General features: G+C 48.3%; 101 protein-coding genes, 4 tRNA genes and 2 pseudogenes (2 of these 107 only partly in view). 66 read left to right on the forward strand and 41 right to left on the reverse strand.

Translation table 11 applies throughout. From position 1 onward, the window contains the following. Nucleotides 1-777, forward strand: the 3' portion of a protein-coding gene (locus ACJJI6_RS04510) for an FAD-dependent oxidoreductase (protein WP_444927688.1). Its footprint begins 285 nt before the window's first position; only the last 777 of its 1,062 coding nucleotides appear in the window; its start codon lies off the left edge, out of view; the stop codon is at nt 775-777. A 12-nt stretch (nt 778-789) separates the two neighbouring features. Here ACJJI6_RS04510 and ACJJI6_RS04515 read toward each other — a convergent pair whose 3' ends face one another. From ACJJI6_RS04515 to ACJJI6_RS04575, 13 genes are all read right to left on the reverse strand, one after another. Beyond that, a complete protein-coding gene (locus ACJJI6_RS04515; protein WP_413665654.1) occupies nt 790-1,107 on the reverse strand; it encodes a heavy metal-binding domain-containing protein in 318 nt (105 codons plus the stop codon). Between the two features lie 487 nt (nt 1,108-1,594). After that, nucleotides 1,595-2,101: an arsinothricin resistance N-acetyltransferase ArsN1 family B gene (locus tag ACJJI6_RS04520; RefSeq protein ID WP_444905377.1), complete on the reverse strand. Its 507-nt coding sequence runs from the start codon at nt 2,099-2,101 to the stop codon at nt 1,595-1,597. 94 nt (nt 2,102-2,195) lie between these two features. After that, the gene (locus tag ACJJI6_RS04525) at nt 2,196-2,567 is read right to left on the reverse strand and encodes a hypothetical protein (protein ID WP_475712614.1); all 372 of its coding nucleotides are present in this window, start codon (nt 2,565-2,567) and stop codon (nt 2,196-2,198) included. Continuing rightward, on the reverse strand, nt 2,561-2,803 hold the full coding sequence (locus ACJJI6_RS04530; protein WP_475712615.1) for a hypothetical protein: 243 nt from the start codon (nt 2,801-2,803) through the stop codon (nt 2,561-2,563). The genes ACJJI6_RS04525 and ACJJI6_RS04530 overlap by 7 nt, the downstream gene beginning before the upstream one ends. 1,151 nt (nt 2,804-3,954) lie before the next feature. After that, the gene (locus tag ACJJI6_RS04535; protein ID WP_475712616.1) at nt 3,955-5,973 is read right to left on the reverse strand and encodes an LVIVD repeat-containing protein; all 2,019 of its coding nucleotides are present in this window, start codon (nt 5,971-5,973) and stop codon (nt 3,955-3,957) included. A 798-nt stretch (nt 5,974-6,771) separates the two neighbouring features. Next, nucleotides 6,772-7,047, reverse strand: a complete 276-nt coding sequence (locus tag ACJJI6_RS04540) for a TehB family protein (RefSeq protein WP_413665657.1) — start codon at nt 7,045-7,047, stop codon at nt 6,772-6,774. A 51-nt stretch (nt 7,048-7,098) separates the two neighbouring features. Further along, nucleotides 7,099-7,998 (reverse strand): alpha/beta fold hydrolase, encoded by a 900-nt coding sequence (locus tag ACJJI6_RS04545; RefSeq protein WP_475712617.1) that lies wholly within the window; start codon nt 7,996-7,998, stop codon nt 7,099-7,101. A gap of 89 nt (nt 7,999-8,087) precedes the next feature. Continuing rightward, entirely contained in the window at nt 8,088-10,523 is a 2,436-nt protein-coding gene (locus ACJJI6_RS04550; protein ID WP_475712618.1) for an ABC transporter permease, read from the reverse strand. Continuing rightward, nucleotides 10,520-11,236 (reverse strand): ABC transporter ATP-binding protein, encoded by a 717-nt coding sequence (locus tag ACJJI6_RS04555; protein ID WP_475712619.1) that lies wholly within the window; start codon nt 11,234-11,236, stop codon nt 10,520-10,522. The genes ACJJI6_RS04550 and ACJJI6_RS04555 overlap by 4 nt, the downstream gene beginning before the upstream one ends. Before the next feature lie 21 nt (nt 11,237-11,257). Next, nucleotides 11,258-12,508, reverse strand: a complete 1,251-nt coding sequence (locus tag ACJJI6_RS04560) for an efflux RND transporter periplasmic adaptor subunit (RefSeq protein ID WP_475712620.1) — start codon at nt 12,506-12,508, stop codon at nt 11,258-11,260. A 499-nt stretch (nt 12,509-13,007) separates the two neighbouring features. Then, nucleotides 13,008-14,339 carry a prephenate-dependent tRNA uridine(34) hydroxylase TrhP gene (gene trhP / locus ACJJI6_RS04565; RefSeq protein ID WP_475712621.1) on the reverse strand — a complete coding sequence of 444 codons (1,332 nt, stop codon included), beginning with the start codon at nt 14,337-14,339 and terminating at the stop codon, nt 13,008-13,010. Nucleotides 14,340-14,518: 179 nt separating this feature from the next. Next, nucleotides 14,519-15,088: a cytochrome P460 family protein gene (locus ACJJI6_RS04570; protein ID WP_475712622.1), complete on the reverse strand. Its 570-nt coding sequence runs from the start codon at nt 15,086-15,088 to the stop codon at nt 14,519-14,521. An 87-nt stretch (nt 15,089-15,175) separates the two neighbouring features. After that, nucleotides 15,176-15,820: a Crp/Fnr family transcriptional regulator gene (locus tag ACJJI6_RS04575; RefSeq protein WP_475712623.1), complete on the reverse strand. Its 645-nt coding sequence runs from the start codon at nt 15,818-15,820 to the stop codon at nt 15,176-15,178. A 137-nt stretch (nt 15,821-15,957) separates the two neighbouring features. Between ACJJI6_RS04575 and ACJJI6_RS04580 the strand changes: the two genes are divergently transcribed. Further along, nucleotides 15,958-17,442, forward strand: coding sequence for a bifunctional 2-methylcitrate dehydratase/aconitate hydratase (locus tag ACJJI6_RS04580; RefSeq protein WP_475712624.1), 1,485 nt, complete (start codon nt 15,958-15,960; stop codon nt 17,440-17,442). 121 nt (nt 17,443-17,563) lie between these two features. Here ACJJI6_RS04580 and ACJJI6_RS04585 read toward each other — a convergent pair whose 3' ends face one another. Then, nucleotides 17,564-18,502: a porin gene (locus ACJJI6_RS04585; RefSeq protein ID WP_475712625.1), complete on the reverse strand. Its 939-nt coding sequence runs from the start codon at nt 18,500-18,502 to the stop codon at nt 17,564-17,566. A gap of 271 nt (nt 18,503-18,773) precedes the next feature. On the opposite strand from ACJJI6_RS04585, the gene ACJJI6_RS04590 reads away from it, so the two are divergent. The 11 genes from ACJJI6_RS04590 to ACJJI6_RS04640 all read left to right on the forward strand — a co-directional run bounded on the left by ACJJI6_RS04590 (nt 18,774) and on the right by ACJJI6_RS04640 (nt 32,861). After that, nucleotides 18,774-21,353 (forward strand): DNA internalization-related competence protein ComEC/Rec2, encoded by a 2,580-nt coding sequence (locus ACJJI6_RS04590; RefSeq protein ID WP_475712626.1) that lies wholly within the window; start codon nt 18,774-18,776, stop codon nt 21,351-21,353. A gap of 113 nt (nt 21,354-21,466) precedes the next feature. Continuing rightward, on the forward strand, nt 21,467-22,090 hold the full coding sequence (locus ACJJI6_RS04595; RefSeq protein WP_413665667.1) for a MotA/TolQ/ExbB proton channel family protein: 624 nt from the start codon (nt 21,467-21,469) through the stop codon (nt 22,088-22,090). A gap of 15 nt (nt 22,091-22,105) precedes the next feature. Next, nucleotides 22,106-22,525 carry an ExbD/TolR family protein gene (locus tag ACJJI6_RS04600; RefSeq protein ID WP_444897173.1) on the forward strand — a complete coding sequence of 140 codons (420 nt, stop codon included), beginning with the start codon at nt 22,106-22,108 and terminating at the stop codon, nt 22,523-22,525. Nucleotides 22,526-22,608: 83 nt separating this feature from the next. Then, nucleotides 22,609-24,438, forward strand: a complete 1,830-nt coding sequence (msbA, locus tag ACJJI6_RS04605) for a lipid A export permease/ATP-binding protein MsbA (protein ID WP_475712627.1) — start codon at nt 22,609-22,611, stop codon at nt 24,436-24,438. A 9-nt stretch (nt 24,439-24,447) separates the two neighbouring features. Beyond that, nucleotides 24,448-25,482, forward strand: coding sequence for a tetraacyldisaccharide 4'-kinase (gene lpxK / locus ACJJI6_RS04610; RefSeq protein WP_444912975.1), 1,035 nt, complete (start codon nt 24,448-24,450; stop codon nt 25,480-25,482). Beyond that, nucleotides 25,472-26,239: a 3-deoxy-manno-octulosonate cytidylyltransferase gene (gene kdsB, locus ACJJI6_RS04615; RefSeq protein WP_444913678.1), complete on the forward strand. Its 768-nt coding sequence runs from the start codon at nt 25,472-25,474 to the stop codon at nt 26,237-26,239. Before lpxK ends, kdsB begins: the two co-directional genes overlap by 11 nt. Before the next feature lie 11 nt (nt 26,240-26,250). Beyond that, on the forward strand, nt 26,251-27,267 hold the full coding sequence (murB, locus tag ACJJI6_RS04620) for a UDP-N-acetylmuramate dehydrogenase (protein ID WP_475712628.1): 1,017 nt from the start codon (nt 26,251-26,253) through the stop codon (nt 27,265-27,267). A 550-nt stretch (nt 27,268-27,817) separates the two neighbouring features. Then, entirely contained in the window at nt 27,818-28,471 is a 654-nt protein-coding gene (locus ACJJI6_RS04625; RefSeq protein ID WP_413665673.1) for a response regulator, read from the forward strand. Between the two features lie 44 nt (nt 28,472-28,515). Then, on the forward strand, nt 28,516-30,330 hold the full coding sequence (gene uvrC / locus ACJJI6_RS04630; protein WP_475712629.1) for an excinuclease ABC subunit UvrC: 1,815 nt from the start codon (nt 28,516-28,518) through the stop codon (nt 30,328-30,330). A gap of 101 nt (nt 30,331-30,431) precedes the next feature. Continuing rightward, nucleotides 30,432-30,995 carry a CDP-diacylglycerol--glycerol-3-phosphate 3-phosphatidyltransferase gene (pgsA, locus tag ACJJI6_RS04635; RefSeq protein ID WP_413665675.1) on the forward strand — a complete coding sequence of 188 codons (564 nt, stop codon included), beginning with the start codon at nt 30,432-30,434 and terminating at the stop codon, nt 30,993-30,995. A 156-nt stretch (nt 30,996-31,151) separates the two neighbouring features. Continuing rightward, nucleotides 31,152-32,861, forward strand: a complete 1,710-nt coding sequence (locus ACJJI6_RS04640; protein WP_475710091.1) for a sulfatase-like hydrolase/transferase — start codon at nt 31,152-31,154, stop codon at nt 32,859-32,861. Nucleotides 32,862-32,891: 30 nt separating this feature from the next. Here the strand turns inward: ACJJI6_RS04640 and ACJJI6_RS04645 are convergent, their stop codons facing one another. Continuing rightward, entirely contained in the window at nt 32,892-33,500 is a 609-nt protein-coding gene (locus tag ACJJI6_RS04645) for an LEA/WHy family protein (RefSeq protein WP_475712630.1), read from the reverse strand. Nucleotides 33,501-33,579: 79 nt separating this feature from the next. Here ACJJI6_RS04645 and ACJJI6_RS04650 point away from each other — a divergent pair, with 79 nt between their 5' ends. Together ACJJI6_RS04650 and ACJJI6_RS04655 are read left to right on the forward strand one after the other, a co-directional pair. Further along, the gene (locus ACJJI6_RS04650) at nt 33,580-34,746 is read left to right on the forward strand and encodes a dipeptidase (RefSeq protein WP_475712631.1); all 1,167 of its coding nucleotides are present in this window, start codon (nt 33,580-33,582) and stop codon (nt 34,744-34,746) included. 386 nt (nt 34,747-35,132) lie between these two features. Further along, on the forward strand, nt 35,133-35,828 hold the full coding sequence (locus ACJJI6_RS04655; RefSeq protein WP_444897182.1) for a YopT-type cysteine protease domain-containing protein: 696 nt from the start codon (nt 35,133-35,135) through the stop codon (nt 35,826-35,828). A gap of 160 nt (nt 35,829-35,988) precedes the next feature. Here the strand turns inward: ACJJI6_RS04655 and ACJJI6_RS04660 are convergent, their stop codons facing one another. Further along, nucleotides 35,989-36,480, reverse strand: coding sequence for a RidA family protein (locus tag ACJJI6_RS04660; RefSeq protein ID WP_475712632.1), 492 nt, complete (start codon nt 36,478-36,480; stop codon nt 35,989-35,991). Nucleotides 36,481-37,740: 1,260 nt separating this feature from the next. Between ACJJI6_RS04660 and ACJJI6_RS04665 the strand changes: the two genes are divergently transcribed. From ACJJI6_RS04665 to ACJJI6_RS04680, 4 genes are all read left to right on the forward strand, one after another. Continuing rightward, nucleotides 37,741-39,357, forward strand: a complete 1,617-nt coding sequence (locus ACJJI6_RS04665; RefSeq protein WP_475712633.1) for a hypothetical protein — start codon at nt 37,741-37,743, stop codon at nt 39,355-39,357. A gap of 12 nt (nt 39,358-39,369) precedes the next feature. Continuing rightward, nucleotides 39,370-39,753, forward strand: coding sequence for a hypothetical protein (locus ACJJI6_RS04670; protein ID WP_475712634.1), 384 nt, complete (start codon nt 39,370-39,372; stop codon nt 39,751-39,753). Nucleotides 39,754-39,755: 2 nt separating this feature from the next. Then, a complete protein-coding gene (locus tag ACJJI6_RS04675; protein ID WP_475712635.1) occupies nt 39,756-39,896 on the forward strand; it encodes a hypothetical protein in 141 nt (46 codons plus the stop codon). Nucleotides 39,897-40,052: 156 nt separating this feature from the next. Continuing rightward, nucleotides 40,053-40,277: a hypothetical protein gene (locus tag ACJJI6_RS04680; protein WP_475712636.1), complete on the forward strand. Its 225-nt coding sequence runs from the start codon at nt 40,053-40,055 to the stop codon at nt 40,275-40,277. Between the two features lie 217 nt (nt 40,278-40,494). Here ACJJI6_RS04680 and ACJJI6_RS04685 read toward each other — a convergent pair whose 3' ends face one another. Then, a complete protein-coding gene (locus tag ACJJI6_RS04685; protein ID WP_475712637.1) occupies nt 40,495-41,124 on the reverse strand; it encodes a hypothetical protein in 630 nt (209 codons plus the stop codon). A gap of 211 nt (nt 41,125-41,335) precedes the next feature. Between ACJJI6_RS04685 and ACJJI6_RS04690 the strand changes: the two genes are divergently transcribed. The 5 genes from ACJJI6_RS04690 to ACJJI6_RS04710 all read left to right on the forward strand — a co-directional run bounded on the left by ACJJI6_RS04690 (nt 41,336) and on the right by ACJJI6_RS04710 (nt 44,387). Continuing rightward, a complete protein-coding gene (locus tag ACJJI6_RS04690; protein WP_475712638.1) occupies nt 41,336-41,794 on the forward strand; it encodes a hypothetical protein in 459 nt (152 codons plus the stop codon). Between the two features lie 304 nt (nt 41,795-42,098). Beyond that, a complete protein-coding gene (locus ACJJI6_RS04695) occupies nt 42,099-42,527 on the forward strand; it encodes a hypothetical protein (protein WP_475712639.1) in 429 nt (142 codons plus the stop codon). Further along, complete coding sequence (locus ACJJI6_RS04700; protein WP_475712640.1) at nt 42,515-42,841, forward strand: hypothetical protein; 327 nt, start codon at nt 42,515-42,517, stop codon at nt 42,839-42,841. The genes ACJJI6_RS04695 and ACJJI6_RS04700 overlap by 13 nt, the downstream gene beginning before the upstream one ends. 234 nt (nt 42,842-43,075) lie before the next feature. Then, nucleotides 43,076-43,675 (forward strand): hypothetical protein, encoded by a 600-nt coding sequence (locus tag ACJJI6_RS04705; protein WP_475712641.1) that lies wholly within the window; start codon nt 43,076-43,078, stop codon nt 43,673-43,675. Between the two features lie 397 nt (nt 43,676-44,072). Continuing rightward, entirely contained in the window at nt 44,073-44,387 is a 315-nt protein-coding gene (locus ACJJI6_RS04710) for an HNH endonuclease family protein (protein WP_475712642.1), read from the forward strand. Nucleotides 44,388-44,391: 4 nt separating this feature from the next. On the opposite strand, the pseudogene ACJJI6_RS04715 reads toward ACJJI6_RS04710, so the two are convergent. From ACJJI6_RS04715 to ACJJI6_RS04725, 3 genes and pseudogenes are all read right to left on the reverse strand, one after another. Then, nucleotides 44,392-45,034, reverse strand: a pseudogene (locus tag ACJJI6_RS04715) (DNA-processing protein DprA). 142 nt (nt 45,035-45,176) lie between these two features. Continuing rightward, nucleotides 45,177-45,743: a hypothetical protein gene (locus ACJJI6_RS04720; protein ID WP_475712643.1), complete on the reverse strand. Its 567-nt coding sequence runs from the start codon at nt 45,741-45,743 to the stop codon at nt 45,177-45,179. 323 nt (nt 45,744-46,066) lie between these two features. Beyond that, nucleotides 46,067-47,155: a hypothetical protein gene (locus tag ACJJI6_RS04725; RefSeq protein WP_475712644.1), complete on the reverse strand. Its 1,089-nt coding sequence runs from the start codon at nt 47,153-47,155 to the stop codon at nt 46,067-46,069. Nucleotides 47,156-47,897: 742 nt separating this feature from the next. On the opposite strand from ACJJI6_RS04725, the gene ACJJI6_RS04730 reads away from it, so the two are divergent. Together ACJJI6_RS04730 and ACJJI6_RS04735 are read left to right on the forward strand one after the other, a co-directional pair. Further along, nucleotides 47,898-48,095, forward strand: coding sequence for a hypothetical protein (locus ACJJI6_RS04730; RefSeq protein ID WP_475712645.1), 198 nt, complete (start codon nt 47,898-47,900; stop codon nt 48,093-48,095). Nucleotides 48,096-48,293: 198 nt separating this feature from the next. Then, entirely contained in the window at nt 48,294-48,554 is a 261-nt protein-coding gene (locus ACJJI6_RS04735; RefSeq protein ID WP_475712646.1) for a LexA family protein, read from the forward strand. 148 nt (nt 48,555-48,702) lie between these two features. Here ACJJI6_RS04735 and ACJJI6_RS04740 read toward each other — a convergent pair. From ACJJI6_RS04740 to ACJJI6_RS04770, 7 genes and pseudogenes are all read right to left on the reverse strand, one after another. Next, a tRNA-Leu gene (locus tag ACJJI6_RS04740) sits at nt 48,703-48,789 on the reverse strand. A gap of 90 nt (nt 48,790-48,879) precedes the next feature. Beyond that, a tRNA-Cys gene (locus tag ACJJI6_RS04745) sits at nt 48,880-48,953 on the reverse strand. Nucleotides 48,954-49,425: 472 nt separating this feature from the next. Beyond that, nucleotides 49,426-50,652, reverse strand: coding sequence for a hypothetical protein (locus ACJJI6_RS04750; protein ID WP_475712647.1), 1,227 nt, complete (start codon nt 50,650-50,652; stop codon nt 49,426-49,428). 398 nt (nt 50,653-51,050) lie between these two features. Then, nucleotides 51,051-52,958, reverse strand: coding sequence for a S8 family serine peptidase (locus ACJJI6_RS04755; RefSeq protein WP_445358424.1), 1,908 nt, complete (start codon nt 52,956-52,958; stop codon nt 51,051-51,053). A gap of 85 nt (nt 52,959-53,043) precedes the next feature. Next, entirely contained in the window at nt 53,044-53,277 is a 234-nt protein-coding gene (locus ACJJI6_RS04760; RefSeq protein ID WP_282932693.1) for a hypothetical protein, read from the reverse strand. Between the two features lie 90 nt (nt 53,278-53,367). After that, on the reverse strand, nt 53,368-54,237 hold the full coding sequence (locus tag ACJJI6_RS04765; protein WP_444917061.1) for a hypothetical protein: 870 nt from the start codon (nt 54,235-54,237) through the stop codon (nt 53,368-53,370). A gap of 825 nt (nt 54,238-55,062) precedes the next feature. Further along, nucleotides 55,063-55,272, reverse strand: a pseudogene (locus tag ACJJI6_RS04770) (hypothetical protein); the annotation flags it as partial. Between the two features lie 85 nt (nt 55,273-55,357). On the opposite strand from ACJJI6_RS04770, the gene ACJJI6_RS04775 reads away from it, so the two are divergent. After that, nucleotides 55,358-55,434, forward strand: a tRNA-Pro gene (locus ACJJI6_RS04775). A gap of 398 nt (nt 55,435-55,832) precedes the next feature. On the opposite strand, the gene ACJJI6_RS04780 is transcribed toward ACJJI6_RS04775, so the two are convergent. Both ACJJI6_RS04780 and ACJJI6_RS04785 read right to left on the reverse strand, forming a co-directional pair. Continuing rightward, nucleotides 55,833-55,909: transfer RNA gene (locus ACJJI6_RS04780), tRNA-Pro, on the reverse strand. Between the two features lie 69 nt (nt 55,910-55,978). Further along, complete coding sequence (locus tag ACJJI6_RS04785) at nt 55,979-56,827, reverse strand: acyl-CoA thioesterase (RefSeq protein ID WP_282932695.1); 849 nt, start codon at nt 56,825-56,827, stop codon at nt 55,979-55,981. Nucleotides 56,828-57,176: 349 nt separating this feature from the next. Between ACJJI6_RS04785 and ACJJI6_RS04790 the strand changes: the two genes are divergently transcribed. The 6 genes from ACJJI6_RS04790 (at nt 57,177) to ACJJI6_RS04815 (ending at nt 65,209) form a co-directional block, all read left to right on the forward strand. Beyond that, nucleotides 57,177-57,857 (forward strand): hypothetical protein, encoded by a 681-nt coding sequence (locus ACJJI6_RS04790; RefSeq protein ID WP_413665686.1) that lies wholly within the window; start codon nt 57,177-57,179, stop codon nt 57,855-57,857. 329 nt (nt 57,858-58,186) lie between these two features. Further along, on the forward strand, nt 58,187-58,873 hold the full coding sequence (locus ACJJI6_RS04795) for a TetR/AcrR family transcriptional regulator (RefSeq protein ID WP_282932697.1): 687 nt from the start codon (nt 58,187-58,189) through the stop codon (nt 58,871-58,873). Beyond that, nucleotides 58,866-59,420, forward strand: coding sequence for a DUF1285 domain-containing protein (locus ACJJI6_RS04800; RefSeq protein ID WP_475712648.1), 555 nt, complete (start codon nt 58,866-58,868; stop codon nt 59,418-59,420). Before ACJJI6_RS04795 ends, ACJJI6_RS04800 begins: the two co-directional genes overlap by 8 nt. A gap of 590 nt (nt 59,421-60,010) precedes the next feature. Continuing rightward, nucleotides 60,011-61,678 carry a beta-helix domain-containing protein gene (locus ACJJI6_RS04805; RefSeq protein WP_475712649.1) on the forward strand — a complete coding sequence of 556 codons (1,668 nt, stop codon included), beginning with the start codon at nt 60,011-60,013 and terminating at the stop codon, nt 61,676-61,678. Nucleotides 61,679-61,799: 121 nt separating this feature from the next. Then, nucleotides 61,800-64,520, forward strand: a complete 2,721-nt coding sequence (locus tag ACJJI6_RS04810; protein WP_475712650.1) for a TonB-dependent receptor domain-containing protein — start codon at nt 61,800-61,802, stop codon at nt 64,518-64,520. A gap of 320 nt (nt 64,521-64,840) precedes the next feature. After that, entirely contained in the window at nt 64,841-65,209 is a 369-nt protein-coding gene (locus ACJJI6_RS04815; RefSeq protein WP_444897200.1) for a hypothetical protein, read from the forward strand. 56 nt (nt 65,210-65,265) lie between these two features. Here ACJJI6_RS04815 and ACJJI6_RS04820 read toward each other — a convergent pair whose 3' ends face one another. Continuing rightward, complete coding sequence (locus ACJJI6_RS04820; protein WP_444897201.1) at nt 65,266-66,903, reverse strand: electron transfer flavoprotein-ubiquinone oxidoreductase; 1,638 nt, start codon at nt 66,901-66,903, stop codon at nt 65,266-65,268. 354 nt (nt 66,904-67,257) lie between these two features. Between ACJJI6_RS04820 and ACJJI6_RS04825 the strand changes: the two genes are divergently transcribed. From ACJJI6_RS04825 to ACJJI6_RS04900, 16 genes are all read left to right on the forward strand, one after another. Continuing rightward, entirely contained in the window at nt 67,258-68,007 is a 750-nt protein-coding gene (locus ACJJI6_RS04825; RefSeq protein ID WP_282932702.1) for an electron transfer flavoprotein subunit beta/FixA family protein, read from the forward strand. After that, nucleotides 68,007-68,936, forward strand: coding sequence for an electron transfer flavoprotein subunit alpha/FixB family protein (locus tag ACJJI6_RS04830; protein WP_413665691.1), 930 nt, complete (start codon nt 68,007-68,009; stop codon nt 68,934-68,936). Before ACJJI6_RS04825 ends, ACJJI6_RS04830 begins: the two co-directional genes overlap by 1 nt. Before the next feature lie 220 nt (nt 68,937-69,156). Next, nucleotides 69,157-69,852 (forward strand): type II secretion system protein N, encoded by a 696-nt coding sequence (locus ACJJI6_RS04835; protein ID WP_475712651.1) that lies wholly within the window; start codon nt 69,157-69,159, stop codon nt 69,850-69,852. 57 nt (nt 69,853-69,909) lie between these two features. Continuing rightward, entirely contained in the window at nt 69,910-71,925 is a 2,016-nt protein-coding gene (gspD, locus tag ACJJI6_RS04840) for a type II secretion system secretin GspD (protein WP_413665693.1), read from the forward strand. Then, on the forward strand, nt 71,922-73,418 hold the full coding sequence (gspE, locus tag ACJJI6_RS04845; protein WP_475712652.1) for a type II secretion system ATPase GspE: 1,497 nt from the start codon (nt 71,922-71,924) through the stop codon (nt 73,416-73,418). The genes gspD and gspE overlap by 4 nt, the downstream gene beginning before the upstream one ends. A 2-nt stretch (nt 73,419-73,420) precedes the next feature. Continuing rightward, entirely contained in the window at nt 73,421-74,638 is a 1,218-nt protein-coding gene (gene gspF / locus ACJJI6_RS04850; protein WP_413665695.1) for a type II secretion system inner membrane protein GspF, read from the forward strand. A 267-nt stretch (nt 74,639-74,905) separates the two neighbouring features. Further along, complete coding sequence (gene gspG, locus ACJJI6_RS04855) at nt 74,906-75,334, forward strand: type II secretion system major pseudopilin GspG (protein ID WP_282932708.1); 429 nt, start codon at nt 74,906-74,908, stop codon at nt 75,332-75,334. Nucleotides 75,335-75,353: 19 nt separating this feature from the next. After that, entirely contained in the window at nt 75,354-75,920 is a 567-nt protein-coding gene (gspH, locus tag ACJJI6_RS04860; protein WP_445358414.1) for a type II secretion system minor pseudopilin GspH, read from the forward strand. Then, nucleotides 75,910-76,281 (forward strand): type II secretion system minor pseudopilin GspI, encoded by a 372-nt coding sequence (gene gspI, locus ACJJI6_RS04865; protein WP_444897205.1) that lies wholly within the window; start codon nt 75,910-75,912, stop codon nt 76,279-76,281. The genes gspH and gspI overlap by 11 nt, the downstream gene beginning before the upstream one ends. A gap of 5 nt (nt 76,282-76,286) precedes the next feature. Beyond that, on the forward strand, nt 76,287-77,015 hold the full coding sequence (locus ACJJI6_RS04870; RefSeq protein WP_445361941.1) for a type II secretion system protein GspJ: 729 nt from the start codon (nt 76,287-76,289) through the stop codon (nt 77,013-77,015). A gap of 3 nt (nt 77,016-77,018) precedes the next feature. Further along, nucleotides 77,019-78,020: a type II secretion system minor pseudopilin GspK gene (gene gspK, locus ACJJI6_RS04875; RefSeq protein WP_444927724.1), complete on the forward strand. Its 1,002-nt coding sequence runs from the start codon at nt 77,019-77,021 to the stop codon at nt 78,018-78,020. Nucleotides 78,021-78,031: 11 nt separating this feature from the next. Then, entirely contained in the window at nt 78,032-79,375 is a 1,344-nt protein-coding gene (gspL, locus tag ACJJI6_RS04880; RefSeq protein ID WP_475712653.1) for a type II secretion system protein GspL, read from the forward strand. A 57-nt stretch (nt 79,376-79,432) separates the two neighbouring features. Next, the gene (locus tag ACJJI6_RS04885) at nt 79,433-79,921 is read left to right on the forward strand and encodes a type II secretion system protein M (RefSeq protein ID WP_413665700.1); all 489 of its coding nucleotides are present in this window, start codon (nt 79,433-79,435) and stop codon (nt 79,919-79,921) included. Between the two features lie 184 nt (nt 79,922-80,105). Then, complete coding sequence (locus ACJJI6_RS04890) at nt 80,106-80,378, forward strand: acetyltransferase (RefSeq protein WP_282932716.1); 273 nt, start codon at nt 80,106-80,108, stop codon at nt 80,376-80,378. Between the two features lie 109 nt (nt 80,379-80,487). Continuing rightward, on the forward strand, nt 80,488-80,691 hold the full coding sequence (locus ACJJI6_RS04895) for a DUF2788 domain-containing protein (protein ID WP_282932717.1): 204 nt from the start codon (nt 80,488-80,490) through the stop codon (nt 80,689-80,691). A gap of 46 nt (nt 80,692-80,737) precedes the next feature. Continuing rightward, complete coding sequence (locus ACJJI6_RS04900; RefSeq protein WP_475712654.1) at nt 80,738-82,951, forward strand: hybrid sensor histidine kinase/response regulator; 2,214 nt, start codon at nt 80,738-80,740, stop codon at nt 82,949-82,951. A 227-nt stretch (nt 82,952-83,178) separates the two neighbouring features. Here the strand turns inward: ACJJI6_RS04900 and ACJJI6_RS04905 are convergent, their stop codons facing one another. Then, entirely contained in the window at nt 83,179-86,316 is a 3,138-nt protein-coding gene (locus tag ACJJI6_RS04905) for a TonB-dependent receptor (RefSeq protein WP_475712655.1), read from the reverse strand. 291 nt (nt 86,317-86,607) lie between these two features. Between ACJJI6_RS04905 and ACJJI6_RS04910 the strand changes: the two genes are divergently transcribed. After that, nucleotides 86,608-87,375: a S1/P1 nuclease gene (locus tag ACJJI6_RS04910; protein ID WP_475712656.1), complete on the forward strand. Its 768-nt coding sequence runs from the start codon at nt 86,608-86,610 to the stop codon at nt 87,373-87,375. A gap of 1,001 nt (nt 87,376-88,376) precedes the next feature. Next, nucleotides 88,377-88,949, forward strand: coding sequence for a hypothetical protein (locus ACJJI6_RS04915; protein WP_413665704.1), 573 nt, complete (start codon nt 88,377-88,379; stop codon nt 88,947-88,949). Nucleotides 88,950-89,090: 141 nt separating this feature from the next. On the opposite strand, the gene ACJJI6_RS04920 is transcribed toward ACJJI6_RS04915, so the two are convergent. After that, nucleotides 89,091-89,999 (reverse strand): aldo/keto reductase, encoded by a 909-nt coding sequence (locus ACJJI6_RS04920; RefSeq protein ID WP_475712657.1) that lies wholly within the window; start codon nt 89,997-89,999, stop codon nt 89,091-89,093. An 846-nt stretch (nt 90,000-90,845) separates the two neighbouring features. Here ACJJI6_RS04920 and ACJJI6_RS04925 point away from each other — a divergent pair. The 5 genes from ACJJI6_RS04925 (at nt 90,846) to ACJJI6_RS04945 (ending at nt 95,631) form a co-directional block, all read left to right on the forward strand. Next, nucleotides 90,846-91,232: a c-type cytochrome gene (locus ACJJI6_RS04925; protein WP_475712658.1), complete on the forward strand. Its 387-nt coding sequence runs from the start codon at nt 90,846-90,848 to the stop codon at nt 91,230-91,232. Nucleotides 91,233-91,237: 5 nt separating this feature from the next. Continuing rightward, the gene (locus ACJJI6_RS04930) at nt 91,238-92,632 is read left to right on the forward strand and encodes an FAD-linked oxidoreductase, L-gulonolactone oxidase family (protein ID WP_475712659.1); all 1,395 of its coding nucleotides are present in this window, start codon (nt 91,238-91,240) and stop codon (nt 92,630-92,632) included. A gap of 41 nt (nt 92,633-92,673) precedes the next feature. Continuing rightward, entirely contained in the window at nt 92,674-93,963 is a 1,290-nt protein-coding gene (locus ACJJI6_RS04935; RefSeq protein ID WP_475712660.1) for a DSD1 family PLP-dependent enzyme, read from the forward strand. A gap of 91 nt (nt 93,964-94,054) precedes the next feature. Further along, nucleotides 94,055-94,480, forward strand: a complete 426-nt coding sequence (locus ACJJI6_RS04940; protein WP_475712661.1) for a hypothetical protein — start codon at nt 94,055-94,057, stop codon at nt 94,478-94,480. 431 nt (nt 94,481-94,911) lie between these two features. Beyond that, on the forward strand, nt 94,912-95,631 hold the full coding sequence (locus ACJJI6_RS04945; RefSeq protein ID WP_475712662.1) for a hypothetical protein: 720 nt from the start codon (nt 94,912-94,914) through the stop codon (nt 95,629-95,631). 814 nt (nt 95,632-96,445) lie between these two features. Here ACJJI6_RS04945 and ACJJI6_RS04950 read toward each other — a convergent pair. Together ACJJI6_RS04950 and ACJJI6_RS04955 are read right to left on the reverse strand one after the other, a co-directional pair. Further along, entirely contained in the window at nt 96,446-97,087 is a 642-nt protein-coding gene (locus ACJJI6_RS04950) for a hypothetical protein (protein ID WP_475712663.1), read from the reverse strand. A 368-nt stretch (nt 97,088-97,455) separates the two neighbouring features. After that, entirely contained in the window at nt 97,456-98,364 is a 909-nt protein-coding gene (locus tag ACJJI6_RS04955; protein ID WP_475712664.1) for a LysR family transcriptional regulator, read from the reverse strand. 151 nt (nt 98,365-98,515) lie between these two features. On the opposite strand from ACJJI6_RS04955, the gene ACJJI6_RS04960 reads away from it, so the two are divergent. From ACJJI6_RS04960 to ACJJI6_RS04970, 3 genes are all read left to right on the forward strand, one after another. Beyond that, entirely contained in the window at nt 98,516-99,538 is a 1,023-nt protein-coding gene (locus ACJJI6_RS04960) for an NADP-dependent oxidoreductase (RefSeq protein WP_475712665.1), read from the forward strand. A 221-nt stretch (nt 99,539-99,759) separates the two neighbouring features. Then, nucleotides 99,760-100,407 carry a DUF6962 family protein gene (locus tag ACJJI6_RS04965; RefSeq protein WP_475712666.1) on the forward strand — a complete coding sequence of 216 codons (648 nt, stop codon included), beginning with the start codon at nt 99,760-99,762 and terminating at the stop codon, nt 100,405-100,407. Between the two features lie 47 nt (nt 100,408-100,454). Then, nucleotides 100,455-101,048 carry a cytochrome b gene (locus ACJJI6_RS04970; protein ID WP_475712667.1) on the forward strand — a complete coding sequence of 198 codons (594 nt, stop codon included), beginning with the start codon at nt 100,455-100,457 and terminating at the stop codon, nt 101,046-101,048. Nucleotides 101,049-101,315: 267 nt separating this feature from the next. Here ACJJI6_RS04970 and arsJ read toward each other — a convergent pair whose 3' ends face one another. From arsJ to ACJJI6_RS05000, 6 genes are all read right to left on the reverse strand, one after another. Then, complete coding sequence (gene arsJ, locus ACJJI6_RS04975; protein ID WP_475712668.1) at nt 101,316-102,563, reverse strand: organoarsenical effux MFS transporter ArsJ; 1,248 nt, start codon at nt 102,561-102,563, stop codon at nt 101,316-101,318. A 120-nt stretch (nt 102,564-102,683) separates the two neighbouring features. After that, nucleotides 102,684-103,688 carry an ArsJ-associated glyceraldehyde-3-phosphate dehydrogenase gene (locus ACJJI6_RS04980; RefSeq protein WP_475712669.1) on the reverse strand — a complete coding sequence of 335 codons (1,005 nt, stop codon included), beginning with the start codon at nt 103,686-103,688 and terminating at the stop codon, nt 102,684-102,686. Nucleotides 103,689-103,772: 84 nt separating this feature from the next. Further along, nucleotides 103,773-104,117, reverse strand: a complete 345-nt coding sequence (locus ACJJI6_RS04985) for a metalloregulator ArsR/SmtB family transcription factor (protein WP_282932732.1) — start codon at nt 104,115-104,117, stop codon at nt 103,773-103,775. After that, a complete protein-coding gene (locus ACJJI6_RS04990; protein ID WP_444908373.1) occupies nt 104,114-104,542 on the reverse strand; it encodes an arsenate reductase ArsC in 429 nt (142 codons plus the stop codon). The genes ACJJI6_RS04985 and ACJJI6_RS04990 overlap by 4 nt, the downstream gene beginning before the upstream one ends. Before the next feature lie 98 nt (nt 104,543-104,640). Continuing rightward, nucleotides 104,641-105,456, reverse strand: a complete 816-nt coding sequence (gene xthA / locus ACJJI6_RS04995; RefSeq protein ID WP_475712670.1) for an exodeoxyribonuclease III — start codon at nt 105,454-105,456, stop codon at nt 104,641-104,643. A 91-nt stretch (nt 105,457-105,547) separates the two neighbouring features. Continuing rightward, nucleotides 105,548-107,647, reverse strand: coding sequence for a carboxy terminal-processing peptidase (locus ACJJI6_RS05000; RefSeq protein WP_413665723.1), 2,100 nt, complete (start codon nt 107,645-107,647; stop codon nt 105,548-105,550). Between the two features lie 545 nt (nt 107,648-108,192). On the opposite strand from ACJJI6_RS05000, the gene ACJJI6_RS05005 reads away from it, so the two are divergent. The 4 genes from ACJJI6_RS05005 to ACJJI6_RS05020 all read left to right on the forward strand — a co-directional run bounded on the left by ACJJI6_RS05005 (nt 108,193) and on the right by ACJJI6_RS05020 (nt 111,135). Beyond that, the gene (locus ACJJI6_RS05005) at nt 108,193-108,774 is read left to right on the forward strand and encodes a TetR/AcrR family transcriptional regulator (RefSeq protein ID WP_475712671.1); all 582 of its coding nucleotides are present in this window, start codon (nt 108,193-108,195) and stop codon (nt 108,772-108,774) included. A gap of 335 nt (nt 108,775-109,109) precedes the next feature. Then, the gene (locus ACJJI6_RS05010) at nt 109,110-109,676 is read left to right on the forward strand and encodes a carboxymuconolactone decarboxylase family protein (RefSeq protein ID WP_475712672.1); all 567 of its coding nucleotides are present in this window, start codon (nt 109,110-109,112) and stop codon (nt 109,674-109,676) included. A 140-nt stretch (nt 109,677-109,816) separates the two neighbouring features. Next, entirely contained in the window at nt 109,817-110,551 is a 735-nt protein-coding gene (locus ACJJI6_RS05015) for an SDR family oxidoreductase (protein ID WP_475712673.1), read from the forward strand. A gap of 26 nt (nt 110,552-110,577) precedes the next feature. Further along, nucleotides 110,578-111,135, forward strand: coding sequence for a thioredoxin family protein (locus ACJJI6_RS05020; protein WP_444933142.1), 558 nt, complete (start codon nt 110,578-110,580; stop codon nt 111,133-111,135). Nucleotides 111,136-111,300: 165 nt separating this feature from the next. On the opposite strand, the gene ACJJI6_RS05025 is transcribed toward ACJJI6_RS05020, so the two are convergent. Further along, nucleotides 111,301-111,837 carry a lipocalin family protein gene (locus ACJJI6_RS05025; protein ID WP_413665728.1) on the reverse strand — a complete coding sequence of 179 codons (537 nt, stop codon included), beginning with the start codon at nt 111,835-111,837 and terminating at the stop codon, nt 111,301-111,303. A 217-nt stretch (nt 111,838-112,054) separates the two neighbouring features. Between ACJJI6_RS05025 and ACJJI6_RS05030 the strand changes: the two genes are divergently transcribed. From ACJJI6_RS05030 to ACJJI6_RS05040, 3 genes are all read left to right on the forward strand, one after another. Further along, the gene (locus tag ACJJI6_RS05030; RefSeq protein ID WP_475712674.1) at nt 112,055-113,314 is read left to right on the forward strand and encodes an FAD-binding oxidoreductase/lyase; all 1,260 of its coding nucleotides are present in this window, start codon (nt 112,055-112,057) and stop codon (nt 113,312-113,314) included. 253 nt (nt 113,315-113,567) lie between these two features. Continuing rightward, nucleotides 113,568-114,737, forward strand: a complete 1,170-nt coding sequence (locus tag ACJJI6_RS05035; RefSeq protein ID WP_475712675.1) for a Gfo/Idh/MocA family protein — start codon at nt 113,568-113,570, stop codon at nt 114,735-114,737. Nucleotides 114,738-114,935: 198 nt separating this feature from the next. After that, nucleotides 114,936-115,343, forward strand: the beginning of a protein-coding gene (locus ACJJI6_RS05040) for a sugar phosphate isomerase/epimerase family protein (protein ID WP_475712676.1). Its footprint extends 654 nt past the window's final position; 408 of the gene's 1,062 nt are visible here — the first part of the coding sequence; the start codon lies at nt 114,936-114,938; its stop codon lies off the right edge, out of view.

Genomic DNA, 115,343 nt, shown 5'->3' on the forward strand with positions numbered 1-115,343 from the left:
CTTGGACTTCCTCAAGACAGGACTGAAGCTCTCATGGCTCAGGTTTTATCTGGTATGGGAGTCGAAGTTGAATACAGGAAAGAACTCAAAACCCTTACCGAGGAGAAGAGTGGGGTAGTGGCTTTTTTTGATAATGGTGAAGAGGAGCGATTTGACCTGGTCGTAGGAGCGGATGGAATTCGCAGTACTGTTCGTGAAGCTGCAGGCATCAGTTATCCTGGATTTGATTTGGAAGAAGTGTGGTCAATCGCGGATGTTGATACAGGGGATTGGCCTCCTAAAAGAAAGTTTACCTTGGTCAAAATGGAATCTGGCGTGGTCGCTGTTGCGGTGCCTTTGGGAGAAGGCCGACACCGTCTGGTAGCTAGCTGTGATAATGCAATTAAAGCATTTCCGATGGCGGTGGATGTTAAGAGGGTTAGGCGGGAGGGAACCTTTAAAATTTCAATTCGGCAAGCGGAAACTTACTCAAAAGGTAGGATACATCTAGCTGGGGATGCTGCCCATTGTCACTCTCCGGTTGGGGGTCGAGGTATGAACCTTGGGATAGCTGATGCAGCCGAATTGGCAAAACGAATTACTGAGGGGCAGCTCTTAGGCTACTCTGAATTGCGCCATCAAGAAGATAAAAAGGTTATTGAGGTTACTGAGCGTGGCCGGAAAATGATCACTGGACAATCCCTGAAAGCAAGATTTGAATTTAGAGCGTTAATCGCTGCCGCCAGTTCTATTCCTGCGGTGCGGAGAAAACTGGGGCAGTTTGCGGTAGAACTTTAGGGGCATTCCAACCTATTTTTTTAGTTTTACAGCTGTACCAAAAACAAGAATTTCTGAGGAGCCATCCATAATTGCGCTTGTAGTAAAACGAATTCCTACCACGGCATCAGCGCCTTTTTGTCGGGCACTGTCACTTAATCTTTGAAAAGCTTTGTTTCTCGCTTCGGTCAGCATTTCCGTATAGCCTCGTATCTCTCCACCGACAATACTCTTTATACCTGCCATTAAGTCACGGCCGATATGTTTTGATTGAACAACGTTGCCCGTAACGATATCCAGTACCTCCGATATTTCTCTTCCTGGTACTGTCTCTGTAGTTGAAAAAATCATATCATTTCCTTAATGATAATTACCTATATTTTTGGCTCTTTTGGTGATCTTACCCTAACCTGGATCCGTTATGCGAATATATTTAATTGTTTGATGGTGGTCGAATGTTTGTTTTTAGCTACCGTACCTTTTCTGGGTTTTAGCTTTTATCTTACATTAAATGAGGTAGGGTTCCGGGGTGAAAAGTGTAATGATCATATAGGCCAGTAACTTTTGATGGAATATGAGCTAAATTAAAAGCAATCCAGTAATTGCTGCAACTTTCTCTATAGTAAGTTGTCCACTTTTATTTTGGTATAATGGGGGGGAATCAGTGCCCTCAATAAAGTCTCGGCTACTCAATGTAATAGCCCTTGCTGCGCAAAAGCGCGCAGTTATGACCTTAGATTAGAGAGGATTTGGTAAAATTTAGGTTAAAATTCCCTAGTGGGGTTAATGTGGGTACATAAAAGTTGCTTAAAATGTACTCCTTCATGAAGTACTTATTTCATGCTTTCTCCTTTCTTAAGGGGAGTAAGCACTGCCAATAACCAACATCTATCCACTGGTTAAATTTTCGGCCGACCTCTTTGAAATGAGCAACTTTTTCCATTCCAAACTTCTCATGAAGTGCTACGCTGCCTGCATTTGGTAGAGCTATACCGCAGATTACCGCGTGGACATTGAGTTCACTTAACTGTTTAAACAGTTCATTATAGAGCTTCGAGCCCCAGCCTTTAGAGGAATAGTTCGTGTCCAAGTACACGGTAGCCTCCACCGAATACTGGTAAGCACAGCGTCCTTTCCATTTACTGGCATAACAATAGCCAATTAAACGGCCCTCATTCTCAGCAACTAACCAAGGAAGATTGTTTTTTGAGCATTCTTCGACTCGGTCGGCGATAATTTCTGCAGAAACTGGCTCTACCTCAAAAGTGATACAGGTATTCTCCACATAGTAATTGTAGATTTTAGCAATCCCAGCAGAGTCAGAAGCTTTAACTGCTCGTATCATACTGTTGTCTCTCCCTATGGTTGATAGCATTGGCCAGAGATTGGTGGTGAACTGACTAGCCAGATACCTGCTGGCTGGCTCTGCAAAGCATTTATTAATGCTTACTTTTCTTTTTACTATTTAGCGACTTTTCCATGGCCTTTGATTCTTCTAGTGTACGAACGGACCAATCTATTCGCTGCTGATCAGAAACTATATCAGAATCAATGTTATAAAGGCTCCAGTTTCCAGAGTCATCTTTAACAAACTGAGTGCCGTACCACTGTGGCTGACCAAGATTCATCATTAAGCGATCCCAAGTGGCCGCTTTTAGCCAATTAGCTTTATTCTTATCTTCTGCCAGGGTTGCTGTAATAGTGGCAAGAGCATGGGCCAGTCTTATATCTTCTGATTTATTACCATGCTGAAAGATAAGTGCCGCATTATAGTAATCCTCTGAGGTTCTGATTCGGCCTTCTGCTAGCATTTTTGAGACTTTTTTCGTCGATCCTCGTCTTCTTTATTGAGTGAACTCCAGTCAATTTCACTGTGAGGTATATTGCGTGCATTTTGATCCTGGTTAAATAGTTCTGCTAGTTGGATATTTTCCGGCGTAGCTTTGTCGTTGTGAGAATCGTAACCCTCCTCTGTCTCAACAGCGAGGGAGGTATGAGCGACAAATCCAAGAAAAAGAGATAGATATTTAAGTGGGATATATTTCATATTGAACTCTACACGTCTGGCCATCGGAGTGATGGCAACTGGTAGTTTCTATGTGTGTGATAATTCTTTAGGGAAGCTTCCTCTTCCTCCAAAAAGGGCAGACTTGATATTCATTGATTATCACTGCTGCTCTATTTTCTTCTTTATGAGCCATATATCAATAGTGAAAGATGCATTATAAATCCGGATTGGTTTTACAGGGTTGATTTTACAAAATGTAAAGCTTCTGATTGTTCCTCTGGGCTGAGAAGAGCTTTCAGCCTTCTAACCTCTCTCTTCGCATCCAGATAAATACTTTGATTGGATTCACTGAAATCTTTATGATATGGATAGTGTAAAATATAGACTCATACCAGCCCAGTGCCTGAACAGGGTCTTTGTATTCATACTGGTCGCCTGAGTAGGCTGTACCGAGGTGTCTTCGCGCTTCACTCCTCCCTTTTTTACGACTTGCTTCCATGAATCGACAGCGGCGGCCCGGTCCTGCTCCACACCTAAGCGGATATGAGTGAGAAAAGTTAATGTGCTTGGGGTTATTGCTTTTTTCTCATTATCTCCGCTGTATTTAAAGGGTATCCTCTTGATGTCCACAGCCTATAAGGGGTAGGGGGAGTAGATTAAATAGTGTTAATTTTTTTGTCATTTTCTCTTTAGGCTTGAATGTTATGTCTTGGTGATAGATGTCAAGTTAGCATCGTAATTTTAATGTTTCAGAATCTATAGCCAGAAAATTTAGATCTTGTAGCTTTCTGGTGAATGTCGATGTTTGGCGTTGGAGAATTTGTTTATTTTGCCGGGAAATCGCTTCTCAAGGTGGTTGTGCTACTGCCATGCTAGCCAGTTAGGTACTTACCACAGTATGAGCCAGGACGTCTGCGAGTTTTCATGGACGCCTAGTTCTTCTTCACGAAGGAATAAACCTTCAGGGCTGCAGGTTTCTTTGAGTTATGGGGCCAGATATCACGATGTCAATCGCTTTCCAGTCCCCACCTCAAGGCAGCAGCGGGTGGATTTATATTCACCTGATTGACTGTGTGCTCGAATTTAGCGGGGAAGGGTAAGAGCGTTTTAAAACTTACCCCTCTAATCAGCTCTTATCGTTAGCGTTACATGACGCACTCAGTAACGACTACTATAAGTAGCCATTACCATCAATGGTAATTATAATTATAGATCCGACCATCTGAGCCGCCAGCTACATATATATTCTCGCCAATGACTAGTAAATCAGCCGTATAACCAGAGATGGGATCAGCGCAAGTAGCCTCCGAATCCTCTGTCAATGGCGCTGCCAGTAAACAAAGCTGGCTGTTTTGAGAAAGATAGACCAAATTATCCTGAAAGTTTGTTGCGCCATTAATTTGATTCGAATAGTCACTAATGTCGGGCGAATGGTATTTGAATTCAAATATTGGATCACCAGTATTAGATTTTCCGTAAATTTCAACATCTTGATAAGTGCTTACATACATCTTTCCATTGGCAAAATTGATATCTGTCACCTGTGTTGTGTATGCTGAAAACTCAGAAAATACTGGGTCATTAAGCCAGGAATTTAAGTCCAGCCTTTTTATCCAGCTGCCGGAGCCAGTAAAATAAAGGCTATTATCATTGGCAACCATTTCATAAGCATCAAATTCTAGGGGTACTGATTTTCCACCTGAAAATGGAAGTTCCTTATCATCTACAAATGAGAGAACTTGATCATCCGCTCCCCAGACGCTAGTAAAGATAAAAACCATATCACTTTCAACAGCGATACTTTCCGCCCAACCAGACCCAGTTGGATTGAGATTATCATTAAGATTAATTTCACTCAGTAGCGTAATTTGTTCAACATCAACAATATCAAAGGCCTGTATACGATTTGTAAAAGCTGACCTATTTGATGCATATAATAAGCCCTTTTCTGAGATGGCCATATTCCCAAATTGGCCATCGATAGAATTTATCAGTTGCAAGTTCTGATCAAGGACCCTGATGGGGCCGCCGCCATTAAGTAAGAATATAAATCCGTCGTAGGCCAAGAGTTTGTTTGCATTTCCTTGGCTGTCAAAAGCGGACTCCAGCTCTATGGTTGTTTCGTTGTAGTCCACTAATTTCCATAGCCCAGTAGCACTTGAAATGTAAAGGCTCTCATCAATCACTCTCATAGTATAGACATGCCCAAGCTCCACATTGACGGATTGCCCTCCGAAAAAACTACTGTCAGACACGCTGTAAATGGATAGTGGCTCATAGTATGAAGAATAAAATAGGTGTCCATTGTGTATTGCTACTGCATCACCATAGCTACCTCCAACAGTTCTGAGCTTAATAGGATTAAATGCGTCTGAGATGTCAAAAACATCAAGTCCATCTGTATTCACAGAATAGAGTCTGTCGGTATCCAGATAAAATGCTGCAGCACCGGGCGCGCTGGCAGTGCCAAGTATCCGTTTGCTTATAATCTGAGGGTTAGTTAAATCAGCGATATCGATGATATAAAAACTATCGTAATCTGTGGCATACAAGACATTTCCGTTTATTGCCATATACCCCCACTCACTGTAAGTATTATCTTCGTAGTAAAGGCTGAGTTGGCCTACCTCATTAATTTTTTTGGGGTCCTGGACGTCAAGAACTGTAATTTTTCCATAAGTTAGGAATATGTAAACGTAGTTCCCTTTTACTTCAATAGAGTTAACGCCTGCATAGTCCGAATCCGTAAATTTCCCCAATAAAATCGGGGTATCAGGCACAGTTATATCATATATTGATAGCCAGTTACCTCGGCTGGCAACATACAGGCGATTATCGACTATTTTGACATCACTTGTTTCGGCAGAATTTTGGCTGGTTTGGGAAGTGTCGAGATTACCAACAGGGGTAAAGTTTCCAGACATTATTCGATATATTTCTGTGCCCGCGCCTGATGCTGCGCAATAGACGATATCATTTTGAACAGCAAAATCCAGGCAGGAACCTTGTCCCCAACGGCCAACCATTTCCAGTATATTTTCTGGTTCTGGTTCTGGTTCTGGTTCTGGTTCTGGTTCTGGTTCTGGTTCCGTTGTAGACGAAGCGGAATCTTCGGCCGGTTCGTCGGATGCTCCCGACCCGGAGCCGCCGCCACAGCTGGCGAGCAGTACTAGCATAACCAAAAAAACAAAACGATTGAAAATTTTCATCCCCATCTCTATCCCTGACCTATTATTCCGAATATAAGAAAGTGGTTGTTTTTTAATCTGAAACCGCCAAAATGAATACGGTAGTTAAATTCGGTGCTTTATATCAGAATATTGCCTGGCTTTGCTAGCTTTTCCGAAACTAGAACGGACGTGTGAAAATATCCTCAACGCGTCAAAAAATCCTCGTAGATAACTAATGCGCAACGATAGGCTTACTCGGGCATGAAATCGAAAGCGTTCAGTATTTTCTAAATTTCCTCGGTAGTTGAAGTTGTTGGTGGTATATAAAGAAGTCAGCTAGTTTTTTGGTCTTAAGTTTAACTTTGTTCTAATTTCTCAATATCCAGAATTGCTAAGGCGATTAATAGTGATCTTGAAAGGCGAGTTGCTATCTGGGCTTTGATGAGGTGAGTCGGCACAGTTTACTAGTTGCTATGACCTTGATAAAGAACGTTTATGCTTTTGGCCCATTATTATCACTTTTATATAAGTGTATGCAGTGTGTTCAGTCATCTACCTATATTTTTGTTGTAAATATAAAGTGTATCTTCATCAATTTTGAAGATAATGAAAGCTTGTTGTCATCTTTGGTTTTCTAATAGGCTCACTTAGCTTTCTTTTTCGCTGCTCAGGATTATCTATTTGTAATATTCTAATCATTAATATGCGAATTGAACCTGGACTCTTCATAAATTCGCATGAATAGCTATAGCTATCTGCTTTCGAAAGCTCGCAGAATCACAGCGGCAATAACGGTGATTAAGTTCAGTTATCGATATGGATCAACTTGATGATTCTTTACCGATAGAATTCAACATAAAATTTTACATCCCCTAACGGTCTTATGTGATGCCTTATAGTTGGCTCTACGACGCCAAACTTCTTAGGGCTCAGTTCAATAATCTCCACTTCGGGCTCTTGAATCGTATATTCCAATGATCCAGAGAGGATCACTATCTTCCCCCATACGCCTTCCTTGGTAGTATGATCTTTCAATAGCCCTGGAGGGATATTCTCCTCAGTGAATTCAGGGGTTTTCTTATATGGGGCTATATTCCTTGGAAATTCTTTCATTGATACTGGCCTTTTATCAACTTGAGTGGGTTTTGGCAGTCCAGGCTTTGTTTATAGGTTGACTTGAGGCTCTTTGTTTGAATAGGCCTCAATAAACTTTAGATAGGTCGAGACTAGAAGAGTAGGTGCCTCCCACTGCGGATAATGCCCAATCGTTCCCAGTTCAACAATATCTGCTGGACGATCAATCACTTGACGAAATCGATCCACCATATGCTTCCCTGAAACTGGGTCCAGTGAGCCATTGATTAGCAATAGGGGGCCGGGGTATCGCTTTAGGGCGTCGACCCAGCGCTGACGATGTTGGCGCCTGTCGCGCATATAGCTGATTAGTTTATAGAGGAGCCGGTTACCATTCTTATATTGGAGAATTTGCCACAAGTCTCGCAATTCTCTGTCAGAGGGTTGTGTGTCGGGTCCGAAAATGGCACTGAAGCTGCGGCAAAACTGTCGGTAACTCATTAGTTTATTTATCAGAAAACCTGCGGGAGAGAGCAGCAGCTTTTGTACGAGACGCGCTTGATGAGTTTCTGGAAATAGACCGCCATTCAGTAGGCATGCTGAGGTATACCTCGTGGTACCACCGCTATTGGCTCTGGCGAGTAACTCTTGGGCAACGGTATCCCCATAGTCATGGGCCAGCAGGTGGACCTTGTTGATGTTTAAATGTTGCAGAAGAACTTCATGTAAATCAGCTTGCTCGTGGATACTGTAGTTATGCTGCTTGGGTTTGTCTGAGTAGCCGAATCCCAGCATATCCATAGCAATACAGCGATAGTGCGCTGTCAGTTGGGCCCATACCTTTTGCCAGTCGTAACTACTGGTTGGAAAACCGTGAATCAAAAGCAGTACTGGTTTCTGTCGGCAGCTTGGGTTGCTATCGACATAGAAGAGTTGATGGTTTTGATAATCAAAAATCTTTCCGTTTGATAACCACTGCTGAGGCTGCATTGGCTGTTCCATTTCTTATTGTTGTATTTGCTGTAAAGATTGCACGATGAGCGCGCAACCTCAAGCAGCGGCTATCAGGTGGAAAGTAATTATCCTGTTCCTTGCAATGCGTATATCGCGGGCTTGTTGATTATCCTCCATACAGAAAGCAGGGAAACCGAAGCGGTTAGGGCGATAATAAGCAGTGGTGGTAGCAGCCAGCCCCAGAGGCTGGTTTCAATACTGAACTCGCTTTGCTCAAGCCAAAGTGCCAGTGGGACTACTACCAAAGTCGCTACAGCGATACCGATAACGACGGGAATCAGGCTATCGATCAGAGTGTGATAGAAAATCGTCGCTGGGCGGGCGCCGATTGCCATGCGCACGCCAAGCTCAGTACGCCGCAGTTGTACACTGTAACTGAGTACTCCAAAAATACCGATGGCAGCGAGGCTGAGTGCCAGTAACGTCAGGGCGGTGGTTACCCAAACTGAGACCCGGTCATTACTTAGGAGTAGGTCTCGCGCCTGCTCCAGGGTGAATAGCTCAGAAACTTTGTACTGCCTGTTTACTTCGGCAAACTCCCGATTAATCTCTGTGGTACTGAGTGGTTGGTGAGGCTTATGTCTGAGTACCAGTAGGGGATAGCTCACGTTGATACCACGGACAAATAAGCGGGCGGGTTCCTTTTTGCCGGGCAGGCTTGCATTGCGCACTACACCGACCACTTGGTAGGGCAAGTCACCTCGCCAGTAGTAGCGATTGCCTAATACCTCTCCTTCCGGTTCCAGTTGCCGGGCCAGGGTTTCGTTAACGAGCATCATGCGATTGTTATCGGAAAACTCAGCCGCATTGATATGGCGGCCAGCTACCAGTGGCATACGCAAAATGGAAAGGTAGTTTTCGTCGACAACTGTGGTCTTGGCCATCACCGGGTTTTGTCGGCTGGCATCATGGCTCAGGGATGTGGTCCAGAGTGGTCGGCTGATAGAGATAGGAGTGTTTAAGCTCAGGCTGGCATTTTGTACTTTAGGGTGCTCCAGTAATCTCTGCCTGATGGCCTTCAGGTAACTCTCCCGTTCGGCAGTGGGGGCACTCCTAAGATTGCCGATATTCAGAGTCATCACTTGAACGTTGTCCAAGGGGAAGCCAAAGGGCTGGTTAATCAGTCGGTTAGCTTGAAGGAAAATCTGCAAGCTGGCGACGATAAGCAAACTGGTCATCGCCACTTGGCTGCTGATGAGGAGTTTGCGGATTAGAGGCGAGATCTGTACGCCGGAACCTTTGCCGCTGCTCTGCAGCATTTGATTCAGTGCGCGGTAATTAACCTGGCGACTGACTATGGCTGAGAAGAACAGGGCGAGCAGTAAGGCACACAACAGTGCAAAGACCAGTGTCTGCCAGTTTAAGGTGAGCTCTTGAATGCGAGGAATCTGTTCCGTAGCCATCACCTTTAATACTTCCGTCGATCCCAGGGCTAAAAGTAGAGAAAGTAATGCAGCCCCTAACATAAGTAGGCCGATTTCACATAGCAGGGCCAAAAAGATATGTTTTTTGTGTGCGCCCAGCGCGGCCTGTATCGCCATATTGCGTTGTTGTTTGGCTGCGCGAGAAAGAATCAGGTTGGTAACATTGGCGCAGGCAATTAACAGAAGTACCAGTGTGCCGCCCATAACCATTAGGGTTCGTGTGGCGCTGTCACCAAGGATTTTATTGGCGAAGGAGGTGAGTCGGTATTCAACGGACCTTTCTACTGAAGAGGATCTCCCCGCTAGGGCCGCTTGATACTGGGCGTCCATTAATGTGCTCAATTCATGCCCTGCATTGGATGGGTCAATGCCCTGCTTCAGCTTTCCTGTGAGCATGCGAAAAGGCAGGAAGCCTCTCCAATTATTTCTGCGCTCTACTTGTGTATCGTTAAAGTCCCAGGGCAGCCAGACCTCTGTTTGCCGGCCCTGTTTATAGATTTGGGGTTCAATGAAGTCTTTGGCGGTGACGCCGACAATGCGAAAGTCCACCTCCCCAAATTGCAGGCTTTGCTCCAAGACATTTGGGTTGCGCCGGAACATCTGCTCCCAGGTTTGATAGCTGATAACCGCCACAGGGACTCGGCTATCGAGCCCTTCATCGGCATTGAATTGTCTGCCCAGGGCCAGGGGTGCTCCAGCCAGCTGGAGATATTCCGGAGAGACATAGGAAACATTAACCCGTGGTGATCCGGATAAATTGCGAACCACATCTTCCCAGAAGTACACCAGGGCGCTGGACTCGAAGAAACTATCGTTCTTATAGATTTCAACCAGGGCGGGGTATTGGCTGTTGTTTTCCAGCCGCAGCTGCTTGTTCTGGTAGAGATTACCATTCACGACATACAGCCGGTCTTCGTCTGGGTAGGGTAGGGGGGCGGCTAGCAGTTGATAATTGAGATTAAACAGCGTTACCAGGGCGCCGAGGGTGATACCCAGGGTCAGAATAATAGTGGTGGCGTAGCTCCGCGCCCGGTTGAGGGACTGGAGGGCAATGGACAGGTCCTTTGTGGTGATCATAGGGCCATCTCATGGAGCTCTTTTAAGGGCTGCGGCGTTGAGATTTTTCCATCCAGCAGATGCAATTGGCGGCTGGCCATGTCTGCATAACGAGGGTCATGGGTCACCATGCACAGGGTGGTCCCTTCATTGTTGAGCTGCCGCAGCATTTCCATTACTGCATCGCCATTGTGGGAATCCAGGTTGCCGGTGGGCTCGTCCACTAGTAGCAGGGACGGATTGCCAACTAGCGCCCGGGCTATGGCGATTCGCTGCTGTTGGCCACCGGATAACTGGTTAGGTTTGTGAGAGGCCCGGTGACTCATTCCCACCTTCTCCAGACAGTGTTTCACTTTTTTGTCGGCTTCAGGCTTAGGAATGGGATTGCGGCGGTATCGCAGGGGCAAGGCTATATTGTCGTAGACAGAGAGTTCGTCAATCAGGTTAAAGGACTGAAAGATAAAGCCTACTTTCTCGTTGCGAATAGTCGCTGCCTCACTCAGCGACAATTGAGCGACTTCAAACCCTTCAATCTGATAGCTGCCACTGGTGGGGAGGTCCAGCAGTCCGAGAATCGAGAGAAGTGTGGATTTACCGCAACCCGAGGGGCCGCAGATAGATACAAATTCCCCCTGGTAAATACTCAGGTCAACGCCCCGCAGGGCGTGAGTTTCCATTTCTTCGGTGCTGAACACCTTAGTGATCCCGGCCATATGAAGGATTGGCTTGGACATAGCGAACTCCCTGTTCTCGCTTTAGTCAATAATCTGGATATGCTCAGCTTCATTAAAATTGGCCATATCCGAGAGGATGATGCGGTCTGCTTCATTGAGGCCTTGGGTGATCTGGATATATCGACCTGACTCCTCGCCGAAGCTGATGGGCTGGAGTGCCGCTTCCTCCCCGTTTTCGTTAATCAGGAACAGATTGGCCTCACTGTGCCTCTGCACATTGATAGGTCTCTCGACGAACAGCGTATCTTCCATCGTGGCAGTGAAGATCCGGGCATCGACATTGAGCTGTGGCCTGGCAGACTCTGGAGCGCCCGCGCTAAAAGCAATTTCCACTTCAATATTGCCGTCCCTAACCTCAGGAGTAATACGGGTTACCATACCTTCGACTTTTTCTCTGCGGGTATCAATTTCAGCGGGTTGGCCAACCTCCAGTTGCTCTGCTTTGGATTGCGGTACTTGAACCAAAGCGAGAAGATCAGTCTCACTGCCGATCAGCGCCAGCTCCTGCCCGGGATCGACACCTTGCCCCAGCTCTACCGGTAGTCGTTGCAGAATGCCGTCCAGGCCGGCGCGTACTGTCATTCGGTCTGTACGTTGCTGGATACTTTGCAATTGGGTTTGGGCTTGGTTGATTTGCTCGCGCTGGATTAACTCTGATTCGACGGCGACTTTGCGCAAGTGATTGATACGCTGTTTTTGCAGGTCCACACGTTTTTTCATCTGTTCCTGGCGTAAGACGGTGGTTTGGTAGGTGAGCTGGGAAACCACTCCACTTTTTACCAGCTCGTCCTCAGCTTCGCGACGCAACTTGATCACTTGGTAATTGGAGTTCAGTTCCGCGAGTATGGCTTCCTCCGCGAGAACATCGCGCTGGTTGTTCAGAACAAGCCGACGCAGATTAGCTTCCTCTTGTTCCAGGGAGGTTTCGGCTGCATCCAGGTCGCGCATTAACTCTGGATTACTCAGCTGCATAATGATGCTATCACTTTGTACTTCTGCACCGGGACGCAACATGATTTTTTCAACATTCGCTGCGGTTAGGGCGGTAATTAAAGTCTGCTTGTCTGAACGCAGCCTACCGTAGCCATCTACCACAACCTGCAGGTCTCCCCGTTGGACGGTACCCAACATCAGCTGTTCCCGCTCAACCTTGTAGGCGCTGTCAGGAAGTAACAAGAGGGTGCTGGTAAATGCCACAAAAGCAAGAGCAGCACCACCTAGCATTAAAGGGTGCTTAATCAGGGGGCGTTTCTTAGGTTTAATAATATCCATATTGCGGCATTTCCTTGGTTAAGCAATCGTTGCACGCTTTTCTACTGTGAAACCTTGATGCGGGGGCGAGTTAGAGGTGGAAAATCATAACTATTTAAAACGGGTGTATTCCTGTTGGAACTCCGAGGGAGGGCGGGTTTTTATCTTGTAATTAGTACTGTCGAGCATATTTTTGTGATCAAAACTCAGGGCTTTAAAAGGGTTGTAGGTGAGGCTGAAAATGCAGGAAAATTGGTACAAGAACCAGTTGCTTGCGGTGAATGGTGGGGAAATACAGGACGGTTTGAATATTATGAGGTGGGCAGTAACTTGAGAGGTTTAACGATTACCCAATGCATTTTGAGGATAGGTTCACAAGTAAAATTGTGGAGATGTAGTGGGAATAAAGGTGTCGTGGCTTAGTGAATCCGGTAGATTGTCTAAACCACTACACCTTTAACAAAATATATTTGCAAAACGAAGAGCTTGATAAGCCATAGTGCAAATTACAGGCCGAGGGTTATCCCAGAGCTTTGACCAATAGCGCCTGTTGAAGTTGATCGTCATCAACCCCCTCTGGTCGGGGTATTTGCACGATATGCCCGGATCCCGGAGCTACATCGATCGCTTTGCCTTCCGTATTCTCCATTTGCTCCAAGGGGAAGAACAAGCTACCGCTGGGAGTCATTAACTCCAATTGATCACCGCGTTCAAAGCGATTTTTTACATCAATCGTCAAATACTCAGGACTGCCGTCAATAAGCTCGCCTACGAACTGTTGGCCCGGAGTTGATATCAATCCCTTTTCATATTGCTGGTATTCTGCTGGTGGATGGCGACGGTAGAAACCTTCCGTGTAGCCTCGGTTCGAGAGGGTTTCTAATTCGTCCATCATCTTCATGTCAAAGTCTTTTCCTGCTGCAGCATCGTCTATCGCGCGACGATAGATCTGAGCAGTACGAGCCACATAGTAGTGGGATTTGGTGCGACCTTCGATTTTTAAAGAGTGAACGCCCATTTCCGATAGGCGCTTGACGTGCTGTACGGCCCGCAGATCTTTGGAGTTCATGATGTAGGTACCGTGCTCATCTTCGTAGGCCGGCATATATTCTCCAGGGCGACCTTCTTCCTGTAGTAAAAAGGCCTGAGAAGTACTGTCACTGGCGGAGGTGGGTTGCTTGGTGGGTTCCTGGGTTTGCACATGAATCAACTCGCCAACTTCATTCTCTTTGGCTTCATGAGCTTGGTATTGCCAGCGGCAGGAGTTGGTGCAGGCGCCCTGGTTGGCATCTCTATGGGTCATATAACCGGAAAGCAAGCAGCGCCCGGAATAGGCGATACAGAGCGCACCGTGGACAAAGACTTCCAGCTCCATTTCAGGCACTCTCTGGCGAATTTCTTCAATCTCATCCAGGGATAATTCCCGGGAAAGTATCACCCGAGATAACCCCTGGCGATGCCAGAACTTTACGGTCGCGTAGTTTACCGCATTGGCCTGTACGGATAGGTGAACTGGCAGATCAGGCCAACGCTCCCTTACCATCATTATCAGGCCTGGGTCGGACATAATCAGGGCGTCAGGCCCCATTTCGACAATTTCTTCCAGGTCCCGCAGGTAACTGCGAACTTTGTCGTTGTGAGCGGCGATGTTAGATGCGATATAGAACTGTTTTCCCTGCTGGTGTGCTTCTTTTATGCCTAGGCGCAGGGTTTCAATATTTTTAAATTCATTATTGCGCACACGCAAGCTGTAGCGGGGTTGGCCGGCATAAACGGCATCGGCTCCATAGGCAAACGCATATCGCATATTTTTTAAAGTCCCTGCGGGGGACAGTAACTCAGGTTTAAACACGGAAAAACTCATAGTGGAATAGTCGGATGCGGCCGCATGTTAACGGTATTCAAGATCGCGCTAATTGATATAAATCAATTGGCGCTGGGGTGGGGGTGATAAGCTGTTATGGAGGGAATCTATGCTGTTACTCTAGCCGAATAATAGACCTCTAACCTCTGATTTTTGCTGTTTACTTTTTAGTTCTGCAGGACCTGCTGATAACCCTGTGTGTATACCCAGTCACTATTCTTGGCAGGCAAATGACATCCAAAACAGTTGTTAAGCCCGGTGCCTTTCCAGGTTTCAGTTTCACTTTTGGCTATTCCTGGCTTAAATAAAGCCCATCCCCAGCCTTCGGCCCAAGCCGGGTTTTCTGGGAAGCGGTTGTTATCGTCTTTTACCATCATAAAAGTGAATTGAAGGTCTGAGGAGTAATAAGCCAACCCTGTGGTTAAGGGCTCCGATTGGGTGCTATTAACATCCTTTACCAAAACTGTCCCATCGGGAAACTTCCCCTTTTTGCGATACCCTTCTACTGCCCGGGGTTGGGTATAAACATTATGAGTATCCCATCCATCGCCACTCGAGGACTTTACCTGATAGGAGCCCAGGAAGACCCATTCCCGGCGGTAATTATCCGGCAAAGTAATATTCCCCTGGCTATCAACCATGCTTTTATAGGTTGAATTGAGGTTTTCATCGGCCTTTGCAGAAATACCCAATACGAGTGTCAGAACTAAAGAGGTAAATAAGTAGGCGCTGCGCATAATCCTTTTCCATTGCTGTTGATGTGGGAGAGCTATACCCGGGTTTCAGCTGCTGGAAAGTATATGAAGGCGGGAAGGGTAAAACTGTCAGCTGGCTGACACTGGCGCATATATTTGGTTCTCTGCCAGGCCTTTTAACGCGGTTTGATCGAGAAGGCAGATATATTGGCGCGTATAGTCGATAACTCCATCAGACTTCCACTGTTTAAGCTGTTGGCTGACTGTTTGCCTGCTGCCACCGGCCATGGCGGCCAATTCGGACTGGGTCAACTTGATGTCTAGTTGATGTCCATGGCCACAGGGTTGTCCCCGGTAATTAAATAGTTGTGCTAACAGGTTGGCCAACCGGACCGGTAAGGGGGCGGTGATGTGGAGGAAAAGACGTTGCTGAAGCTGAGACTCCCTTGTGGCTAGTTGTTGCAATAGCCCATCGTGGGTCTGTGATTGGCGCTCCATCATGGCGTTTAGACGTTGAATGGATGTAACTTCCAGTTCACTGCCGGATTTGGCGGTTGCTTGAATGTCCAGGTTTTTCCCAGTTAGACCTGGTCCAAACCATGACCCGGGCCCATAGAGATCGATAATGGCTAGGTTGCCGCAGTAGTCCACTTTTTGGATAAGGACGTAGCCGGCATGAATAAAATAAATCTGGGGACCAGAATCCCCTTGTCGGAATAATACCGTTTCTTTGAGGAATCGAAGTGTTTTTATTGGGTCGCTAGTTCGTTGCAAGTGGGTTGATTCCTGTTTTTAGAGATTCCTAACAATATAGAATTCTTCGGTCGTTTGTTTAGCTATCTGAAGTTTAGGAAGCAGCTAATCTTACTCCATCTGTTTTGCCCTCCGACAATTTCACGGGCTATTCAATCATGATTGCTGACCCCGCTCCGAATATCCGCCCCGATTACGATCAGGTGATACAGGATATCGCAGATTATGTGCTTCATTTCAAAGTGGGTTCCAGTGATGCTTGGGAAACAGCACGGTTAAGCCTGATGGACTCCTTGGGGTGTGCCTTTCTGGCGTTGAGTTTCCCTGAATGTACAAAGTTGTTAGGACCCTGGGTGGAGGGGACATGGGTGCCGAATGGGGCCCGAGTACCTGGCACCCGGTTTCGCTTGGACCCGATAAAAGCGTCATGGGACATCGGCTGTACAATTCGATGGCTCGATTACAACGACACTTGGTTGGCGGCTGAATGGGGGCATCCCTCTGACAATCTTGGGGCAATATTGGCCGTTTGTGACCACCTGTCGCAAGGGCGATTAGTTAAAGGGGGAAGCCCAATAAAAATGGGCGCGGTACTCGAAGCAATGGTCAAAGCCTACGAGATTCAAGGTGTCTTGGCATTGTCTAACAGCTTTAATCGGGTTGGGCTCGATCATGTACTACTGGTGCGGGTTGCTTCTGCCGCTGTGGCTGCCTGGCTTAAAGGTGCTGGGCGGGAGGAAGTAATGGCGGCGGTGTCTCAGGCGTGGGCGGATGGTGGAGCATTGCGGACCTATAGGCATTCCCCGAATACTGGATCACGCAAGTCCTGGGCTGCAGGTGATGCCAGTTCCCGCGGGGTTCGCTTGGCTGATTTGGCGATAAGTGGAGAAATGGGAGTGCCCGGAGTACTTACGGCAAAGCAATGGGGTTTTTATGATGTCCTGTTTAGCAAGACAAATGCTGAGCAGCAACTGAAACCACCATCAGAACGCAATTTTCAGTTCCCCAGAAGTTTTGGCTCCTATGTCATGGAGAATATCCTGTTCAAAATTTCTTATCCGGCTGAGTTTCACGGTCAAACAGCTTGTGAGGCGGCAATTATTTTACATCCACAGGTTGCAGAGCGTATCGATAATATTACTAAAGTAGTGGTGACCACACATGAATCAGCCCTTCGCATCATCACTAAATCAGGTCCATTAAATAATCCGGCAGATCGGGATCACTGTTTGCAATATATTGTTGCAGTGGCGCTTATTTTTGGTGACTTACAGCCAGGTTTTTATGAAGACGATTTTCATCGCGAGCACAAAGAGATCGATATCTTGCGGGAAAAGATTGAAGTGATAGAAGATAAAGGTTACTCAAAAGATTATTTAGACCCAGATAAGCGTTCTATAGCCAGTGCGGTACAAGTATTTTTTAAAAGTGGTGACGCATCAGAAAAGATTGAAGTTGAATACCCGATGGGACACCGCCGTCGCCGACGGGAGGGGATTCCGTTATTGGAAGATAAGTTCCGTAGTAATTTAGCTACGCGATTCCCTCAAGGGCGGGCTGACAAAATATTTGCAGCTATTAATGATCTTCAAGGATTAAAGCAGTTGTCAGTTAATCGCTTTATGGATCTATTGGTTATTTAGAAGGCTCCTTAGGAAATTCCTGAGTAAAAAAGGCGGCCAATGGCCGCCTTTTTTACTGCTTAATCTTCCCTACGCGACAGAATCGCACTTCCCAAATTGGATCGCCGCACCTCAGGAATGATTAGAACTTGTATTCAACACCAACACCGGCATAGCTGCGATCGTAGTCGTCGTCAGCAGTTTCGTCGGTGTAGAAGCCGAAAATTTTGGCTGCACTGTTGAATTTGTAGTCTGCGCCCAGGCTGAAAGTCTCACCGCCTTCTTCTTTGATATCAGACTGGCCGTATTGGGCTTTCAGTGTCCACTGGTCCAGTTTGTAAGCAACAGAACTCATCCAGCCATCAACAGTTTCGCCGTCGTCAGCGTCTTGTTCTTCGAACAGGGCACCTACCTGTACGGGGCCGATGTTGTACTGGGCTACGAAACGATGAACATCAACGTCCTGATCTTCAACGTCCTGGTCCATAGCGTAGGCCAGGTAAACACCGTTGTTGTCGTAGGCGACAGACATGGATACGCCGTTGTTGCGTTCTTCGCCAGTTACGTCGTCAATAACTTCTTCTTTGTTGCTGATGAAAGCAGCGGAAGCTTTGAAGCCACCGAAAGAAGGGGTAGTGTACTGAAGCGCATCTTCTTCACGGTTATCGCTGTTGGTGATCAGGCTCTTGATGTCGCCTTCGAGGTCGTTGAACAGGTCAACTTTTTTCTGGGCAACTTTCAGGGGAGTATCGAACTTACCAGCGATGACCTGGCCGAAGCCGCCTTCCAGACCTGCGTAGATGTTGCGCTGGGAGAAAGTATCGTCAGCGTCACCGTCCATATCTACTTCGTATTCCATACGGTAGATACCTTTAACGCCTTCAGTCAGGGCTATTTCACCCTTAACGCCCAGGCGGGAAGCGTTGCTCTGAACGTCAGTGACGGAATCGTCACCTTCGTCAGCTGCCTGGAAAGTGACATTGGCTTTGCCGTAAAAGTCGAGTACATCGCCTTCATCTTGGGCGTTGGCCAGAGCAGGTACCATGGCAACGATGGCCAGAGAGAGAGCGGTCTTATTCATAATCGTCTCGCACAGTTTATGGTTTTGGGTTGAAAGGTGCCTTCCGTGTCGTCCTAGTTGGCTGCCTTTCGATTTGGTGCGGATTCTGCGTTTTGAATATTACAAACATGTTAAAAATGGCATTTTTCTTAAAAATATGTGACCGACCGGTGCTATGAATGGCAGGTAAGCTAGTTATAGTAAGGTTTTAGGCGCCTGAAGCGGCGGGCCGCAATCATCGTTGATTTAAGTAGAGGTGGTCAATAGTTGAACAAAAAGGGCGGTGCAAGGGATGGCGCAGGGGAAGGAATTATGGAGTTTTCGGGAGAGAATTTACGGGCTTTCTCGCCTGCTGGCTAAGGCGAGAGGCATTCTCGGCTACACGGGGCCCAGCATATACCTTTGGGTCTACTCGCTTTCTATTATCGCGGTGGGTTGTTTTGCCCGATTACCTGCTGAAAACACTCTGTGGGCACTGTATCTCTCTCTAGCCTTGTTTGCCTGGATGGTAATACGCCGCTGGCGCCCCCTTGCTCTGATCTTTCTCTCCTTTATTGGTGCGACCTGGGCACTCGACTCTCATGAAGCATCGCTGGATCGCCGGCTCCCCCTCGGTGCACATGGTGCGGACTTTGTACTTCAGTTGAACCTGGTCTCGCTGCCTGAATTAACTGAGGGGGGAGGGTTTGGCGCTAGTTCAGAATCACACACGGTGCGTTTTCGCGCTCGAGTTGTGGAGATTGTTTCCAGTTCTTTAGGTGAAGAGGGTGGCCAGTTAGCACCGCCAGAGCTATCTATCGGAAGCCTTCTCAACCTAACCTGGTACCGAGCTGACGGTGAGGCTCTGGCTCGTCTGCGGGGTGGCTCTCAATGGATATTGCCTGTGCGATTGAGAAGCCCTAGGGGAAGTGTGAATCCACATACATTCGACTATGAAGGCTGGCTTTTGCGAGAGGGGATTACGGCAACAGGGTATGTTCGCCCCCGCGATTATCCTCCTCAGTGGCTGGGGCAGGGGAATGGCATTATCGAGCTAAGGGATGAATTGCGCTCCCAAATTAGTCAGTTACCGATCCAACGACCGGACCTGATAGCGGCGCTATTACTAGGGGATCGCAGTCAGTTGAGCGAAGGTGATACCGACCTGCTTAAAAGGACAGGTACGGGCCACCTTATTGCCATATCCGGCTTACATGTGGGCATGGTGGCCGGTTGTATTTTGTTGATGGGCACCGTACTGGTAAAAGGGATTGGGCTTTTTACGGGCACCAGCCGTTTTGGTATTGCGATAGGACTCGCCTTGGTGGCGAGCCTTGTTTATACCTTGATCGCCGGCGTTCCTCTATCCGCGCAACGTGCGCTTGTAATGACCTGGGTGCTATTACTGGGTTGGCACTGGCGGCGCAGACTGGGAGCGGGTTTTGCTTTTTCATTGGCACTGGCAATAGTGCTTAGCCTGCAGCCATTGGCTTTTTACAGTGCTGGTTTTTGGTTGTCCTTTGTGGCCGTCGGCAGTCTGCTTTTGGGGTTCAGTGGGCGAATTAGCTTAAGTCGAGAGCCGCAATGGAGGCCGAAGGCTGCGGCCCCTGGTGCTGTAACCTCATGGCAGCACCGATTTTCCCAGTTATCGTTATGGCAGCTGTTGCGAAGCCAGTGGCTGATTGCAATTGGCTTGTTTATCCCATCGATAATATATTTTTCTGGCTTTAGCCTTTCAGGTGTATTGGTCAATCTTGTAGCGATTCCCTGGATGGGCCTGTCTATTTTGCCATCACTTATGTTAGGTGCTGTATTTATTGATACTCAGCTGGGTGTTTGGCTGCTGCAGTTTGCAGGTTGGCAATTGGATCTGCTGATGACGGCGCTCAATATTGTCGATCATTCGATACCGGGGTTTCGTGGTTTTGTGATTGCCTCCACTGCATTGGTGATAGTCATTGCCGGGCTTGGCGCGGTGCTACTTTTGCTGCCTAAAGGGTTGCCAGGGCGCAAGTTGGGCTGGTTATTTTTTCTTCCAGTTGCTCAGCCCTGGCTTTCTACATTGGCACCGGCAGATGAGCGTTTGAAATTATCAGTGCTGGATGTTGGTCAGGGGTTGTCAGTAGTTATCAGCACCGGAAAAAGCCGTATTGTTTACGATGCAGGGCCTTCAATCCCCTCGGGCTGGAGCGCGGGAGGTTCGATAGTGGCTCCCTACTTGATGAGTAGCGGAGGTAGTGAACTCGATGTGCTGATCGTCAGCCATGGCGACAGGGATCATGCCGGCGGCGTGGCGGGTTTACTTAGAAACATTGAAGCAAAAAAGCTCTATGCTCCGGGGACTTTAGCTAGCAATTTACCATTATCGCCAGCTACGATTACTGAGCAGTGTCGGGCAGGAACGGAAGAGCAACTGGGAGATATATCATTTCGATGGTTATGGCCTTCCTTAACGGCACAGGGAGAGGAATTACTGGATGGTGAGGAGAACGATCACAGCTGTGTAATTTTGGCTGAGTGGCAGGGGGTGCGTTTACTGCTTACTGGGGATATCAGTCGTAAGGTTGAATATCAACTGTCTAAAATGTATCCACAATTTTCCGCTGTTGACGTACTGATTGCGCCCCATCATGGTTCCCGCTCTTCCTCATCGGCCGCTTTGCTCGAGTGGGCAAGACCTAAACGGGTTGTATTTAGTGCCGGTTTCCGTCACCACTTTGGCCACCCTCACACCGATGTTGTGAAGCGCTACCAAAACTTCGGTGCCAGTATTTTCAGTACTGCGGAGAGCGGAGCGGTAGAATTTTTCTGGCGAGCTGGAGATCAAGAGCCGCAAATTTTACAGGCTCGTTTGGCACCACGGTTTTGGTATGCGAGTCACAACAGGGAATAAGGATGCGTGGGAGGACTTAGCCGCCGGCACCAGCTGTGATAAAGTGCTGCTCTGCGTCGAGGACGCAGTAATAATTTTCCAAAAATTCCCTCTGGTTTTCTGGGGCTAAGAAAGTGTTTGAGATAATAAAATCCGGCGGCCTGCTGATGTGGCCAATCCTGTTTTGCTCTGTAGCGGTTATTGCTATTTGTGTCGAGCGTTTCTGGACTTTGCACTCGCAGCATATTGCACCACGTACTTTATTAGGTGAGGTATGGGGCTGGCTTAAAAATAACCAGGTCAATGCGGAAAAATTGAAGGAGCTGCGCGACTCCAGCCCACTGGGAAAAATTTTTGCTGCGGGCCTGTCCAATTCCCGCCACGGTCGCGAAGTAATGAAAGATAGCATCGAGGAAACTGCCAGCCAGGTTGTGCATGAACTGGAGCGATTCCTGGGTGCTCTGGGCACGATTGCTGCCGTAGCACCGCTGATTGGTTTGCTGGGTACTGTGATCGGTATGATCCAGGTCTTTACCGCGATTATGGTGGAAGGTACCGGTAATGCAGGCGTACTGGCCGGTGGTATTAGCCAGGCATTGATCACTACTGCCGCTGGCCTGACTGTCGCTATCCCAGCGTTAATGGCGCACAGATACTTCCAGCGTCGCGTTGACACGATTGTTGTGGCAATGGAGCAGGAAGCTGTCAAGCTTGTGGATGCTCTGCACAGCGATCGTAAAATCGAAGATGCGGCCTGAGCGGGGTAGCAAGCGATGCAATTCCGCCGCCAAGCCACAGAGCAGGAAGGGGTTAACCTGACACCACTTATCGATGTGGTATTCCTGCTGTTGATTTTCTTTATGGTGTCTACAACCTTCACCAAGGAAAGCCATCTTAAGCTGAACCTGCCTGAAGCAGCAGGTCCTCAGTCTGTTGATCAACCAAAATCTGTAGAGATTTTGATCAGTGCTGATGGTTCTTATTCAGTAGATGGACAAGCTTTGATCAATAAGAAGATCAACACCCTCAAATCTGCGCTGTCGGAAGTTTCCGCAGGCGAGTACAATCGCCCGCTTGTGATAACCGCCGACGCCACCGCTCATCACCAAGCCGTGGTTCGGGCAATGGATGCCGCTGGACAGCTAGGCTTTGTCAACCTAAGCATTACTACACGGCAGCCGGAAGAAAACTAGCGCGGAACCCTGTAGGGAGCTGACTTACCTTCGGTTTCTGTGCCCACTCGCCCCAGTTGGGGCGAGTCCATTCATTGGTCTGTATGAAGAAAGTAAAAGCGCCCCCCAGCAAACCGCAAAATGGGGCGGAAACTTACCGTCGATTGCTCACTTATGCCCGCCCGCACATGGCGATTTTCGGGGTTGCGGTACTGGGCTTCTTCCTGTTTTCGATCATGGGCGTCAGCCTTATTGCTGTGACCGAGCTTTTGCTCGATGCAGTGGGGGCTGGAATCCAAGAGAGTCGCGGGTTTCTCTCAAAGTTTGTAGCATCCTATTACCCCGACGGGGTAATGCCCCAGGAGACTGCTCGCTGGCTTGTACCGCTCGCAATGTTGCTGATTATTGTCCTTAGGGCTATTGGCAATTTTGTCGGCAGCTATGGTTTAGCCTATGTGGGCCGCGCAGTGATCCATGAGTTGCGAACACAGCTATTCGAGAGAATTGGCCAGCTCCCCAGCTCCTATTTTGACCGCTATACCGGCGCTTACCTGATTTCAAAGGTTTCATACAATGTTGAGCAGGTAACCAACTCCATCACCAAGGCGGTGAAGGTACTCTTCCGCGAGTCGTTTACGGTAATCGGTCTCTTGACCTACCTGTTACTGGTGAACTGGAAGCTGACTTTAACCTTCTTCCTTTTTGCCCCCTTGATCGCCTTTATTGTGCGCATCGTGGGTAAGCGTTTCCGCAAATTAAGCCATCGCATCCAGAATTCCATGGGCGACGTTACCCATGTCACTCAGGAGGCGATCAATGGCTATCAAGTGGTGCGGATGTATGGGGGGCAGGATTACGAGAAATCCCGTTTCCTCTCTGCCAGTGACAATAACCGTCGGCAGTTTATGAAGCTCGTAGTAGCAAACAATGCCAGTGTTTCTGTGATTCAGATACTGGTTGGTTTGTCTACCGCAACTATTGTCTGGCTGGCTCTGGCACCGGGTATGGTTGAGTCCATGACTGCTGGGGTTTTTGCAGCCTATATTGGTGCGGCTGCATCCCTGGCCAAGCCGGTGCGCAGCCTTTCCGAAATTTTTGCCGATATCCAGAAGGGTATTGCGGCAGCGGAGAGTATCTTTGAAGTAATGGATGCTCCCAGAGAGCCCCAGGATGGTGAAGCTCAGCTACCTAAGCCTGTGAATGGCACAGTAGCTTTTGAAGGGCTTGAGTTTAGCTATGACCCGGCAGCACCCAAAGTACTCTCCGACATCAGTTTCGCGGTAAATCCGGGAGAAACGGTGGCCCTGGTGGGTGCATCTGGCTCCGGCAAGAGCACGCTGGTAAGTCTGCTGGCTAGGTTTTACGAGCCGACAGGTGGACGTATCCTGGTCGATGGGGCTGATATTTCCAAGGTGCCACTTAAAGAGTTGCGCCGCCATATCAGTATGGTTTCCCAAAATATCGTGCTGTTTAACGACACTGTATATCGCAATATTGCCTACGGTGAATTAGAGCATGCACCCAAGGAAAATGTTCTGCGTGCTATGGAGCAGGCACATGCAACTCAATTTATTGAAGAGCTGCCTGAGGGAGCGAATACGGTTCTGGGGGATAATGCGCAGATGCTCTCCGGCGGCCAGCGCCAGCGTTTGTCTATTGCCCGCGCCCTGCTAAAGGATGCGCCCATACTGATCTTGGATGAGGCCACCTCAGCATTGGATAATGAATCGGAGCGCCATATTCAGGCGGCTCTGGCTGAAGTCATGAAAAACCGCACTACGTTTGTTATCGCCCATCGCCTGAGTACGATCGAGAATGCCGATCGCATTCTGGTGATGGAGAAAGGTCGAATTGTAGAGAGCGGGAATCACGCAGAGCTGCTCGCCCAGGGTGGTCGATACGCATCTCTGTTACAGCAGCAAACAATGGGGTAGGGCACCTGGATGTCACTGGAAGACTGGTTTAACAAGCGCTGGTACCCCGAAAAGGGTGAAGGTCGCTCGCTCTCCCTGCTCACCCCGCTGGAATTACTCTATGGGGGGGTGAGCAAGCGGCGCCGGGTAATGAGTTCTCGCACGCCACCGGAGCCCTTATCAGTTCCTGTCATCGTCATCGGTAATATCACCGTTGGCGGTGCGGGTAAAACGCCATTGGTGGCGGAGCTGGCTCGTTGGCTAAAGGAGCGGGGTCGCAATCCGGGGATTATCAGCCGTGGCTATGGTGGTCGTGCAGAAAAATATCCTTATCAGGTGACTGCCCAATCCCACCCCCTGGAGTCGGGGGATGAGCCGCTGATGCTGCACTTGATCACTGGTGTGCCGGTGATGGTTTCTCCCAATCGCACCGAGGCGGCGCAGGCCCTGATCGACTACCACCAGTGCGATGTTATTTTGTCTGACGATGGGCTGCAGCACTATAGTTTGTGGCGCAGCTATGAAATTTGTGTAGTTGATGGTCATCGCGGTTTGGGCAATGGCCATATGCTGCCCAGAGGACCTCTGAGGGAACCGGTGACACGCCTGCAAAGCGTCGACATGCTGGTTAGTAATGGAGAGCCAGAAGCCAAAGTCAGGGATCAGTGCGGTGGGCTTTTAGAGTTTGAAATGACGCTCGAGCCTTCCTGTTGGCACCAGTTTAACCTCGATCAAACCTCCACATTGCGCCTGCCGTCAGGGCCTGAGGTGGGGCCTTGCCACGGGGTGGCGGCGATCGGTAATCCCAAGCGGTTTTTCCGGTCACTGCAAGCGCTAGGGTTCGAGGTGACAGAGCAACCTTTTGACGATCATCATCAATTCAGCCCCCAGGAACTGCATTTCGATGGGGAAACCCCAGTGATTATGACCATGAAAGATGCGGTGAAATGTCGTGATTTCTGGGAGAGTCATTGGTGGGCGCTCGAGGTGCGGGCCAAGCTGCCAGACCTTTTTTATCAAAAAGTACACAAGCACTTGCAACAATTTAGTGAAAATGAAAAGTAACTCTTCTTTCGACGTCATTATTCCCGCACGCTATGGCTCGAGCCGCCTGCCAGGCAAGCCCTTGGCTGATATCGGCGGCAAGCCGATGGTGGAGCATGTTTATTTGCGTGCCCGTGAGAGCGATGCTCAGAGGGTGGTTATCGCCACCGATGATATGCGTGTAGCGGAGGTGGCCCACGGCTTCGGCGCCGAGGTGTGTATGACATCTGCCGAGCATGCCTCGGGAACTGACCGACTGCAGGAGGTGGCTCAGAACTTGGGCCTTGCCGAGGACCGCATTTTGGTCAATGTGCAGGGCGATGAACCCTTGATACCCGCCGAGGTGATAAATCAAGTAGCTGAAAACCTGGCGGCTAGCAAGCGAGCCGGCGTTGCAACCCTGGCGGAGCCCATCACCTCAGTGGAGGATTTTCGCAACCCGAATATCGTCAAGGTAGTGACAACAGAGTCCGGGCTGGCCAGGTATTTTTCACGAGCGCCAATCCCATGGCCCAGAGATGCCTTTGCGATGGATAGCAGTGAGCTGCCAAGGGGCTTGGAACCTCGTCGCCATATTGGTATCTATGCTTACCGTGTTGCGCTATTGCGCCAGTTTGTCTCCTGGCCTATGGCCCCGCTAGAAAAGTTCGAGGCTCTGGAGCAGCTGCGTTTTCTTTACCACGACCAAGAGATTCACGTAGCGGATGCCTGCGCAGAAGTGCCCGGTGGCGTAGATACTGAACAGGATCTTCAGCGTATGCGAGAAGCCTTGGCCTGATGTAGAACCTAATGATTGAAGCCAATATCGATTTACAGCCCCACAATACTCTCGCGATTTCAGCAAACACCGCTTATTTTGCGCGTGTGGAAACCCTGGATGAATTGCGTGAGGCTTTGAGCTTTGCGCAGCAGAAGCGTTTGCCGATTCTGCCGTTGGGTGGGGGCAGTAATATCGTATTAACGGGAGACTTTCCCGGGCTTGCCATTCAGGTCGGGCTGCGAGGGCTAACAATTACTCCCAATGGTCGTGGCGGTACGATTGAGGCGGCGGCCGGGGAGGGGTGGCACCAGCTGGTTATGTCTACTGTCGAGCAGGGCATGGGAGGCTTGGAAAACCTCGCGCTGATTCCAGGTAAAGTGGGTGCAGCCCCGATCCAAAATATCGGCGCCTATGGCGTAGAGTTGCGAGACTGTTTTTGCAGCTTGCAGGCCATGGAAATTTCTACAGGTGCACTACATAACTTTTCCGCGTCGGACTGTGAGTTTGATTACCGGGACAGTGTGTTTAAAGGGAAGTTGCGCGATCAATTTATTATTACCCAGGTTAACCTTCGCCTTGCACAAGATTGGCAGCCCAAGGTAGCTTACCCGGCCCTACAGCAATTTATTGACCAGCAAGGTTGGGATTGTGACTCTTTAACACCCGCACAAATTTCCGCTGCGGTTATCGATATTCGCAACAGTAAATTGCCGCTCCCCGATCAAATTCCCAACGCTGGCAGCTTCTTTAAAAACCCTGTGGTGAATGCGGACATTTACCAAAACCTAAAATCGGAACATCCCGATTTAGTAGCTTATGCCAGCGGTGAGGGTTGGAAGCTGGCGGCAGGTTGGCTAATTGATCGCGCTGGTTGGCGGGGCAGGCGGCAAGAAGCGGTAGGAGTTCACCACCAGCAGGCATTGGTTTTGGTTAATCCCGGCCGGGGCCGGGGTGATGAGGTGACACGATTGGCTCGCGCTATCGCTTCTGATGTGCAGGCTAAGTTTGGTGTTACCCTGGAGCCTGAGCCGCGCTATTACCCTTAATCCATTCAAGATTGTTTGCATAAGTGTGCGGACAATCCCTTCTTTTATTCTTCACTGAATTGCAGTTAGAAAGTACCCAATAGAAAAGTGCAAGTTATTGGGTGGGGTTGGCAGTTTTCAGCCTGAATTTCAGTAGAGAATTGTTCTAGTTGTTGACGATTATTTTGTTATAACGAATTCAACCTCTAACATTTTCTCATATTCCGATTTCTTTCATAAATATTTTCTGCGATAAATTGAATCTTCTATCGCAAATTTTGCGGAAGTGCTCATCTTGATCGCAGAAAAATTAATTGGTACGTTTTTACGCTATAATTAAATGTTATAAAGGCAGCAAGATCCTGTGGCCAAATGTCTGTTCAGCAGCATTTGAAACGGTGCTTCTGCTTTGCAGTAGCGTTTTTGTCTGGTATGTTGCGGTTGGGTTCCGGGGGGACCTACACGGGGTAGTTTCACCGTGAGCTAAAAAGAAGAACGCAGTTTATAGAGCTCGTGCGTTGGGGATGTATACGCGGCGTAGCCACTGCACTTATCCGTAGTTGGGGATAGCTTGATCAAAGTCTTAGTGGTGGATGATCACGATCTTGTGCGAATGGGCATTTCGCGCATGCTGGGTGATGTTGAGGATATAGAAGTCGCCGGAGAGGCAAACTGTGGCGAGGAGGCCCTGGAATTCGTTCGCCGGTCTAATGTTGATGTCATTCTGATGGATGTAAAAATGCCAGGAATGGGCGGCCTTGAAGCGACTAGAAAGCTGCTGCAGCGGTGCCCGGAGGCAAAGGTTGTTGCCGTTAGTGCACTCGATGATGATTTATTCCCGGGCCGCTTGATGCAGGCTGGGGCAATGGGTTACGTGACTAAAGGCGCGGACCTTGAAGAAATGGTTCGAGCGATACGGACGGTTATTTCAGGTGGTGTGTTTATCAGTAATTCCATGGCAACCAAAATGGCGATGCGCAGTGTCAGTGGCCAGGATGATCAGCAATCTCCGTTTGAAAAATTATCCAAAAGGGAATTGCAGACTGCAGACATGATCGTCAATGGCGCCAAGGTTGCGGATATTGCAAAGTCTCTCTCGGTAAGCCCCAAAACGGTGAATAGCTACCGCTACAGGATTTTTGAGAAGTTGGATATTAATAGTGATGTAGAGTTGACGATCCTCGCTGTTAAACACCAAATCCTCGACCCAGATGCTGCACTTTAATTGAAAAGTGGCTGATTTCTTAAAATATTGAGGCCGGTTGCCAGATGTTCGACAGCAAGCGTTTCCTCGCGACAGTAACTCGCAAACCCGGCGTCTACCAGATGTTCGACGCCGAGAATAAAATCCTCTACGTAGGGAAAGCCAAGAACCTTCGCAATCGGTTGTCGAGCTACTTTCGCAGCTCCGGACTAACGACAAAAACCATGGCGCTGGTGCAGCGTATTGGAAACATCGAAGTCACCGTTACGCGCAGTGAAACCGAAGCCCTGGTGCTTGAACAAAGCCTGATCAAGTCCCAGCGGCCCCCATACAATGTGATGCTGAAGGATGATAAAGGGTACCCTTATATCTTTCTTTCCAGCAATGACACTTTTCCCCGTATTGCATTCCACCGTGGTGCCAAGCGCAAGAAAGGCCGATACTTCGGACCTTTTCCAAATGCATCGTCGGTTCGCGACAGCCTGAACTTTTTGCAAAAAACTTTTCGAATCCGCTCTTGTGAAGACAGTGTTTTTCGCAACCGTTCAAGGCCCTGCCTTCAGTATCAGATAGAGCGCTGCACCGCTCCCTGTGTCGATTTTATTTCTCCCGAGGACTATCGCCAGGATGTTCGCCACGCAGAGATGTTTCTCACGGGTAAAAGTGACAGCATTATCCAGGAGTTGGCCGATCAAATGGATGAGGCATCCCGGGCGCTGGAATTTGAAAAAGCCGCGAGACTGCGGGACCAAATTTCCGCGCTGCGTCGTCTACAAGCGGATCAGGTAGCTGAAGGTGCAAGTGGCGATGTGGATGTGCTGGGGATAGCCAGTGAGGGCGGTAGCTGTTGCGTACACGTCCTGTTTGTCAGGCAGGGGCGAATTCTGGGGAGTCGCAGTTACTTTCCCAGTGAGCGCCTGGGACTCACACCGCCAGAGCTACTTTCCGCATTTGTCCCGCAATTTTACCTGGGCAGTCCCCGAGAGATCCCCCGTGAGATTTTAGTGTCAGAGGCCTTACAGGATCTCGAACCACTTCAACAGGCTCTTAGCGAGCAGTGTGGTCGCGATGTTGGTATCACCCATAAGTTGCGTGGCAAGCGGGCCACTTGGGTTGAGATCGCGCAACAGGCAGCACAACAGAATTTGACTAGTCGAACTGCAGCCCAGCAAAAACTCTACAACCGTTTCGAGAAGCTACAGGAAGTATTAGAACTGGAGCAGCTCCCGGAGAGGCTTGAGTGCTTTGACATCAGCCATTCTTCCGGTGAGGCCACGGTTGCGTCCTGTGTTGTATTTGATACCGGAGGCCCGGTGAAGTCGGATTATCGCCGATTCAATATTGAGGGTATCCAGGCGGGCGATGATTATGCGGCAATGGGGCAGGCGCTAAAGCGGCGCTATACGCGCCTTTCCGGTGGCGAGGGCAAATTCCCCAATATCCTGTTGATCGACGGGGGGAAGGGCCAGGTTACACAAGCGGTCGAAGCTCTGAATGAGCTGGGCATTGTCGGAGTGCAAATTATTGGTGTTGCCAAAGGAACTACACGAAAAGCGGGCTTTGAAACATTACATGTGGTTTCCAGTAACAAAGAGCTTGTACTCTCCGCCGACTCATCAGCGCTGCACTTAATTCAACAAGTGCGAGACGAAGCGCACCGCTTTGCTATCGCTGGCCACCGAGCAAAACGGGATAAAAAACGCAGGGAGTCTCCATTGGAAGGTATCGCTGGAGTAGGGCCCACTCGCCGCAGGGCGCTGCTGCGACATTTCGGAGGTTTGCAGGAGCTAAAGCGCGCAACAGTAACGGAGATTGCCAGCGTGGATGGTATCAGCCGGAAATTGGCTCAGGATATATACTCGGCACTACACCACGAGTAGAACAGGATTGAGCTGGCGATTAAATGGCCAGTTTTTTCCAAAGCGTTTCATTTTGCGCGATGGCTTGATAACGTACGCCCTCCGCAAGAATAGAGAAAAGTATGACAATCGCCAATCAACTGACACTGTTACGTGTTGCTTTGATCCCATTTTTTGTTTTGGTTTTCTATTTGCCGTACAAGTGGAGTTACATTGCTTCTGCTGCAATTTTTGCAGTTGCCGCAATTACCGATTGGCTTGATGGCTATCTCGCCAGAAAATTAAATCAGAGTACTGCCCTCGGTGCCTTTCTGGACCCGGTTGCCGATAAGCTAATGGTGGCTACGGCATTGGTCTTGCTGGTGGGACTGCATGACAATCCGCTGTTTGCGATTGCTGCGGCGGTGATCATCTGTCGAGAGATCGCGGTCTCTGGGTTGCGGGAGTGGATGGCTGAGCTGGGGCAGCGCAGCAGTGTTGCCGTTTCCTATGTAGGCAAAGTCAAAACCACCGCACAGATGGCAGCAATTCTTGTTCTGCTTGCCTTCGATGTTAGGGAGTTTCCGGTGATGGAAACTATTGGATACCTGCTGCTCTATATCGCTGCCGGCCTCACCTTGTGGACGATGGTGATGTACTTGCGCGCCGCATGGCCGGCCCTTATGGCCGACAGCCGGGATAAGTAGAAAGGGGGATTACTTCTCTCACGAAATTGGCGCCTCGATTCTGGCATTTGCTGGAAAACGAGGCGCTCTTTACCCCGCTTAAACTCGCTCTTCCTCTTCCAAGCCCCTGCGCTCCTCTAAATTGTTAGATACTTTTCTGCGATCTATAGGAAGCTCATGTCCGTCAAAAGCCACCTGATTATGATCTGGCTGCTTTGCATCACTCTCAATGTCGAGGGGCAAGTTGTACACGATGCCGAGTTTTATATTCTCAAGATGCAAAACGGCGAACGTTGGGATCAAGAGGATGCGGAGCTTGAGCAACGCTTACAGCAGTTGCGGCAGAAATATGGACAGCCACCGAATATCGTATTTCTGCTGTGGGATGACACTGCATTTGGAGCTGTTGGCTTTCCTGCGTTACAAAAGAACTTTGGCTACTCAACGCCAAATCTAAACCAGATGGCTTCAGAGGGTATCAACTTTACCCGCATGTACTCTGAGCCCTCATGCACACCAACCCGCGCTGCTGCGCTCACCGGACGGCTACCGGTGCGCTATGGCATGGGTGAAGTGGGTATGCCCCATGAGTTTTCCGGTCTACGCGCAGAAGAGGTCACTATTGCCGAGGTACTTTCGCAAGCGGGTTATACGACAGGCTTTTTCGGCAAGGGGCACCTTGGAGATATCGAGGAGAGTTATTTACACAATCAGGGGTTCGATGAGGCGTTGTTCACTCCGATGAACCAGATTACCTCCCTGTTTAACCCCCAGGCAAATGTAGCAAATGCGGTGCTGGGCATGTTCCCCGAAATCTATCCACCTGATCCCTATCAGTTGGACAGCCCTGGTCTGATTCCCGCTGGTTGGGTAATGAATATTGAAGGGAAAAAGGGACAGCCCGGGCGAGAGTGGTGCGGAACATCCAACGAGTGCTTCGCTAAGTTTGATCCAGAAGCAGAACAGAGAACGCTGGCCTTTATTCGTCGCAGTGCAGAGCAGAAGAAACCGTTTTTCGTTGCCTACTGGCCCAATCTCCTTAATTTCATGGCGATGTATAACCCCAAGCGCTCGGTAGCCGGGCTGATGGTTGCGGATGCTTTCCCGGCGATGGATAACTTTGTCGGGGTGCTGATGCAAGAATTGAAAAGCTTAGGGCTCGCTGAAAATACCTTGTTCGTTGCAATGGCGGATAACGGCCCTATGGTTCACAGTCCGCCGGCGGGGTGGGGAATGCTGCCCATGTTGTATCGGGGTGGCAAAGGGGATTTTACTGAGGGCGGCGTTCGCGTACCTGCTTTTGCCTGGTGGCCAGGAACTATCGAAGCGGGACAAACGGCAGGAGATATCATTCATATCACTGACCTGTATACGACTTTCGCTCGCTTGGGTGGAGCAACTGATGCTATTCCCACGGATCGCGTCGTTGATGGCCTCGACCAGACCGCTCTGTTCCTAAACGGCGATACTCATGGCCGCCGGGATTATGTATTTATCTATACGGGTAAGGAATTGGGGGCAACAGTAAAGGGGCGATATAAGAGGCATTGGCTGGGAGCGGGGGAGGTGGCAGGGTCGGGGATGCCGGAAGCCTATTACGATTTATATATGGACCCCCGGGAGGAGTCCCCGCAGTTGGTGCCGTTAATTTACACCCAGGGCCAGTTCAATCATATGGTGGCTCGCCACCGTTTATTCAAACGTAAATATCCAGACGTAGCCAGCGGCAAAGGCATACCCTATACCGGGCTGGCCAATGCGCGTCCTGAGACACAGGCTATTGGTGAGCGCGTGCGCGCAGTCATCAGTGAGATGCCATTCACTGTTGAAGACTATCTCGAGTATCAGATCCCCGGTGCCGACAAGGTCGGCGACTGGGGAGATTAAAACGTTAACTCCAAAGTGAGTAGGCTTGGACTAGTGGTAGAGGCCCAGATTCTGATTCAGTCGAACTTCGCCACTTCGCTGCACTGTAATGGAAGGCACAAGGGACCTGCTCAGGCCAATTTTTGCCTGAATTTCATAGGGTACCGATTGCTGCCCTCTATTCGCTAATTCAGCGGCGGCGAATAGAGACCCCATCCAGCTTGCAGTTGCGTCTACCGAGATATCATCCTGGCCATAGGGGGCAATGGGCAATAGGTTGTTAGAGGTTCCTGTCATCACTTTATGGCCGGCAAGACTGAGCTTGTAGTAGATCCCGGAGAGGGGTAGCTCTTGGTTGTTGGGGTTGAAAATGCGCAAATGGATTCTGAAGCGCAGATCACTGCCGACGGCAGGAGGAAGCGGCTCCAGCCCAATAATCTCAACCTCGGGCTGCTGAAAATTGGGCGATAAAGCGGCGCAACCACCCATGAATAGAGCGAATAATACGAGTAAGTTCAGTTGTAAAAGTTTGATCACTGCTTGTCCTTCATTTTTCTCTCTTCTGATAAGTACGAGGTTGGTGTCCCAGCGCTTATTCCACGACCACCATAGTTTTATTTCTCTTGCTTGCTTATTGAGCAACCGCTCGAATTGCTTCATTCTGCGATCCTGATGGATCGAAGAAGGTTGTTGCCTCTGTGCAAACTTCCCCATGGATTTCTACTAACGGAGACAATAGATGAGCAAGTGGTTCATTCTTCTGACAACAATGGTGGTGATATTGTTCGCCAGCTGGAAATGGCTTTTGCTTCCGGCTATTGAAAAGTCGATGAACAAAGTAGAGCCGGGCAAAATTGCAGCGCTGTCATCTGAGGCTAAAGCGCTACACCAAAGTCTATTGGTAGGTGATCTCCACGCAGATAGTTTCCTGTGGGCCAGGGATTTGAGGAAGCGAGCCGACTATGGTCATCTGGATCTCCCCCGGGCGCGAGAAGGTAACCTGGGTATCCAGGTCTTCACATCAGTTACCAAGTCTCCCCGGGGGCAGAACTATCAGAAGAACTCCAGCAAAGCTGGCGATAACATAACCTTATTGGCCATTGCTCAGGCGTGGCCAGTAAAGGCGTGGGGCAGCCTGTATGAGCGGGCGCTCTATCATGCAGAGCGTGTTAATGCGCTACAGCAATCTGCGCCTGACCAAATACGTATCGTCAAAAGTGCGGCAGATTTACAAGAGGTGCTTGTAGCAAGGAAGCAGGGTGGCGAGGTTTTGGCCGCACTCCTTGGCACTGAAGGTGCCCATCCTTTGGAAGGGAAGATCGAAAACATCGGTCGCCTATACGATGCTGGCTTCCGAGTGATGGGGTTGCAACACTTTTTCGACAATGAGCTGGGTGGCTCCCTGCATGGAGAAAGCGGGCAGGGTTTGAGCGCATTTGGCCGGAAAGCAGTGCAGGAGATGGAAAGGCGCTCTATTGTGATTGACGTCGCCCACTCCTCCGAGCAGGTCGTCCGCGAAGTTTTGGATATTGCCGAGCGCCCAGTGATTGTTTCCCATACTGGGCTTCAAGGGGCATGTAACTCACGCCGGAATATCAGTGACGAGCTAATGAAGGAGATAGCGGGCAAAGGAGGCTTGGTTGGAATCGGTTTCTGGCCTGGTGCTGTCTGTGATACAAGCCCCAAGAGCATTGTTAAATCCATTCGTTATGCCGTTGATACACTGGGTGTGGATCATGTCGCATTGGGGTCGGACTATGACGGCAGTGTAAAGGTTGCATTTGACGTAAGTGAACTGGGCGTGCTTACCGCAGAAATGCTTCGGCAAGGGTTTACTGAAGAAGAGATCCGTAAAGTAATGGGTGAGAACCTGAGAGATTTCTTCCTTACTCAACTCCCCAGTTAATATCATATAGGAAGGTTGAACTTAGATTCCGCAGCCTTCTCAACAGATATATTAGCGCTGGCATTTGATAGCTCACTGTTCTGATGAGTTTGTTATTACCAGCGCAATACTTGCACTCGTATATGATTAAAAATAAATTTACTTTCTGCACATATCCAAACGCAATTTAAACTGGAAATTTCTATCAAATTTTGACCTTAGCGTCCTGAAAATCCAATTGAAATAAAGTGTAATAAAATTCCGGTTTACTTTTTAAAATGACTTAAAGCTAAAAAAGCCACAAGAAAATTGATAGAGATAAAACTGTAGGTGAGAAAAATAGAACATGGGCCGCGATACCGCGGATAGGCAAAAGTCCACTATCTATAAAGAATAGGGAGACCTCCATGTTCAATCCGAATCTAACAGAAACAGAATTTCTATTGGATCAAGCAAATTACATCCAACCCGGTGTCCACAATGACGTAAGGCGCGGAGTTTGTTACGCATTATCCTACATGTGGGTGAGGCTCGGCTTGCAACCCGGCGGTCATATAAATATGCACCTCCAGGCAGGACTGCAACAGCGTTACCATAATACGGGAATTGGAAACGCCCTCAACAGAGCAACTCCAGGTATGTTTTTAAGGGCTGTTGGCGGGTCGACCACCACCTTTGGGCAGCCTATCTATACAATGCAAAGGGCAATTTCCGCGCAGCAGCAGATCCAGGGAAATGTGATGGGTATATCGTCAGGGTTAAGGACGATTTGTCGGACAGATGGGTATACCGAGCACTGTATCGCCCGTGGGCATCAGTTGAATCCATTTGAGCCTTTCTCCACATTTTTGCGATGGATACGGCAGGGGATGGCCCGCCTTAATCAAGGCTTTGCATTGATAGGATTCCTGGGCCCCAACAGCGGCCATGCAATTGCAATTCAAGTACAGAATGGTAATACCTGGAGACTTTTTGACCCCAATTTTGGTTCCTTTGTATTTAATGGATACAACCGCTTTAAGGCCGAATTACATCAGCTGGCTTTGATATACCTAGCGATGGGCACTGCTGGTGGAAGCTGGATGATTTCAACTTTTAGATAAGTTAGTAGGGTTGTTTTATTGTCTAGGTATCACAGGGTCGCTTAGGCGGCCCTGTGCGTTGAGTTTAAGTGCAAGCGTAAACTAGAGAATTTAGACCGCAGTAAAAGTCCTGATGAGTCAATTAGGGGGATTAGTCTGGCACTCCCAGTTTTAATATTGACTACTTGGCAGCGATGCACTCAATTTCAATTTGGGCGTCCAGCGCTAGGGACTCCACTGCAAAGGTAGTCCTTGCAGGGAAGGGGGAGGCAAAAGCTTTCTGGTAGATGTTGTTGAATTCAGGGAAATTCTTGATATCTGTTAAAATGACCGTGCATTTAACAACATCTTTCATTTCGTAGTCGTAGCGCTCCAGAGTTTGCTTTATGTTGTCTAGAGTCTGTTTGGTCTCCGCAGCGAATCCCCCTTGGGCTAACCGCTTAGTCTCCGGTGAAAGCCCTATTTGGCCAGAAAGAAATAGCTGGTTGCCAACTTTTACAGCCTCTGAAAATGGTAGCTTTGAGACTGATCCTGTTGGGTTCAGGAATTTAACCTGCTCAGCGTCCTTTGCATAGCTGAAACTGGAAAGCGTAATAGTGAAAAATGTAGAAATTAATGCATTTATAGGTGATGTCTTTATCTTCATTGGAATCTTTTTTTGTAAGTTTTTCATAAAAGCTGGGGCCGGTATATCTTGCGGTCGATTATTTTTTGTTCTTGGTGATTACCTCAAAAAACTTAGATGGGTTTCTGGAGCAAGTGTGTATTGGAGCTTATGAGTAACCACCTTCGCTTTAGTTAAGTATAACCTGCTGGAGCGAGCTAATTGGATTAAGGTACTAAAGGGTATATTGGGTGGTGATTATACCTGCAATTTGTATCTAATTTGTACGCATTGGCGACGGTGATGAATGCGAGAATTTTCTCGTATTATGAGCAGCTCAATCCCATTGCTTACCTGAGTGCCACTTTTAACATTGCTGGATTATTGAACAATAGTGCTCTGGAGTGACTGACTCGGTAGCGCTGCTATTCGAGTGAGCTAATCTCTCCCTAAGCCAATCGAGCTTAAGCGTTGTATTGAGTGGACCGATCTCTTTTAATTGAAACCAACACACACATTTTATTGTAGAAATATAGATTTGCCAGGATTTTGGCTAAACTTGAGTACTCAATTAAGGAAGTGGTATGTCCCTCTTTAAGCAACCATCAAAAGAACGGAAACGCTCGAAACTAAATACTTCAAAGCCTGATTCTCAAATTGGCATAAATGTCATCTAGTACTGTATACTAATACAGCTGTATGCATTGACAGCTCTCTAGTATGAGGGGTAATATATTTACAGCTGCTTTGGTTTTCATGCAGCAACCATCCTTTCTTGAACCGGCCCCCAAGCCGGTTTTTTTTATTCTTCCTTGGTCGGTTTATTTCATTTCTAGTTTAGGGTAGTTAAATGAGCGTATGGCATACATTGGCCATTGAGGGGGTAGGCTTGATTCTTTTTTCTGTGCTTTTGGGTGTACGGGCATGGAGGTGCGGCTAAGAACCTCTGGTCGTCCAATAATGGCCGGAATTAAAGTTAAGATGAAAGAGCCGCTGACGAGTGAATGTCATCTTATCCGCTCCTCTAAGCTTTCTAGATTCTGTGGTTTATGGTGATAGGGGAGATGTATTGCCTCAAATTTTCCTTTCCGGAAAATTTGGCCCGGATACTGGAGCTCCCGAAATAGGATGCCTTGCCCTTAACTGGGTTAGGGCTCGCTTTGCAGTCGAGTTTAGCGAGGCCGCAAAGCGAGTATAAGATTGAAGGCCAAATGCTTAACTTAAGGTCGCTTCTTCTTGTTGGTAGGTTGATGTCTGAATGTGATGTTCGAAGTTTGGTTTTAGGTCATCATCATCCAATACGATCTACCTTAAAAAGGCAGAGAATTCTTGCCCGCAGCTATCGCTCTGCAAGAGACTCTCGATATAGCCGCAGATGGTAAGTTGCACCCCTCTGAAAAGGTGGGGGAGATTCGTAAATACAACGAACTGATTGCGGAGCAGGCGGATATCGAGGCTCAAGCAGATAGGTTTAGCATTACTACCGAAAAAAATAACTATATCTCTAAACTCAATTTATTGACCAGCTATCTGGAAGACTTGGACCCACCTTGGGACGATATAGAAAATACGACACCGATAGCACGAGGGACATGGAATACTCGCTGGATGGCAGTAGGTAGTGCTAAGAGTGCATTGCTGAAGGCTATTGCCGACCAAGCCATAGTCGTGGCTGAGGCTACAGGTGGTAAGATCGCGAAACTCGCCTCCGGCGATAACTTGGTCCAAGGTGATTTCTCCGATGATGAGCTGTATTGGAGCAAGGGAGAGGTTTTTACCAATACAGCAGATTACCCCTACCTCCCTGAGGGGGTGAAAGTTTTAAAGGTTTCCGATCGTGGCAGCTATGCGAGATATTGGTTTCCTGTAAAGGAAGGTGACCGCTTCTATATCTCCGCCGATATTTACACAGGCTCGAGCACCGGAGGGAATGTCAATATCGGTTTACATTATTCCGACATTTCCGAGTTTGGAACCGGTATTGCCATCAGCTCTAATCGAGTTTGGTTGAAGGGTGGATTTATCTCGCGAATCCCAGACCAGGGCTGTGGATTTGTAGAAGCCTTGATAATTGTTCCCGCCGGTTGGGCAATGGCGAAAGGGTATATCCAGATAAATGCCGATGAAGGACAAACCGGCTCGGCATTTGTTCATAACCTCAAAATCAGAAAGATCGTCCAGAACCAACTGGAGTTACCACAAAATATCAGCTCCACTGCTAGCTTACCGACTAGTAGTGATGTGTTGTCAGCTTCGGATAATGGCTCTTCGGCAAAGATATCGATAGCGGCACACACGATCCAATATGGGCGGTTTGCCCGTAGTTATAATTCTGGTTCTATCACCGGGCTAAATTTCTCGACAAGATACTACGTTTACGTGGATGACCCTTTCTATACGGGCAGCGGTGTCACCTACTACGCAACCACTGAAATTTGGCAGCTATCTGCCGGTGACGATCGGCGGCAAGTAGGGGCTATCACCACTCCGGCCGATGGCGGGGGTACCACAATCCCCGATCTACCGTACTGTGTTGACTATGACACAGTGTTGCCAGATGGTCGCTTTGTGCGGGATCTGCAACTAGGCGATTTAGTTGATTGTATTGATGTTCGAACCGATGAGCGCCGAGAATTTCCACTCCGCGCAATGAGCGAAGGGGAGGAGGAGTGCTACAGCCTGCACACACTTGAGGGTGCCGAGATATGGCAGTCAAAGTCCACCCCTATGGACCTACCTGATGGGGCAATCGCATATACCCCTGACATGCTTGATAAACCTGTTTATGTGCTGTGCGAGAGCTCTCCACGAATATCTATGATCTCACAGCTCCACAGAATTGGTGTGAGGCGAGTACTAAAGCCTGACTTCGGCAACCGCATGTTTTTCGCCGGACGCACGCCTGAGTTGACTATTGCAACCCATAACGGTGTTATCAAGCCATAAAGGAGGGTGCTAATGCCCAGCTTTTCCCCGATAACTGTGCCGGACTTAGAGATTTGGCAGTTTGCCTACACCATCGATGATGGCCATAGCGCAGGCACGATTGTGCGCGCTTCAATTACCCAAAAGACCAAGCCCACAAGCTCCGAAGCTCAAGCGGTAGCCGTACTTAAGTGTGCGATCGCCGTGATTGATGATCAGAACAACGTGCAGACCGATGCCGCCGGAGATCCGATGGATATGGTCTACGTGACAACAAAAACACTCACCACAGATGCAGGGCAGGCGGTTAACGTTGTTGATGAGGCAGCCGGCCTTGTTTCTGACTGTATTGGTGAAGTGGCGAATCGCCTGGCCGTGCATAGTTCTATTGCAGCTATGGCGATTCCGAGTGGGTAGGCATGACCGCTGTGAACTATGACGACCGGGTTTATTCGGATGATGATGATAGTCCGGACTCGACTTTTGAACTGGCAAATCGCTCGGCGACGTCGTCGATGATTAGTGGGGATACTTCAGCGGATGTGGCGGGGGGGGAGTAGATGCTGAGGGCTCTGGATGGTGATTTTTTGGACAGTGAAATTGTCTAGACCTCAATTCACTAAAATGTTAAGTGCTTCGTACTTTGGCGGTCTCAGGGGCCGTTATATTCGGAGTTCACAAATGAGCTGGCGTTGGTAATATTAAAGGATACAGTTATGGAATGGGCATTTTCTTTGGAGGGGCAGCCTTCGAACGAAACAATTTTCGTGAGAGTTCCTGATGGCACAACTCCCCCGAATATTGGAGAGAAGGTCACCGCAGACGGAAAGTTACCAGGGGTTTATTATGTTAAAGAGAGGGAGTTTATGGCCTCATTTCCAGATGAGAACGCTGGAATTTTAATATTCGGTTGGCTATTTGTGCTTAGCTCTAAACCGTAAGGCTAAGATTGAAAGGTCTTTTCTTAGTTGCTAGGCGCTTTGCTGGGTGGTGCACCGGCACCTTCTGGTGTAACTTCAGCCTTGTTATTGAGTGAGGATGACGAGTTGCGCAATCAGGGAGTGCTGGCCATAAAATAGGTAACCTCGGGCCGAAGCGCGAAGTTTTGAATGCCACCAGTCGGCCTAAAGTAGCAATGCAGCAACCATAAAAGGCTTTTTACATTATTGCGCAGCTGCTGGTACTGCTGGCCGCACCTATAGTTATAGGCTGATACTTTATTTCTTGATAAATAATGCTAGCAGTTGACCGGGATTTACATGATTTGCGCTCATTATACCATGTGTTCAAATCAAGCTTTTGCCAACCAGTTGCCATAGCAGGCTCCCCTCCTTCTGGGGCTCCACCCTCTATTACGCATTGATTTTTGTTGCCCGCAGCAAACCCGTCTCCAAGGTAAATCATCACGTGTAACAGCCTATTGCTTTCGTCAATAAAGCCTAGAAATGCCCCCTTTGGAATCTTATGCATTTCTCTTAGATTTACGGCTTTAGTTGTTACGGGGAACAGAACCTTGTAACTATCGGGTTCAGGTCCAACTGAAGAGAATCCATCATAAGGGCTTGTAGTTAATCCAGGCACTAATACACCCCGAGCATACCAGGCGCAATAAATAGCAGCATCCCAGCATGTCAGACTACTTAGTGTTTTGAATAGGACCTCCATTTCTTTGTCAATAGGACACGTACTGTCCTTGAATGGAATAAGTTCGGCAGCTGCTTTACTAGCAATGTTTGCTACTCGGTCGCCGTAACTCATGCAGTAATGATTGATCCAACCGAAATGCATAATTGACACCGTTTTCTATTTCTATTTTGAACCACTTAAAGAGCTTAGGCATTGGGTTGTTATTTAGCGATAATACTAAAGTACAAAAGATTGATTCTTTGGTAAAAACGAGACTCCATTACTATTCGAAAATTATGGAGTTTAATTCTATGCGCTCATTGTTAATTTATACCTTATCGGCTGCGCTTTTAGGGTGGCAGAAGATGGAAGTTTGCAGCTATCCAAGGGTAATTATACTAACCGGCTATCCGACCAGCTAAAGAATAATGAGAGTAATCTGCGGGCATTGTTCGATGAGTCTGAGGTGGGGCGGTGGAACAAATTTGCAGGCGAGTTACGGAAATTGCAGGAGGGTGTGCGCAAGAAGAACTTTTCGGGCTCAGCGTACCACTTAGCCGGGCCGATGAGTGCACTGGTAGATAAGGTTGGCATTATTACTCAATGGCTACCTTTTATGCGTGAGGGGGCAGAGAGTGTTAGCAAGAGCCGCCGTTGGCGAGATCTGAAAAAGAACGGCCTGGTGGAAGGTGACTTCGTTGTGTCCAGTGATACTGCCACCTTACTCGGTGTGCTGATAGGTGGAACCTCTGTGCCCCCTGGTGTGTCACCGGCTCTATTGTTAAGTGGGGATGACGAGCACCACAACCAAGGTGTTTTAGCCGTTAAATAATCTTCGATTTGCTTTAATATTGGTTGGGACTGTAAAAATAGGTTGTGTTCCAGGGGCGCTCAACAGTTCCATGCAGATTAATAAGGGTTATGATAAAGGCCGGTTATCCTCAATGTTTCCGGTGATGAGTAGGATGTAGACAGCGGTTATGTTGGGGTGGTTATACAAAAATTGGATGATTGGGTAAAATTTAACATTGGCGAGACCAACTAAATTCAGGAAGTTGATATTTAGTGTGTTGATTTGGCATGTTGAATGAATAGCCATATAACCCATCATTGCATAAAAATAATAGGAAGTTGGCGTGAGCAAGTGGGAATCTTATCGACCAGAAGTATTAGGTGTTTTAACAGCTACTTTGGCTTTGAATGCTTTATATTTATCGGGAATTGCTATTGAGAAGGCTGTAATCCCAAAATACTATGACTACCTATGGAGAACTGTGATTACAGTTGGTGGCGTATTTGCAGGTGCTTTTCTGGCTTTCAAATACAATGTTTTGCGAGATGCAAATGAAGAGAAAAAAAAGCAGATACGTGAAATAAATTTTGCCCTTTTATATATACTTCGCATTAAGAAATCTGTGCGCCTCATAGAGAAGGATCTTGAATCGCTTGATAATGATATAGATAAAATGCTTTCTCATCATGAGTATCCGTCGTTTGAAGATTTGAAGTATGACCTCGATGGATTGAAGTTTTTGGTCGTCAGAGGGGGGGGGTGGATTGTTTAATAGATTTTTCAGACCTCATGCAAAATTTTAGCTGGCTTCTGAAGTCTATTGATAACAGAAATACTTATTTTTCAGAGACTGTCTACCCTATATTGGCGAGCCAAACTGACTCTCCTACTATTCGGGTTACCCCGGAAAGCTTTAGAGAAATGGTGGGAGATAGAGTTTTTGCCGAGTTGGATATTCATTTGAGAAATATTAAGCGTCAGCTAGAAGAATGTACTAATGGAGCCTCAAATTTAATGAATTCCTTGAATAGGGTGGGTAGAGCTAACTTCCCTTCAAAAACATTTTTTTATGCCGATGTGGAGTGAAGATACAAGTGGGTTTAAACTAAACTATTAATTGTTAAACTTACAAGTTTTCTTTATTTGAGTAAGTGGCACCTAGCGGCTATCCCGCTGCTCCTGGCGATTGCATGAATATTCGCCAGGAGCTTCTGATTCACCTTTCCCTGTTTTCAGTTGCTTGTGGCGGGGTGTTGCGTTAGGTTTGATCAAGGAAGGATGTTACGTATCACAAGTGGGGACACTACCCAAGGAGGGGAAGTGAGAGATTATATAGTTCAAAAATTTCTTCATTTTGAAGAGAGTGACTTTATTCCTGGTGAAAGCTTAAAAGAAGCAATTGTTATATTCCTTGCCTGGACGGTTCCAGCTTTTTTGTTTGTTCTTTGGGCAAATAGATTCTATCCAGAAGTTGAGTTTTATCAATCTGCAATTAGGGAAAGCATTGGTCCAAATCTTTGGAACGTGATTGGGGCCTTTGGCTTATTTTCTTTTTCGGTGGCTGCTATGTTTCCCCAGTTCTCCACTCCCGCATTGGTTTCAAGGCAAATATTGCTAAACACTTATGCAATTGGCTGTCTTACAGTCGGGATATTGCTTGGTCAATGGTTCACACTTCTATCGACTGATGACTTAGTTTGGTGGCAGCGGGGCTTATTTGGGATTACTTCAGGCTTCTTATTGGTTATAGTTTTATTACTTAATTTGTTTGTTTGGTATTTGGGTTTCCTGCTTACAAGTGACTCTGGCAAGAAATCGAGGTTCTTGAGAGGGATGGAGCAATTGAATGGGCTAATTAGAATCCCCTTAGGCCTATTATTTGCGGCTGTAATTATTTGGTTTTTTTTGTCTGAAAAGTAAATCTCAGTGTACCTCATTGTATTTGTCCGGCTTATTTATCTCTAGTACGATCCCTCTAAACAATAAAGAGGGGTCGTCATGCGCCTAATTCTACCAATTATCCTATCCACCGCTCTGTCTGGTTGTTTTGAGGCTGTAGCCAATACCAACGAATACGATCCAGGAATGGCTGCCACGCTGGTCTGATACTGACAGAGACTGCCAGAGACTGCCAGAGACTGCCAGAGACTGCCAGAGACTGCCAGAGACTGCCAGAGACTGCCAGAGACTGCCAGAGACTGCCAGAGACTGCCAGAGCACCCGCCATGAGCTACTGGTTCAATTCTCCCTGGCTCCAGTAACCTTCACTAATGACAAGCAGTGCACTGTAGATACTGGCCTTTGGCTGGACCCATACATGGGCCAATTTTTCAATCTGGCCTCTGACCTGGATGTTGAACACATCGTGCCGCTGTCCTGGGCTCACGGGCACGGTGGTGCCAATTGGACTGTAGAGCTGAAGCGGCAGTTTGCAGAAGACCCTGAAAACCTTTGGCTGGTCGATGATGGCCGGAACCAAAGCAAGGGTGATAAGGGCCCCGATGAGTGGATGCCACCCTATGAGCCCGTCCAGGCTATCTATGTGCAGCGCTTCATGGCGATAGTGGAGAAGTATGGGCTGGAGTTCTCGCAGGAAGAGTCATCCCAGATTCTGGCACTTCTGGAAGAGTGAGGCCTTACAGTTCTAAGAGGTCGTAGTCAGTCTTGGTTCTTAGAGCTGTAGCTTTACCGTCATTGATGAGCTTAATCGGGTCTTGGCAATTAAGGCCTAATGAGTTTTCAGGGTTGTGAGGAGCTACAGCAAAAAGGCGGTGTCGTGCTTGCAGGCAGAAGTCAGCGTGCTTCATGGTTCCGCTTGATGTGGCTGACTCTACAATGACTGAAGACTGAGAAAGCCCTACCTGTATCCTGTTTCTAGCTACAAAGAAATATCTTTGAGGTGTTACGCTTTCCGGGTGTTCTGATACCCAGAGGCCGCCAGTCTCAAGTATTCTCATTGCCAGCTTATAGTTTGCTCGAGGATTTGCAGTATGCAGGCCATGGGCAAGCACAGCGATAGTGCCTCCGCCAGCAGCAAGGGCCCCCTCATGGGCTGCAGCGTCGATCCCAAGCGCTAAACCGCTGACAACGACAGGTAGCGATTCTTCTGGCAATTTCTAGCCCATTTGTGGATGCATCACGCGAGCCCACAATGGCGACACCTGGCTTAGAAAGAAGGGCAACATCCCCACGTGCATACAAGACCGCAGGCGGGCTAGGGGTATTCTCCAATCCTAGAGGGTATCGTTGATCGCCGCGCTGAAGCTCAATTATGTTCATTGCTCGATTATTTTACATGGGGCAGGAGCAATATCACTCCTGTGTCTGCGTCCCTTAAAAGTGTTGGTTCATGCCTTAAGCTTGAAGGTCTCTTCTAGGCAAGGGTTTAGCTTCGTTTGGCGCTGTATTTTATGCTATTGATTTAATGGTTGGGAGGAGTGTGAACACAGACGTGGCGACGATGATGTACTAACGATTCCCAGCTACCATTATTATCGATGCATAACCCTCTAATACCTAGAGCATCTCGTGGGGCACTCGTTGAAACCTTTCTGGTGAACCCATAAACATTTGCATGGCATGCATATTGTTTTGTTTTTAGTGCTCCAGCTATCATGCTGCCTAATGGTTTATCTGCACCCAGCTCTTTGCCTGAGTAGCATGCGTAAACGTAAACGGTACAAGTTACTTTTTGTTTCAGGCCGCATTTAATCATACGTTCTACAACTTCTGTTTGATCTATAAGATTTCTATTGTGATCACCAAGGTGCTTCATTCCTTTAAAAGTGTGCCCAATAACATAGAGATCGTCGTTGTTACCAACATTCCATAATCCGCCTGGGGACGTTCCATTACTGCAATATATCTCTCCACACTTTGGGCTTTGTATTAGTTTGGGCGGTTCATTTGGGCCTACTCCTACAATCAAATTATCTAATATATTCACTCCTTGACCATCGTCAAAAGGATAAAATAGATAGGTAGCCATATAATTTCCTTATTGTATTGCTATGTAAATTCAGAGTTGTACAGAGGTTGTGGTTTGGTAATTTAAATTAATCATAGTCTACTGTTCGTAGTCTAGAAAACAGAATAATATTTGAATATTGTATTCTAAGGGCAATATTTCGCTATTAATTATAACTTCTCGAATAAAAGTATGAAGGTGAATGTCGAGCTTGAGTTGTTGTGGGTGTGTGTAGAGCATGGAGGATAAGTGGGGGCTGAAGTTCTCACAGGAGGAGTCAGCCCAGATTTTATCTCTTCTAAATGATTAACATATAATCATTTTCATTGGAGCCATGAAGCCATCTAGCTTGTGGCCCCTAGAGGAATACCTTTGAAAGCTCCATTTAAGGCTTGTTCATTGCGCCCAATGGTTAAGTTTGCCATAACACCAAATTCCTTATCTGGCGTTACATAACCTAAAGCTCCAGCGGTCTCTTCAACATCACTAAACCTTGTAAGCTCTTCAATAACATCAATGATTAAATTTAATTGAGCAAGAGGGTCGCTTTCACTAAATAAAATTGTAGTGTTAAAGATTGTTGTGGTTTCGTTATTCGTTTCAATAGTAAACAAAAGTTGTTCGGTGGTTTTGGTTATTTTCTTATAGTATTCTAAAATATTATCCCTAATATTTTCTTCTCCCGCACAAGGGATTGTTACTTCACTTTCTTTGCTAAGCTTTGTAAGTTTGATATCCCTTAGTATATTTTCGTAGGATGCATTTACCTCAATAAGGTCATTAGTCAACTCTGTTAGTAGGTCTTGCTGATCCTCATGCCCTGTAGACGTAGGGCTAAAAACTGGATGCGTTTTCTTTATATTGTTATGTGGGAATAGCGCTCGATAAAGCGAGTTGTATTTAAATTTTACTTCTTTGTCTGTTTCTATTTTCTCCAGCAGCTCAAAGAATTCTTTTTTGTGCGAATAGTATTTTGTAATTACGTTTTGCGTTGCTGCTTCCTTAAGGGTTTCAGCCATTTGTGATGATCTGTGATGCGCCACAAAAAGACCAGTAAGAGGGAGGGAAAGTGCTGCAAGTGATAATGGAAGCCTGAAATATTCAAATAGGCGGTTCCAACCCTTATATGATGGGTCAAACGAAAACTTACCCTCCTGATAAATAATCCCGGCAACAATAATCGAAAGCGCTACTGGGAGAAGTAGAAAAAGCTTAAAGTACCCTGATTGCCAGAGAGTACGTTCTTTTGTCGGCTTTTGGGGGGACCACCAGTCTTTAAGTTCTCGCCGGTATTTCCAGCATAAGCATAAACTTAATAGTAACAATAGTAAAAATAGGTAGTTGCTGATAGCTAGTGAAGAGAATGTTAGCAGTCCAGCTATAAAAATAATTGAATTGGTCAGTAGTGAGCTTCCTAGTTTTCTTTTTGTCAACCTCTAACTCCTTTAGACTAACGTTATGAGCAAATGTCGATATATCTTAACCTAGATGTGTAGCAGGATAAGATTGCTAAATGGGTGAGTGATGCTTGCTATCTAGGTCACCCCTAAGTCTGGAAGTGCCATCAAAAGATGGGTTTAGTAGCCAACTCTTTGTTGATACTCTAGTGCCAAATACCAGTTCTCGAATCTTACTTTACTATATTCTCTCCTGCCTGCTGTCGTGTAACTATGTAAAAAATGCATATTCAAAAGTTACAGCTCTTTTCGGCAAAAAATTGGTTAATGGTTCTGTGAATTTGTCCAGCTCATAGATCATTGCTCCAAACTGTTTGTTTTACAAAATATCGCTATTTAGTTGATATCTGGGTACAAATTCTTATAAGTGCAGCTCTGTTACGCGTTAAGAAATGAATTTTTTAGTTTATCTCAATATTATTATCTGTCCGGCCAGTTTGAGCAAATAGGCCAGATGACTCACAATTTGATGGCTGGAAGGGCAATTCCTATAGAGTGTCAAAGTAGGAATGCTGTATATATATACAGCATTCTGGTAGGTTGACCATGTGTTACGGGATGGTTCCAAAGCGGAGATGGGGGCCAGGTTTGTTATGACATGGCAATTTACTGGATTTACTCAATAACAGGGTATAAAGGGGGCCCCTAGGACACACTTGCATTATGGGCAAAGGCTGTACGATGGCCTGTACCCAATGGAAAGAAGGAGTTGATTGCAATGGCATATATAGAGACTCAAGCTGAGATTAAAGCCTACCTGGACACGATACATATGACTGCTGATACCGCTGACCCAAAAATTAGGGACATTCTTAAAGTGCAGGACAACAATCTGGATGGGGCAGTTAGTTCTTTGGTGGATGAGCTGAATGCTCTTGCTGAGAAGCAGGAGCAGCTTCGCGAGCTGTTGAGGTAGTGTTTTGTTAAGGCGCAGGGGGCCGCTCGCAACGCGCTCCTCTTGCCTGACTAGTACCTACTTACACATGCTGTATGAAAATACAGTGTGCGCTTAACTATGAAACTACTCTCTCTATACAGTAGTGGCATTAGCTGCGGTTTTCCCTCTCCGGCAGTTGACTATAAAGAGAAAACCGCTAAGCCTTGATGAGCATTTATGGCTAGGGCTAATGGTGGCTCTATGCAAGTGGTGGGCATCTTTGATCGTGATGTGCTTATTGTCGATCGCTCACTGACACCTATGAATGGTGACGCTGTTGTGGTCGCTCTGGATGGCCAGCTAACATGTAAAATCTTGGATCTTAAGCGAGGCCGGCTGTTGTCCCCAATGGCAAATACAAGCCGATACCGGTATGGGAAGGAGTTGTTAGTTGAAGGGGTGGTTAAAGTATCTGTGCGGAATCATCGCCCGGTTTAGGTGCGATCAGTGTCAGGGGTAGGGAGGCTCTATTTTTTTCACTCAGGAAAAAATTTCTAACTAGATTTGTATCGCTTGAGGGAGATAAAAATCAGTGCACCAAATTTGCACCAAAAGGAATGTAACTTATTGATTTCAAAGATCTGATTGGTGCCCGGGGCCGGACTTGAACCGGCACGGCCGTGAAGCCGGGAGATTTTAAGTCTCCTGTGTCTACCAATTCCACCACCCGGGCAGATCCTTTGCGAGAGAGGGCGATGTTTAACAGTTGCCCTTCATTCTCACTTTCATTGCATTCAACAGGATACTGCAATGAAGAGGAAAATGGAGGCTAGGGTCGGAATCGAACCGGCGTACACGGAGTTGCAGTCCGCTGCATGACCACTCTGCCACCTAGCCTTTTTTATCCGCCTTTGGCGGAAAAGAACGCTGCGAATTCTATCTGATAAATCTGAAAAATCCTAGCGTTTTCTTATACTTACGTGCGTTTCGCTGTGTAAGTGGGCGCCATTTTAGGGACTCTAGAGGATTAGTCAAGCATTGTTTTCATCAATGTTGCAAACAAGTGAAAAAAAGTAGGAAAAGTTACCTTCTGATGGTGGGGGAGGGCTGTAATAACTTTTAGCGCTGGTGCTCAAGAACCTATTTCCATTTGTTCTAAATTAATCTTCAGGTGTGCTGGCAATCTGTGACCTGTGTTCGATACTGTCTTTATCTGGCTAACACATCTCCCCCAACGTGTTTAGTAATGCTGGTAGGGTGGCTCACATGGCTGCCACCCGGAAGCAAGGATGAAATCCTCCAAGTTTCACTCCTAATGGTCTTGGCCCTGACGCTCTCCCCCCCCGTCGTCAGGGCTTTTTTTTGTCTGCTATTTACTGGAGCCTTTCGTCCGGTCTGTCAGGTTTTCTGTGGCTAATGTATCCACGGGTTTACCGGCTGCTTTCTCAGACAGGGATCTAAACCTTTCCAGAGTCACTTCACCGCGTGTTCGAGCCAGTTCTCGTGCGACGTCATCAATACTTGCCTTGCCATTGCTGGCCTCGCGAATCTCTTTATCCAGTTGCTGCATTACCCCGGCCGCACGGGCGGTAATGGGGCCGGACGAGCGTTCGACTAATAGTGAGGGAGCCTTCTTGCCCCATTTAATCAGTTTATCCATTGCCTCCTGATAGCGGGTTTCACTGATGCCACCAGTTCGCCTTAAAATCTCCAGGGAGTAAAACTCAGCTAGCCCCTCTACAATCCAATCGCTCTCATCGTCGCCGTGAATTCCAGTGCCCACATGAACTAGCTCGTGGATCATGCTGCTGGTGCGGTTGCCGCTGATCAATGGTCGATCAGCATGCATATATAGAGAGCGTGTCCCCGACAGTCCACCGCGCCACATGGGGTCGTCAGCGGTTACGATCAATAGATGATCAGGGAAGAGGGGGAAGATTTTCTTGAGCTCTGGCAGGTTCCAATTTAGGAAGGCCAGGATGTCTTGCCGCCGAATGTTCTCATTTTTAGGGCCTGCAACACGGGTTTCAGTGCCGGCAATCATATCCTGCCGACTGCCAATTTTCCCTACAATCATCCAGCCCTTGGGTCTTACAAACTTACGCTTGGGGTCAGATAACTCGTATAGGTTATCTTCGATCTCAGGGTAGGGTAGGGCCGAATACCATTGGTCAGGAAGTTCCAGCTTAAGGCGGGCGGTAGAGCGGCCACGGCTGGTTGCCGATACCGGTGCGATCAATTTATCGCTGCGGAGAATTGCCCAGTCTTTGGTGATCCGTGAGTCGTAGCCACCGTTGCTACGCTGGTTATCTATGACAAAGCGGTACTTGAGGACGGGGTTCTTCCCTTCGGGTTGCCAGGTTGCTTTGTCGCCCTCGATCTTTAGTGGGGTGTCACTTTCCAGGTCCTGATAGCGGCCAGAGCGCAAGTTTAGAACGAGCTTACTTGGCATATCATCACCGCTGAGCGCCATTTCCACCTCAGCCAGCTTGGAGTTGGGCGAGATCTCTGCACTGTAAAGAATCTCATAAGCCTGAACAGCAGGGGATAGAGTGGCGAGTAATAGCGGCAGTGTTAGTAATCGTTTAAGCATCATTTCTTCAGCGGGAAATCCAACAATTAGTCGTTTCGACAGTATCTAAGCCTACAGGTGCCCTTGTGTCACCTTCAAGCAAACTGGTCACAAGCTAGCCAGTTATGAGGTGACAGTTTTGTGCCGTCAGGTTTCATTGGATTGGTTTTCAGATATGTACCACTTAAAAAGAATACACTTACAAAGTCGTTATCATATGGCGGCGCATACTAGTAAGCATCTCCCGTAAAAGTAAACAAGAAGATAGATATGGGTGGGCCGGCACAAACATCTTTTGAGAGGGCTGGGTTAGTGGGCAGGCATGCTGACTAAGTGGGAATTGAGCGCTACGAAGGATAAGACCGCAGCATAGCTGCGGTCTTAAAAGGTCTTTTGCAGTCTAACTAACGATGGCGACAGAGCTACCAATATCTGATTGCACGGGGATCAACGAACTGCATACCGTAGGCGCTCAGGGCAAATCCATCTGGAAAACTGCTTACCATTGGTTGCTGGGGGTTAACCGCGGCTATTTCGGAAGGGTAATAACCTCCCGGCACAAACTGCCCCTGCCAACTGGGTGTAGCTTGAGGGGGGTAGCCCTGTAACGGACTCATGGTAAATCCAGAGTATGGAGTGGCTGGGGAGGGACCTTGCGCGGTTGCGGTATGAGTACCCGCGGCCCTTGCTTGCTCTTTGGCGGACTCAAAAGCGGAATTGATACCGAAAAGCTTGGGAACACCTGCGCCAACTCTCTCTGCCCCGAGGGGCATTGGTGCGGCCAAGGATTGGATCAGTTGGAATAAGGCGGTCACTCTGGATACATCTTTCTGCCGGAGCGCACCTTTAAATAATGGATGGTGGGCAAGTAGTAGTGCTGCCAAACCGGTAATATGCGGCGCGGCCATTGATGTACCTGACTGAACATCGAAGCCTTTGTCAGGCACAGACGAAACGATACCCACACCAGGTGCGGCAACAGAAATTTCCTGGCCGAAAGCGCTAAACCTAGGAACAAACAGACCGTCGGCTGATGCTGTTGAGGGTATTACTGTTTGCGCTTCCCAGGAATCTTTGGGGAACTCATTGAGCATTCCAAGAGCGCCTACAGCCATAGCATTTGGGGATCTGGCTGGATACTGGACTGCCCCGCCATTGTTGCCTGCGGCAACTATACAGGCGATACCATGTTGGACCGCTTCCTCGATTTGCTGCTCAACAGCCTCTGATGAATCAGAGCTGCCCAGGCTCATATTCACCACATCAACGCCGAGCTCTATGCAATGTGAGAGCGCATCAATCAAGCTACTAAATTGCCCGCCGGGGAAAACTTTGAATACATAGATTTCGGCTTCAGGAGCAAATCCGCGTATTGCCTCGGAGCCAGAGGGTTGGCCTGTAATAATTCCCGCACAGTGGGTTCCATGGCCGACAATATCTTCTACCCAGCTATTGGTATCGTAATTATTGGTGACATCGATACCATTCTTTAAATGGCTCAGTATCGGGTGCTTATTGTCCGCACCGGAATCGATGATTGCGATTTTGATACCTTTGCCTGTGTATTCATCGGGTAGCTGGTCCAGGCCCATGTACTTTTGCCCCCAGCCATAGGAAGCATCATTGGGGAAGTTGGGTATGGCTTCGCTTAGGGGTTGGAGTTTCACCAGGTTCACACCGGTGAGCGACAGGGAAGGGCTGCGAATATATTTGTTCCAGAAATCTTTGGCGGGACGGATCAGAAGTGATTTCACTTGAGCGCCGCCGCTTTGCGCAAAAATACTGAGCGCAACTTCCCCTTTATTGTTAGTGACCCCCTCCTGGGGAAAGCCCGCGCTTTCAACAATTATTTGAGCGTCGCGTATGGGCTCACCTTTTGCGCCGATAACGCGGAAGTGCACCTGCTGAGCCTGGACATGGTATTCGCGCAATAGTCCGGGTTGCTGTGCAAAAACTGCGGAAAAGGTCGGTGAATAACTCGCTTGCCCGTAAGAGAGAAGTGAGTCCAGTTCAACGGCGACGTTTGGTGGAGTGGTCTGGTAAAGTGCCGCAGCAGCATCCACATCCATACGGACTTTGTAAATATTGGTGGCCTCATCGGCGGAGGACAGCGTTTTTAGTTTTCTGCCGGGGCGTATTTCACGAAGCACCTCACAACCTGCCTGCCTGGCAATAGTGGAAATCACATGGTGCATTGAGCCCGAGCTCAATGGCTGCACGCCCATGGATTTAGCCATCAGGCTACGGCGGGGTGAAATAAGTAACTCGACTTTCTCTGCAACCTCGACCGAAGGTTCTCCTGCGGCCTTTTCTTGTCGGGATTCAGTCATGTTCATGTTCCTTCGCTTTCAGTGCGGTACTGATTTAGTACGCGTGTGAAACGTCTGAAAGTGGTGAATCGAGTGGGTTTCAATCTCAATTGAGAGGGTGGACAGGTTGATCCGGATCAATAATTACTTTGCCTCTCAATTTCTTTCTTAGGTCGTCGACGGCATCGGGTGTAGCCACAAGGGTGACGTTGCTTTTGCGCAAAGTAACGTCCTTAACATCGGGGCAATTTGAAGCTTCTTTCACCAGCTCCTCTAGCTCCAGAGTGCTAGCTGATACTTTACGATTGGGTACGGCTACATATTGCTCAAACTTCTTCATTTTCTTCTCATTGTGACTGCGCCATCCAAAATAGGGCAGGGTCGAACCCACCCCCAGGAAAAGGGGCGTGAAGCCCCTTTTTTTGCATTTTTAGTGCAGATAAGCCTGTTGCTGAAAGGCTGAGTTGGGTTGCGGCATTGCCTGATAGGGCAGTGGCTGCCCGATGCCACTCAAATTCTGGAGGGGTTGCTGAGGTGGTTGTGGGAAAGCCTGGAATGGCACCGGTTGGCTCAGTGGTGCAAAAGCCTGCGGGGGAACCGATCCATACTGCTCCGGAGCCACAGGTGCCAGTTGATTTACCGGTTGGCCGATGTAGGTCTGAGGAACGAGGTGTGGCGTGAATTGCGGTGCGGCCTGGTAGGGCAGCAGGTGGTTGAGGCGCGCCAAGTTGTTAAGGAGTTGACCTTGTTGAGGCACGCCAATGTAGTTGCCAAGAGCAGGTGCGGCACGACTAATCAACTCACCGAGGAGACCTTGCGGTGGCAGTTGCGGAGCGGCTTGATAGGGTAAGAGCTGCCCTAGTTGAGCGGCTGCATTGATTAGCTGTGCCTGAGGGTTATTGATGTAATTGGCCAAAACAGGGGCCGCGCGATTTATCAATTCGCTGAGATAGTTTTGGGGGGCAAACTGATGAGCGAACTGAGGTGGAATTTGTGGAGCAAGCTGCTGAGGAATGTGGGGCGCTAACTGTTGTGGAAGCTGTGGTGCGGCCTGGAAGGGCAGTACTTGGCCCAATCCGCCGAGTGCATTGATCAATTGACCTTGTGGTCCACCGACAATGCCACCAACTACCGGAGCTGCGCGGCTAATAAACTCTCCCAGCAACCCTTGTGGTGCTAACTGTTGAAGCGGTAGGTATGGCTGGGGGGGAGTGAGCCCGACGACCGGATTAATCGGAGGTACGGCATAGTTTTGTGGTTGTCCAAAGATCCCTTGAGCATATGCATATGGTTGGTACATGAACGTACTCCTCGAGTAGACCAATGACGATAGGGGGCTATCGCCCAGGTTATTTCATGGTTTACGGGTGAGAATTTTGGAGCTTGATAGAGCCCCGTTTTTAGGATCAGCCTGCTGATAATAAATCGGTAATGAGCTTTCGAATTGTTGCATCTTGCGACGGACATTCAGCCGGCTGATCTGAGTATAGAGAAGCTTTTCAGAAGCACAGGGAAAGTTTGAAAAAAAATGGAGCGGGAAACAAAAAGGTAATGGGGGCGCAATTGTAGTCACCATTTTTCTTAAAATTCTGTAATTTTTCCAAAAGGAGTATTTTTTTAAAAATAAAGTCTTACTCGGGATTTGCTACTTAAATAAGCGGTTAATATTCTTGTGGCGTGCAGGGTGCTGCTCCCTTGTGTTGGTGTTAGGGCTCGGGAAAAATCCCCTCGGGTGCCCGGTGAAAAATAGCGGCACTTGTAGAAATATCCGTAAATAGCGAACTGGAATTTAAAGGTAACTGTTTATATCGATGTCTTGGAAAAGCAGCTTAACGAGCTTATCAGTTCGCTTTTATGTAAAGGTCTACTTACTCAAAACATCAAAAATGATATCTAGTAGCTTTTCAATGTAATTTGCTATTGCCTCGCGCCGTATGTCCTTCTTGGTTTTTTCTGCTCCAAACTCTTGCATCCTCTGTGGAGAGCTTTGCATTTTTTTATACGTGTGCTCTCAAAACTAAAAGTACTTGATAGTCGTTGAAGATACGTAAATACAAGAAAGTAGATAGGAATAATATCGGTATTTTTTTGGCGACCACTGTTTGCCGTATATGTGAAGAGGGTTTCAGAGAATGGATAGATTGGTGGAAAGTGTTCGACCCAAGGAGAACAAGGGATTGGTTGTTAGTTGGCAGACTAAATGGATGTGTCGGAGATTGGGGCAATTACTAGCAACCGTAAAGCTTGAATCTCCAGTGTAGAAAGAGGCGCTTGGAGCCGGGGAGGTCCAGCTATAATGCGGATTAGACTGCCTTTGAGGACAACTCAAAGATCGGTTGTGTCGGCAAAATGACCTATGATGACATTAGCGCCAAAAATTACTTGATCTTTGAAAAATGGATGAGTAGTATTCGCGGCCTCGGTGAGTAGCGCAGCCTGGTAGCGCACTTCGTTCGGGACGAAGGGGTCGGAGGTTCGAATCCTCTCTCACCGACCATACAAAAAGAAAAAGCCCGCTTCTGCGGGCTTTTTCGTGTTTATGATTTCATTCCTGGTAGCGCTTTTACTTTAAAGGCTTACATGGGCAATTACGCAGCTGCCTTGAGGGTGTTATCTCTTAGTTGCTTATCGGTGTAAATAGCTAAGCCAGTCATGCTCAAAGCCTCGTGCCTCTTCGGTACTTCTGAAGCTAATTCTTTATTTGTCCCCATCGCTTTTAACTTTTGTAATGCGCTTCCGCATTAAGCCCGGCAAGGTAAACATGTAGGAGTTGCTTGTACTGTTCCTGGTGCGATGCACTGGGGGAAAGTGAGGGGTAATCTGAACGGCTTATCGTCAGCTCAAGCTAAAGAGTTCAGGCACAAAAAAGCCCGCTAAAAGCGGGCTTTGAAAATCTGGTCGGTGAGAGAGGATTCGAACCTCCGACCCCTTCGTCCCGAACGAAGTGCGCTACCAGGCTGCGCTACTCACCGTTTTTTGTTTCGCATCATTTGCGAAGGGGCGGCACTATAGCAGCAATTTTTCTGCTGTAAACCACTGATTTAATTTTTTATTTGTCGAATCAGTCCCTCTTGGCAGGTAGACGCTACCAGCGTTCCGTCGCGGGTGAAGATCTGGCCGCGGGTAAAGCCTCTGGCACCGGTTGCCGAAGGGCTATCCGTTACATAGAGAAGCCATTGATCCAGGCGGAAATCGCGGTGGAACCACATCGCGTGGTCAACGCTCGCCGGCATCAATTGGGGGTCGAATAAGGATATGTCGTGCGGCTGTAGGGAGGTACCCAGGAGTCCCATATCGGATGCATAGCAAAGTGCTGCCCGGTGCTCCATCGGGTCATCCGACATCTCGCCCTCTGCCCGCAGCCAGAACATGCATTTGGCTTCGCGGGTTTCAGCGCCAAAGTAGCTTTGCGGGTCTACCGGACGAAAATCGATCATATAGCGCCGCTGATCGTACTGCGGGCTAACCAATCCAGCTTCCAGGGCCAGCTCCTGGGTGTTTTTCAGGCTCTCAGGAGAGGGAATCTCGACACAAGGCAGGTCGGCCTGGTGGTCAAATCCGGGTTCCCGAATTTGGAAGGAGGCGGACATATTGAAGATCGCGCGCCCGCGCTGCTTGGCGACTACGCGACGAGTGGTAAAGCTACCGCCATCGCGGATTGGGTCTACTTCGTAGATCACCGGCAGCTCACTAGAGCCAGGGCGGAGGAAGTAGGCGTGCAGGGAGTGGGGTAGGCGATGCTCAACGGTACGAGTTGCTGCCATCAGTGCTTGGCCCAGAACTTGCCCGCCAAAAAGCACTTTACGATAATTTTCAACGTGATGACGACTGCGGAAGAGATTTCGATCCAGCTCTTCAACATCCAATAACTTACCTAATTTTTCCAACATAAGGGATTTTGCCCGTTACCTATTCCACTTAACAGAGTTTGCAGATGGGGAGCTTTGCGCTCTTAATCAAAAGGATAATAACAGCAAATCCCTTTAACCCCATTCATATTTTGAACGTTAGGCCCATTTTGGTCACAGGTGCCACCTCGTATAGCTATCCAGCTCTTTTCCATACACTAGCTATTGATTTTCTCAGTCAAGTTGAAACTCTGTGCTATTGACTATTGCGATATATCGAATTCTTACTTATTTCTGTGGTATAAAGCGCCAATAGTTGTTGGGACAGTTGGACTAATTCGTTTGCAGCTATCCAACAAAGATTGAATAAGAGAAGTAGGAGATACCACAGGTGCCACACAACAATATTGATATACGTCCACCACTGAATTTCGGCAAGGTTGTCAGTCGGCACCGTACCGCAAAGGCTGTGGCTGGAGGGGTTGGCTCCGCTGCTTATTATGGGGTGTGGGGTGCACAGACGGCTACAGGTGCCACTCTAACCGGCCTGGCTACCGGTGCAGCGGCTGCGACTTCTGCGACGGGTATTGGTTTGGTTGTTGCTGGAACAGCATTGTCCATTGGTTACGCTGGTTTGGCGGCCCGATCCGCATACAAGACCAATAATCACCTCAATGCTCTAAAAAAAATCTACGAAAACAGGAAGTCGTATAGCTGTCCTTGTAAAGGATCGGTCGCCCACGACTATGTTTCTGGCCAAGTGCTTCCTTATATCATCGAACAGAAAAGCAAAAAGTTGCATCGCAAAATGGTTGAAGCGACTCCGGGAATCGCCTCAGTAGAATATGCGCGCAAGGCAGTAAAAAACCTGTACAAGCGTTCACAGGGTACGCTCGGTAAAAAACGTACCTTTGCTGCAGAGTGGTTGGCGCAGCATTTGATTTCTCATGATTGTGAATTAGCTAATGCGATTGTTGCAGAGCTCTACTCAGAGGAGGAAATGCTCTGGATACGCACGCAGGACAACGATGTAGTCGCGCCTCTGTTGGAGCTAAAGCTGAAGTCCGTTTAATAGTGGCTTCTTGTGTTCTGGTGTAGTTCTTGATTTCATTCGGAAGTATTGGGGTAATGGACTACCCCGCAATCACTCAATCGTCGAATTTTATGTGTTATGTGCAATGCTTGGGCTCGCCAAGCGTCACCACATGCTAAAATAAAAGGTCTGCTCTCAGCTTAAAATTGGCTCATTTTGAGTAAATTTTGAGCAAAATGGCCTAATATTTTTAATATTAGGCAGTCTAATTCCCCGATTTACTTTTCCAACCGACTTGAATTGCCTATCATTCATGAATGAATAGTCAATTTCAGTCCCCATTTTTAAGGGCAAAGAAGGTCGGAAGTATGGATAAGGCAAAAGAGAAGGTTCAGCGGTTCCGCGCGCGGGAGCAGCGTATCCTGGATGCGGCTCTGGAGCTTCTGTTGGAGCACGGTGAAGAGAAAGTCACGGTCGAACAGATTGCCGAGCGTGTGGATATCGGTAAGGGCACGATTTACAAGCACTTCATTTCCAAGACAGAAATCTACATGCGTTTGCTGATGGATTATGAAAAATCCCTCGCTGAACGTCTCAAGACCGCTGTAGCCCTGGCCGAGCAAGGTGATATCACCGCTCCAGCCCGCGCCTATTTTGAATCTCGTATGGCCGACCCTGGCAAAGATAGACTCTTCCAGCGCCTGGAGGAGAAGATTATCGCGTTGAACCTGGCTCCAGAAATGATTGCGGAGCTCCACAATATTCGTAATTCCAATGCCACCTCTCTCAATCGGGTCTTTGAGCGCCGTATGGAGCAGGGCATGCTGAAGAACGTTCCTGCATACTTCTATTACTCAACATACTGGGCGCTTGTGCAAGGGGCGGTAGAGCTTTATCACTCCAAGTCTTTTGCCAATGTAATAGAGGACAGGGAAGGTTTGATGGAGTTTATTATGGATGTGGGTGTGCATATCGGTGATATGTCCTCTCGCAAAACGCCAGAGGGAAGCCAGACAAGCCATCACAGCGATTCTGCGGGGTCCGCCCTTGGCTGAGCCCCTGTTCCAGCAGCTGCAAAAATTACAGGCTGAATTTCATGGGCATCCACCTGTAGAAAGGTGGAACCCAGAGCTTTGTGGGGATATGGATATGGTCATCAAATCTGATGGCCGTTGGATCCACGAGGGAACAGAGATTCGTCGTCACCCTCTTGTGAAACTGTTTGCCAGCATTTTGAAGCGTGAGGGGGATGAATACTTCCTTGTCACCCCTGTCGAAAAGCTGCGAATCACAGTGGAAGATGTTCCATTTGTGATCACTCAGGTGGCCCGCAACCCCGGAAGTACTCATCAACAGCTACTTTTCACCACAAATGTGGGCGACGTTGTTGAGCTGTCGGAAGAGGGGCAGTGGCAACTGAGAGACTTTGGTGCTCCGCCGCAGCCAATCCCCTACCTGGAGATTCGAGGGGGGTTGCAGGCTCGCGTTTCCCGCGATGTTTTTTACCAGTTGGTAGACTGGGCGCTTGAAGGGGGTCGCGATACCGATAAGCTTTTTGTGCAAAGTGAAGGAAAAGATTTCCTGCTGGGTTCTTGCAATTAGGTAGCTCCCGGTTCCTGCTGGCGGATTCCTCGCGCCTCAGCGCTGATTTGTAGCTGGGGCTTTAATTCATAGCCTTGCTCTTCACTGTTCGAGTTTAGAAAGTATTTGCTTGACTCTATAGCATCTAACTTTACTCTATCGACGAACTTTCCATATTAAAATCTTTAGCATCAAACTATTTGGTGGATGCCACGATCGCTCCTGTATTTTGATTACCACTATGGAATTTATACTTGATTGTGCCGGTGATTGCTTGAATCCGAAAAATAGCCGGGGAATATACATATCTATACTATTTATCTATGGTGTTGGTGTATTTCATTTCTATTAAAAAGATAGTGTTTGAAATCTTATGGAAATATAAGTGTATTTGTTCTGAAAGAAATAAAATATTAATTCGATAATTTACGGAAATATCTAAATAAGTAACAAATCCGCAACAGTGCATTTCTAAACTTCCCTTCGTCCAAATCGCTACGGCGAAACAAAAAATATAGTTTTTATTTGCTTGGTTGCTGCCATTTATTTTTTTAAAAATGGCTGAGTTGAAGCAATTAAAGTTTTGGATTGAAATTCCTATAGGGGGAAACATGAAGCGAGTACAGAATAAGCTCTTACTGGCAGCTGCGATTGCTGCGCTATTGGCTGGTTGTGACGGTGGCGGTGTGAGCATCGAGCCAGAAACAGTAGATAACTCGGTGGACAACTCGGTAGATAATTCAGTGACAAATCCTGGCGGAGGTTCCGCTGATGAAAATCCATGTGCCACTATAGAAAGTTCAAGTGTACAAGGTGAATTTAGCGGTGGTAACTGCTATTACACAACTGATTTTGTTTCTGCTGCAAACCCATTAACTGAAGATTTATATCTCACTGCGCTGGATAGCAATGGAGCTCATGTCTTTAGCGGTAGTTTGTTTGTTGGAGAAAGTTACTCGAGCGATTCTGACCTGGTAGCAGCTGGTATTTCTGAGGGTGGCGACGGCGTAAAACTGGAAATTGAGGCGGGCGCCACTATCGCTTTTAAAGATAATTCAGCATTTATGGTTGTAAACCGTGGATCGCAAGTCTTTGCTCGCGGTACAGAAACATCTCCTATCACTTTTACGTCAGAAACTGATGTCCTTGGCACTGTAGGTCCGGAGGATGTTTCACAGTGGGGTGGAATGGTTATTAATGGCTTTGGTGTCACGAACAAATGCCAATATACAGGTTCTATTGATGGTGGTGATCTGACTCTTGATGGCGAGTGTCACGTAGCTGCTGAAGGATCCACTGATGATAATACCTCTTACTATGGCGGTGACAACAATACCGATAACTCGGGAGAGCTTTTGTACGTTGTTGTCAAACATACCGGAGCAGAGGTCGCTAGCGGTGATGAGTTGAACGGAATTGCTTTTGATGCTGTAGGTAATGGCACAACGATCCGTAACCTTCAAACATACTCAACTTACGATGACGGTATCGAGTTCTTCGGTGGCGCTGTAGATGTCGAAAATTATGTTGCGCTCTACGTTCGCGATGATTCCATTGATATTGATGAAGGTTATCGTGGAAGTATTACCAATGCTTTGGTGATTCAAAGTGAGACTGACGGCAATCACTGTATAGAGGCCGATGGCATTGGTTCATACAGTGATGGGGCTGATTATTCCACCTTGATCAGCCAGGGTCTCAACAGTCGACCAGTAATTGACGGGCTGACCTGTATTGTTTCCGCTCAAGAAGAGGGTACTCACGACCCCGGTGCAGGCTGGCGCCTGCGTGAGGGTATTTATCCAATGATCACTAACTCTATAGTTGTGGCCTCCTTCTTTGCTGATGAGACTGGCGTGGCCGGCGATAACTACTGTCTGCGTATTGAGAGCTCTCAAACTCGCGGCGAAGCATCTGCTGGAACTGAGGTGGCTCTGACTTCCAACATTTTTGCCTGTGAAGATCGCACTAAAACAGATGATGCTGGCTTCAACGTAGAGATTTGGGCCGTCGATAGTGGAAATCAATTTGCCACTATTACCGGCGAAGTTAATCCAACCTCTAATGCTGACACTGACTTTGTTTTGCTCGGTGGCTCCCCGGCATTATTTACGGTTGATGTGTCTGCTCAGTTGATTGACGGTCTTGCACCTACAGTCTCTGCCGAGCTGGGGCGCGCTTATTTGGGTGCCCTTGAGCAGGGAGGTACCGATTGGACCCACGGCTGGACCTACGGCCTTCACCAGGGTGACCGAGCTCAACCTCTCTGGTTTGAATAATAGGTCGAGGTAGCGGTTGGGGGGCTAATCCCAATCAAATAAGGCGCCGCCTTCGCTGATGGAGTCGGCGCCTTCTTTGATTTCAGACCGCGATTCTTTGGAACGAAAAGAGGCCGGTTCGATGGCTAAGTATGAAAAATTTCAAAGGGCGCCGCTTGTTTTAGCGATAGCTGCGGGCTCTACTTTGACAGCTAGTGTTTATGCGCAGGATGCAGAATTGGTTGATAGTGCCGCTCCCGGGATTGAAGAGGTTGTAGTCCAAGGGCGACTGAAGGACTCTGCTGAAGTCCTAATTAGTGAGCGCTTAGGCGAAGAGGTGGTCAGCGATATTCTTGGGGCAGAGATGATTGGTCGGGTGGGGGACTCTACGGTTGCAGCAGCGCTGCGGCGAGTGTCCGGGTTATCGCTGGTGAGTGACAAGTTTATCTATGTGCGGGGCTTGGGAGAGCGTTATTCAAGTACAACTCTCAATGGTGCGACTGTACCATCCCCAGATCTGACAAGAAATGTTATCCCGCTGGACTTGTTTCCAACCTCCGTTGTGGATTCTCTGGCGGTACAGAAGAGCTACTCGGTAGATAAGTCTGCCTCGTTTGGTGGTGGCAATGTCGATATCCGCACCAAGGGGATACCTGATGATCTGACCTACTCTATCGAAGTTGGTACAGGTACCAATAGTGAAGTCAGTGGTGATGTGCTCAGCTATAGCGGTGGAGGTGATGATTCTTGGGGTACCGATGATGGTACCAGGGCGATGTCGAAGGAGATTTCTGCTGCCTTGCAACGCTTCAAGGGCAATCTTAATGTTGCGGGTATCCGCGACACCCTGATTGCTGAAGGCAATGAGTATTCCAGTAATCAGGAGGCGGAGAGGGCGGCTCAAGCGCTAAACAGAGAGTTGGCCTTGGGATTGAATCGCGATATCTCGATCAAAGAGGAATCTAGCGATCCTGATCAGGACTACAAGGCTAATGTGGGCAACCGTTTCTATTTTGGGGAAGACTGGGAGCTCGGTTTCTTGGCTGGAGGTTCTTACAAGAGCAAGTGGAGGGAGAGTGAACGCACTATCCGTGACTACGGCAATCCACGGGAGCAAATTGATCGCCGAACAGAGTCTACCTACTCCATAGATATCAGCGGTAATTTAAATCTCGGTATACGTTTTGCAGATGAGCATGTGGTTGAGAGTAGCAGTTTGTATTTGAGAAATACGGACGACGAGACTTCGATTCGAGATTATTTTGATTCAAATCGCCTGTTATCTGATGGCGCTGGGTCTAGAAATTATGATCTGAAGTATGAAGAGCGGGAGTTGGTACTTCATCAGGTAAAGGGAAGCCACTCTCTCGGCTCAGAAACCAAGGGTTTGTTGCCCATTAGCTTGCTAAGCTGGGTGCCTGAAGAGTTGGTGGTTGATTGGTTCATTTCCGATGCAACGGCGATGACAGATATCCCTAATCAAGTTGAGGTTATTGCGAGTACCGAAACCGATCCGGAAACAGGTGAAGTTATCAGTTCAACTGTCGATATTGCTTCGCGGAGCGCTAGCTTCCGATTTACTGAGCTGGAGGATGAGGTTCGAAACTACGGTTGGTCTGCAACATTGCCTGTTGAATTTTCCTCGTCCACGCTGGAGTTGAGTGGAGGATTTGCTCGGATTGAAAAAGGTCGCTCCTATAAGCAAACCGAGTTCGGATTGGATATCTTTAGTGTCGCTGATAGCGCAATTCTTGATGATCCTCTGAGTGATGTGTTCAGTGATACCAACATTACCGATGATGACAATAATTTTGTTTTTGCCAAGTCAGGTAGTAACAAGCAAAGTTATTTGGCCGCTACTTCGACAGATGCGATCTACGGTAAATTCGATTGGACCCTTGAGGAAACCTGGCGTATTTCAGCCGGGGCCCGATGGGAGGACTATAGTCAAGCTGCTTTAGAGTGGAACCCCTATAGTTTCTCACAAAGTGAACCACAGATTACGAATGACCCCGAGGAGTTGGCTGAAGCGGTATATACGGATGATGATATTTATCCTTCATTATCCTTGACCTATATGGGGTCATTTTGGGCGGAGACATTCCAGTTGAGATTCGGTGCATCCAAGACCGCTGTTCGGCCCGACTTGCGTGAAATTACCGACGCTATTTATATAGATCCGCACACTGATGATCAGATCAGGGGGAATTCCAATGTTCGGCCGTCGGAGATCGACAACTACGATATTCGTGCAGAGTGGTTTTTTGATAGCGGCGATAGCCTGACTATTTCGGCTTTCTATAAGGATATTGTTAATCCTATTGAGTTTTTTGAAGCTGCCTCAAGTGATGACAATATTGCGCGAGAGATTATAAATGCTGAGTCTGGTGAGATTACCGGTATAGAAATAGAGGGTATGAAAAGCCTTGGCTTTATCTCTGACCCAATGGATAGCTTCTTCCTGCTGGGCAATATTACGCTTCAAGACTCTGAAATTGTTGCTGGTGATGAGGCTGATGCACCGACTAATGCAGTTCGCGAAATGACAGGGGCTTCTGATTATGTGGTTAATATGCTGCTCGGTTTTGACAGCCCGGACGGGAACCATTCTGCCAGTTTGGTTTACAACGTATTTGGTGAGCGTCTTTACAAAGCGGGGCGAGATCCTCATCCCGATTCATTTGAGCAGCCATTCCACTCTCTGGATTTGACTTACTTCTGGTATCCAACTGACGAGGTGACGGTGAAGGCTAAAGTGCAGAACCTTTTGGGTGAAGCCATTGAAATTGAGAGGCAGGGTGTCACCGTTTTTGAGGAGGAGGTTGGGCAGACTTTCGCATTGAGTGCGCAGTATAAGTTCTAAAGTTAGTCGAAGGTCTCAGTGAGGGTAGGTGCGCATTGGTGTGTCTACCCATTTAGTATTCTTGAGCAGATTTGCTGCTGTCTAACGTCTTAGCTTCTAGGTGACATGTTAAAGCGATGATGTAGTCTATCGTAAATTGCTATCTTTGTATGGCTTTTGATATGGATATAATGTCGCTATCAGGGTCATCTCAATGAAGAGCAGTTGATTCACTTCATGGTATATAGCCGCTCTTTGCTAATCCTGAGTTTCAGGCGGTGCACTTCTACTGCCTAGCGTTTTTTTAAATACACTATAGGTTTTAGGGAGGGGGTTTATTCATGGATTTTAAAAATATTGATAGAGCTAAGCGGGTAGCTATAGGCTTCTTTTTGTTGTTGAGTGCTGTTTCAAATGCTTGGGCCATTGGTGATGGTGGGACAAGGAAGTTAGAGTCGGTCCGTTTAGTGGGTGATGATCAGATCGCTTTTGAGGCGTATTCAGATGACTTTCTCAATCCAGATGGTTGCGAAAGGTCTGATAGAATAGTAATACAGGCTGATGCTGTTGATGCAGATCAAAAGTTAAGTGTTGCTATGACTGCACTAGTTGCTGACAAAAGAGTGGCCGTTTGGGTGAGTGGTTGTTCAAATACTGCCTGGGGTTATACGGTACCTACTTTACTCTCTTTAGGGATATTGCGAGATTAACTTTCTCACATAAAAAAAATGGCGCCATCGGCGCCATTTTTTATGTGTAGACCCAATTACATATTTGGATAATTGGGGCCGCCGGCACCTTCAGGGGTTACCCAAACAATATTTTGGGTTGGGTCCTTAATGTCACAGGTCTTACAGTGTACGCAGTTTTGAGCGTTGATCTGGAAGCGCTTACCGTTGGTGTCTTCAATAACCTCATAAACACCGGCAGGGCAGTAGCGCTGCGCGGGTTCATCGTAAATCGGCAGGTTGTGACTCAGCGGAACTTCTGGGTCCTTCAGGGTCAGGTGGCAAGGCTGGTCTTCTTCGTGGTTAGTATTGGAAATAAACACGGAAGATAGCTTGTCAAAACTGAGTACGCCGTCGGGCTTCGGATAGTCAATCTTTGCGCAGTCAGCAGCAGGTTTGAGCTGGGCGTGGTCAGCCTTGGTGTCGCGCAGGGTCCAGGGAAGCTTGCCTTTAAAGATATTGATATCCACAAATGCATAGGCAGATCCCAGAATGTTGCCCCATTTGTGCTGGGCAGGGCCGAAGTTGCGCTGCATGTGCAGCTCTTTCCAGGCCCAGCTATCGCGATACTTGGTGGTGTAGTCGGTCAGCTCTTCGCTGTTGCGCTCAGCAGCGAGGGCTTCAACTACAGACTCAGCCGCGATCATGCCGGATTTCATCGCGGTGTGATTGCCCTTGATCTTGGCAAAGTTCAGGGTGCCGGCGTTATCACCGATCAACAGGCCGCCAGGGAAGGTCATTTTCGGCTGGGATTGAAGGCCACCTTTTACTATGGCGCGGGCACCGTAGGCGACGCGCTCGCCACCTTCCAGGTACTGCTTGATTACCGGATGGTGTTTATAGCGCTGGAACTCGTCAAATGGACTCACATGGGGGTTGCTGTAGGCGAGGTCAGTAATCAAGCCGACAACAACCTGGTTGTCTTCCAGGTGGTAAAGGAAGCCGCCACCGTGGGTGGAGCTTTGTTCCAGCGGCCAGCCAGCAGTGTGAACAACCAGGCCTTGCTGGTGTTTGTCCGCAGGGACTTTCCAAATCTCTTTAATACCGATGCCGTAGTGTTGTGGGTCGGCATCTTCGTCTAGCTTAAAGCGTTCGATCAGCTGCTTGCCCAGGTGACCGCGACAACCTTCAGCGAAGAGAGTGTATTTGGCATGCAGCTCCATGCCCGGCATGTAAGAGTCTTTCTGCTCTCCGTTCATGCCGATGCCCATATCGCCAGTAGCGATACCTTTTACAGAGCCATCTTCGGTGTACAAAATTTCAGCAGCGGCGAAGCCAGGGAAGATTTCCACTCCCAGGCTTTCGGCTTGTTCTGCCAGCCAACGGCACAGGTTGCCGAGACTGATAATGTAGTTGCCCTCGTTGTGCATGGTGCTGGGCACAAACATGTTGGGGACTTTTATAGAGTTCTCTTCGCTGCGCAGGACGTAGATGTCGTCGCCTTTTACCTCAGTATTGAGGGGGGCTCCACGTTCTTTCCAGTCGGGGAAGAGTTCATTAAGGGCGGTGGGCTCAAATACAGCACCGGATAGGATGTGAGCTCCTACTTCTGAGCCTTTCTCCACGACACATACAGAGACGTCTTCATTGAGCTGACGAATACGACAGGCCGCGGCCAATCCAGCGGGGCCGGCACCCACGATCACTACATCGTATTCCATTGATTCGCGTTCCACGGCACTCTCCTCAGCAGTTGTATTCAACTTTTTTGCGGCCAATCCGGCCTTATCATTTATATTGCTGGCGGATTATATAGGCGTTTAATCAACCCTACCAATTGCATGACTATTCATTTGTTATGGCAAATGCGCTGTATTTCAACGGCTTACTGGGGGTGGATAGGTGGTTCTTATTCCCGGAAATAGATTTTGTGAATGGCAGGAGGGACTTCCATTTGACTATTGATTTTGCGCTATAGAACCGCCACCATACACGCCGTTCAAACACTTGTTTGACCAGAACACCGTATCCGTTCGCGACGTGAATTATCAGTCGCGGCTGTTAAAAAGCATATTTGAGACGGGATTTCCATGAAAGTTCTTGTAGCTGTGAAACGCGTTGTTGACTACAACGTCAAGGTTCGCCCCAAGGCGGACGGCTCTGACGTTGATACAGCCAACGTCAAAATGTCTATCAACCCCTTCTGCGAAATCGCAGTAGAAGAGGCGGTGCGCTTGAAGGAAAAAGGCGTTGTCAGCGAGATAGTCGCCGTTTCCATGGGCTCCAAGCAATGCCAAGAGCAAATCCGCACTGCACTAGCCCTGGGTGCCGACCGCGGTATCCTGGTTGAGACCGATGCTGAGCTGCAGCCTCTGGCAGTAGCCAAATGCCTGAAAGCGATTGTTGAGAAAGAAGAGCCTCAAATGGTAATTCTGGGCAAGCAGTCCATCGATGGCGATAACAACCAGACCGGCCAGATGCTGGGTGCTTTGACTGGCATGGGGCAGGGTACCTTCGCCTCTGAAGTTGCCGTAGAAGGCGACGCTGTTAAGGTAACTCGTGAAATTGACGGCGGCCTGCAGACTGTTGAACTGAAACTGCCTGCCATTGTTACTACTGACCTGCGCCTGAATGAGCCGCGTTACGCCTCCCTGCCTAACATCATGAAGGCAAAGCGTAAGCCTCTCGATACCACGACCCCGGATGAGCTGGGCGTTGATATTACTCCCCGCACCAAAACCCTGAAAGTTGAGCCGCCGGCTGAGCGTCAAGCAGGCATTAAGGTTGCTGACGTTGCTGAACTGGTAGAGAAACTGAAAAACGAGGCGAAGGTAATCTGATGAGCATTCTGGTTATTGCTGAACACGACAACGCCGAACTGAAGGGCGCTACGCTCAACACCATCGCTGCTGCCAAGGCTATTGGTGGTGATGTTGCTGTATTGGTTGCTGGATCTGGCTGCGGCCCTGTAGCGGAAGCTGCTGCTAAAGCTGAAGGTGTTTCCAAGGTACTGCTGGCAGATAATGCCGCTTACGAGCACCAGTTGGCTGAGAACGTTGCCAAGCTGGTAGCGGACTTAGGTAAAGACTACGGTCATATCCTGGCTCCAGCCACTACTACCGGTAAGAACATGCTGCCACGCGCTGCTGCGCTGCTGGATGTTCAGCCGATTTCCGACATCGTCGCTGTTGAAAGTGCAGATACTTTCAAGCGCCCGATTTATGCGGGTAACGTCATTGCCACTGTACAGAGCTCTGATGCCATCAAGGTAATCTCTGTACGTACCACTGCCTTTGACGCCGTGGCGGCTGAAGGTGGAAGTGCAGCGGTTGAGTCTGTAGATATCGCGGATGACGCTGGTGTTTCCTCTTTTGTCGGCGAAGAGCTGGCTGTATCCGATCGTCCTGAGCTGACCGCTGCGAGCGTAGTCATTTCTGGTGGCCGCGGCATGCAGAATGGCGAAAACTTCGAAATGCTGTACAAGCTGGCCGACAAACTGGGTGCTGCAGTTGGTGCCTCCCGTGCTGCTGTGGATGCAGGCTTCGTACCTAACGATATGCAGGTTGGCCAAACCGGTAAGATCGTTGCTCCTGACCTGTATATTGCCGTTGGTATCTCTGGCGCAATCCAGCATTTGGCAGGTATGAAAGACTCCAAAGTTATCGTAGCCATCAATAAAGACGAAGAAGCACCGATCTTCTCGGTTGCTGACTACGGTCTGGTAGCTGACCTGTTTGAAGCTGTACCAGAGCTTGAAACAAAGCTGTAATGCCCGATTGCTATACTAGCGGGCATTGAAAAAGGCGGCGTCATGCCGCCTTTTTTCGTTTTTTGGTGACAACCTGCGGAACTAGTGTGCAATTTAAGGGACGAAATGAGGGTTTGCGGCGTTTAACTTGAAAGAGCGTTGCCTTTCCCGGGCTGAGGCAAGAAAATAGGCGTCAAAAACCAATAACCTCAGAAAGTTGAACTTGTATGTGGGTATGTTCATGTCCCCTCTAGCGCGAGCCGTTGGCTCAATTGGCAATAAGTTTGCCCAGGGCGAGTCGAGCAAAGGTCTCTCCCGTGGCACTATGGCGGCGTCAGCTATTGGCCTGTTGTGGTTGTCTGGCAATTTGTTTGCCTATGGCTCCCTATTGGTCCCAAGCGATCCTCAGGAATCCCTGCTCGCGGAGCGTAAAAGCCCGAAAGGTGCTCCTCCCCCCAGCGCTGCCAGTCTTCCCAGCACGCCGTTCTTTGGACGTGCTGAACCTAAAAAGGCTACAGAAGTCCCTGAAGTCGACCTCGAAAATATTCCTCTGACCCAGCTGAATATTGTTTTATCCGGTGTTTTTGACAGCTCCAATAAAACCAAAGCCAGTGCTCTGGTGTCGGAGAAAGGTAAACCCTCCAAGCGTTTGTATGTCGGTGATCGGCTTCCGGGTGGTGCCGAACTTTATTCTGTTGAGGTTGACCATGTGGTTCTTCGTCGTAATGGCAGGATGGAAAAACTGACATACCCAGAAGTGGACGGAAGGCCAAACGTACCATTGAGAGGCGTCAGCAGTTCCAGACAGAGAACGTCAAGTTCCAGCTCCTCCAGAAGAACTGCTCAAAGAGATGAGAACCAGCAGAACATTCGGGAGAGAATGGAGCAACTGCGTGAATTGGCCCGCGAGCGTCGTGCTCAGCGTGAGCCTAAATAAAAACTATCTACCTAGATTGTTTTGATTTTTTGAACATTTACTAGAGCCAGATAAATAATGATGAAGATGTTTTATCGACGGCTGCTTGCGGTCGGATTGAGTTTTTTTGTTTGTACTGCAACGCTGGCTCAGGGCCCGGAGCGGGTTACCCTTTCTCTCGACAATGCAGACATTCGTGATCTGATCAATTGGGCTGCTGATTTCACTGGCAAAAATATTATTGTCCACCCGAATGTTAAGGGTAAGGTCACCGTAGTTGCCGGTGACCCAATGACTCACAATGAAGCCTTTGATGTATTTATGTCGGTGCTTCAAGTCAATGGCTTTAGTTTGGTGGAACAGGGCGGAACCTGGAAAGTGGTTCCCGATGCGCTGGCCAAGCAGCAGGCGATACCTGTCGCAGATGAGACCACTCGAGCTCCTGCGGAATCCCTGGTTGTTCGCACGGTAAGGGTTGAGAATATTTCCGCTTCGCAGCTGATTGCTATGTTGCGCCCGCTGATTCCGCAAACTGGGCACTTGGCTGCCTATGCTGATACCAACACTCTGATTATTGCTGACCGCGCTGCGAATATTGACCAGATTATTCGCCTGGTGAAGCAACTTGACCGCGCCGGCGCTATTGATATTGAAGTGGTGCCGTTGATGTTTGCTTCTGCGAAGGAAGTAAAGCAAGTTCTTACCGATCTACTTCAATCGAGTGGAGGCAAAGCGGGTAAGGAAGTGCAACCACTGCGTATTTCTGTTGATGAACGTTCCAATAGTATTCTCCTGACCGGAGACCCTGTTACCCGCCAGCAGATTAAGACGGTAATAGGCCGTCTTGATGCACCGCTGGATGGCGAAGGCAACACCGCAGTTGTTTATATCCAGTATGCCAATGCAGCAGATCTGAAGCCTATCCTCGAGGGTATGAGCGGTAGTATCCAGAACACAGAGAAAGACCAGCAAGCGGCGAATATTGAAGTCAGCATTCAAGTTAACGAGTCGCTCAATGCACTCGTATTAACTGCTCCTCCCGCTCTCCTTGAAACTATGAAAGGTGTTATTGCCAGGTTAGACGTGCGCAGAGCGCAGGTTTTGATTGAGGCAATTATTGTAGAGGTAGTTGAAGGTACAGGTAGCGAACTGGGTATTAGTTGGATTGCTGGTTCCGGCAGTAATGCTGTTGCCGGTTGGAATAACCAGTTAGGTACGGATTCCGATGGGGAACCCAACCCATTTTCACTTCCTGTGACTGATTTGGTGGGAGCTGGCGCATTGCACCTGGGCTACCTCAGTGGCGGTGATATCCGTGCTGCGATTAATGCCGTAGCGTCGGAGAGCAATACCAATATCCTTTCTACACCAACAATTATGGCTTTGGATAATGAAGAAGCTGAGATTTTGGTGGGCCAGAACGTACCTTTTATTACCGGTGAACAGTTGCTGTCTGGTAGTAACGATGATCCGTTTACCACCATCCAGCGTGAGGATGTGGGTACCACTCTTAAAGTGATTCCCCGTGTGAATAACAACAATTCGGTAACTCTCGAGATCGAGCAAAAGGTTGAAAACGTTTTGTCTTCTGCTACGGCTGCAGCGGAAGGTGCGTCCGATATCGTTACCAGCAAGCGTGAGATCCGCACAAAAGTATTGATCGATGATGGCGCGATCCTGGTACTGGGTGGTTTGATGGAGGATCAGGTGAATGAAACCGTGTCCAAAGTGCCTCTCCTCGGTGATATTCCCGGCATTGGTCGCCTGTTCAGAAACACTGAGAAGAGTGTTAGCAAAACTAATCTGATGGTGTTCCTGCGTCCCAGAATCCTCAGCAGTCAGGTTGCTGGCTATGAGGAGACGCGCAAGCGCTACATGGATATGCAGCAGAAGCAAATATTCCTGAAAGACCGCACCAGCCTGATCTGGGATTGGCACCGCGGTGATGTACTACCTGACCTGATGCCGCCAACAGGCACCTACAACGAGAGCCCTGCGCCAGTAGATGGTTCTATAGATGGTGCTGCCATTGAATCAGTCGAAGAAGACGTGGATGTTGAGGTTGAGGTGTTGGAGGTAGAAGAAGCTAAATGACGGCTGAAACAGGAACAGGGACTCCAACAATTCGCCGCCTTCCTTACGCTTTCGCAAAGCGTCACAAGGTTCTGTTAACCGAGCAGGAAGGCAAACCCCTCTGCCAATATGTGGCGCCGCTGAGTCCATCAGCGGTTGCCGAAGTACAGCGCATCAGTGGTGCGGCTGTATCTTTGGAGGCTGTAGAGGAAGATGTTTTCCAGGGTGCTTTGCAGCGTCTGTATGAAAACAGGGAGGGTGGCAACCTCTCCGAAGTCGAGGGCCTGGGTGAAGACCTGGATCTTGCAGCGGTCGCCAATTCGCTGCCTGAGACTGAGGACTTGTTGGAACAGGAAGACGATGCACCTATCGTCAAATTGATCAACGCAATTTTTGCCGAGTCGCTCAAGCAGGGCGCCTCGGATATTCATATTGAAACCTTTGAGAAGCGCCTCGTCGTGCGCTTCCGGGTCGATGGTGTACTTCGTGAAGTACTGCAACCCCGGCGAGCTCTGGCTCCATTACTGGTATCCCGTATTAAAGTAATGGCAAAACTGGATATCGCCGAGAAACGCGTGCCTCAAGATGGCCGGATCTCCCTTTTGATGGCTGGCCGAGAGGTAGATGTACGTGTCTCCACCATGCCGTCATCGGCGGGTGAGCGGGTGGTAATGCGTTTGCTGGATAAGCAAGCGGGCAAAATGGACCTGAGTAAGCTGGGGATGGCAGATCGCGACTTGCGCGTGATGACAGACCTGTTGGGACACCCCCACGGCATTATCCTGGTGACCGGACCAACGGGCTCCGGTAAAACCACCACCTTGTATGCTGGCCTCGGTAGTATCAATAACCGTGAGAAGAACATTCTGACGGTCGAGGACCCGGTGGAATACAACCTGGAAGGGGTTGGGCAGACTCAGGTAAATACCAAAGCTGATATGACTTTCGCCCGGGGGCTTCGCGCGATCCTGCGTCAGGACCCGGATGTAGTGATGGTCGGTGAGATTCGAGATCTGGAGACTATGCAGATTGCAATCCAGGCGAGTTTGACCGGACACTTGGTACTTTCAACCTTGCACACCAATACCGCTTTGGGTTCGGTAACCCGTCTGGTGGATATGGGAATTGAGCCTTTCCTTCTATCGTCCAGCGTGATTGGTGTTCTTGCCCAGCGCCTGGTGCGAGTTCTGTGTCCTGAATGCAAGCAGCCTCATGTGGCTGACAGCAGCGAGCGTGAGGTTTTGGGCGTCGGGCCTGATGAGGAAGCGATCATCTATCGACCTAATGGCTGTGAAGAGTGTAATCACAGTGGCTATGTCGGTCGTATCGGTATCTATGAATTGGTGCCGCTCAACGAAGTGATGCGCCAATTGATCCACGATCGCGCTTCAGAGAGCAAGTTGGTTGCGGAAGCCCGCAAGCTTGGCCCCAGCATCCGTGACGATGGCGTAGAGAAAGTACTAGCGGGTAGGACCTCCCTTGAGGAAGTACTACGAGTTACGCAGGAGTCCTGATTGTGGCAGCTTTTGAGTATACAGCGCTGGCAGCATCCGGCCGCAAGAGTCGCGGTACGCTCGAGGCGGATAGCGCGCGCGCTGCGCGGCAGCAACTGCGCGCGAAAGGCATGGTGCCCCTGGAAGTCAGTGCAGCTACCGAGAAAGAAGAGAAGGGCGGCGCCAGCTTTCTATCTGGTAGCCCTGGGCTGAGTGTTAAAAACCTGGCCCTGCTAACTCGGCAGATGTCCACTTTGCTTCGAGCGGGTATTCCCCTGGAAGAAACCCTTGGGGCCATTGCCAACCAGACTCGCAACCAAAAAATCAAACGCGTGGTATTGGCTGTTCGGGGCAAAATTCTTGAGGGGCACAGCTTTGCCTTGGCCCTGAGTAGTTTCCCTCGGGCATTTCCCAAACTCTATCGCGCTACGGTTGAAGCAGGGGAGCACTCTGGTCATTTGGATGCGGTGCTGGATCGCCTTGGTGACTACACGGAAGGGCAGCAGCAATTTCGGCAGAAGGTGCAGCTGGCTCTGATCTACCCAGTTGTTTTGGTATTTATCTGTGTATTGGTTGTAACCGGTTTGATGGTGTACGTGGTACCTGATGTTATCGAGGTATTTACTGGCACCGGGCAGGTTTTGCCGCTGGCTACCCGCATCCTGGTCTCCATGAGCGATTTTATTTCTGCCTGGGGCTGGCTGGTGCCGCCGGCACTTGGGGCGCTCATTTTTGGTGCTGTGATGATGCTGCGGCGCCCGGCAATTCGATATCGTTTCCACCACCGTTTGCTGGAGCTGCCAATTATTGGCTGGATGATGCGGGGGACGCAGAGTGCTCGCTATGTAGGGACCTTGGCGATTCTTACGGGCAGCAGTGTGCCGCTGGTTCAAGCCATGGGTATTGCCGGTGGAGTAATGACCAATACCTTCCTTAAAGACCGACTCGATGCGGCTCAAAAGAGCGTGCGCGAGGGCGGGAGCCTTCGTAAAGCCCTGGAAGATGTAGGCTATTTCCCACCGATGATGATCTATATGATCGCAAGTGGTGAGTCTTCGGGCACTCTCGATGAAATGCTTCAGCGTGCGGCGGATTCGCAAGAGCAGGATTTGCAGGGTGCGGTAACTGCCTTTGTGAGCATCTTTGAACCTCTGATGCTGCTGATAATGGCTGCCATCGTGTTGTTCATCGTTATGGCTATTATGATGCCGATTCTGAGCATGAACGAATTGGTTGTTTAATGCTCAAATTAGATGTAGGTCGAAGAGAAATTGCGTAGCTGCTTCAGGAGGTTGGTATGAAATCCTTGCGCAACAGCGCCGGCTTTACACTGCTAGAGGCGTCGAAGATTCTTGTTGGGCTGGGAGCGGCAGTTTTGCTGGGCATGTTGCTGCTTTAGGCTGGGGAATCGTGTAATTTACTGATTTGGTGACTTTTAAATAATTGGGGTCACGAAGGGTATCGTGACCCTTGGGGTTCCCAGAATTAGAGTGAACTAGGAGAGAAAAATGAAAACCCTACGTAAAAGTGGTGGCTTTACCCTGATTGAAATTATGGTGGTGATCGTAATTCTCGGGGTGCTTGGTGCACTGGTTGTACCTAATGTTCTTGGCAAGACCGGCGAAGCTCGAATGAAAGCGGCCAGGGTTGACCTGAAAGCTATCGAGACTGCACTAGACCTTTACCGCATGGATAACTTTGTCTACCCCAGCTCTGATCAGGGCCTGATGGCACTGGTATCCCGCCCATCCGGCTTCCCCGAAGCGAAGAACTGGACTGAGCCCTACCTGAAGAAAGCGCCAAAAGATCCCTGGGGCTATGAATATCAGTACATCAGCCCAGGCAGTGCCGGTGCCTACGACCTATTCACCCTCGGTGCCGATGGCAAAGCGGGCGGTGAGGGCGAAGCTGCTGATATCTACGTTACTGACCTGTAACACCTGAAATTTGCACTTGATGTATAGCATCGGTCGAAGCCGTGGCTTTACGCTGATCGAACTGTTGGTAGTGATTGTCATCATCGCCTCTCTGGCTGGCATGGCGACTCTATCGATGGGGAATTCCGGCGGGCGCGTGTGGCAAAAAGAAGCCCAGCGCTTGTCGGCCCTTTTGCAGTTGGTTGCGGATCGAGCCCTGATTGACAAAATGCATTACGGCGTTGTTTTTGAACAGGGCACTTATAGCGTGGTGCATTTTGAGCAAGAAACAATGACCTGGTTGCCGATAGATTCGGTTGCGTCGGGGAGGCGTGCTGCGCGTTTTGCCACCCATGAATTGCCGGAAATTGTTCGCCTTGAAGTGATAACTGAGGCGGAGCTGCCGTCGACAGAATCCACGGAATTTGCAGAAGAGACCAATGAAGATCGAGTCGTTCCGCAATTTGTTGCTCTCTCCAGTGGAGAGGTACTTCCCGTGGAAGTTGCCATGTACCTTGTCGAAAATGGCAACGATGTTCGAGGTGCAACTATTTCTTACACCAGCCTGAACGGATTGCAGCTAGAGTGGCAGGCCGATGAATTTTAAGAGAGCCCAGCGCGGTTTTACATTGGTAGAAGTCTTGATAGCCCTGGTTATTTTTGGGGTTATTGCCGCCAGTGTTCTGAAGGCAATGCAGCGCAGTGTTGGCCAGCAGCGGGTGATGGAGGATCGCCTCTCGGCAAACTGGGTTGCCCAACAAGTGCTCTCCCAAGTCCGTGTGCAAACTCCTTGGCCTCCTTTAGGGGAACAAACAGATCAGGTGGTCCTGGGGCAAAGGGAGTGGGAGGTTAGTGCCCGAGTGGAGGCCACCAGTAATGAGCGCTTGCGCCATATCATTATTGAAGTAGGCCACCTGGATGCTGAGTACCCAACTCTGACCCTGGATGCTTGGGCTGCGGAGGAGTAACTGATATGTCTTTGCGCCTTCCCAGCCAGTCGGGCTTTACCCTCATTGAAGTCCTCATAGTTTTAGTTCTTGTCGCCATTATCAGTGTCGGTTCCTTTTCACTGTTGGGACTCTTTTTTGACACCGAAGAGATGGTGGACCAGAGGGCCGAGCAGCTACGTCGCTTTTCTATGGCGATGTACCGTATTGACAATGATTTTCGCCAGGTAACTGCCCGCGCTGTTAAGAATGCCTACAGCGGTTATGAGCATGCGTTACGTGGTGATGAAGACGAGTTGGAATTTACACGCCTTGGTGCGGCAAATCTCACCGGGGAACCTCGGGGCGAGCTATTGCGTTTGAGTTATAGCATCGGATACGCCGAGGATCTTGAGATCGACTCCCTGACCACCGGCACTGGCCGGGAGGGCGAGGACGATATAGGTGGGTTATTACTGCGCAGTCGCTGGCAGGTCTTGGATCGGTCTCCCGATTCTGCGCCCATCGCCGAGCCTCTGCTAATGGGAGTCGAAAGTTTAAGCCTTCAATACCTGGACCCAGACACTGATGCCTGGGTTGCCCAGTGGCCACCGATCAGTTCGGACGGTTCCCAAACAGAAGCGGATATACGGCTTCCGCAAGCTATTGAATTTGTTATTGTCACTCGGCAGTACGGGGAGGTCCGTCGTGTCTTCCAGATACTGGCAGCGGAAGACAGTTCCTCTGCTGACGACGATGATGATGACGGGCGTTAGGCGATGAAAGGTAGAAAAATGCCGAGGTCGCTGGCTCGTCAAAAAGGGGTGGCTCTGATTGTTGTACTGCTGGTGATGGTGATTGCCATCGCGGCGGTATCCCACGCTATCTTGCGCGATCAGATTGCGATTTCCCGCAGCGGTGCACTGTTGGCCAACACACAGTTGGCAGAGTTTGTTGAAGCGGCAGAGGCCTGGACACGGGTAGCGCTGTTGGAGGATTTCGAGGAAGACCAGGAAGAGGAGGAAACCGCAGACCATGCCTTGGAGGCCTGGGCATTCCCAGTTCTGCAGTTCAATCCTGATAATGGCAAAATTCGCATGAATATCAAAGACTTACATTCATGTTTTAACGTGAATAATTTGTCTGATAGCAGCGATAGTGATCAATTCGAGATCTTCCAGCGCCTGGTGAATAATGTTACCGGCAAGTCTGACCTGGCCAAGTCAATTGCGGATTGGGTGGACGATGGCGATACCCCGCGAACCTCGGGGACAGAGGATGACGGCTACCTGGGAAGGGAACTTGCCCACAGAACACCGGACATGATGATCACTGATATTACTGAGTTGTCATCGGTAGTAGATATGGAATTAGAGGACTGGGAGAAACTTGTGCCTTTCCTTTGTGCCCTCCCGGAGACAGGAACCCTGGTGAATATCAACACGGCTTCTGAGGAGTTAATCGAGGCGATTGAGCCTTCCGCAAGTGTTTCCAAGTTGGTGCAACTTCGCGAGTCGGGTGGTTATATCAGTGACTCGAGTGAATATGCAGATTATGAAATCGCTAACTCGGGGCCTTTTACTTTTCAAAGCCAGCACTTTCTGGCGCGAATTGCTGTCCAACTCGGAAGCGATGGCGAATACAGGCAGTATTGGGAGTCCGCCCTGGTTCGGAATAGTACAGATGGCAAGGTTCGGGTGCGCCAGCGCCAGCGCCGGGCCTTTTCTGGTCAAATGATGCAGGAGTTGCTCGAGTACGAAAGCACTGAAGAGAGCGAATAGTTAGAAATTGTATGTTTAAAAAGAAAAGCATTAACGAGATTGAAGCCCCTACAGCGCCTCCTCAGTCGTCTCTGGTTCTGCTGCGGCTGAGCGAAACTGCTGACTTGACTCTGCGCCTGCATCAGTGGCAAGAGGGTAATTGGCAACAAGTAGCCTTGGATTCAGAATTTGCTCAGGCATTTAATCCCGAATTTGAAGCTGTCGAAGAGCGGCCTGAATTCCCTCAGCTCAACCTCCCTGATGGCGCCAAAGCGCTACTGATGGTGCCTGGTAACTGGGTATGGAGCGGTCTCGAAACTATACCTAAGGCAGCTCGTCGCCAGGCTAGTGCTATTGGCTATATGGTTGAGGAGCACTTAGCCCAGGATGTCGAGGACTTACACTTTGCCTGCAGGCCCCGCACCGGTGATCTCTGCAGCGTATACGCCATTGATGTTGAAAAAATAGAAGCGCTTCACTCCCAGTTGGAGCGGCTCCAGTGGCCACTGGCTGCTGTAGTGCCGGAGTATGAATTACTTAGCTTGATCGAAGGTGACATTCGCCTGTGGCTCGATGGCGGCCAAGCGCATATCTGGAAAGGTGCAGGGCAGGGTCTAACTGTTAATCGCGATTTTTTACAACCTCTTCTCGGTTCGCTATTAGTTGATGAAGGTGATGAAGCCGAAGGCGAAGACGATTCAGAAAGCGGCGAGCCGATCGATAACAAACAGGTAGTACTGCTGGGGGCTGGTGAGCAGGATGGGCTGCTGATTGCTGAGTTGGAATCCCAGTTTGGCAATGGCTTACAGCTGAACCAGCGCTCAGCGGAAGAAGTCTTTATTGAGCGGTTCAAGTTGGGACTGCTAACAAACTTGCTAACTGGAGATTACCAGTTATCGAGTAATAAAAGCGCTGCGGTTTGGTGGGTGCGCCCGGCTAAAGTTGCTGCCGCTTGTTTTGTTATCCAGCTACTGTTTTTTGTCGGTGCCGGTGCTTTTTATCAGTGGAAGGGCAATCAGGCTGAAGACCAGGCCCGGGCGATGTTTACGGAATTGTTCCCGAATACTCGACCGTCTGCCCAGATGCGCCGACAGCTTGAAGGTTTCCTGAAAGGCGCGGGTAATCAGGGGGGTGCTTTCTCTACCCAGATGCAGCAGTTGAGTAAAGTCTGGATTGCTCACAAAGGGGGCGCATTAAAATTGCAGTCCCTTCGTTTTGATGGCCAGCGTGGAGAAATGGTGTTGCAGCTTCAGGCAGAAAACCTGTCTGATCTCGATGCATTTGTCAGCAAGCTATCTGGCGGTGGGATCAAGGCGGACTTGTTAGGTGCGAACGAGTTGAAAAAAGGCGTTTCAGGCCGTATTCGCTTACGTTAGAGCCAGCGGTTTATATAAAGCAGCCAGGCGTAAGAAGAGATTGGTGGTAGCAATATAATGAAAGAACAGATCGAACAGTGGCGCCAAAAATGGCAGGCACTTCCGCCCAATGACCAGAGAGCCTTGGGTCTGCTGAGTATATTCGGAGCCGTAATTTTTATTGTTTATGGCCTGTATTCTCCGGCAAAGGGCTTCTTTGATGAGTCCCGCTTGCGAGCGGAAGAAAATCGTGAGCTGGTTAACTGGATGGAGGGCCAGCGCCCAACGCTGGAGCGAATAAAGCCCGCAGGTGGTGGTGCTGGTGGTGCTTCAGGAACTCTTCTGCAGCGCGTTACTGGTGCGGCCAAACAAAACCAGATTGTGATTAAGCGCTTTGAGCCTGAGGGTGAAAACCGCATCCGATTGTGGATTGAAGAAGTCCGTTATCAGGATTTGCAACCCTGGTTGAATCGCCTAATGCAGGAGAAAATGGCTGTTCGCACGATTAATCTGGATGCCCTTGCGGATGAAGGTATGGTCTCCGCTCGATTGACGATCGAAGGCTAGTAACCTCCCTACTGACAGGCTCGAATATAGAACTCGGGCCTGCTTCTCCCCGGTAACCACCTCTTAAGCTCACTCTGTCATCGGGCTCCCAATCGTGTGCACCCTCACAGAAGTCGGGTGGTTTTAGGCGGAAATGTCATCTTTAGCCCTATAATGGATTAGTAACGAGGAAAAAGGTGCCACTATGCTTTTTAAAGACATATCCACCAAGCATTTGGTAGAAGTGGCTGATATCGTCACACTTTCGAATCCCTACGAGCTGACTGTGGTAGGCCGTTATTTGTGGGGTGAAGAGATTCAGGACCCAGAAGTCTTCGATAAAACTGACTTATGCTTCCTCTCTGGTGAGCCACTTCCTAGATGCTGGCATGACAGCCGCTACCGCGATAAAGAGGTTCGCAGGCTTCGTTGCGGCACTCACGCTTCAGAGGATGGCGACTACTATCAGGGCGCTTGAATTTATAGTTTTACCAAATGGTACGGTGGTCGACTAGATTTTGCCAATGACTTACCAGTTGCCCTTAAGCACTGTACAATGCGCGCCAATTTTTTAAGCGAATGCACGCATGACATTTGAGCAGTTTGAAGAGTATTCCTTGTGGTTGGGAATCGGTGCACTAATTCTATTTATGGTGTTTATTGTTTGGAACCTGGCAAAAGACTCCAAGGCTGGTAGATTTGGGACATTTATTCTGTTCCTCGCTCTGGGGCTTGGATTGCTGGGGTTTCTAATAAAGACCGTTTTGGTTGAAGTACTCGGGATAGGCTAGGGAGCTTCAATGGCACCGGATACCCAGTCTCTCAGGGAAGGTCGCAATGTCTATATTTGATCGCCCTGAACTCAAGGTTCAAAAAGACAGACGTATTTGCCGCGCAACTGATATGCGTATCGCCAAATATACCCGGCGCGGCATGGTGCTCTCCCTTTTTGCATTTCTAATCGCAGCCTCTATTGGCGACATGCGCCTAGAAGCTCCGCGCCTGTTATTAACAATGGGAATCGGCCTGGTAGTACTAACCCTGATTAGGGGCTACTACGTTTTTCGCTTCGACCACCTGTATGGCTCGGGACCAAATCGTTGGCGCAATCGTTACTTCCTGTTCTCGATTATCGGCTCAGCCTGGTGGGGCATTACTTTATTTTACTTTGTCTATTTAATGGGGTTTGCGCCTGAGACCCACTTCCTGTGGATCTACTCGGTAATCTTTTGCTCCAGTGTCACCACCGTATTTTCTCCCTACCATCGTTTCCTGACTTGGTTCACAGCAACCTCACTACTGCCAGCAGCGCTAATGGCACTGTTCTCGGGCATGATCCTTGGGACCATCTACGGGACTCTCACCCTCGCTTTTATTTGGCTGACCGCCCACCAGGGCCGTCGCGAATCGGAGAACTATTGGGAGCGTCTGTCTGCGATGCAGGAGCTGCAACAGAGAGCGAGTAGCCTGGCTGCAGCCCGCAAACACTCTGAAGCTGCAGTTGAACTGACCAATGAGTTCATAGTTAATATCGGACAGGAATTCCGCAGTCAGCTGTCTGATTCCCTTGGTGCCTTAGCGCTGCTCGAAGCTGAGCCATTGAGTGACCGTCAGCGCGAATGGGTAGAGCTGGCCAAGGTTGCCAGTAGCCAGCAACTCAAACTGGTTGATAATGTGGGCTTGTTTACCCGGGTGGCTCGCAAAGATATTCGGTTGCGCCAGGGCCCCTTTAACCTAGTTAAGACTGTAGAAAAATCATTCAAGTTTGCAGCGAGAGCTGCCCACAGTCAGGAGTTAGAATTTAACTTCCAGATTGATGACAATCTCCCGGTGATGGTGACAGGGGATAATCGCAAGACGGCCCAGCTGATTCGCAATCTGGTGGACTCCGCTACTGGCATTGCCCAAAGAGGCGAGCTGTGGGGTGAGGTATCTTATAACCCGATCACCACGGTAGAAGGGCAGCTCTCGATCACTTTGATGGATGATGGGCGCGGTGAGATATTGCCGGACGAGAGCGAACTTTTCGGTGCCTTCTCCCGTATGGATACCACCCAGGTAACTACAGGTCTCGGACTCTCGATTGCTAAAGGCCTAGCCGAAGCAATGGGCGGTTACCTTCAACTGCATTCAACCCCAGATGGCAACCGCTATCAGGTGGTGATCAAGTATTCCACCGAGCCAAACCAGCGAACCTACCTCACACCGGACAGAAAGATACAGGATATTGAAGTCCTGTTAATTCATCAGAAAGGCCTGTTTATTTCAGGTCTGGTGCAGGTGCTGCGTTCTTTTGGGATGGATGTAAAGTCGATCCGCTGGTGTGAAGGTTGTGAGTGCGAAGTCCAGCAGCTGCTTCGCCAAGCGGTAGAACGCAACCAATTGGTAATGATGGCACCGGCAATGGGGGATTCGACTCTTTTCGACTCCATTACGCCTTTCTTTGAAGAGTCCCAAGAAGCTGGTGAAAAAGAGAGTCGCCTGGTATGCCTGGGCGGCTTTGGCCAGAAAAGTGAGTTTGCTCACTTGCAGCAACTCTTACCATCGGCACAGTATCTGAGTCGACCGGTGACCCGTAAAGAACTGCACGATGCATTAGTGGGATTACTGTTTGGCGGTGCGAAAAGAAGTTGTCGAAGAGTGGTTACCGGTGGGGCGGATCAGCCGCGTCACTACTCTTTGTTGTTGGTGGAGGAGTCTAGGCCTCATCAATGGGTGACTGAGGAAATGCTTCAGGCCCTGGGTTACCAGGTAGATATAGCGGTAGATGCGGATGATGCTTTAGTTCGCTTGTCTGAAGGTCATTATGATTTGGTGTTAGTGGACTGCCAGCAAAATACGGATCATAGTGCGCAGATTATCGAGATACTGCGTCGCTGGGAGTCTGAGCACCGCCCGGATGATCGCCTGCCTATTGTTGCTGTAACCAGTACTACTGAAGAGCAATTTGAGGGCCGTTGCCTGGCAGCAGGTATGGATGATTTTCTGACTAAGCCTCTGAGCAAGGATCTTCTTCGGGAAACCTTGGCGCGTTGGCTGGGTAGTGCTTAGCTTACAGATCCTGCTTTGATATTCAGTATAAAAACCGCACTTCAGTGCGGTTTTTTTATTTCCCATTTACTCAAGGTGGGCGTCTTGTGGCTTTGGAAGTTGGGAAAAGTGCTATTCCAAAGACTCATTATCAGTCGCTATTGAAATGATCGGCACCGAGAAACGGTTTTTGATTAGGGAAATAGGAATGGCCGCAGCAAATGCTGCGGCATTCGACAAAGTGTGGGTTAGAACTCGTAGCGAATTCCCATACGAGCACTCCATAGAGAGGCATCGGTCACTCGGGTTTGCCCCGCTGGATCCAGGAATTCCTCAAATACGTAGCGCCCTTGGTCATCGATACTGGCCGTTACCGCTGACTGATAGCGAGGGAATCCGCCCTCATACATAACACCCCATTCGTCATTCAGTAGGTTGCCCAGGTTTTCAATAACAAAGTACGCATTAACCCGGTCTTCCGCGCGCCACCCCGGTAGTTGTTGGTCGATACGCAAATCGAACTTGGTCCACCAATCACTGTTAAGTGAATTGCGTTCCATAGTCCCGCTATCCAGGTCTTCAGAGTCAACCCAGGCGAAGAAGGCCTCAGTATCGAAGTCATCTGCAAATACAACATTGGCATCATCGGTGCCCGTGGGTACGTAGAGTAGGCCTCGACCCCAGCCCGCATCACCAAAGATCTGATCACCAAACGTGTAGCTGTAAGGAATGCCTTCATTGGCAGAACCAAACAAGGTGAATCGTGTTTCGTAGCCTGAGAAAAACTCTTGGGTGTAATCCAACTTCAAAGTGAAGCGATGGGGAACTACATAGTTTGATGTTGCAGTGCCTGGATTCTGTGCATCAGCGGTAGCGATTTTGGTGTAATTGGAGTAAGCCACTGAGCTGGTCATGGGGTTAACATCTTCAGCTTCGGTGAAGGCATAGCCAAGGGCAATACTCAGGCCAAAATCAAAAGACTTGCTGAGGCCGAGAGAAAGTACGCTGGAATAACCGGAGTCGCCATCCACATTGGTCAGCATGAAGTCTTCGCTGCGACCATTGGCACTGCCGTAAATCGGGCGCCCATCAGCAGTCGAGTCAATTTGCTCAAGAGAGATATCTTGAATAATTGCGGCATCTTGATAATCGCTGTACAAATAGTCTATAGATGCTAAATAACCGGATTCAAATTCGTAGCTACCGCCGATTGCATACTTCCAGATGGATGGCAGTTCAAAATCCGGATCCATCAGGTTGACCCCACCTACAGAACCATCACTATTTGCGACCATATCATAGAGGTCTTGTGGGATTTCATAGATCGGATCGCCGTTATTGGTCCAGTCCATATCAAATAGGGGGGTGCCGCTTCTATCTTGGGCTTCGATTTGCAGAACACCATTATTTGAGTAGTTATTGGAAATCCATACATTGGGATTCCCACCGGAGTAAAGGCCGATACCACCGTGTAACTCCAGGCTATCGTTAAGGTTCCAGCTCAGGCCCAGGCGGGGCTGTAACAGGTCCAGGCCATCCATATTGTGCTGGTTGGAAAAGCCATAAGTAGAGGTTATGTCTGCGTTAGCTACTGGCTTGTCATCACTGCTATAGCGGTCGTAGCGAAGTCCCGCAACCACTGTCAGGTCTAGATTTGCGAAGGTGTATTCGTCCTGTGCGTAGAGTGTATCGATGCTGTAACTGAATTCAGCGGCGGCGTCTAAAATATGGTTGGTGCCAGCTGCATTCTCATAAGTAATACGGTTGGCAGTCCCAGCTTCAAAATCTTCGATGCTATCGAAACGGTATTCTCCTGCAGCCTCCTGTATAAACAGGTTGTAGACCTCGAAGTTTTCATGTTCATAGCCGGCGGTTATGTTGTGTTCACCCAACAGCAATTTACCGGCGAGCTTAAATGTCAGGTTTTCATAGCTCAGCTTGTTGGCATGGCGAGAATCATCAGCACCTAGATAGACTGTCGCACGGGAGTCATTGCCGTCGTTGTCATGATCGTTGTAAGTGGTGATTTGAACTTCACCAAAATCAGTTCCGCCCAGGGAGTTTTGGCGGTTGTCCAAATCGGAGTAGCCAATTTTCATCTCTGTAGAAAATATGTCACTCCAATCAGAGAAAAGCTGTGCCACATAGGAGTTTAATTCGGCTCCGCGCTTGTAGTAGTGGTTGGACAATTCCAGCTCATCGGGGTCACTGTCGGCCTCGGCTATAGAGAAACCGTCGTTGTAGTTGTAAGTAAATGCAGCGCGGTGGTCGTCAGAGATATTCCAATCAAGTTTCACCAATAGCTTTTCGTCTTCTTCTGGAATACTGGTGGGTAGGCTTCCTGGATTGTAGCCATAGACTTCGTTTGAAATACGAACAATCTCATCGAGCTGCTCCTGGGAAACCCCCTGGACTTCGGTGGCAGAACTACTCCCTGCCGGCCCCCGGTCAAAAGTGGCAACGCCTTCCAGCTTTTCATAGGCAGCAAAGAAAAAGAGTTTATCTTCGATAATGGCTCCACCGAGAGTTGCGTTGTAGCGCTTCTCATCAAAGCTGGCCACATCGATATCGTCACCTTCCAGGGAGTCACCACGGAAACCATCATCGGTGTAGTCGTAGAAAAATGAACCGTGCCACTCATTGGTGCCGGACTTGGTCACTGCGTTGATATTACAAGCGCTGAAACCGCCGTACTGAACATCGAACGGCGCCAGTTCGACGGCGACATGATCGATAGCATCATACGAGAACGGCATACGTTCAGTGGGGTAGCCATTGCTATTCAGGCCGAAGTTGTCATTCATGCGTACGCCATCAACCGTAAGGCTATTGAAGCGAGGGTTAGCGCCGGCGCACTGGATAGCATCAACATTGGCTTCATCCACATAAACTCGTGGATCGAGACGTAGCACATCCTTGATATCGCGATTAATGGAAGGGGCGCTGGCAAGGTCGTCACTGTTAAAGTGCGAAGATGGACCTACAGCTAAGCGGGAGGTGCTGAGCGCTTGTCCTAATACGGTTACTTCTTCCAGATTGCTAGTGCCGAGGGTTAGGCTCAGAGGGAGAATATCACCAACGGAGAGGTAGATATCTTCAATAACTCGCTGGCCTTCCTCGGAATCGATGGTGACGGTGTAGGGGCCACCCACTCGCAGGCCACTCAGGTTAAATTGCCCCGCGTCGCTGACTTCTACTTCACGGCGGCTATTGGAGGGGGTGTGAACCACTGTTACAGTCGCATTGGTAATTGCTTGACCGTTACTTGCGGAAATAGAGCCGCGAATGCCGGCTGCAGTTTCCTGTGCCTGAGATACCTGCGCCATACTGGCAACAGAAAAAATCGCCGCAGATAGTAATACGCGCGGGAACAGAGAAGGTTTCATAGCGTTTTCCTGGTCTAAAGAATTGCCAACTCAAGTGGCCCAAGTAATTATCGAGTTTTGCTCTTGCAACTTAGGTTCCAAGTTCCAGTGGGGACTGTTATGTGATTTTTATTGGGTACTGTCTAAGAGCTGAAGCGATTATGTAGTGCACATATAAATAAATTATTACAGCCGTGAACTTGTCACATACTGGCGTTAAAGTACGCAGCAAATTCACTCTGGCGGACATGCCCAATGAGCATACGATTGATAATTGCCCGTATAGCAGTTGCACTATTTGGACTCACAGCTATGACACAAGCACACGCTTGGGGAGATGATGGTCACAGGGTCGTTGGAGAAATTGCATGGCATTACCTGGACCCGGAGGTAGCCGCCGAAATAGAGTTGCTCCTTGATGAAGTCGGTGAGCCGCACCTAGCTGAATCCACAACTTGGGCTGATCGAATTAGGTCTGATGAGACTTATAACTGGGCTGCGCCGCTTCACTATATAAACTTGTCTCGAGACTGGTCTGCTTATGTTGAGGAGCGGGATTGCCCAGCTGCAGGATGCATATTGAAGGCGATTCAAAGATATCAGGAAGTATTGGCCGATCGCTCGCGCACCAAGACGGAGCGTGCAGAAGCACTGATGTTTATTGCCCACTTTGTTGGCGACCTTCATCAGCCATTACATACCGGATTATTTTCAGATAAAGGGGGTAATGATGTGGAAGTCCAATTCTATGGGGTCGAAACGAATTTACACGCGCTCTGGGACATCCATATGGTCGCCCGTTTGTTTTTAGACTGGCAAGATTACGCTCAGGAGCAAACGGATAAAATTAGTGCGGCTGAGAGGCAGATCTGGCAGTCTACCTCGGCCGAAGTTTGGGCCCGGGAGTCTCATTACTTAGCCCATGGTCTCGCCTATACCAGCGAAACACAACTTGGGGAAAAGTACTTTCTGCGCTGTCAGGGCTCCCTTGAAAAGCGTTTGCAGCAGGGGGGAGTTCGCCTGGCCTCTGTTCTAAACAGTGCACTTGGTAACCCTGCGATCGATGTGGCTAATAAGTAAATTCTTTCTTGGGGCTCGCCTGACTCTACGCCATTGATGTGGTGAGCCAAAAGTGAAGTTTCAAAATCAGTCGAATTATCCTCTTTTATCTTTGTTCTCTTGATGTCTATTGGTTAATTAATTGGAATATCATCAATTTGTCCGATAAGCAGTTGGTAATTGCCTAGAACTGTAGATATGTAAAGTTATCTATTTCGAAAGATAGCTGAAATTTGCAATCATTATCCCCATTTAAATGTTTGCTCAAGTAAGTAGGGGGGAGTGAAATCTTTAGCGCAAGTAGCTCGTGAGTAATGCGATTGAGCAGGTTGGGTAGGGAAAGTTAAACGTGATTGTGGATGAGAGAAAGGATCTTTAGAGTGGCTTCACCCCCAGCCTTTTGAGTCTTCCTTGTACAGCTGTGCCTATAAAAGGAGTCCTTTATGCGGGAGTTTTTAGTATGTGAGTTCTCTTATGGTTGTTGTTTTGTAATTTCCTATTAATTTTCATGATTCAACTATACTTGGTGATAAGCAAATAATATCTAATAACTGCTTTATATCTTTTCTTATCTTGAGTTTTACTATGGACCCATTGGGTTGTTTGCGATTCTCTGATAAATTTTAGAGGATACATAACTCCTATTTTACTTTGCCTCTCAGTTACCCCTTCTCTTCAGCTTGAAATATTTGCCGTGTTGACACGGTAGTACCAGATTTGGTATCAAATAATCTCGAGTTATATAGAAAGTCTGTCAATTTTCATTAGGTCCTGAGTAATAAAAATAATAATTCAGTGGCTTTAGCGATGAATTGAAAGAGTTCTTGAATTGTCAAAATATTAAATAACAATTTTGGCAAAAAATTTCATAGTCGTTATGGAGGATGTGGGCGATGAGCGGAAGAGGTTTTAATCCTAGGTCGTGTGGAGGATACTTTGCAGGTATTTGTTTTGTATCCAGTTTGAGGTCATACGGTTCTCTTTTTTCCAGGTTTTACGCGCAGTGGTGGAATAATGGTGGGGTGGAAAGTTCTCTGGGTAGAACATGGAATGGTCACACGGCATTAATATCAGGTCACAATGGTGTTATCGATACTATTGTAGGTTGGGACCCCAACAGTTCTTGGGATGCATTTAAAGGCTCAGTGGGCGGGCGTCACAATAGTATGAGGCCTATTGCTGGACGTTGGCGTGATGACACAGGGATGAATGCAGACCCAACAGCTCAGTATTATGGCCTGCAAGTTAGCCAGACACAGCATGGTAATTTCAGAGATTTTTTGCAGCAAGATCTTTTGGGTACCCAGGGTTTCGGGCCCCACCTCAATAATATCGGAGTCTCATACCATTATGCATTTGCCCCAGGGAAGTGGATGGAGCGTTTGAGTTCCCTGGAAGGGAATAATAATGGTCAGCTGCAAGTCATTTCCAACTGTTCAGATGCTGCCTTCCATGTGCTTGCAAGCTTTCTTTATGAGTGGCGAAAGGCAAATCTGGTAACCGAACTGGCATCTTTTATGAATAATGGGGATGAGAAAAATAAAAATATGTCCCAGGGGCGCTTGATGCAGTGGTCAAGCCAGATGGGGCCGTAGAGCAAATATACTTATCTGGTTGATGGGTGGTGTAACCGAATTAAAGTTACACCACCTAATAATTAAGCAAGAGGTTAGTCTTAATAAATTATTTTTTGCGTAAGCCAAGTAATCAATAATTTGTTAGGCTGAAAACTGGATCTAGGGAACTTCAATCCCCTTAGAGGCGGTCCATATTCTATACCACTGTTCTCTACTCAAATTGAGTTTCAGGCTTTCTATCGCCGACTGAACGCGCTCAATTTTTCCCGTCCCCATAATTGCTAGGGGCTTGGAGGGAAAGCGTCGTACCCACGCATAGATTACCTGGTCAATACTGGCTGCCCCGATTTCCTCCTTGATATCTTCCAGGGCGATTCGTAACCGTGTTGCCTGGGTGTTTGATCCACTAAAAATTTCCCCTCCAGCTAAGCAGGACCAAGCCATAGGATGAATTCTATATTGCTGCAGTTGATCCAGAGTTCCATCCTCCGCAGCGCTAAAATTGATAGGATTAATCTCGACCTGATTAGTCACCAGTGGTGAGCTCAGGCGGGACTGCAACAAATCAAATTGCTGGGAGGTAAAGTTGGAAACGCCGAAATGTAATACCTTACCGGACTTCTGCAGTTCGGCGAATGTGCTGGCAATTTCATCTGCATCCATCAAAACATCAGGTCGGTGAAGAAGCAGGATGTCGATGTGCTCTACACCGAGGTGGGCTAAGGAGTTATTAACCGAGTGCTGAATATGTTCAGCGCTGGAGTCATAGTACTTAACTTTCCTGTTTGGATATTTTTCAGAAAGCAATTTGATATTGCATTTGGTGACAATCTCGATGTGATTGCGAACAGATCTATCCAGCTTAAGGGCCTCGCCGAATAACTGTTCGCAGGAGTAATCTCCGTAAATATCAGCATGATCTACGGTGGTAACCCCTATGTCTATATGTTGCTTTAGGAATGTCAGGCGCTCCTGAGGGCTTAAATTCCAATCACTCACACGCCAGTAGCCTTGGATCAACTCTGACAGTTCTGGTCCTTTTGGAGAAGCTAGCACTCTATTAACCACTGAATACCTACCTGATCGAAAAGCATTAGGGTATTCCTGTTCCTGTTGATACTCAACGCCTAAAGTAGAAGGGTAGGCAGCCCAAAGTCGTCATCGGTGTCATAAATGTCATTGAGTCATGTTGATCGTTGAGCTAGCTGACAACTGAAACCGGAGCAATTTTAGAGTCATTTCTCAATGCCCTGATGTTCTGAGGATCACTAAAGAGGCTTGGGCTTTTACCTTCACAGGAGCACCGCATGGTTAGTACGAGGAAAAAGTTTCCGGCTGGTTGATAATTACTTACTCAATTTTGATGTTATTGATATCCAGCGCAATATTGTTATTCCTATGCGCAGTTTTTGGGAATTCAATTTTGAGTATGCCATTCAATATATTCAGTCTTATGGGGTTGATGATAATACTGTTTGCGTCTTTGAATATTTTGGGGGGCTTTGCTGGCATTGCTGTCCTTTTAGATAAAAGGTATGCCCCAGAATTAGCTTTAATATTTTCAACAGTGAGTGTACTAAATGTTCCGCTGAGCACTTTGGTCGGCGGTTTCTATTTATGGCTATATATTCGTAAATATAAATAGCTCTTTTTGATGCTTGCAAAGCCTGTCTACTGTTAACAAGAGTCATTTTATCTCTGTAATAAATGCTGATTTTAACTTCGAGATGTGCATAGGCTTTGGTTCTCTAAGTGGTACGCAAATAAATTACGATAGAAATAATTGAGAACAGGCAACTCAAGTAGTTGTTTTAGCAGTCATCATGATTAACAATAGTGCCAGCGATATGTACACGATAGCTTTGGCAATAGCCAAGAAGAAATAAACAACAATAATGTAGTAGGTGTACGCATATGGAACTGGAAGTCTTGCGCCGGAGCTTTAAGCTCTTGTCTCTTTTTTTGGTACTAAATGTCATTCAAGGATGTTCTGAGCCTCCACAGGATAGTGAAAAAAGCCGGGCAATTTTGACCCAAAGAGCGCTGTCTCTTGCGCCCGCTGATCCGGAAATCGCTGAAATATATACTCGCACTTGCCGCAGCTGTCACAGCACTGGCGCCAGCGCCGCCCCCCTTACCGGAGATTTGGCCAACTGGAAGCCCCGTATGGAGAAGGGGATGGATGTGTTGGTGGAAAATGCTATCAATGGGTTCCAGGGTATGCCGCCACTAGGCCTTTGTTTTGAGTGCTCCCCCGAGCAGTTTGAACAGTTGATTGTCTTTATGGCTACAGCGGAGTAAAGGATATGGGGTTCAATCGTCGCCAGTTTATTAATTCTATTGCGATCGGCTCCGCATCATTAGCGGCCGCGCCCATCTCATCAGTTGCACGCACCTTATTGCAAGCTGCAGCCCCACCGACAAAAAAAGCGGGTGTTCGATGGCGGAACTGGTCTGGTTCACAAGAGTGTCTGCCGGCCCATCGTCTGGCACCCAAAGATATTCCTGCACTGCAAACGATAATTGCGGAAGCGCAAGGTACGGTCAGGGCGGTAGGTGCGGGTCACTCCTTCACTGCACTGGTACCCACTGACGACACAATTATTTCATTGGGCCGCATTACTGGCGTCGCCGACCACGATTCCGACAAGGTCCAGGCGACAATCTACGCTGGCACCCGTGTAGCAGACATTGGCCAACCCTTAGAGGATATCGGTCAAGCGCTGATTAACCAACCAGATATCGATGAGCAGACTTTAGGTGGTTGCCTGGCAACCGCGACCCATGGAACCGGTGCAGGCTTGGGTTGTATGTCCAGCTATGCAACGGGTATGGAACTGGTGACCGCAGGAGGAGATACGCTCTGGTGTGATGGTGAGCAAAACCCCGAGGTGTTCGCGGCAGCGCAAGTATCCCTTGGCAGCCTGGGTATGGTGACCAAGGTGCGTATGCAGAACCAGCCCAGCTACCGTTTGCGGCGTGAATCTTGGGTAGCGCCCCTGGAAGAGGTGTTGGATCAGGCTCCAGCACTGGCAGAGGCCAATCGGAACTTTGAATTTTACTATATCCCGTTTTCTGGGATGTGCATGGCTGATTCCCACCAGCCGACCACAGAGGAAATCTTCTCTACGGAGCGGGAAGATACTAATGAAGCAGTAATGACCCTGAAATCTGTGCGGGACTGGCTGGGTTGGTCACCGAAGTTGCGTCAGTTTGCGCTGCAAAATGCGATGGAAGATATCGAGAGGGAAGTCGTTGTCGAGTCCTCCTGGCGGAATTACGCCAGTGAGCGAAACGTACGTTTCAATGAAATGGAGTATCACTTGCCCCGCGAGGGCGGTTTGAAAGCCTTCGCGGAAATACGTCGAACGATTGAGGAAAATAACCTGGATGTTTTCTTCCCTATCGAGGTGCGTTTCGTTAAAGCTGACGATATCTGGCTGAGTCCGTTTTATAAGCAAGATTCCGTGTCCATCGCCATACACCGCTACTTTGAAGAGGACCACCTACCGCTATTTCAGGCCATTGAGCCCATTATGCGCAAATATGGGGGCCGCCCGCACTGGGGCAAGTTAAACAAGCTACAAGGCTCGGACTTTGCCGAGCTCTACCCTCAGTGGCAGGATTTTCTTGAGGTTCGCCGAGAGCTGGACCCCAGTGGTAAGTTCTTAAACCCCTATCTGAAAACGCTTTTTACCTGAGCAACGCTGCTCAGCAGTGAACCCTCAAAGAGGAAAGCACAATGGATATCAAGCGACGAAAGCTAATACTAGGTGGGGTCGCGTTAGGAGCGGTGGCAGGTGTCGCCGTTCTTCGCCCTAAAGCGCAAGGGCAGGGAGGGCACAACGAATACTTCTCCAGTGTTTCTAAAGCTCTGGATCATGCCGGCTTTTCTGGTCCCACCTTAGTCGTAGACCTGGAAAATCTGCAAAAGAACGCCGATATATTAGCCGGCCACCTCAGAGGTCACTATGACTACCGGGTAGTGGCTAAATCCTTGCCCTCGCTAAACCTGCTGGATGCTATTACTCAGCGAACAAATACCAATCGCATCATGGTATTCCAGCTGCCATTTCTACAGCAGCTGGTTAAATCTCATCCAGCGAGTGATATTTTACTGGGTAAACCTCTGCCGATTGCTGCGGCAAAGGCCTTTTATTTTGGCACTAGGGCGGAGCATTTTGATCCTACGCGGCAGTTACAGTGGCTGGTTGACAGCCCCCGCAGACTTAGTCAATACGCCGATCTGGCGCGATCGCTCAAACAATCCTTGCGAATTAATATCGAGATTGATGTAGGCCTACACCGGGGTGGCATTGCCAGTGCGGAAGATCTCTCCGCGATGCTCGGTATCATTCAGCGGGAACCCTATTTGGAATTTTCCGGTTTTATGGGTTACGACGCCCACGCCGCAAAAATGCCAGGTGTTCTCGGTGGACCTGAAAAGGCAATCACTCGGGGGTTGGATATTTACCAAAGCAGGGTGGAGCAAGCTAAGACCCAGCTGGGAAGTGCATTCCCGAAAGCGGCCACTTTGAACGCTGCCGGAAGCCCCACCTACCAACTGTACAAATCCCGAGCAGACCGGGCTCCCTGTAACGAGATTGCCGCTGGCTCGTGCCTGGTTAAACCGACGGGCTTTGATATTCCCACCCTGTCTGATCATTTACCAGCGGCGTATATCGCAAGTCCGGTATTGAAGAAATTGTCACAGACACAGATACCCGGCATAGAAGGGCTCACCGGACCCTTTAGTTGGTTGAACCCAAATCGGGAGCAAAGCTTCTTTATATCTGGCGGCTATTGGAAGGCGGAACCAGAATCACCAAAAGGTCTGTCGATCAACCCCATCTATGGCCGCTCCAGCAACCAAGAAATGCTGAATGGCTCAAAAAAGGTACTGCTGAATGAAGACGACTGGGTCTTTCTCCGGCCCACACAGAGTGAGTCCGTGTTCCTGCAGTTTGGTGATATTGCGGTCTATAGCAAAGGCGAGATAGTGGATCTCTGGCCGGTAATGAGTAATTCCTGAGGATTCAACCCCTGCTACGGGGTAAGTACAAATTTGTTTAATAGATGTACTGACCTTAGTGGCGGGCAAACAACAAGTCTTGGAGATATTGATGATCTATGAAGTTGTTTTGGTGTTAAACACGATTTGGTTTCTGATGGGATTTAACGTTTTCTCTTTGAGAAACCATATATTTGCGAAGTTACTGGTACCCAGGGAACAAAGGGATACCCCCGTATTTAATATCTTGGCAGAATCGGGAAAATTTCTGGGTGGTTTTAACCTGTCGTTGGCGCTACTCAATATCCTACTGCTAATCAGCCCCTCAGTATTTGCTACGGAGGTACAACGCGCTACGTTGCTGCTGGTGTTTGCTGTCACTCACGGAACACAGTTTATTTACAATGTCCCGGTAGCCCTACAAAACCGAAAAGGTGAAGGGCCGTGGCAAGTTAAAGGCGTGATGCGTTTTATTTTTGTCACTGACTTTATAATGATGTCACTGAATCTAATAGCCGCACTTTGGATACTCCTCTGAATTTTAAACCCTATGAAATTCGGCCACGATGCTTGTTGTGGCCGATAATGATCAGCATGCCAAATCAGTAGTGAGAATGTCATTGTTAAAGTCGATGGGCGAACTTTAATTTCTACAGAAAACGTCGGCGTATAATGTCTCTATTGCAGTTATTGGATCAAACTAAATAGGTACCTAATAATGTGTCGGCGGTGTTTATAATTGGTTCTCGCCGGACAAAAATTTGAGTCATTTCTTACGGCGCAGTACACAGGTGATTGTGTGCTCAGGATTGCTGATATTATGTTCAGGGCATGGGAGGGATTGTTAGTTTTCCCCCCAATTTAACTATTTGCTTATCTGATTTCAGGCAGATAAATTCCCTCGCTTTCCAAGTTTATAAGTTGACAACTAGTTGCTAACGGAATTTCCTCAATTATAGGGGCGACATAATGTACTTTAGAGTTAGTTCTGCGGGGTATGATATTTCAGGTGATATTGAATGGTTTGCGAGCTCTAAGCCTTACAATCCTCCACAAGGGATTGTGCATAGATCACTGCATAACCAAGCAGGAGTTATAGGTCCATTGCCAGGAGATATGGCTCGCTCCGCAATGGGGCTAATTAGCGGTGATTTGGGAGCAATAATTGGGGATCGAGATTCTGGGCTGGGGCGCAGCTGGGAGAGGCTTCACCTAATTGGAGTAAGCGCGGGTATTTTACATGAACGCCGTTACTCTAATTACAATACGATAATTGGCAGTCATGGCCTAAATACTGCGATGATCCCCTTTGAAGGTATTGCGAACTGGGTCTTAAATCAAAATCGTAAATTTTTCTATATTGTCAATGTGGACAAACAAAAAATACTTAACTTTACGGATCGAAATGGCATCGTCAGAGTAGAATCTGTACCCACGAAGCTCCGTCAGGCCATCACATATACATCGGAGCTGGACCCTAATATTTGGATTACTATACGGCAAGAACACCATGACACTCGGACGGCAAGTTTAGCTGATAATCAAGCTATTGATTACAGTGCAAGTATTACTGATGAGCTGAAAATGAAGAAAAGTAATTGGGAGCGTATTCGGGGTCGAATAGCCGCCATTGATCAACAGATTATAAATTGCCAAAATAATGCTCGCTGGAATCTGATAGACCTTTGACCTCTTGCTGATAATTATGTTGAAAGCAATAAGCTGATTATTTAGTTTGTGACTAATTATGGTAATTTGGCGAATTAAGTCGGCCCGATTCTCAAGAGATTAACTAGATTAATGAATTAGTATAAAAGGGGTTTATATATTGCTTCACTGCGCTTGTCCAAGTAACTGATAAATAGCGAGCTAAATACCGATATTTTAATGGTCACTCTTAGAGTTACCTTCTTTGACTTAAGTGTTGAGCAACATGCGATTCAGTGGCGTGATAGGATAGCTAATAAGGGCCGTTTGCTAGACTTAGTAGGTATCTAAAATTAACCAACCAAGTAGCACTTAAGCAGGGTATGCAAATACCTTATACATATTAGATAGAATAATATGACCAAATATCAACAATATGTTAATATTTTAATGATTTCCTAGAATGCTTATAGGTAGCCTTTTGGGCTGACCTTTCATTATGGCGTTGAAATACCTGATTCGCCGTTTTGGTTATCTGCTATCACTTTTTCATGTCTGGGTCTGTAGATATGCGAGAGCGGATGCTAAGCAGTATTTTTACGGTTATCTGCTGTCTTTCAAGTGATATAGATGTGCTAGGGGTACCCGGATTCACAGATAACGGCTTTAGATATTATTGCTAAGTAGACATCCGAAGTGAAAACGGGCTCCCCCGCTTCGTTGTACGCTTACTTTTTGTGTGGGTACTTTGTGCTCGGTTGGTCTTCGGCCTTTATAAATGTTAGTGAAGATATTGAGGGCTAGAGATTGGAGGGCGCCTACCTTCCAATAGTAATTTTTCGGGTAGGCGAAATTATTAATCAAACTGCTGAACTTCAAAAAAGCCTAAAAGCTCGTCCTTTCGACCAATATTTTGCGTGTAAAAGGTCCACTGACCACTATCATCTCGAACCCCGAATACCCGTGCACAGGTATCGTAGTATGCGGTACCAAGTGTTGCTTGCTTCTTCTTGAATTGTGCTCCTTTTCTACCTCCTTTGGGGCCGCCTATTGAAAGTCGCCTCTCCCCGGTTACATAGGGAGTTTTTACCATCTTCTCTAGGTCATCTCTTTGCTCGCTTCCCTTGATAGTCCCCCCGTGGGAAACATCACCTGCAACATGGATAACCGTTACACTTTTACTCTGGTCGTCATGGAACTTGAAGGTCATTCGACAGTTACTGAGGTGAGAGGTAAAGAAGTAAGGGGGACTTTTACTATTTAGAGTTACAGGTACAGCTGTTTTCCGAGCCCAGGTGAGATATGTCGCTTTCTTGCCAGAATTTCCGCTTTTTACCATCATGATTTTGTTGGGTTTTACAAATTCAAAATCAAACTCAATTTCGTAGGCACCTGATTGGCAGTCGAAGGCCTCTGTATTAAAGTCGAGTTCATAGGTTTTGAAAGCTAATTCAAAATCTTTTTCTAATAAGCTGATAAAGTCATCATAACTTGGCATGGCTCAATCCTTATGTCGCCGGCTGTTTTGATATAAGTGGTTTGCCTTGGTTTATTGGTACTAGCTCTCCCTTTTAGTTACTCATAGATAAATATACTTTTGGCATAATTTCTATCTTTCAACCTAGCATATCCCCCATTATGCTTCCAAGAAAATCTACGGGTAGCTTGAAATAGATCAATTTTTATTTTTCTGTGAGGTTGTTATATGTCCAGTGTGTTGGTGACTCGGGATATAAGTTTGTAATCGGATATAAATCTTTTCGAATAGTAACGAGAGAAAAGTGATTCTCTAATGGCGATCTTAATCAAATCAGTATTGATGATCGATATGATTTAAATAGTAAAGCAGGGGGTTTTAGCTTTCTTCTATCGCCCATTCAAATTTTCATAGATAAAATCTACGCAAAGCTTTATTTTGGGAATTTGGTATTTAGTGCGTTCATAAAGAAGAAATACTCCCAGATCGCCACCGGGGCTGACTGAAACTTTACCCTCGCAAGGTACCTGTACAAGCTCCCCTGTATCTAGATAGTTACAAATACTCCAGGAAGGTACGCAGAACATACCGCGGTGATTGAGGGCGGCTGCTGTTAGTGCTTTTCCGTTATTGCTGATAACTTTTGGAGTCAACTTCAGGGGCTCCCAGTGCTCGTCATTGTGTATGTACCACTCAATAACGCCGCGCGGCCCCCGGTATTGTAAGGTAGCAATTGACTCAATCGCCGACTTGTTTAAGGGGAGGCAATGCTCCAACTTGTCGATAAACTGCGGTGTGGCCACGAGGGTGAACTCATTATCCGATAGGCGTTTGGCAATAACATGCTCATCCGGGGCAAATCCTCCGCGAATCGCAATATCAATGGGATCTTTCCCTAACTGGGACAGGTCATCGTTATAGGTTAAGTCGAATACGATATTGGGGTAACGTTGGGCAAACTTCTCAAGAAGGGGGGTTAAATGCTGCTCTCCGTAAGTTGGGAGACAGCTGATGCGTATCAGACCGTTGGGCGCTTCAAAAGTCTGGCTAACCAGTTCATCAGCCTGTTCAAGCTGGCGAATTGCTTTACTTATCATCGAATAGTAGAGCTTTCCGAGCTCAGTAACCTTGACTTGGCGGGTACTGCGTTGCAGTAACTCCACTCCTAAGGACTGCTCCAGATCTTTTACGCGGCGAGAGATTGATGAAGCGGGAACCTCGAATTCTTCAGCAACTGCAGTAAAGCTATTCAGTTCTACCACCCGCTTGAAGTAACGCAATGCTCTGATTTTGTCCATAATCAACTTTTAACTGTCTGTCATCGGCTCAAAATATTCCCCATTATTGCCAAAATGACAAAAGACTTATACCTATTACCACCTGTTTTTATGCTCGCAGTATGGGCACTATCGCTTTCAATGTTTGTTGAACCGATTGTTAGGATGACCAATGAAAGCTTTGAAAATGACTCGCTATGGGGATATTGATAGCAGCCTGGAGTTTCAGTCAGCTGAGGTTCCCACCCCCAAGGCTGGTGAAGTTTTGCTTCGGGTGCATGCGGCTAGCGTAAATCCAGTTGATAACATGATGTTGCGGGGGGAGCTTAAATCGGTACGAAAGGAAGTATTTCCGGTTGGTATTGGCCGGGATGTTAGCGGTGAAGTTGTAGCAGTGGGGAATGATGTTGCTGGATACAGTGTAGGGGACCTGGTGTTTTCCAGGGTGGGGGAGGATCATGTGGGCACTATTGCAGAATATCTCACCGTTAGTGTTTCCCACTTGGCTGCAAAGCCCGAAAACTTGTCACACAGGGAAGCGGCGGGTATTCCGCTCGTTGGGCTGACCTCCTATCAGTCTTTGATCAAAGTTGCGGGTTTGAAGTCCGGCGAGAAAGTGCTGATACATGCAGGCTCAGGTGGTGTTGGCTCTATGGCGATCCAATTGGCGAAGTCTGTAGGCGCCTATGTGGTGACTACAACAAGTAGCGCGAATGTGGAGTGGGTGAAAGCACTCGGTGCCGACCTTGTTATTGATTATAAAAAAGATGACTACCGGCAATTACTATCTGATATGGATGTCGTATTCGATACTTTGGGTGGTCAGTATGCTTTGGATGCATTTCAGGTCCTGAAAACTGGTGGGCGTGTTGTCTCTGTTAAAGGGGCTTTAGATCCGCAGACAGCTGAAGAGCTTGGGCTAGGTTGGTTGCTCCGCAAGCTAGTGGCGCTTAAGTCACGAAAGCTAATGAAGGCAGCAAAGGGAAAATCTGCGCTCTATCGAATGGTTATTATGGAAGCCAATGGAGAGCAGTTGAATGAGTTGGGGGATCTGTACCAGCAGAAGATTCTCTCCCCGGTGATAGACAAGGTCTACCCTTTAGAGCAGGGTAAAGACGCATTGTCATATCTTGCTTCCGGGCGAGCAAAAGGTAAGGTGATTGTTTCGATGAATGATCCGATAAGTAACAAATAGCTAGGATCTAAAATTAACCTGGGCGCCAGAATTTTTATTTGAATGAGGCTGTTGGTTTTGGATATTCTCTTACGGCATAAGATTTTGGGGTCGCTGAATTTATTTAATAATATAAATTTTAAAATAGTAGAGATATATTCATATGAAAGTAGACTGCTTGAAGTTTCTATTAGCTTTAAGTCGTAGCCGACTGATGGTCTCCCTTAGGCAAAATGAAAATTGTGCATGATGAAATAGAACTGACCACTGCGGCAACCGATCTAGGGTTGGCTTTTGTTGCAATATATGGTGTTTTATATCTTCTGATATATGTGAATGGCCCATCCTGGAAGAGGGATATTTGGATCTGTTTCTTTAGCTTCATGTTTATCGTTTCATTAATGGCTGCTGCATATCATGGGGTTTCACTATCACCGAGTGCTCGCCATTTTTTGTGGTATGGCGTGCTTGTGTTATTTGGGCTTCTTATCTCTACATTTGTGTTGGCTGTCGCAGTCGACTTCATAGGGGAAGGGTTTTCCAAGAGTTTTATTCCGGTCATATTTGGTATTTACTTAGCTGTACTTATAGGCTCTATGTTTTTGAAAGATAAGTTTCTTGGATTTGCGATTTATCAAATGTTGATTTCTAGCGTAGCTTTAGTTGTCTATATTGCGATATCTGTGGCCGAGAAGAAGTATCTACCTGGAAGTTGGTTAATGGCACTAGGCGCTTTGATCAGTATTGTCGCAATGCTGATCCAAATAAACGGTACATTATCATTTGAATTTATCTGGAAATTTAATTACAACGGCATTTATCATATTGTTCAAGCTGTTGGTATTGCATGTTTTATTATCGGATTGCACAGATATTTCTCAACAAGATAATATAAGTATTATTAATAATATTCAGCCCATATAGAAAAGTGGTTAAAGTGAGTCTACGAAATAATCCGAACGGCTATGGTTCAGTAGCCAAGTGGCTACATTGGTTAACGGCCTTATTGTTTTTGGGGTCCTATATTTCAGTCTACTACCGCCAGTGGTTTACTCAAGAGGAAACACCGGCGAATTGGACTGCCTTGCAGTTACATCTATCTATTGGTGTCACCATTGGGGTGATCGTCATCCTAAGAATCGTATGGCGTCTCACTAATCCACCACCGCCATTAGAACCAGGTAGCTCCTTGGAACATTTTGCCGCTCATACCGGTCATGTTCTTCTCTACTTGATTATGATCGTCGCTCCGCTAACAGGGTATATTGGAACGGGTGTGGATACGGACTACTTCTTTCTGTTCGAGATTCCGAAGTTTGAGAACACCCAAGCTTTTGTGGCGATAGTTCAGGATCGAATGGGGCTAACCTTTGAAGAGTTTGAGAAGCCTGTGGACTTTATCCATAAAGAGATTCTAGGGCAGTGGGTGGTCTGGATCTTAATCTTGGGGCATGTAATGGCCGCTCTTTACCACCACTACATCAAAAAGGATCGGACTTTGCTAAGGATGACCGCGACTAAGAAGTCATAGTTCTTGCGATGGTTTTGGCAGAAAGTAGTGGCAAATAGGCATTGAGCGCCAAATCCAGACATTTTAACCTCGAGTTTTTGCAGCTCCTGTGGAACTGTGCACTTGGACTTGAGGTGGGTGTTATATGAGGTATTTGGTCCTTGCTTTGATTCTATTTCAAATGGGGTGCATTCCTGAGTCCAAACTGTATCGAATCGCGCAGGTCGAAATGGTCCCTCAGCCTACTTGCCAGCCTTCGCTGGCAAGTAGCACTTATCTGCGACCTGATTAGCTCCTACTTAAGCTGCCAACCTCCTGAGCCCCGGTTTTGTGTCTGGGCAAACCCAGTGAAACCAGTGCGGTTAGCAGCAGAAAAGCACTGGAAATAAGTAGGCAAGCCACCAACCCCTGAGTTTGGAATACCCACCCCGAGAGCAGTGTCCCGAGCAATCGCCCAGCGGCATTTGCCATATAGTAGAAGCCCACATCCATAGAGACACCATCTTCCCGAGCATAGGCAACTATCAAGTAGCTGTGTAAAGATGAGTTTACGGCGAAGAGTACAGCAAACATCAAAAGTCCACCCAGTACGGCGAGCTGTGGATCCATCCCTTTGTGTAATGCGGTTGCGATTAATGCGGGCACTGCAGTGAGCGCTATTGCCCAGAAGAGTGCGGTTCGGCCATCCGGAGCCTGGGCTGAACGTGCCGTCGTGACCTTTGGGGCCTGGGTTTGCACTATGCCGTATCCGATCACCCAGGATGCCAGGAAGGCACCCACCTGCCAGTGGCTCCAACCGAACTGGCTGGCCAGGAAAATCGGTAGAGCTATAACAAACCAAACATCCCGGGAAGCAAACAAGAGTAATCGCGCGGCCGACAATATGTTGACTGCGGGACTCTTGGAAAAGATATCTCTGAATCGGCTTTTTACTTTGGCTTTCCCTAAGTCCCGCTTAAGAAATTTGAGACTCAATATCCAAACTATTCCAAGAGCTAGGGCCATCGATGCAATCGCGCCTTGAAAGCCAAGTGAGGCGAGTAGGGCACCGCCAAGAAAGAAGCCCAAGCCTTTTAGCGCGTTTTTCGAGCCGGTTAGGAGGGCGATCCATCGATACAAGGTGCCACTGGCCTGATCGGGCACCAGTAACTTGATTGAGCTCTTCGCACTCATTTTATTCAGGTCTTTGGCGATACCGGAGAGGGCTTGGGCGGCCATAACCAAGGGGACCGAGAGATACTGACTGGGTGCCAGCAGCATGGAAAGAGCAACAACCTGTAAGGCCAGTCCCAAATTCATGGTCCGGTTGAGTCCAATCCGGGCACCGAGCCAGCCGCCGACAAGATTAGTGACTACGCCAAAGAATTCGTAGAAAAGGAAAAGCAAGGCTATTTGCAAAGGGCTGTAGCCGAGTTCGTGAAAGTGCAGCAGCACCAGCATGCGCAGAGCGCCGTCAGTCAAAGTAAATGCCCAGTAATTGCCTGTTACCAGCAAGTATTGGCGCACTGGCGACGATAAATTGTGAAGAAACTGCATGACCTTGTTCTGTGTACTGCTACTTACTAAAAGCAGGAGGAAAAAATATGAGCTCATGGAGAGGCGTACCCCTCAGGTGCAGTGTGTTCTTTCCTTCCGGCCCCGTTGTACTTTGGCTGCTTAGCCCATGGTGCCAATCATTCGAGCCAATTCCGCCGTGCGGTTGGCGTAACCCCATTCATTGTCATACCAGGCGTAAACTTTTACCTGGGTGCCGTTAACGACCATGGTCGATAGAGCATCGATAATGCTCGATCTGGGGTCGGTTTTGTAATCCACGGAGACGAGGGGCCTTTCCTCATAGCCGAGGATATCTTTTAGTTCACCCTCTGCCGCGTCCTTAAATAACTGGTTTACTGCCTCTGGGGTAGTGGGGGTTTCTACTTCGAAAACACAATCGGTAATGGATGCGTTGGCTAGGGGAACACGAACTGCGTGGCCGTTTAGGCGGCCGGACAACTCTGGAAAGATGGTGGCAATAGCTGTAGCTGAACCTGTTGTTGTGGGAATCAGGCTGGCACCACAAGCACGGGCTCTGCGCAAATCTCCATGGGGTGCGTCGAGGATAGTCTGGGTATTGGTGATATCGTGAATAGTGGTGATTGAACCGTGACGAATACCCAGGTTTTCGTGAATAACCTTTACTACCGGAGCAAGGCAGTTAGTCGTACAGGAAGCGGCGGTAATAATCTGGTGTTTGTCCGGCTGGTATATATGTTGATTCACTCCAAGGACAATGTTCGGTACTCCAGCCTCTTTTACTGGTGCAGAGACCAACACCTTCTTTACCCCTTGATCCAGGTAGGGTTGAAGAAGTTCGGTAGTTTTCATTTTACCGGAGGCCTCTACCACCAGATCACAGTCTTTCCAATTGGTCTCTGCAATCGCGGTATTGCGGCTACAGGTTATTGTTTTGCCATCAACCTGAATTGTGTCATCAACGGCTTTCGCCTCTCTGTGCCAGCGTCCGTGTACAGAGTCAAAGTTAAGAAGGTGGGCGAGAGTGGCTGCATCACCGGCAGGGTCATTAACCTGGACAAACTCAACTTCAGGCCAATCCCAGGCAGCGCGCAGTACCAGCCGGCCAATTCGGCCAAATCCATTGATCCCAATTTTGATGGTCATTGTTAATTTTGCTCCGTTTCTGCCAGGCACATATGAAAAATCATATATATCTGGATAGTTTAAATCTTAGGTCGGCAGGCGTTATCAGCAGCACAGACTTGTGCGCTCTGGCCGGTCTCCCATTTGAATCAGGTTGTTGAGGTCTTCGGTAATAAAGTGCTGGTTCGCCTGTAAGGTGTCGAACAGTACAGACTTTGCCCAGGCATTTAAGTCCGGGTTGATTCGGTAAAACACCCACTGCCCCTGGCGGCGGTCTTGGAGCAGGTCTGAACTTCTCAGCAAGGCGAGGTGCCTGGAAATTTTCGGCTGGCTCAATTCGAGGGCTGCCGTTAGCTCGCATACGCAAAGCTCTTCCTCGTGAGCAATAAGGAGCAATGTGCGTAGCCGTGTATCATCGGCCAGGCATTTGTAAAACTGTACTGGGTTCATGCTGCTCTTTTTCGTAAATCCGCCTCGGCTTGGGCCAAGACCAGTAGTTTGATGCGAGTGCTCAACTCACGTGCCGTGGTGTAAAAAGGGCAGAAGCAGTGCCGCTTTGTCGGTTCCTTAAAATTCCAGGCAATCATCTTGTCAACTTTTGGGGAGGGTACGTACTCTTCCCGGCTTTTGTCGCAAAGTGTGATGACCAGGTCAAAAGGTTGGTCAGCTACATCTTCTACAACTTTGGGAATGAGTCCCTCTGTTGAAACCCCCAGTCGCTCCAGTGCTTGCAGAGCGCGTGGGTCCACTGTATGGACATTGGTGCCGGCGCCAACGGCTTCGTACGAGTTGCCTCCAAAATGCCGCAACAGTGCCTCAGCCATCAGTGAGCGGGCAGAGTCCCCAGCGCAAACAAACAGAACACGCCTTTTCATTGGAGGGCTCCATTTGGCTTTTTAACAATTATATATGGAAAACCATATATTCATAGTCTTAAAAATAGCCCACTGAACCAGCGGGCTGTAACCTGTGCTTAGAGCTTAAACTCGGCCCATACAGGCGCGTGGTCTGATGGGCGTTCCATAGCTCGAATATCGTAGTCCACGCCAGTCCCGACACATTTCTCTAGAAGAGAGTTGGTGGCTAGAATCAAGTCGATACGCAGGCCGCGTCTGGGCTCGCGATCGAACCCACGACTGCGGTAGTCGAACCAGCTGAATACATCGTCTGTTTCTGGGTTTTGTGCGCGGAAGGTGTCGGTGAGCCCCCAGCCTTCAATTTTTTGAAGCCACTCGCGTTCTTCTGGAAGGAAGCTGCATTTGCCATCGCGCAGCCAGCGCTTGCGATTGGGTTCACCAATACCAATATCCTGGTCGCTGGGTGAAATATTCATATCGCCGATAACCAATACAGGCGCTTCCGGCTTACACGTGGTTTGCAGGTAAGTGTCCAGGTCGGCGTAGTACTTTTGCTTTGCCGGGAATTTAACCGGGTGCTCGCGATTTTCACCTTGCGGGAAATAGCCATTGATAACCGTGAGAGGCTCAGGACCACCGATATCAAATTTTCCGGCAACCATACGGCGCTGGGCGTCGCTGGCATCGGTTGGGAAACCGTATTCGCGATCAATAAAGGGCAGGCGTGAGAGCAGGGCAACGCCGTAGTGTGTTTTTTGGCCAAAATAAATCAGCTCATAGCCCAGGTCTTTTATCGCATCTACTGGAAAATCTTCGTCGGTGACTTTGGTTTCCTGTAGGCCGATGATATCGGGCTGATGGTTGTCTACCAGGGCCTGCATCTGGTGCAGGCGAGTGCGAATACTATTGACGTTAAAGGAAACAACCTTCATCTCTTCCCCCAAAATAAAAAAGGTCGGGCTAGCCCGACCTAAGAGTTAGTTCGCGGACCGGGCGCACGCCGCGCCCAGTGCCTATCAGTATTTAGAAGTTAGCAACTTGGGGCGGGGCCTTGCTGGCCTTATCGGCCAGGCCGATAAAGTCCGCCATTATATAGCCCGCTTCATTCAAAATTGGATCTTTTTCCAACTTGATCTCTACAGGACCACCAATGTTGGCCACCTCTTCAGATTCGCTTTCTTCGTATGCCTCAAAGTTCTCGTAGGGTTCAAGGCCTTTAGCTTTGCGGCGACGGTTTTCCATATCCAGCAATCGCTGATTAACGGACTTGCGCTCATTCTCTCTAGTTGATTCGTTGAGAGAGACATACTTCTTGTCAGCCCGCTCGGCGTCGAACTTGAACTGATCGCGCAGGAAAACAAAATCTGGATCTGTTTCCGTGCGCTTGTTGTGCTTGGTAATCAAGTTCGGGATCAGCATCTTCAAGTTGAAATACTTCGCATGAGGCACAGCGTGGATACGGTCCCAGGGTAGGGCAGTATCGTAAGCACTTTCACCGACATTTTCGGCATCAATCAACTGTGGCATATCGATGTCTGGCTTCACACCCGCGTGCTGTGTGCTGTCTCCGGAAACCCGGTAGAACTTGGACTGGGTAATTTTCAACTGGCCTTCCTTCAGGGGAGCCATAGTTTGCACAGTACCCTTACCAAAGGATTGGTTACCCACTACCAGGCCTCGGTTGTAATCCTGGATTGCACCGGCAAAAATCTCGGATGCTGAGGCCGACAAGCGATTAATCAATACCATCAGCGGCCCGCGATACATGGCGCGGGAGCGCGAGCGGTTGTGGCGGGAAATCTGCTCATTGGCATGGCGGATCTGCACAACAGGGCCCTGATCAATAAACAGGTCTGTGAGCATGGTGGCTTCTTGCAGTGAACCACCGCCATTGTTGCGAAGATCCAGAATAATACCGTCAACCTTCTCCTCTTTAAGTTCACTCAGCAGACGGGCAACGTCTCGCGTGGTGCTCTTATAGTTGGGGTCTCTGCGGCGATAGGCATCGAAGTCGATATAGAAGGTCGGCAGGTTGATCACACCGATCTTGTAATTCTTGCTGCCATCAGAGAACTCAAACACTGCCTTCTTGGCCGCCTGATCTTCAAGCTTCACTTTGCTGCGCTTGATCAAGATAGTCTTATGAGTGCCGTCACCACCAGTGGGGATGGTTTCCAGGCGAACATAGGTACCGGCCTTGCCGCGAATCAAGTCGACAACATCATCCAGGCGCCAGCCCACTACATCGACCATTTCGCCTTCTTTATCCTGGCCAACACCCACGATTTTATCGTTGGGCTTGATCTTGCCAGTGCGATCGGCTGGACCACCGTGTACCAGGCGAGCAACTTTGGTGTATTCCTCGTCTGCCTGCAGCACAGCACCGATACCCTCCAAGGAGAGGGACATGCTCATATTAAAGTTTTCCAATGAGCGCGGTGACAGGTAGTTGCTGTGTGGATCGTAGAGACGAGTCAGTGAGTTCATATAGAGCTCAAATACGTCGTCGCTCTTCTGCTGCTCGAGACGCTTCTTTTGGCCTTTGTAACGGCGCACAAGAAGGTCTTGGATTTCCTCATCGGTTTTACCGGTAAGGCGCAGATTCAGGATGCTGCTCTTTAAGCGCTTACGCCAAAGCTCATCTGCAGCGCTGATCGAGTTGGGCCACTGGCTTTCCTCCCGATCCAGCTCAAGGGTCTCTTCCCGAGAAAAGTCATAGGCGGGCAGGCCTTTCTCTAGTTGGGACAGGATGTTATCTAGCCGGTCGCCCATACGCAGGCGGAAACGGTTGTAGATACTGAACCCAGCGGTGACATCACCAGCGCGAAGCTGGTCATCCATCTCTGCTTCCCACGCGCGGAACTCATCGATATCAGAGGCGAGGAAGTAACTTTTAGTGGGATCGAGTGCATCGATATACTCGTTCCACAAGTTCTCGGACATTTCGTCGCCGATTTTGATTTTGTTGTAGTGCAGCATTTCAAGCTTGCTGACTATCTCTTGTGCAGTACCACCTTGACCCTCTTCGGGGGCTATTCGCTCTGGCTCTGCCAGAACACTTGTGGAAAGAAGGCCAATGACCAAGAAGCCGGAAAAGTAAGCGGCGATCCGATTGGTAAGCATAGGGAGTCTCTTTATACGTCCTACTTCATAGGCGTCCGGCCCTTATGGCTCGGCGACCTATAGCTTAGGACAAGTATAAAGGCTGAAAGCTCCAAAGGGCATGAAATACCTCTAATCAGAGATGGATCTTTTTCTTTAACACTGTATTTAGCAAAATAGCTTTCCTATTGAGTGTAAAATTGAGGCATTTTTTCTCGTTTTGAAGGCTTGAGTATGTATGGTCATCATAACTATTGTGTAACTGCAACTGTAAAAAAGCGTTAAAAATAAGCAATTTGACTAATAGGTCAGAACCACTTTGATGACTTTGAAGGCTTTTAGGGTCATGAAGTTGCACCAGTTGCCACTTTATTAATTCGAATGAGCGCTCCTCAGCTAGAAGTGTTGCTCCAATAATCAATGTGACCGCAAAAATGGTGTTTTGATTTCGGAGCAATAGGCGAATATCGGGCGAGTGCCAGTATCTGTATCTGCGAATCGTGTTTTTACCACTTGGTCCAAACAGTGGTAACATGGCCAGTAGATTTGTTTGAGGTAAGGTGCTTATGCCTTGGGAGAAAAGTTTCGATGTCGATAGCGCAGTTGATAAAGCGACGGAAGCCTTTTGGAAAAAAGGCTTTGAAGCGACTTCTCTGGCCGACCTGCTCAAAGCTACTGGGCTGACTAAAGGGAGCTTTTATAATGCCTTTGGCAGTAAGAAGCAGCTTTTTACCCTGAGTTTACTCAAGTATGAGAGAGAGCAGCGGCGCGACGTAATGGCCCGGCTTGAGTCGTTGGAAGATCCTATCGGCGCTATCAGTCAGCTTTTCGACTCCCTAATTGAACAAAGCCTTGCAGATCCGGAAAAGAAGGGCTGCTTTTTGGTTAATACCGCACTCGATATGCCTAACCTGGATAGCGATATTGGGGATACTGTAAAAAAGGGCTTGCGGGATACTGAGTCATTTTTTGCAAGGCAGGTTCGCCTGGGGATAGAGAAAGGTGTGATATCTGATCGGGTAGACCCGGAAGTCTGCGCCAATAGTTTACTGACTCTGTTAGTCGGCTTGCGAGTGTTGGCACGTGGAGTTTTTAATAAGGAAAGCCTCTCTAGAATTAAGGTACAGGCATTAGACTTGCTGCGTTGACCTGATCTTTCTTCTGGCGTTGAAAGCTCTTCGTAGGGCCTTGGCGCCGTCCTCTCGGTTGCCAGGGTTGCACTGTGATTTCCCTCTCCTGACCTCCATTGATCCTTCCTGTCAATTTTGCATTGGATAGGGCTTCATATTTTTTCTGTTCATTCTCCGTAGGCATTAATGCATAGCAAATAGTTATATAAATCATCTTTACCGATCGGTACAAACTCATTAGCATTGTTTGTAGCAATCGGTACATACAGTTTACGGGGGTGTCTCCCCTTATTTTTTAACCAGGCTTGGACCGATCGCTACAAACAAGTGAAACTATCTAGTCAGGAAATATGATGGCTACTTTCAAGACTCACACGATTGAATCCGCTCCTGTTGCTGCTCAGCCTCTTCTTGCAGGCGCTAAGAAATCGATGGGCTTTGTGCCCAATCTATTCGCAACTATGTCAGAGGCCCCCGCATTACTTGAGGGTTATACGACCTTGGCGGGAATTTTCGATAAAACCAATCTTTCCGAGACAGAGCGCCAAATCATCTTAATGACAAACAACCGCCTGAACGGGTGTCGTTACTGTATGGCTGCTCACACATCCATTTCCCAAATGGCCGGTGTTGAAGCGGAAATAATTGAAGCATTGCGTAGTAACACACCGATTGCAGATGAAAAGCTTGAGGCATTACGTACATTTGCTGCGGTAGTGAATGAAAGCCGTGGCTGGCCGACAGAGGAACAAGTTAGCGCTTTCCTTGCTGCTGGCTACACGCAGCAGAGCGTACTGGAAGTGGTTCTAGGTACCGCTTTAAAAGTTATGTCCAATTATACAAATCACATTGCCGAGACCGCCCTGGATAGTGCCTTTGTAGTTAATGAGTGGACTCCCGAAGGAGAGGCAGTGGCCTGATTTCTGGCCTGGGCTTGATTGGCCATCCAGCCCTCACTGAGGAGACATGGGGTGGCCATCAACAATTCGTAGCGGAGCCCGCAACTGTGTTGCGAATCGAAATTTGAATTTATTCGGCTTAAGTAACTGAGGTATACGAAATGACTCTTCGAGCTAGCAATATCACTGCATTAATCACAGGGGCAAATCGAGGTATCGGCAAGGCCATTACAGAGGGGCTGTTGGATGCGGGCGCGGTTAAAGTGTATACCGCTGTTCGCGACCTAGCCTCGGTGAGGCAGCTCGTTCAAAAGTATGGTGAAAGGGTCGTCCCCTTTGAATTTGATCTTTCACGTGAAGAAACCATTCAAAACGCTGTAAAGGTTGCCGGTGATGTCAATCTGGTTGTCTCTAATGCGGGCGTAGTGAAGCTATCGACACCCTTGGACGATGATGCTGTGGAGAGCTTCAAGTATCAAATGGAGGGCAATGTTTACCCACTGATAAACCTGGCCAAAGCGTTTGGCCCTGTTTTGAAATCTAATGGTGGGGGTGTCTTTGTCCAAATGAACTCACTGGCATCCATCAAAAATTTTCTCCCATTTACTGGTTACTCCGGCTCAAAGGCGGCTGCCTATGCAGTAACTCAGGGTTTGAGGGAGGCCTGGGTCGAGCAGGGGACTCAAGTTATCAGTGTTATTGCTGGTCCAATCAAGACGGATATGGCCGACTCCGCAGGCATGGGAGAGGGAGCCCCTCCAGCGAGTATCGTATTCGATGGCATTATGAAGGCACTAACAACGGGTGATTTTTTTGTTTATCCAGATGAGATGGCTCAAGAGGTCGCAAAAATTTACGCTCCCTATGCCAAGGGCGTACTTGAGATAGAAAGCTAATTTAGAACCCAAGAGAGGATCGGGCAATGTTACTAGATACTCCAGTATGTGATTTCGGATGGAAAGCCCCAGACTTTACCTTGAAAGACCCTGACGGCAAGAGCTTTCGGATGTCGGACCATCTGGGAAGCAAGGGGCTGTTGATTGCATTTATCTGCAATCACTGTCCCTATGTTCAGGCGATTGCAAATCGTCTAGCTGAGGATGTGCGAGAGCTACAAGGGCTGGGCATTAATGTTCTGGCCGTTATGTCAAACGATTATCGCGATTACCAAATTGACAGTCCTCCTTATATGGCGAAGTTTGCCCGAGACCATGGGTTTACTTTCCCCTATTTGGTTGATGAAGATCAGTCCGTAGGGAGAGCTTACCAGGCGGTATGTACACCGGACTTCTTCGGGCTGAATAAGGATGGAGAGCTCCAATATCGAGGCCGCATCGATGATGCGGGAATGGGAAATCCGGCTGGCCGAACCAGGGAGCTGGTCAATGCAATGAAGTTGATCGCAGAGACTGGGGCAGGGCCGGAAAAGCAGCTGCCAAGTATGGGGTGCTCTATTAAATGGAGTGGTAACTATAACTGATATGGGTTGCTAGCTGACAGGAATGCTCTGGCGAACATAAAGCACACAAAATATAAGAAAACACATTAATATAATGAGCTAACCTGTTGATTATAAAGAATTAATAAAAAGTTAATGTGGTTTGTTAAGTGGCGGGTGCCAGAAGTGTGACACCCGCTTTCTTATTTACTCAGTAAGCTGGCGGGTCATGATGATGTGGTCAATGTTATAACCATGCTTTGTAACTGCCAGGTCTAGTAGATAGTCTGTAATAGCTTCATCCAGCTGGGGAGTGCGGCTTAACAGGTAGAGGCTGGAGCGGTCCGGATCACCAACGAGTGACCACTGATAGCCAGGATCTAGCTCTAGTATCCAGTAGTCGCCGGCAGCTTTACCCTCAAAGAAGGTGATAGCGAGTTTGCTGTTCGTCTCGTCAATGGGGACTCCAGTGCCCTGAACACTGATCGGGAACCCATATTTTGGGTGTAAGATTCGACAAAAATTGAAAACGCTGATAGATCCATCATCATTGAGGCCGTAGTCCGCTGTTACCGCAGTACAAGCTGGCTGGAAAATTTGCGGTAGCCGGGCAATCTCATACCACTTGCCGAGATACTGATTCACATCAACATAGGGAACCGTTTCCAGTTCATCATCTGCCAGAACGGCCTGGGTACTGAGTGCAAACAGTACAATTCCTATACCTCTCAATAAGCTCTTCATTTCCTTGCTCCTTGTGTTCGCAGTTTTTTAGGCCGCCAGCTTCATAGCTAAGCGACAATCTCTTTACGGGGATATAACTGGAACGGATTAACCAGGTTCTGTGTTTAATCTGAATTTCAAAAAAGTGTCACCTAGGTGAATGAGCTGAGGTCTTAGAAGTTGACAGAAGTTCAGCCTTTGCTAAGTGGTGATAGATAGGATTTGTTTGAGGCTGACCATGGCTAAAACGGTAGACGTAGACGTCCTGGTATTAGGGGGCGGAATTCAAGCGATTTCATTGTTGCGAGAGCTATCAACAGATTTTTCTGTGATGGCAATAGACCAGGGGTTAGACGATGCTGAGTCGTTACACTTTCATGGTTATTTCTCCTCAGGCTGGAATGCGGCACACCCAAGTGCGGCAAAGGCTTACTTAAAGGCCGCACAGTTTTGGCGCACACAACTGGAGAGCGATGGTGTTGATAGCCACATAACAGATTTCTATGCCGCGCTTCCCCGAGAATTTTTAGATACTGTCGAGCCCAACTGGATTGCGGCGGGTATTCCAGTGGAAGAGGTTCCGATACCAGCTCCTCTGGTAACAACTAGCTTGCCATCGCATCAGTGCTTTCGATTTGCTGATGACCTTATGTTTGACGGCGCTGAAGCCTATCGTCATTTTAGTGCTCCTGTTAGCGAGAAGTTGGTGAAAGGGAGTATCCGAAAATTCGACAAAGATAGTGATGGCGTGACTGAGGTCTCTGCCGATATCGGTGGTAGTTCCCACCAAATAAAACCCCAGCTGGTTCTCTCAGCATGCGGGGCGGGCAATGCAGCAATACTCGAAAGTCTTGGAGTGCCAGCTCAAGGTGTGCGGGATAGCCAAGTTGTTCGGCCCCTACATATGTTGCTGGCTAAGGGGGCTAATACCCCTCCAATCTCAGCCTTCCTGATGGACATGGTAGTGGCATATCACCCGCTGGAAAGTGGAGAGGGACTTTGGATACTCACCCTTAATCCAGAGCACCCCAGATTTCGCTCTGGTGTGGTTGACATGAGGGTGGCCCCGCCCATAGAGAGGGCGTTAATCCGGGATACCCTGGATAGATTGGCAAATTGTATGACCGGGTTTGAGGATTGGGCAGCCGGCTGCCATTGGGGTGTTTACGCAGGTTGGAAAACTGACGCTCCAGGGCCGGATGGGGATGCTCTTGTGCAGTTAAACTATCCGCGTCCATACCACATCCACAGCTTTGATATAGCCAATTTCTTGGCGGTTTGGCCGAATCACTGGGGTCTCGCCGTGGAAGCTGCAAAGGAGGCCGGGAAATGGGTTCGCTCAAAAGCTAAGCCTCGGCATCCTCAACCTGAAGCGATAGGTAGCTTGCTGTCGCAGTCAGTTGGTCATCAAGCTATTTGTAATAAATGGCAAAGCGACGAGCTGAAGTGGCACTCTTGGGCTGAGTTTGTCCAGAAAATGGGCCTGCCAATCAGGTGATTTGCTTAGTATTACGGCGTCGAGCCAATAGTCTATGAGTCCAATAAGGCGATATTAACAACGTATTTCGCTTGCAAAGACATTTTTTTTCTGTATCTTAAATTGAAATGTAACCGGTTACATTCTGTTTCAAACGGTGGAGTGCTACGAAAACCGCGATCTGGAAACAGCGCGTCCGCTTACAAAACACGGAAATAAAAATAAATAGGCTGTTTATTCAGCTGGTTCTTTGAGTGGCCCGAGGGGATGGGGTTTGGTTAAAAAAATAAGAATGGGCATGGTTGGTGGTGGAGAGGGTGCTTTTATTGGTGCAATCCATCGGATGGCTGCAGCTCTCGACGGTGAGATAGAGCTAGTCGCCGGCTGCTTTAGTAGCGATTCCGACCGCAGTCGTAAAACTGGTGAAAAGCTGGGGCTTCACCCGGACCGGATTTACCAAAGCTATCAACAGATGTTCCAAGAGGAATCCCGTCGCAGCGCTGATGATCGAGTTGAATTTGTATCTGTAGTAACTCCCAACCATCTCCATTTACCCGTTTCTATTGCTGCGTTGCGAGCGGGATTCCATGTCCTCTCCGACAAGCCAGCCGCTTCCACTTTGGAAGAAACACTTGAGCTTAAAAAGGAAGTGGAGCAAAGCGGGCATCTTTATGGTTTGACCCACACCTATGCTGCTTACCCTCTGGTTATGCAAGCGAGAGCAATCCTGGGTAGGAGAGAGTTGGGGTCTATTCGGCGAGTTACCGTTGCCTATCCGCAGGGGTGGCTGGCACTAGCCGGTGATTCCACGGGAAGTAAGCAGGCGAGTTGGCGAACAGATCCTGCACGTTCGGGAGAAAGTGGCTGCTTTGCGGATATAGGCACCCATGCTCATCATCTGGTGGAGTTTTTTACTGGCCAGCATATCTCTGAAGTCTGCGCAGACGTGCAGGCGGTAGTTGATGAAAGAGCATTGGATGATGACGGTGCAGCGCTATTTAAATTAGATCAGGGCGCTCGAGGAACATTTACAGCCAGTCAAGTCTGTGGAGGAGAGGGGAACAACCTGAATATCAGTGTTTACTGTGAAGACGGTTCGCTGTTTTGGGAGCAGGAAGCCCCAAACCAATTGCAAGTAAAGCGCAGGGGGCAGCCTGTGGCGATTTGGAAAGCCGGTGCGGATTGTGAGTATCTGGATGGAGACGTCAGGTCTTTCTGCCGGACACCTCAAGGACACCCGGAGGGCTATATAGAGGCCTTCGCCAATATCTATCGCGATTTTGCTGGTCAAGTCCGAGGCCGCCGCGAGGGGGTAGTTTTGAAGAACAGTCCTGCCGTTGGCAACATTGATGCAGGTGTTCGCGCGATGGCATTTGTGCGCGGTGTGCTGGAGAGCAGTCGCGCAAAATCCTCATGGGTTTCCCTGGCGCCTTATTGGAAGTGAGCGGCTAGGTCCAACCTCACAGAATTTAGGTATCTCTGGCAGGGTGGGCGTCCGGCAGCTAGTACGGCACAGGGAGGTGCCGGTGTCAGCCTGCGGCCAGTTACCTTTTGAAGAGTTTTCTCAAAAGGTGCAAACCAATCGCTTGGAAAGGGTTGGTTGCAGAATTAATAAGTACAGCAGTAAAAAGGATAACAATAAATGAAGGCACCCAGAATTCAGGGGCCCGGAATTTTTCTCGCCCAGTTTCTCCCATCGAGCGAACAGCCAGCTTCGCTTGAATCTATGGCTCGTTGGGCATCAGACCTGGGGTACAAAGGCGTCCAGGTTCCCACTTGGGACAAGCGGATTTTCGATCTTGAGCTGGCCAGTAAAAGCCAAGCTTACTGTGATGATGTACTGGGAATCTGTGAGGAGGCTGGGGTACAGATTTCTGAATTATCTACGCATTTGCAGGGGCAGTTGGTCGCAGCTCACCCGGCCTATAAGGAAATGCTGGATATTTTTTCTCCGGAGGAAGTACGCGGAAACTTGCAAGCCCGTGCAGAGTGGGCGAGCAATCAATTAGTTCTTGCAGCCCGGGCCAGTGCCAACCTGAAGCTCAAATCC

This window comes from Microbulbifer maximicatervae (SeqCode) (assembly GCF_056232625.1).

Bases quoted from the DNA above. Each gene is read 5' to 3' on its own strand.
- gspL (WP_475712653.1), top strand. From the start codon at position 78,032: ATGTTTAAAAAGAAAAGCATTAACGAGATTGAAGCCCCTACAGCGCCT.
- ACJJI6_RS04600 (WP_444897173.1), top strand. From the start codon at position 22,106: ATGCAATTCCGCCGCCAAGCCACAGAGCAGGAAGGGGTTAACCTGACA.
- ACJJI6_RS04535 (WP_475712616.1), bottom strand. From the start codon at position 5,973: ATGAAAATTTTCAATCGTTTTGTTTTTTTGGTTATGCTAGTACTGCTC.
- ACJJI6_RS04835 (WP_475712651.1), top strand. From the start codon at position 69,157: ATGTCCCCTCTAGCGCGAGCCGTTGGCTCAATTGGCAATAAGTTTGCC.
- ACJJI6_RS04795 (WP_282932697.1), top strand. From the start codon at position 58,187: ATGGATAAGGCAAAAGAGAAGGTTCAGCGGTTCCGCGCGCGGGAGCAG.
- ACJJI6_RS04955 (WP_475712664.1), bottom strand. From the start codon at position 98,364: ATGGACAAAATCAGAGCATTGCGTTACTTCAAGCGGGTGGTAGAACTG.
- gspE (WP_475712652.1), top strand. From the start codon at position 71,922: ATGACGGCTGAAACAGGAACAGGGACTCCAACAATTCGCCGCCTTCCT.
- ACJJI6_RS04980 (WP_475712669.1), bottom strand. From the start codon at position 103,688: ATGACCATCAAAATTGGGATCAATGGATTTGGCCGAATTGGCCGGCTG.
- ACJJI6_RS04710 (WP_475712642.1), top strand. From the start codon at position 44,073: ATGGGCCAATTTTTCAATCTGGCCTCTGACCTGGATGTTGAACACATC.
- ACJJI6_RS04640 (WP_475710091.1), top strand. From the start codon at position 31,152: ATGTCCGTCAAAAGCCACCTGATTATGATCTGGCTGCTTTGCATCACT.
- ACJJI6_RS04570 (WP_475712622.1), bottom strand. From the start codon at position 15,088: ATGCGCAGCGCCTACTTATTTACCTCTTTAGTTCTGACACTCGTATTG.
- ACJJI6_RS04960 (WP_475712665.1), top strand. From the start codon at position 98,516: ATGAAAGCTTTGAAAATGACTCGCTATGGGGATATTGATAGCAGCCTG.
- ACJJI6_RS04765 (WP_444917061.1), bottom strand. From the start codon at position 54,237: ATGTACCAACCATATGCATATGCTCAAGGGATCTTTGGACAACCACAA.
- ACJJI6_RS04935 (WP_475712660.1), top strand. From the start codon at position 92,674: ATGGATATCAAGCGACGAAAGCTAATACTAGGTGGGGTCGCGTTAGGA.
- ACJJI6_RS04660 (WP_475712632.1), bottom strand. From the start codon at position 36,480: ATGAAAAACTTACAAAAAAAGATTCCAATGAAGATAAAGACATCACCT.
- ACJJI6_RS04830 (WP_413665691.1), top strand. From the start codon at position 68,007: ATGAGCATTCTGGTTATTGCTGAACACGACAACGCCGAACTGAAGGGC.
- ACJJI6_RS05005 (WP_475712671.1), top strand. From the start codon at position 108,193: ATGCCTTGGGAGAAAAGTTTCGATGTCGATAGCGCAGTTGATAAAGCG.
- ACJJI6_RS04985 (WP_282932732.1), bottom strand. From the start codon at position 104,117: ATGAACCCAGTACAGTTTTACAAATGCCTGGCCGATGATACACGGCTA.
- ACJJI6_RS04540 (WP_413665657.1), bottom strand. From the start codon at position 7,047: ATGAAAGAATTTCCAAGGAATATAGCCCCATATAAGAAAACCCCTGAA.
- gspH (WP_445358414.1), top strand. From the start codon at position 75,354: ATGTATAGCATCGGTCGAAGCCGTGGCTTTACGCTGATCGAACTGTTG.
- ACJJI6_RS04515 (WP_413665654.1), bottom strand. From the start codon at position 1,107: ATGATTTTTTCAACTACAGAGACAGTACCAGGAAGAGAAATATCGGAG.
- ACJJI6_RS04585 (WP_475712625.1), bottom strand. From the start codon at position 18,502: ATGAATAAGACCGCTCTCTCTCTGGCCATCGTTGCCATGGTACCTGCT.
- ACJJI6_RS04805 (WP_475712649.1), top strand. From the start codon at position 60,011: ATGAAGCGAGTACAGAATAAGCTCTTACTGGCAGCTGCGATTGCTGCG.
- ACJJI6_RS04520 (WP_444905377.1), bottom strand. From the start codon at position 2,101: ATGATACGAGCAGTTAAAGCTTCTGACTCTGCTGGGATTGCTAAAATC.
- ACJJI6_RS04650 (WP_475712631.1), top strand. From the start codon at position 33,580: ATGAGCAAGTGGTTCATTCTTCTGACAACAATGGTGGTGATATTGTTC.
- ACJJI6_RS04580 (WP_475712624.1), top strand. From the start codon at position 15,958: ATGATTGCTGACCCCGCTCCGAATATCCGCCCCGATTACGATCAGGTG.
- ACJJI6_RS04890 (WP_282932716.1), top strand. From the start codon at position 80,106: ATGCTTTTTAAAGACATATCCACCAAGCATTTGGTAGAAGTGGCTGAT.
- ACJJI6_RS04810 (WP_475712650.1), top strand. From the start codon at position 61,800: ATGGCTAAGTATGAAAAATTTCAAAGGGCGCCGCTTGTTTTAGCGATA.
- ACJJI6_RS04730 (WP_475712645.1), top strand. From the start codon at position 47,898: ATGGCATATATAGAGACTCAAGCTGAGATTAAAGCCTACCTGGACACG.
- ACJJI6_RS04590 (WP_475712626.1), top strand. From the start codon at position 18,774: ATGGCGCAGGGGAAGGAATTATGGAGTTTTCGGGAGAGAATTTACGGG.
- pgsA (WP_413665675.1), top strand. From the start codon at position 30,432: ATGACAATCGCCAATCAACTGACACTGTTACGTGTTGCTTTGATCCCA.
- gspD (WP_413665693.1), top strand. From the start codon at position 69,910: ATGATGAAGATGTTTTATCGACGGCTGCTTGCGGTCGGATTGAGTTTT.
- ACJJI6_RS05010 (WP_475712672.1), top strand. From the start codon at position 109,110: ATGGCTACTTTCAAGACTCACACGATTGAATCCGCTCCTGTTGCTGCT.
- ACJJI6_RS04560 (WP_475712620.1), bottom strand. From the start codon at position 12,508: ATGGATATTATTAAACCTAAGAAACGCCCCCTGATTAAGCACCCTTTA.
- ACJJI6_RS04735 (WP_475712646.1), top strand. From the start codon at position 48,294: ATGGCTAGGGCTAATGGTGGCTCTATGCAAGTGGTGGGCATCTTTGAT.
- ACJJI6_RS04925 (WP_475712658.1), top strand. From the start codon at position 90,846: ATGGAACTGGAAGTCTTGCGCCGGAGCTTTAAGCTCTTGTCTCTTTTT.
- ACJJI6_RS04555 (WP_475712619.1), bottom strand. From the start codon at position 11,236: ATGTCCAAGCCAATCCTTCATATGGCCGGGATCACTAAGGTGTTCAGC.
- ACJJI6_RS05015 (WP_475712673.1), top strand. From the start codon at position 109,817: ATGACTCTTCGAGCTAGCAATATCACTGCATTAATCACAGGGGCAAAT.
- gspK (WP_444927724.1), top strand. From the start codon at position 77,019: ATGAAAGGTAGAAAAATGCCGAGGTCGCTGGCTCGTCAAAAAGGGGTG.
- ACJJI6_RS04530 (WP_475712615.1), bottom strand. From the start codon at position 2,803: ATGAAATATATCCCACTTAAATATCTATCTCTTTTTCTTGGATTTGTC.
- ACJJI6_RS04760 (WP_282932693.1), bottom strand. From the start codon at position 53,277: ATGAAGAAGTTTGAGCAATATGTAGCCGTACCCAATCGTAAAGTATCA.
- ACJJI6_RS04685 (WP_475712637.1), bottom strand. From the start codon at position 41,124: ATGCATTTCGGTTGGATCAATCATTACTGCATGAGTTACGGCGACCGA.
- ACJJI6_RS05020 (WP_444933142.1), top strand. From the start codon at position 110,578: ATGTTACTAGATACTCCAGTATGTGATTTCGGATGGAAAGCCCCAGAC.
- ACJJI6_RS04950 (WP_475712663.1), bottom strand. From the start codon at position 97,087: ATGCCAAGTTATGATGACTTTATCAGCTTATTAGAAAAAGATTTTGAA.
- ACJJI6_RS04750 (WP_475712647.1), bottom strand. From the start codon at position 50,652: ATGATGCTTAAACGATTACTAACACTGCCGCTATTACTCGCCACTCTA.
- ACJJI6_RS05030 (WP_475712674.1), top strand. From the start codon at position 112,055: ATGGCTAAAACGGTAGACGTAGACGTCCTGGTATTAGGGGGCGGAATT.
- ACJJI6_RS04545 (WP_475712617.1), bottom strand. From the start codon at position 7,998: ATGCAGCCTCAGCAGTGGTTATCAAACGGAAAGATTTTTGATTATCAA.
- ACJJI6_RS04930 (WP_475712659.1), top strand. From the start codon at position 91,238: ATGGGGTTCAATCGTCGCCAGTTTATTAATTCTATTGCGATCGGCTCC.
- xthA (WP_475712670.1), bottom strand. From the start codon at position 105,456: ATGAAGGTTGTTTCCTTTAACGTCAATAGTATTCGCACTCGCCTGCAC.
- gspG (WP_282932708.1), top strand. From the start codon at position 74,906: ATGAAAACCCTACGTAAAAGTGGTGGCTTTACCCTGATTGAAATTATG.
- ACJJI6_RS04785 (WP_282932695.1), bottom strand. From the start codon at position 56,827: ATGTTGGAAAAATTAGGTAAGTTATTGGATGTTGAAGAGCTGGATCGA.
- ACJJI6_RS04940 (WP_475712661.1), top strand. From the start codon at position 94,055: ATGATCTATGAAGTTGTTTTGGTGTTAAACACGATTTGGTTTCTGATG.
- ACJJI6_RS04870 (WP_445361941.1), top strand. From the start codon at position 76,287: ATGTCTTTGCGCCTTCCCAGCCAGTCGGGCTTTACCCTCATTGAAGTC.
- ACJJI6_RS04675 (WP_475712635.1), top strand. From the start codon at position 39,756: ATGACCGCTGTGAACTATGACGACCGGGTTTATTCGGATGATGATGAT.
- murB (WP_475712628.1), top strand. From the start codon at position 26,251: ATGATTGAAGCCAATATCGATTTACAGCCCCACAATACTCTCGCGATT.
- ACJJI6_RS04905 (WP_475712655.1), bottom strand. From the start codon at position 86,316: ATGAAACCTTCTCTGTTCCCGCGCGTATTACTATCTGCGGCGATTTTT.
- ACJJI6_RS04550 (WP_475712618.1), bottom strand. From the start codon at position 10,523: ATGATCACCACAAAGGACCTGTCCATTGCCCTCCAGTCCCTCAACCGG.
- ACJJI6_RS04825 (WP_282932702.1), top strand. From the start codon at position 67,258: ATGAAAGTTCTTGTAGCTGTGAAACGCGTTGTTGACTACAACGTCAAG.
- ACJJI6_RS04895 (WP_282932717.1), top strand. From the start codon at position 80,488: ATGACATTTGAGCAGTTTGAAGAGTATTCCTTGTGGTTGGGAATCGGT.
- ACJJI6_RS04815 (WP_444897200.1), top strand. From the start codon at position 64,841: ATGGATTTTAAAAATATTGATAGAGCTAAGCGGGTAGCTATAGGCTTC.
- ACJJI6_RS05000 (WP_413665723.1), bottom strand. From the start codon at position 107,647: ATGCTTACCAATCGGATCGCCGCTTACTTTTCCGGCTTCTTGGTCATT.
- ACJJI6_RS04655 (WP_444897182.1), top strand. From the start codon at position 35,133: ATGTTCAATCCGAATCTAACAGAAACAGAATTTCTATTGGATCAAGCA.
- ACJJI6_RS04900 (WP_475712654.1), top strand. From the start codon at position 80,738: ATGTCTATATTTGATCGCCCTGAACTCAAGGTTCAAAAAGACAGACGT.
- ACJJI6_RS04670 (WP_475712634.1), top strand. From the start codon at position 39,370: ATGCCCAGCTTTTCCCCGATAACTGTGCCGGACTTAGAGATTTGGCAG.
- arsJ (WP_475712668.1), bottom strand. From the start codon at position 102,563: ATGCAGTTTCTTCACAATTTATCGTCGCCAGTGCGCCAATACTTGCTG.
- gspI (WP_444897205.1), top strand. From the start codon at position 75,910: ATGAATTTTAAGAGAGCCCAGCGCGGTTTTACATTGGTAGAAGTCTTG.
- lpxK (WP_444912975.1), top strand. From the start codon at position 24,448: ATGTCACTGGAAGACTGGTTTAACAAGCGCTGGTACCCCGAAAAGGGT.
- uvrC (WP_475712629.1), top strand. From the start codon at position 28,516: ATGTTCGACAGCAAGCGTTTCCTCGCGACAGTAACTCGCAAACCCGGC.
- ACJJI6_RS04720 (WP_475712643.1), bottom strand. From the start codon at position 45,743: ATGGCTACCTATCTATTTTATCCTTTTGACGATGGTCAAGGAGTGAAT.
- ACJJI6_RS04525 (WP_475712614.1), bottom strand. From the start codon at position 2,567: ATGCTAGCAGAAGGCCGAATCAGAACCTCAGAGGATTACTATAATGCG.
- ACJJI6_RS05025 (WP_413665728.1), bottom strand. From the start codon at position 111,837: ATGAAGAGCTTATTGAGAGGTATAGGAATTGTACTGTTTGCACTCAGT.
- ACJJI6_RS04885 (WP_413665700.1), top strand. From the start codon at position 79,433: ATGAAAGAACAGATCGAACAGTGGCGCCAAAAATGGCAGGCACTTCCG.
- ACJJI6_RS04945 (WP_475712662.1), top strand. From the start codon at position 94,912: ATGTACTTTAGAGTTAGTTCTGCGGGGTATGATATTTCAGGTGATATT.
- ACJJI6_RS04755 (WP_445358424.1), bottom strand. From the start codon at position 52,958: ATGACTGAATCCCGACAAGAAAAGGCCGCAGGAGAACCTTCGGTCGAG.
- msbA (WP_475712627.1), top strand. From the start codon at position 22,609: ATGAAGAAAGTAAAAGCGCCCCCCAGCAAACCGCAAAATGGGGCGGAA.
- ACJJI6_RS04680 (WP_475712636.1), top strand. From the start codon at position 40,053: ATGGAATGGGCATTTTCTTTGGAGGGGCAGCCTTCGAACGAAACAATT.
- kdsB (WP_444913678.1), top strand. From the start codon at position 25,472: ATGAAAAGTAACTCTTCTTTCGACGTCATTATTCCCGCACGCTATGGC.
- ACJJI6_RS04645 (WP_475712630.1), bottom strand. From the start codon at position 33,500: ATGAAGCAATTCGAGCGGTTGCTCAATAAGCAAGCAAGAGAAATAAAA.
- ACJJI6_RS04990 (WP_444908373.1), bottom strand. From the start codon at position 104,542: ATGAAAAGGCGTGTTCTGTTTGTTTGCGCTGGGGACTCTGCCCGCTCA.
- ACJJI6_RS04910 (WP_475712656.1), top strand. From the start codon at position 86,608: ATGACACAAGCACACGCTTGGGGAGATGATGGTCACAGGGTCGTTGGA.